General features: G+C 71.5%; 90 protein-coding genes, 7 tRNA genes and 1 pseudogene. 70 read left to right on the top strand and 28 right to left on the bottom strand.

All coding sequences use genetic code 11. The features are described from left to right. Positions 1-416, top strand: a 416-nt coding sequence (locus tag GGG17_RS01030; RefSeq protein ID WP_154591942.1) for an integrase core domain-containing protein, incomplete at its 5' end; no start/stop codon positions are given. Positions 417-535: 119 nt separating this feature from the next. Here the strand turns inward: GGG17_RS01030 and GGG17_RS01025 are convergent. Then, positions 536-1,096, bottom strand: a complete 561-nt coding sequence (locus tag GGG17_RS01025) for a DUF4190 domain-containing protein (RefSeq protein ID WP_154591941.1) — start codon at positions 1,094-1,096, stop codon at positions 536-538. 124 nt (positions 1,097-1,220) lie between these two features. On the opposite strand from GGG17_RS01025, the gene GGG17_RS01020 reads away from it, so the two are divergent. The 12 genes from GGG17_RS01020 (at position 1,221) to GGG17_RS00965 (ending at position 15,397) form a co-directional block, all read left to right on the top strand. After that, positions 1,221-1,682: a DUF2752 domain-containing protein gene (locus GGG17_RS01020; protein ID WP_288797568.1), complete on the top strand. Its 462-nt coding sequence runs from the start codon at positions 1,221-1,223 to the stop codon at positions 1,680-1,682. A gap of 52 nt (positions 1,683-1,734) precedes the next feature. Continuing rightward, positions 1,735-2,547, top strand: a complete 813-nt coding sequence (gene trpC / locus GGG17_RS01015; protein ID WP_311966331.1) for an indole-3-glycerol phosphate synthase TrpC — start codon at positions 1,735-1,737, stop codon at positions 2,545-2,547. Between the two features lie 19 nt (positions 2,548-2,566). Beyond that, positions 2,567-3,862, top strand: coding sequence for a tryptophan synthase subunit beta (gene trpB / locus GGG17_RS01010; protein WP_154591940.1), 1,296 nt, complete (start codon positions 2,567-2,569; stop codon positions 3,860-3,862). Continuing rightward, a complete protein-coding gene (trpA, locus tag GGG17_RS01005; protein ID WP_311966330.1) occupies positions 3,859-4,647 on the top strand; it encodes a tryptophan synthase subunit alpha in 789 nt (262 codons plus the stop codon). Before trpB ends, trpA begins: the two co-directional genes overlap by 4 nt. Further along, positions 4,644-5,123, top strand: coding sequence for a MauE/DoxX family redox-associated membrane protein (locus tag GGG17_RS01000; protein ID WP_154591939.1), 480 nt, complete (start codon positions 4,644-4,646; stop codon positions 5,121-5,123). The genes trpA and GGG17_RS01000 overlap by 4 nt, the downstream gene beginning before the upstream one ends. A 16-nt stretch (positions 5,124-5,139) precedes the next feature. Continuing rightward, a complete protein-coding gene (locus tag GGG17_RS00995) occupies positions 5,140-5,925 on the top strand; it encodes a DsbA family protein (RefSeq protein WP_154591938.1) in 786 nt (261 codons plus the stop codon). Between the two features lie 13 nt (positions 5,926-5,938). Further along, positions 5,939-6,802, top strand: coding sequence for a prolipoprotein diacylglyceryl transferase (gene lgt / locus GGG17_RS00990; protein ID WP_311966332.1), 864 nt, complete (start codon positions 5,939-5,941; stop codon positions 6,800-6,802). Between the two features lie 134 nt (positions 6,803-6,936). Beyond that, positions 6,937-11,526 (top strand): glutamate synthase large subunit, encoded by a 4,590-nt coding sequence (gene gltB / locus GGG17_RS00985; RefSeq protein WP_154591937.1) that lies wholly within the window; start codon positions 6,937-6,939, stop codon positions 11,524-11,526. Then, entirely contained in the window at positions 11,519-12,979 is a 1,461-nt protein-coding gene (locus GGG17_RS00980; protein WP_288797562.1) for a glutamate synthase subunit beta, read from the top strand. The genes gltB and GGG17_RS00980 overlap by 8 nt, the downstream gene beginning before the upstream one ends. A 150-nt stretch (positions 12,980-13,129) precedes the next feature. Continuing rightward, positions 13,130-14,584, top strand: a complete 1,455-nt coding sequence (gene pyk, locus GGG17_RS00975; protein WP_154591936.1) for a pyruvate kinase — start codon at positions 13,130-13,132, stop codon at positions 14,582-14,584. A 61-nt stretch (positions 14,585-14,645) separates the two neighbouring features. Beyond that, positions 14,646-14,731, top strand: a tRNA-Leu gene (locus GGG17_RS00970). Between the two features lie 57 nt (positions 14,732-14,788). Beyond that, positions 14,789-15,397: an ANTAR domain-containing response regulator gene (locus tag GGG17_RS00965; protein WP_288797561.1), complete on the top strand. Its 609-nt coding sequence runs from the start codon at positions 14,789-14,791 to the stop codon at positions 15,395-15,397. 78 nt (positions 15,398-15,475) lie between these two features. On the opposite strand, the gene GGG17_RS00960 is transcribed toward GGG17_RS00965, so the two are convergent. Next, positions 15,476-16,270 carry a DUF554 domain-containing protein gene (locus GGG17_RS00960; protein ID WP_154591935.1) on the bottom strand — a complete coding sequence of 265 codons (795 nt, stop codon included), beginning with the start codon at positions 16,268-16,270 and terminating at the stop codon, positions 15,476-15,478. Positions 16,271-16,456: 186 nt separating this feature from the next. On the opposite strand from GGG17_RS00960, the gene GGG17_RS00955 reads away from it, so the two are divergent. Further along, positions 16,457-17,056, top strand: coding sequence for a GNAT family N-acetyltransferase (locus GGG17_RS00955; RefSeq protein WP_195849070.1), 600 nt, complete (start codon positions 16,457-16,459; stop codon positions 17,054-17,056). A gap of 9 nt (positions 17,057-17,065) precedes the next feature. Here the strand turns inward: GGG17_RS00955 and GGG17_RS00950 are convergent, their stop codons facing one another. Then, a complete protein-coding gene (locus GGG17_RS00950; RefSeq protein ID WP_154591933.1) occupies positions 17,066-17,506 on the bottom strand; it encodes a hotdog fold thioesterase in 441 nt (146 codons plus the stop codon). A 19-nt stretch (positions 17,507-17,525) separates the two neighbouring features. Between GGG17_RS00950 and polA the strand changes: the two genes are divergently transcribed. The 7 genes from polA to mnhG all read left to right on the top strand — a co-directional run bounded on the left by polA (position 17,526) and on the right by mnhG (position 26,468). Further along, positions 17,526-20,225: a DNA polymerase I gene (gene polA / locus GGG17_RS00945; protein WP_288797559.1), complete on the top strand. Its 2,700-nt coding sequence runs from the start codon at positions 17,526-17,528 to the stop codon at positions 20,223-20,225. A 134-nt stretch (positions 20,226-20,359) separates the two neighbouring features. Continuing rightward, complete coding sequence (locus tag GGG17_RS00940) at positions 20,360-23,185, top strand: Na+/H+ antiporter subunit A (RefSeq protein ID WP_154591932.1); 2,826 nt, start codon at positions 20,360-20,362, stop codon at positions 23,183-23,185. Next, complete coding sequence (locus GGG17_RS00935; protein ID WP_154591931.1) at positions 23,182-23,652, top strand: Na(+)/H(+) antiporter subunit C; 471 nt, start codon at positions 23,182-23,184, stop codon at positions 23,650-23,652. The genes GGG17_RS00940 and GGG17_RS00935 overlap by 4 nt, the downstream gene beginning before the upstream one ends. Continuing rightward, entirely contained in the window at positions 23,649-25,235 is a 1,587-nt protein-coding gene (locus GGG17_RS00930; protein WP_154591930.1) for a Na+/H+ antiporter subunit D, read from the top strand. The genes GGG17_RS00935 and GGG17_RS00930 overlap by 4 nt, the downstream gene beginning before the upstream one ends. 8 nt (positions 25,236-25,243) lie before the next feature. After that, positions 25,244-25,774: a Na+/H+ antiporter subunit E gene (locus GGG17_RS00925; protein ID WP_195849069.1), complete on the top strand. Its 531-nt coding sequence runs from the start codon at positions 25,244-25,246 to the stop codon at positions 25,772-25,774. Then, entirely contained in the window at positions 25,771-26,139 is a 369-nt protein-coding gene (locus GGG17_RS00920; protein ID WP_154591928.1) for an MrpF/PhaF family protein, read from the top strand. The genes GGG17_RS00925 and GGG17_RS00920 overlap by 4 nt, the downstream gene beginning before the upstream one ends. Then, a complete protein-coding gene (gene mnhG / locus GGG17_RS00915) occupies positions 26,136-26,468 on the top strand; it encodes a monovalent cation/H(+) antiporter subunit G (RefSeq protein WP_154591927.1) in 333 nt (110 codons plus the stop codon). The genes GGG17_RS00920 and mnhG overlap by 4 nt, the downstream gene beginning before the upstream one ends. A 37-nt stretch (positions 26,469-26,505) precedes the next feature. Here the strand turns inward: mnhG and GGG17_RS00910 are convergent, their stop codons facing one another. Beyond that, positions 26,506-28,206 carry a formate--tetrahydrofolate ligase gene (locus GGG17_RS00910; protein ID WP_311966329.1) on the bottom strand — a complete coding sequence of 567 codons (1,701 nt, stop codon included), beginning with the start codon at positions 28,204-28,206 and terminating at the stop codon, positions 26,506-26,508. A 145-nt stretch (positions 28,207-28,351) separates the two neighbouring features. After that, positions 28,352-29,203 (bottom strand): class I SAM-dependent methyltransferase, encoded by an 852-nt coding sequence (locus GGG17_RS00905; protein WP_154591926.1) that lies wholly within the window; start codon positions 29,201-29,203, stop codon positions 28,352-28,354. A 143-nt stretch (positions 29,204-29,346) separates the two neighbouring features. Here GGG17_RS00905 and rpsA point away from each other — a divergent pair, with 143 nt between their 5' ends. The 5 genes from rpsA (at position 29,347) to GGG17_RS00880 (ending at position 35,817) form a co-directional block, all read left to right on the top strand. Beyond that, positions 29,347-30,843 carry a 30S ribosomal protein S1 gene (rpsA, locus tag GGG17_RS00900; protein ID WP_154591925.1) on the top strand — a complete coding sequence of 499 codons (1,497 nt, stop codon included), beginning with the start codon at positions 29,347-29,349 and terminating at the stop codon, positions 30,841-30,843. A gap of 154 nt (positions 30,844-30,997) precedes the next feature. Then, positions 30,998-32,188, top strand: a complete 1,191-nt coding sequence (gene coaE / locus GGG17_RS00895) for a dephospho-CoA kinase (RefSeq protein WP_154591924.1) — start codon at positions 30,998-31,000, stop codon at positions 32,186-32,188. Positions 32,189-32,246: 58 nt separating this feature from the next. Next, positions 32,247-34,358, top strand: a complete 2,112-nt coding sequence (gene uvrB, locus GGG17_RS00890; protein ID WP_154591923.1) for an excinuclease ABC subunit UvrB — start codon at positions 32,247-32,249, stop codon at positions 34,356-34,358. A gap of 23 nt (positions 34,359-34,381) precedes the next feature. After that, complete coding sequence (locus GGG17_RS00885) at positions 34,382-34,624, top strand: MmcQ/YjbR family DNA-binding protein (protein WP_311966328.1); 243 nt, start codon at positions 34,382-34,384, stop codon at positions 34,622-34,624. Between the two features lie 203 nt (positions 34,625-34,827). Then, positions 34,828-35,817, top strand: a complete 990-nt coding sequence (locus GGG17_RS00880; RefSeq protein ID WP_311966327.1) for a TerC family protein — start codon at positions 34,828-34,830, stop codon at positions 35,815-35,817. Between the two features lie 54 nt (positions 35,818-35,871). On the opposite strand, the gene GGG17_RS00875 is transcribed toward GGG17_RS00880, so the two are convergent. Next, entirely contained in the window at positions 35,872-36,744 is an 873-nt protein-coding gene (locus GGG17_RS00875) for an EamA family transporter (protein ID WP_154591921.1), read from the bottom strand. Positions 36,745-36,866: 122 nt separating this feature from the next. On the opposite strand from GGG17_RS00875, the gene GGG17_RS00870 reads away from it, so the two are divergent. Next, positions 36,867-37,706: a serine hydrolase gene (locus GGG17_RS00870; protein ID WP_154591920.1), complete on the top strand. Its 840-nt coding sequence runs from the start codon at positions 36,867-36,869 to the stop codon at positions 37,704-37,706. Here GGG17_RS00870 and GGG17_RS00865 read toward each other — a convergent pair. From GGG17_RS00865 to GGG17_RS00850, 4 genes are all read right to left on the bottom strand, one after another. After that, the gene (locus GGG17_RS00865; protein WP_154591919.1) at positions 37,703-38,908 is read right to left on the bottom strand and encodes a glycine C-acetyltransferase; all 1,206 of its coding nucleotides are present in this window, start codon (positions 38,906-38,908) and stop codon (positions 37,703-37,705) included. The genes GGG17_RS00870 and GGG17_RS00865 overlap by 4 nt on opposite strands. Positions 38,909-38,929: 21 nt before the next feature. Next, on the bottom strand, positions 38,930-39,988 hold the full coding sequence (tdh, locus tag GGG17_RS00860) for an L-threonine 3-dehydrogenase (protein ID WP_154591918.1): 1,059 nt from the start codon (positions 39,986-39,988) through the stop codon (positions 38,930-38,932). 99 nt (positions 39,989-40,087) lie between these two features. After that, positions 40,088-40,759, bottom strand: a complete 672-nt coding sequence (locus GGG17_RS00855; protein ID WP_311966326.1) for an MBL fold metallo-hydrolase — start codon at positions 40,757-40,759, stop codon at positions 40,088-40,090. Continuing rightward, positions 40,756-41,499 (bottom strand): maleylpyruvate isomerase family mycothiol-dependent enzyme, encoded by a 744-nt coding sequence (locus GGG17_RS00850; RefSeq protein ID WP_154591917.1) that lies wholly within the window; start codon positions 41,497-41,499, stop codon positions 40,756-40,758. Before GGG17_RS00850 ends, GGG17_RS00855 begins: the two co-directional genes overlap by 4 nt. Before the next feature lie 117 nt (positions 41,500-41,616). Between GGG17_RS00850 and uvrA the strand changes: the two genes are divergently transcribed. Both uvrA and GGG17_RS00840 read left to right on the top strand, forming a co-directional pair. Then, the gene (uvrA, locus tag GGG17_RS00845) at positions 41,617-44,715 is read left to right on the top strand and encodes an excinuclease ABC subunit UvrA (protein ID WP_230082565.1); all 3,099 of its coding nucleotides are present in this window, start codon (positions 41,617-41,619) and stop codon (positions 44,713-44,715) included. Positions 44,716-44,811: 96 nt separating this feature from the next. Then, positions 44,812-46,998: an SCO7613 C-terminal domain-containing membrane protein gene (locus GGG17_RS00840; RefSeq protein ID WP_154591915.1), complete on the top strand. Its 2,187-nt coding sequence runs from the start codon at positions 44,812-44,814 to the stop codon at positions 46,996-46,998. Between the two features lie 144 nt (positions 46,999-47,142). Here the strand turns inward: GGG17_RS00840 and GGG17_RS00835 are convergent, their stop codons facing one another. Next, complete coding sequence (locus GGG17_RS00835; protein WP_154591914.1) at positions 47,143-47,709, bottom strand: dihydrofolate reductase family protein; 567 nt, start codon at positions 47,707-47,709, stop codon at positions 47,143-47,145. Between the two features lie 158 nt (positions 47,710-47,867). Between GGG17_RS00835 and GGG17_RS00830 the strand changes: the two genes are divergently transcribed. Further along, positions 47,868-48,173, top strand: a complete 306-nt coding sequence (locus GGG17_RS00830) for a VOC family protein (protein ID WP_195849068.1) — start codon at positions 47,868-47,870, stop codon at positions 48,171-48,173. A gap of 67 nt (positions 48,174-48,240) precedes the next feature. Here the strand turns inward: GGG17_RS00830 and GGG17_RS00825 are convergent, their stop codons facing one another. From GGG17_RS00825 to GGG17_RS00805, 5 genes are all read right to left on the bottom strand, one after another. Further along, the gene (locus GGG17_RS00825) at positions 48,241-48,951 is read right to left on the bottom strand and encodes an ABC transporter ATP-binding protein (RefSeq protein ID WP_249776243.1); all 711 of its coding nucleotides are present in this window, start codon (positions 48,949-48,951) and stop codon (positions 48,241-48,243) included. A gap of 2 nt (positions 48,952-48,953) precedes the next feature. After that, positions 48,954-49,847, bottom strand: a complete 894-nt coding sequence (locus tag GGG17_RS00820; RefSeq protein WP_154591911.1) for an ABC transporter ATP-binding protein — start codon at positions 49,845-49,847, stop codon at positions 48,954-48,956. After that, positions 49,844-51,580 carry a branched-chain amino acid ABC transporter permease gene (locus tag GGG17_RS00815; protein WP_154591910.1) on the bottom strand — a complete coding sequence of 579 codons (1,737 nt, stop codon included), beginning with the start codon at positions 51,578-51,580 and terminating at the stop codon, positions 49,844-49,846. Before GGG17_RS00815 ends, GGG17_RS00820 begins: the two co-directional genes overlap by 4 nt. Next, entirely contained in the window at positions 51,577-52,524 is a 948-nt protein-coding gene (locus tag GGG17_RS00810; protein ID WP_154591909.1) for a branched-chain amino acid ABC transporter permease, read from the bottom strand. The genes GGG17_RS00815 and GGG17_RS00810 overlap by 4 nt, the downstream gene beginning before the upstream one ends. 91 nt (positions 52,525-52,615) lie before the next feature. Then, positions 52,616-53,827 (bottom strand): branched-chain amino acid ABC transporter substrate-binding protein, encoded by a 1,212-nt coding sequence (locus tag GGG17_RS00805; RefSeq protein ID WP_154591908.1) that lies wholly within the window; start codon positions 53,825-53,827, stop codon positions 52,616-52,618. A gap of 388 nt (positions 53,828-54,215) precedes the next feature. On the opposite strand from GGG17_RS00805, the gene uvrC reads away from it, so the two are divergent. The 10 genes from uvrC (at position 54,216) to GGG17_RS00750 (ending at position 65,118) form a co-directional block, all read left to right on the top strand. Further along, positions 54,216-56,231 carry an excinuclease ABC subunit UvrC gene (gene uvrC, locus GGG17_RS00800; protein ID WP_311966324.1) on the top strand — a complete coding sequence of 672 codons (2,016 nt, stop codon included), beginning with the start codon at positions 54,216-54,218 and terminating at the stop codon, positions 56,229-56,231. 748 nt (positions 56,232-56,979) lie between these two features. After that, complete coding sequence (locus tag GGG17_RS00790; protein ID WP_154591907.1) at positions 56,980-57,153, top strand: hypothetical protein; 174 nt, start codon at positions 56,980-56,982, stop codon at positions 57,151-57,153. 122 nt (positions 57,154-57,275) lie between these two features. After that, positions 57,276-58,151, top strand: coding sequence for an RNase adapter RapZ (gene rapZ / locus GGG17_RS00785; RefSeq protein WP_154591950.1), 876 nt, complete (start codon positions 57,276-57,278; stop codon positions 58,149-58,151). After that, positions 58,148-59,086 (top strand): gluconeogenesis factor YvcK family protein, encoded by a 939-nt coding sequence (locus GGG17_RS00780; RefSeq protein WP_288799741.1) that lies wholly within the window; start codon positions 58,148-58,150, stop codon positions 59,084-59,086. The genes rapZ and GGG17_RS00780 overlap by 4 nt, the downstream gene beginning before the upstream one ends. Before the next feature lie 79 nt (positions 59,087-59,165). Next, the gene (gene whiA / locus GGG17_RS00775) at positions 59,166-60,146 is read left to right on the top strand and encodes a DNA-binding protein WhiA (RefSeq protein ID WP_154591906.1); all 981 of its coding nucleotides are present in this window, start codon (positions 59,166-59,168) and stop codon (positions 60,144-60,146) included. Positions 60,147-60,287: 141 nt separating this feature from the next. After that, entirely contained in the window at positions 60,288-61,289 is a 1,002-nt protein-coding gene (gap, locus tag GGG17_RS00770; protein WP_288799743.1) for a type I glyceraldehyde-3-phosphate dehydrogenase, read from the top strand. Between the two features lie 17 nt (positions 61,290-61,306). Next, positions 61,307-62,503: a phosphoglycerate kinase gene (locus GGG17_RS00765; RefSeq protein WP_154591905.1), complete on the top strand. Its 1,197-nt coding sequence runs from the start codon at positions 61,307-61,309 to the stop codon at positions 62,501-62,503. Positions 62,504-62,605: 102 nt separating this feature from the next. Next, positions 62,606-63,394 carry a triose-phosphate isomerase gene (tpiA, locus tag GGG17_RS00760; protein WP_154591904.1) on the top strand — a complete coding sequence of 263 codons (789 nt, stop codon included), beginning with the start codon at positions 62,606-62,608 and terminating at the stop codon, positions 63,392-63,394. Positions 63,395-63,501: 107 nt separating this feature from the next. Further along, on the top strand, positions 63,502-64,230 hold the full coding sequence (gene hemQ / locus GGG17_RS00755) for a hydrogen peroxide-dependent heme synthase (protein ID WP_154591903.1): 729 nt from the start codon (positions 63,502-63,504) through the stop codon (positions 64,228-64,230). 204 nt (positions 64,231-64,434) lie between these two features. Continuing rightward, positions 64,435-65,118: a GOLPH3/VPS74 family protein gene (locus tag GGG17_RS00750; RefSeq protein WP_154591902.1), complete on the top strand. Its 684-nt coding sequence runs from the start codon at positions 64,435-64,437 to the stop codon at positions 65,116-65,118. A 453-nt stretch (positions 65,119-65,571) separates the two neighbouring features. Here GGG17_RS00750 and msrB read toward each other — a convergent pair whose 3' ends face one another. Further along, entirely contained in the window at positions 65,572-65,982 is a 411-nt protein-coding gene (gene msrB, locus GGG17_RS00745) for a peptide-methionine (R)-S-oxide reductase MsrB (protein WP_154591901.1), read from the bottom strand. A gap of 61 nt (positions 65,983-66,043) precedes the next feature. Between msrB and ligD the strand changes: the two genes are divergently transcribed. Beyond that, positions 66,044-67,078 (top strand): non-homologous end-joining DNA ligase, encoded by a 1,035-nt coding sequence (gene ligD, locus GGG17_RS00740; RefSeq protein ID WP_311966323.1) that lies wholly within the window; start codon positions 66,044-66,046, stop codon positions 67,076-67,078. 50 nt (positions 67,079-67,128) lie between these two features. On the opposite strand, the gene GGG17_RS00735 is transcribed toward ligD, so the two are convergent. Together GGG17_RS00735 and GGG17_RS00730 are read right to left on the bottom strand one after the other, a co-directional pair. Continuing rightward, on the bottom strand, positions 67,129-67,407 hold the full coding sequence (locus tag GGG17_RS00735; RefSeq protein ID WP_154591900.1) for a hypothetical protein: 279 nt from the start codon (positions 67,405-67,407) through the stop codon (positions 67,129-67,131). 122 nt (positions 67,408-67,529) lie between these two features. After that, the gene (locus GGG17_RS00730) at positions 67,530-68,591 is read right to left on the bottom strand and encodes an ATP-dependent DNA ligase (RefSeq protein WP_154591899.1); all 1,062 of its coding nucleotides are present in this window, start codon (positions 68,589-68,591) and stop codon (positions 67,530-67,532) included. A gap of 153 nt (positions 68,592-68,744) precedes the next feature. Here GGG17_RS00730 and GGG17_RS00725 point away from each other — a divergent pair, with 153 nt between their 5' ends. Beyond that, positions 68,745-69,920: an alpha/beta hydrolase family protein gene (locus GGG17_RS00725; RefSeq protein WP_288799887.1), complete on the top strand. Its 1,176-nt coding sequence runs from the start codon at positions 68,745-68,747 to the stop codon at positions 69,918-69,920. Positions 69,921-69,925: 5 nt separating this feature from the next. Then, positions 69,926-70,978: a PPK2 family polyphosphate kinase gene (locus GGG17_RS00720; protein WP_154591898.1), complete on the top strand. Its 1,053-nt coding sequence runs from the start codon at positions 69,926-69,928 to the stop codon at positions 70,976-70,978. A 111-nt stretch (positions 70,979-71,089) separates the two neighbouring features. Here GGG17_RS00720 and glgX read toward each other — a convergent pair whose 3' ends face one another. Beyond that, a complete protein-coding gene (gene glgX / locus GGG17_RS00715; RefSeq protein ID WP_154591897.1) occupies positions 71,090-73,429 on the bottom strand; it encodes a glycogen debranching protein GlgX in 2,340 nt (779 codons plus the stop codon). Positions 73,430-73,611: 182 nt separating this feature from the next. Here glgX and GGG17_RS00710 point away from each other — a divergent pair, with 182 nt between their 5' ends. The 8 genes from GGG17_RS00710 to GGG17_RS00675 all read left to right on the top strand — a co-directional run bounded on the left by GGG17_RS00710 (position 73,612) and on the right by GGG17_RS00675 (position 79,307). Next, complete coding sequence (locus GGG17_RS00710; RefSeq protein WP_154591896.1) at positions 73,612-74,682, top strand: YihY/virulence factor BrkB family protein; 1,071 nt, start codon at positions 73,612-73,614, stop codon at positions 74,680-74,682. A 50-nt stretch (positions 74,683-74,732) separates the two neighbouring features. Continuing rightward, positions 74,733-74,805 (top strand) — tRNA-Gly (locus tag GGG17_RS00705). Positions 74,806-74,899: 94 nt separating this feature from the next. Continuing rightward, positions 74,900-74,970: transfer RNA gene (locus GGG17_RS00700), tRNA-Cys, on the top strand. 1 nt (position 74,971) lies between these two features. After that, positions 74,972-75,046: transfer RNA gene (locus GGG17_RS00695), tRNA-Val, on the top strand. A 56-nt stretch (positions 75,047-75,102) separates the two neighbouring features. Beyond that, entirely contained in the window at positions 75,103-76,779 is a 1,677-nt protein-coding gene (locus GGG17_RS00690; protein ID WP_154591895.1) for a hypothetical protein, read from the top strand. A 2-nt stretch (positions 76,780-76,781) separates the two neighbouring features. Beyond that, on the top strand, positions 76,782-79,058 hold the full coding sequence (locus GGG17_RS00685) for a transglycosylase domain-containing protein (protein WP_154591894.1): 2,277 nt from the start codon (positions 76,782-76,784) through the stop codon (positions 79,056-79,058). A 64-nt stretch (positions 79,059-79,122) separates the two neighbouring features. After that, positions 79,123-79,195 (top strand) — tRNA-Gly (locus GGG17_RS00680). Positions 79,196-79,232: 37 nt separating this feature from the next. Next, positions 79,233-79,307: transfer RNA gene (locus tag GGG17_RS00675), tRNA-Val, on the top strand. 176 nt (positions 79,308-79,483) lie between these two features. Here the strand turns inward: GGG17_RS00675 and GGG17_RS00670 are convergent. Next, on the bottom strand, positions 79,484-80,302 hold the full coding sequence (locus GGG17_RS00670) for a SigB/SigF/SigG family RNA polymerase sigma factor (RefSeq protein ID WP_195849067.1): 819 nt from the start codon (positions 80,300-80,302) through the stop codon (positions 79,484-79,486). A 209-nt stretch (positions 80,303-80,511) separates the two neighbouring features. Here GGG17_RS00670 and GGG17_RS00665 point away from each other — a divergent pair, with 209 nt between their 5' ends. The 4 genes from GGG17_RS00665 (at position 80,512) to thrS (ending at position 83,781) form a co-directional block, all read left to right on the top strand. Then, complete coding sequence (locus GGG17_RS00665; protein WP_154591892.1) at positions 80,512-80,910, top strand: TIGR02611 family protein; 399 nt, start codon at positions 80,512-80,514, stop codon at positions 80,908-80,910. A 66-nt stretch (positions 80,911-80,976) separates the two neighbouring features. Further along, positions 80,977-81,053, top strand: a tRNA-Val gene (locus GGG17_RS00660). Positions 81,054-81,170: 117 nt separating this feature from the next. After that, a complete protein-coding gene (locus GGG17_RS00655) occupies positions 81,171-81,545 on the top strand; it encodes an MOSC domain-containing protein (RefSeq protein WP_154591891.1) in 375 nt (124 codons plus the stop codon). A gap of 130 nt (positions 81,546-81,675) precedes the next feature. Then, on the top strand, positions 81,676-83,781 hold the full coding sequence (gene thrS, locus GGG17_RS00650) for a threonine--tRNA ligase (RefSeq protein ID WP_311966322.1): 2,106 nt from the start codon (positions 81,676-81,678) through the stop codon (positions 83,779-83,781). Between the two features lie 93 nt (positions 83,782-83,874). On the opposite strand, the gene GGG17_RS00645 is transcribed toward thrS, so the two are convergent. Beyond that, a complete protein-coding gene (locus tag GGG17_RS00645) occupies positions 83,875-85,206 on the bottom strand; it encodes a bifunctional o-acetylhomoserine/o-acetylserine sulfhydrylase (protein WP_154591889.1) in 1,332 nt (443 codons plus the stop codon). 159 nt (positions 85,207-85,365) lie between these two features. On the opposite strand from GGG17_RS00645, the gene GGG17_RS00640 reads away from it, so the two are divergent. Next, entirely contained in the window at positions 85,366-85,854 is a 489-nt protein-coding gene (locus GGG17_RS00640) for a GNAT family N-acetyltransferase (RefSeq protein WP_154591888.1), read from the top strand. A 225-nt stretch (positions 85,855-86,079) separates the two neighbouring features. On the opposite strand, the gene GGG17_RS00635 is transcribed toward GGG17_RS00640, so the two are convergent. Further along, positions 86,080-86,658 (bottom strand): hypothetical protein, encoded by a 579-nt coding sequence (locus GGG17_RS00635; RefSeq protein ID WP_154591887.1) that lies wholly within the window; start codon positions 86,656-86,658, stop codon positions 86,080-86,082. Positions 86,659-86,793: 135 nt separating this feature from the next. Then, positions 86,794-86,991 (bottom strand): nitroreductase/quinone reductase family protein, encoded by a 198-nt coding sequence (locus tag GGG17_RS00630; protein WP_154591886.1) that lies wholly within the window; start codon positions 86,989-86,991, stop codon positions 86,794-86,796. Between the two features lie 70 nt (positions 86,992-87,061). On the opposite strand from GGG17_RS00630, the gene GGG17_RS00625 reads away from it, so the two are divergent. Together GGG17_RS00625 and GGG17_RS00620 are read left to right on the top strand one after the other, a co-directional pair. Next, a complete protein-coding gene (locus tag GGG17_RS00625) occupies positions 87,062-87,622 on the top strand; it encodes an HIT family protein (RefSeq protein WP_311966321.1) in 561 nt (186 codons plus the stop codon). Between the two features lie 5 nt (positions 87,623-87,627). Beyond that, positions 87,628-87,954, top strand: a complete 327-nt coding sequence (locus GGG17_RS00620; RefSeq protein ID WP_154591885.1) for a hypothetical protein — start codon at positions 87,628-87,630, stop codon at positions 87,952-87,954. Here GGG17_RS00620 and GGG17_RS00615 read toward each other — a convergent pair. From GGG17_RS00615 to GGG17_RS00600, 4 genes are all read right to left on the bottom strand, one after another. Further along, positions 87,932-88,510 carry a TMEM165/GDT1 family protein gene (locus tag GGG17_RS00615; RefSeq protein WP_311966320.1) on the bottom strand — a complete coding sequence of 193 codons (579 nt, stop codon included), beginning with the start codon at positions 88,508-88,510 and terminating at the stop codon, positions 87,932-87,934. The genes GGG17_RS00620 and GGG17_RS00615 overlap by 23 nt on opposite strands. Before the next feature lie 195 nt (positions 88,511-88,705). Then, entirely contained in the window at positions 88,706-89,389 is a 684-nt protein-coding gene (locus tag GGG17_RS00610; RefSeq protein WP_154591884.1) for a histidine phosphatase family protein, read from the bottom strand. A 161-nt stretch (positions 89,390-89,550) separates the two neighbouring features. Beyond that, complete coding sequence (locus tag GGG17_RS00605) at positions 89,551-90,366, bottom strand: aldo/keto reductase (RefSeq protein ID WP_154591883.1); 816 nt, start codon at positions 90,364-90,366, stop codon at positions 89,551-89,553. 29 nt (positions 90,367-90,395) lie between these two features. Further along, complete coding sequence (locus tag GGG17_RS00600) at positions 90,396-92,522, bottom strand: elongation factor G-like protein EF-G2 (RefSeq protein WP_154591882.1); 2,127 nt, start codon at positions 92,520-92,522, stop codon at positions 90,396-90,398. A gap of 126 nt (positions 92,523-92,648) precedes the next feature. Here GGG17_RS00600 and pgsA point away from each other — a divergent pair, with 126 nt between their 5' ends. The 12 genes and pseudogenes from pgsA to GGG17_RS00540 form a co-directional block, all read left to right on the top strand. Next, positions 92,649-93,254: a phosphatidylinositol phosphate synthase gene (pgsA, locus tag GGG17_RS00595; protein ID WP_154591881.1), complete on the top strand. Its 606-nt coding sequence runs from the start codon at positions 92,649-92,651 to the stop codon at positions 93,252-93,254. A 6-nt stretch (positions 93,255-93,260) separates the two neighbouring features. After that, a complete protein-coding gene (locus GGG17_RS00590) occupies positions 93,261-94,184 on the top strand; it encodes a phosphatidylinositol mannoside acyltransferase (RefSeq protein WP_154591880.1) in 924 nt (307 codons plus the stop codon). Between the two features lie 5 nt (positions 94,185-94,189). After that, on the top strand, positions 94,190-95,398 hold the full coding sequence (locus GGG17_RS00585) for a glycosyltransferase family 4 protein (RefSeq protein WP_154591944.1): 1,209 nt from the start codon (positions 94,190-94,192) through the stop codon (positions 95,396-95,398). Then, positions 95,398-96,018: a hypothetical protein gene (locus tag GGG17_RS00580; protein ID WP_230082561.1), complete on the top strand. Its 621-nt coding sequence runs from the start codon at positions 95,398-95,400 to the stop codon at positions 96,016-96,018. Before GGG17_RS00585 ends, GGG17_RS00580 begins: the two co-directional genes overlap by 1 nt. A 94-nt stretch (positions 96,019-96,112) precedes the next feature. Then, a complete protein-coding gene (pdxS, locus tag GGG17_RS00575; protein ID WP_154591879.1) occupies positions 96,113-97,042 on the top strand; it encodes a pyridoxal 5'-phosphate synthase lyase subunit PdxS in 930 nt (309 codons plus the stop codon). Positions 97,043-97,264: 222 nt separating this feature from the next. Next, the gene (gene pdxT / locus GGG17_RS00570) at positions 97,265-97,888 is read left to right on the top strand and encodes a pyridoxal 5'-phosphate synthase glutaminase subunit PdxT (RefSeq protein ID WP_311966319.1); all 624 of its coding nucleotides are present in this window, start codon (positions 97,265-97,267) and stop codon (positions 97,886-97,888) included. A gap of 41 nt (positions 97,889-97,929) precedes the next feature. After that, the gene (locus GGG17_RS00565) at positions 97,930-98,706 is read left to right on the top strand and encodes a YebC/PmpR family DNA-binding transcriptional regulator (protein ID WP_154591877.1); all 777 of its coding nucleotides are present in this window, start codon (positions 97,930-97,932) and stop codon (positions 98,704-98,706) included. Between the two features lie 404 nt (positions 98,707-99,110). Next, positions 99,111-99,776, top strand: coding sequence for a crossover junction endodeoxyribonuclease RuvC (locus GGG17_RS00560; RefSeq protein WP_154591876.1), 666 nt, complete (start codon positions 99,111-99,113; stop codon positions 99,774-99,776). 49 nt (positions 99,777-99,825) lie between these two features. Further along, positions 99,826-100,422 (top strand): Holliday junction branch migration protein RuvA, encoded by a 597-nt coding sequence (gene ruvA, locus GGG17_RS00555; RefSeq protein WP_154591875.1) that lies wholly within the window; start codon positions 99,826-99,828, stop codon positions 100,420-100,422. A gap of 3 nt (positions 100,423-100,425) precedes the next feature. Beyond that, the gene (gene ruvB, locus GGG17_RS00550; RefSeq protein ID WP_311966318.1) at positions 100,426-101,541 is read left to right on the top strand and encodes a Holliday junction branch migration DNA helicase RuvB; all 1,116 of its coding nucleotides are present in this window, start codon (positions 100,426-100,428) and stop codon (positions 101,539-101,541) included. A 143-nt stretch (positions 101,542-101,684) separates the two neighbouring features. Then, positions 101,685-102,023 carry a preprotein translocase subunit YajC gene (locus GGG17_RS00545; RefSeq protein ID WP_154591874.1) on the top strand — a complete coding sequence of 113 codons (339 nt, stop codon included), beginning with the start codon at positions 101,685-101,687 and terminating at the stop codon, positions 102,021-102,023. Next, positions 102,023-102,583: pseudogene (locus tag GGG17_RS00540) on the top strand (protein translocase subunit SecD); the annotation flags it as partial. The gene GGG17_RS00545 and the pseudogene GGG17_RS00540, both read left to right, overlap by 1 nt.

The following is a 102,583-nucleotide window of genomic DNA, read 5'->3' as shown; positions in this document are numbered from 1 at the left end:
TCGAACGGCACCACCAGACCTTCAACAAGTGGCTCGCAGCCAGCGGGCACCAGCCCCAGACGCTGACGCACATGCAGGCCCTATGCGACCAGTACCAGGACTGGTACAACACCCAACGCTGGCACTCGGCCATCCGCGCTACCCCCGCCGCCACCTGGGCCAACGCCCCAGCGCTCGGCGGCCCCACCAGCCTGCCCGCTCAGACCGACGCCCACATCTACGCCGCCCGCGTCGACAAGACCGGCCGAGTCTGGATGCACGGCACCAGCATCACCATCGGACGGGCCCACACCGGACAGACGATGACCGTCGTGATCGACGGGCAGCACGCCAACGTCCACGACCACGACGGCCATCACCTCGGCCACCTCACCCTCGACCGCGACCGACGCAACCAAGGCCAGCTCATCGCCTAACCTGTCTCACATCCATCGAGACATCGCGTCCCACATGTACCGAGACACGACATCCAACATCCTTGGACCAAACCCTCACGATATTCGTGGGGCGCGCGTCAGGGCGCCCCAGCTGAGACTCAGCGCTTGTTGAACTCGTCCGTGACGCACTGCTGCATCTTGGCCGGGTCCTGGTCGTACTGCTGGCACTTCTGCGCGAGGTCCGCGAACATGATCGTGAACACCAGCATCGCGATCCCCATCACGGTGCCGATGATGCCGAGGATCAGACCCGCCATCGACAGGCCCTTGCCCCCGACGAGGCCCTGCTTGGCCTTCTTGTTGCCCATCACGCCGAGGACGATCGCGACGATGCCGGCGAGCAGGCCCGGCCAGCCCCCGCAGCACGCGAGCGGGATCGACAGGATGCCGAGGATCAGGGCGATGATGCCCAGCACGTTCGTGCCCTGCGGCTGCGGGGCGTAGCCCTGGCCGTAGGGCTGGTCCCCGTAGGGCGGCTGGCCCCCGTCATACGGCTGAGCGCCACCGGTCTGACCGTCGGCCGGCTGGTAGGGCTGGCTCCCGTACGGTTGGCTCCCGTAGGGCTGGCTCCCGTAGGGCTGGCTGCCGTACGCGCCGCCCGAGGCGGGACGCTCGGGCTCGCCGGCCGGGGGCGGCGGGTTCTGCGGGTGGTCGGTCATGGATTTCCCCTCTCGTCGGTGACGGACACGCCCGTCAGGGCGGCGCTGCCACGCTAGCCGCCGGCCGGGGGCGCGCCGTGGACGTCACCCGTGCGTCCGCAGGTCGTGGCCGTATCGTGGCCTGGTGCAGCAGACCTCCACCCCGGCACCGGCCCCCGCCGGCCCGCGGGCAAGGCCCGCCCTGCCGCTGGGGCTGCTGACCGGCGAGGCCCTGGCGCTCGGCACCCTGGCCGTGCGGGATCCCCACGTGGCGGGGTCGTGGGGGAGCTGCCCGTTCCTGACGATCACCGGTATGCCGTGCCCGTGGTGCGGAGGCCTCCGCTCGGTCAACGACCTCGTGCGCGGCGACCTGCTCGCCGCCGTGTCGTCCAACGCCCCCACCCTGCTTGCGGTGGTGGCCGTCGTGGCCGGCACCATCGCCTGGGTCGTGGTGGCCTGGCGGGCGGCCCGCGTCGGGGGAGCGGACCCGGTCGTCATACGTCTGCAGGAGGCCCCGGCCGGACGCTGGGCCGCAGCGGTGCTCCTGCTGTGGTGCGCCTTCGGCGTGGCCCGCTGGTGGGCGCCGCTGTCGTGGTGGCAGCCCTAGCCGACGGGTGGACGGATTCGGTGACCGCGCCACCAGTGGCTAGCCTGAGGCCGTGGCTTCGGTACTCGACGACATCATCGGCGGCGTCCGCGACGATCTCGCGCGCCGTCAGGCGCAGGCCTCCCTGGAGGAGCTGAAGCAGCGCGCCTCGCAGGTCGAGCCCGCCAAGGACGCCCGAGCCGCCCTCGCCGCGGGCCGCACCGCCGGTGTCCGGGTGATCGCCGAGGTCAAGCGGTCGAGCCCCAGCAAGGGCGCCCTGGCCCTGATCGCCGACCCGGCCGGGCTCGCAGCCGACTACCAGGCCGGCGGGGCCAGCGTCATCAGCGTCCTCACCGAGGAGCGCAGGTTCGGCGGGAGCCTGGCCGACCTCGACACGGTGCGGGCCGCCGTGGACGTGCCGGTGCTGCGCAAGGACTTCATGGTCGAGCCCTACCAGCTGTGGGAGGCGCGGGCGCACGGCGCCGATGTCATCCTGCTCATCGTGGCGGCCCTCGAGCAGCCCGTCCTGGTCTCGATGCGTGAGCGTGCCGAGTCCCTCGGCATGACGGCCCTGGTCGAGGTGCACGACGAGGACGAGGCGCGCCGGGCCCTCGACGCCGGCGCCCGGGTCGTCGGCGTCAACAACCGCAACCTCAAGACACTCGAGGTCGACCGCTCGACCTTCGGCCGGGTCGCCGCGGTGCTGCCCGACACGGTCGTGCGGGTCGCCGAGTCGGGGGTCCGCGGACCGCACGACGTGCTCGAGCTCGCCCGCGCCGGCGCCGACGCGGTCCTCGTCGGAGAGTCCCTCGTCACCGGGGGCAGCCCGCGGGACGCCGTCGCCGAGCTCGTCGCCGCCGGCGCCCACCCGGCCCTGCGCCACTGACCAGATCCGGAGACGCCGTATGACGAACCGCAGCCACCGCAGCCCCAGCGACGCCCAGCCGGGCGACCCGGTCGGCCGGTTCGGCGACTTCGGCGGGCGCTACGTCCCCGAGGCTCTCGTGGCCGCGCTCGACGAGCTCGACGAGCAGCGGCAGAAGGCCGCCCGTGACCCCGAGTTCATCGCCGAGCTCGAGCGGCTGCAGCGGACCTACACCGGCCGGCCGAGCATCGTCACCGAGGTGCCGCGCTTCGCCGAGCACTGCGGGGGAGCGCGGGTCATCCTCAAGCGGGAGGACCTCAACCACACGGGCTCCCACAAGATCAACAACGTCCTCGGCCAGGCCCTGCTGACGCGCCGGATGGGCAAGACCCGCGTCATCGCCGAGACGGGCGCCGGGCAGCACGGCGTGGCGACGGCCACCGCGGCGGCCCTGATGGGGCTCGAGTGCGTCGTCTACATGGGGGAGCGGGACACCGAGCGACAGGCGCTCAACGTCGCCCGCATGCGGCTCCTCGGGGCCGAGGTCGTCCCGGTGACGCACGGCAGCCGCACCCTCAAGGACGCGGTCAACGAGGCCTTCCGCGACTGGGTGGCCAACGTGGCCACCACCCACTACGTGCTGGGGACGGTCACCGGGCCGCACCCCTTCCCGGAGATGGTCCGGGACTTCCACAAGGTGATCGGCGAGGAGGCGCGCGAGCAGGTCCTCGAGCTCGTCGGCCGGCTGCCGGACGCCGTGTGCGCGTGCGTGGGCGGCGGGTCCAACGCGATGGGGATCTTCCACGCCTTCGTGCCCGACCGGCAGGTGCGGCTGGTCGGTCTCGAGGGCGGCGGCGAGGGCGTGGAGTCCGGGCGCCACGCCTCACGGTTCTCGACCGGCACCCCGGGCGTGCTCCACGGCGCCTTCACCTACCTCCTGCAGGACGACGAGGGCCAGACGATCGAGTCCCACTCGGTCTCGGCGGGCCTCGACTACCCCAGCGTCGGGCCCGAGCACGCCGCCCTGCACGCCTCCGGCCGCGCGGAGTACCACCCGATCACCGACGACGAGGCGATGGAGGCCTTCCGGCTGCTCACCCGCACCGAGGGGATCCTGCCTGCGATCGAGTCCAGCCACGCGCTCGCGGGCGCCATGAAGCTCGGCCGTGAGCTCGGGCCCGACGCGGTCATCCTCGTCAGCCTGTCGGGGCGCGGGGACAAGGACGTCGACAGCGCCGCCCGGTGGTTCGGGCTGATGGACGGCGAGGACTTCGCCCGGGCCGAGCAGATCAAGGCCGCCGAGCCCGTCGCCGACAACGAAGGGGTGGGCCAGTGAGCTCCCGGGTCACCGACGTCCTGCGGCGGTGCCGCGACGAGCACCGGGCCGCCCTGGTGGGCTACCTGCCCGTCGGCTACCCGGACGTCGACCGCTCGATCGAGGCCATGGTCGCCATGGTCGAGGCGGGCGTCGACGTCGTCGAGGTCGGCATCCCCTACAGCGACCCCGTCATGGACGGCCCGGTGATCCAGGACGCCGCCGTGCAGGCCCTGGCCGGCGGGGTGCGGCTCGCCGACGCCTTCCGTGCGGTCCGGGCCATCACCGATGCCGGGGGCGCCGCGGTCTGCATGACCTACATCAACCCCGTCCTGCGGTATGGCGTCGACCGGTTCGCCGCCGAGCTGGGCGCCAACGGCGGATCGGGGCTCATCACCCCCGACCTGATCCCTGACGAGGCCGGCGCGTGGATCGAGGCGGCCGAGCGCCACGACCTCGACCGCATCTTCCTCGTCGCCCCGTCCTCGACCACCGAGCGTCTGGCGAGCACGGCCGCCGCCTGCCGCGGGTTCGTCTACGTCACCGCCCTCATGGGCGTCACCGGGGCCCGGACCGCCGTCGGGCCCGAGGCGGCCCACCTCATCGAGCGGACCCGTGCCGTCACCGACACCCCGCTGTGCGTCGGGCTCGGCGTCTCCACCCGCGAGCAGGCGGCCCAGGTGGCGTCGTACGCCGACGGGGTCATCGTCGGGTCGGCCCTCGTGCGGGCGCTCACCGACGGTGTCGAGGAGCTGCAGGGCGTCGTGCGCGAGCTCGCCGCGGGGGTCCGGGAGGGCGGCCGATGAGCGCGGGTCGCTGGGGTGGCTGGGTGGGCCTGGTGGCCCGGCTCGTGCTGGGCGTCGTGCTGCTCGTCTCGGGCTACCTCAAGGTCGGCTCGCTCGAGTCCTCCGCCGAGGCCGTGCGCGCCTTCAAGATCCTGCCCTTCGACCTGGCCAACCTGGTCGGATATGTCCTGCCGGTGCTGGAGCTGGCCATCGGCGCGCTGCTGGTGCTCGGGCTGTTCACCCGTCTGGCCGCGGTCGCGGGCAGTCTGCTGATGGTCGCCTTCCTCATCGGCATCGTCAGCGTGTGGGTGCGCGGCATCTCCATCGACTGCGGCTGCTTCGGCGGGGGAGGCGTCGTGGCGCCCGAGGACACCAACTACCTGTGGGACGTCGTGCGCGACGCTGGCCTGCTGCTTTGCGGCGTGTGGCTGACGATCCGACCGCGCACCCCTGCGAGCATGGACCGATGGCTCTTCGGAGCCCCGACCAGACACTGATCGAGGAGCACCACCGATGAGCACGAGCTACGAGGAACGGCGCCGCAAGGCGCAGGCCGCGGCCCCGAGGGACAACAAGGCCAAGGTCGCAGCGGCGGCAGCGTTGGTCGCGCTGCTCGTCCTGGCCGCGGTCGGCTGGGCCATCTGGTCGCAGCAGTCCCACAAGAGCGAGGTCGCGGACACGATCGCCAACGCCTCGACGCCGCCCAACGCCACGACGGACGGCGGCGGGATCGTCGCCAACCCCGGCAAGGCCAAGGCCGGGGCCCCGACGCTCGTGATCTACGAGGACTTCCAGTGCCCCATCTGCAAGCAGGTCGAGGACGTCGTCGGCCCGACGGTGACCACGCTCGCCGACCAGGGCAAGGTCAGGCTCGAGTACCACCTGCGCAGCTTCCTGGACACCAACATCCAGCGGGCCATGCCCAACGTCCCCAACCCCGACTCGTCGCTGCGGGCGGCCTCGGCAGCGAGCTGCGCCGATGCGGCGGGACGGTTCAAGGCCTACCACGACGTCGTGTTCAAGCATCAGCCCGAGGAGGGCAAGGGCTACACCGACCAGCAGCTGCGCGTGGACTTCGCCCAGGAGGCCGGGCTGAGCGGTGACTCCCTCGCCGGCTTCCAGGCCTGCGTCCAGGACAAGAAGATGCAGGGCTATGCGACCAAGATGGAGCAGGTCGGCCAGCAGAAGGGCAACACGGGCACCCCCCAGTACCTCCTGAACGGCAAGGAGCTGTCCTTCCAGACCCTCGCCCAGGACCCGACCCAGCTCGAGAAGGACGTCGCCGCGGCGACGAAGTGATCCGGTGACGCCCATCCTCGCCGAGATCCCCAGCCCGACGCAGGGGGTCTGGCACCTTGGCCCCCTGCCCCTGCGTGCCTACGCGCTGTGCATCCTGGCCGGCATCCTCGTGGCGGTGTGGCTGACCCAGCGCCGGCTCGCGGCGCGCGGGGGTGACCCCGAGCGGGTCGTCGACGTGGCCATGTGGGCCGTGCCCTTCGGCATCGTCGGGGGCCGGCTCTACCACGTCATCTCCTCGCCGCGGGCGTACTTCGGGGAGGGTGGCCACCCCCTGGACGCCGTCAAGATCTGGAACGGCGGCCTCGGCATATGGGGAGCGGTCGCGCTGGGGGCGCTGGGGGCGTGGATCGGCTGCCGGCGCAGCGGCGTGTCCTACCTCGACTTCGCCGACGCCCTGGCCCCGGGCCTGCTGGTCGCCCAGGCGATCGGCCGGTGGGGCAACTGGTTCAACAACGAGCTGTACGGCGGACCGACCGACCTGCCCTGGGCGCTGCGGATCCACGAGTGGGACGCAGCTGCGGGGGAGGCGGTGCGCGACGTGTCGGGCCAGGCCGTCGTCCTGGGCCACTACCACCCGACCTTCCTTTACGAGTCGCTGTGGTGCCTGGGGGTGGCGGCCCTGCTGGTGTGGGCCGACCGGCGCCTCGACCTGCGGCGGGGTCAGGTCTTCGCGCTCTACGTCGTGGGCTACACGCTGGGGCGGGTGTGGATCGAGATGATGCGCGTCGACGAGGCCAACCACGTGCTGGGGCTGCGGCTCAACGTCTGGACCAGCCTCCTCGTCCTCGCCTTCGGTCTGGCATGGTTCGTCCTGGCTCGTCGAGGGCCACACAGCGTCTCGACAAACGACCCGATGGAATCTCATACTTCGGAATGAATAACGAGTCCCTCCCCACCGGGGGGCACTCTTTCACCCGTGTTGCTGCGTGGCCACCGCCGTCCCCGCAGCGATGCCTCATGACCGGACGGCGCCCCGCCCTCCGGCCCAGCACGGAGGACGGTGATCACCTGATGTCCCAGTCGTCTGCGACGTCCGCGAACCCTCGAAGCACCACGATCCCCACGACGTTCGCCCGCTTCGGCGCCCAGCCGGGGGACCAGGGGCTGTACCGCTCGGACAACGAGCACGACGCCTGCGGGGTCGCCATGGTGGCCACCCTCCGGGGCACGGCCGGGCACGACATCGTCGACCAGGCCCTGCTGGCCCTGACCAACCTGGAGCACCGCGGCGCCACCGGGGCCGACCCGCTCGTGGGTGACGGCGCGGGCATCCTCACCCAGGTCCCCGACGAGTTCCTCCGCGGGGTCACCGACTTCGCCCTCCCCACCGCCGGGACGTATGCCGTGGGCACGGCCTTCCTTCCCCAGGAAGGGGCCGAGCGCGCCGAGGCCGTCCGCACGATCGAGCGCATCGCCTCCGAGGAGAACCTCAAGGTGCTCGGCTGGCGCGAGGTGCCGGTCGAGCCGGGCTGCGTCGGCCAGGTCGCCCGGGACTGCATGCCGCACTTCGCCCAGCTGTTCGTCTCCGACATCACCGGTCGCCGCGAGGGTCTCGAGCTCGACCGGCTGGCCTTCTGCCTGCGCAAGCGCGCCGAGCACGAGGCGCACGTCTACCTCCCGTCGCTGTCCGCGCGCACCCTGGTCTACAAGGGCATGCTCACCACCGCCCAGCTCGAGCAGTTCTACCCCGACCTGTCGGACGAGCGGTTCGCCACGGCGTTGGCCCTCGTGCACTCACGGTTCTCGACCAACACCTTCCCGTCCTGGCCCAAGTCGCACCCCTACCGCTACATCGCGCACAACGGCGAGATCAACACGGTCAAGGGCAACCGCAACTGGATGCGCACGCGGGAGTCCATGCTCCGCAGCGACGTCATCCCCGGCGACCTCAAGCGGCTCTTTCCGATCTGCACGCCGGACGGGTCGGACTCCGCGTCCTTCGACGAGGTCCTCGAGCTGCTGCACCTCGGCGGCCGGTCGCTGCCGCACGCCGTGCTGATGATGATCCCCGAGGCGTGGGAGAACCACGCCGAGATGGACCCCGCCCGCCGGGCCTTCTACGAGTTCCACTCGATGTTCATGGAGCCCTGGGACGGCCCGGCGTGCGTGACCTTCACCGACGGATCCCTGGTCGGCGCCGTGCTGGACCGCAACGGGCTGCGCCCGGGGCGCTACTGGGTCACCGACGACGGGCTCGTGGTCCTCGCCTCCGAGTCCGGCGTCCTGCCCCTCGACGAGGAGCACGTGGTGCGCCGCGGGCGCCTGCAGCCGGGCCGGATGTTCCTCGTCGACACCGAGGCCCGCCGGATCGTCGAGGACGGCGAGATCAAGGCCCAGCTCGCGGCGGAGCAGCCCTACGCCGACTGGCTGGAGGCCGGCGTCATCAAGCTGTCCGACCTGCCCGAGCGCGAGCACATCGTCCACACCGCGGCCTCGGTCACCCGACGCCAGCAGACCTTCGGCTACACCCTCGAGGAGCTGCGGATCCTGCTGACGCCGATGGCGGTCAACGGCGCCGAGGCGCTCGGGTCGATGGGCACCGACACCCCCATCGCCGTGCTGTCCAGCCGCCCGCGCATGCTGTTCGACTACTTCACGCAGCTCTTCGCACAGGTCACCAACCCGCCGTTGGACGCCATCCGCGAGGAGCTGGTCACCTCGCTCGGGACCGCCGTGGGCCCCGAGGGCAATGCCCTGCTGCCGAGCGCCACGCAGGCCCGCCAGGTCGAGCTGTCCTTCCCCGTGATCGACAACGACGAGCTCGCCAAGATCGTCCACATCAACGCCGACGGCAACCTGCCCGGCTACGCCACCCACGTCGTCCGCGGGCTCTATCGCGTCGACGAGGGCGCCGAGGGCCTGCGGACCCGCCTGGAGGAGATCTTCGCCGAGGTCACGGAGGCGATCCGTGGCGGCGCGCGGTTGGTCATACTGTCCGACCGCGACTCCGACCGGGAGCACGCCCCCATCCCGTCGCTGCTGCTCACCTCGGCCGTCCACCACCACCTGATCCGCGAGAAGCTCCGCACCCAGGTGGGCCTGGTCGTCGAGGCCGGCGACGTCCGCGAGGTGCACCATGTCGCGCTGCTCGTGGGCTACGGCGCCGCCGCGATCAACCCCTACCTCGCGATGGAGTCCGTCGAGGTCCTGGTGCGCCAGGGCATCATCGAGGGGGTCACCCCCGAGAAGGCGGTCAAGAACCTCATCAAGGCGCTTGGCAAGGGCGTCCTGAAGGTCATGTCCAAGATGGGCATCTCGACCGTCGCGTCCTACCGCGGGGCGCAGGTCTTCGAGGCGATCGGTCTGTCGCAGGAACTGGTCGACACCTACTTCACCGGCACCGTCAGCCAGCTCGGCGGGATCGGCCTCGACGTCATCGCCGACGAGGTGGCCGCCCGTCACGTCACGGCCTACCCGGTGGACGGTGTGCGTCAGGCGCACCGCACCCTGCCCATCGGCGGGGAGTACCAGTGGCGCCGCGAGGGCGAGCCGCACCTGTTCGACCCCGAGACGGTGTTCCGCCTGCAGCACTCGACCCGCGAGCGGCGCTACGACATCTTCAAGCAGTACACCCGGCGCGTCGACGACCAGGCCCAGCGCCTGATGACGCTGCGCGGGCTGTTCGACCTGGCCTCCGACCGCCCCTCGATCCCCGTCGAGGAGGTCGAGCCGGTCAGCGAGATCGTCAAGCGGTTCTCGACCGGGGCGATGAGCTACGGCTCGATCTCCAAGGAGGCGCACGAGACCCTGGCCATCGCGATGAACCACCTCGGCGCCCGCTCCAACACCGGCGAGGGCGGCGAGGACGTCGACCGGCTGATGGACCCCGAGCGGCGCAGCGCGATCAAGCAGGTCGCCTCCGGCCGGTTCGGCGTGACCAGCCTCTACCTCACCGAGTCCGACGACATCCAGATCAAGATGGCGCAGGGCGCCAAGCCCGGCGAGGGCGGCCAGCTGCCCGGCCCCAAGGTCTACCCCTGGGTCGCCCGCACCCGGCACTCCACCCCGGGCGTCGGCCTCATCTCGCCGCCGCCGCACCACGACATCTACTCCATCGAGGATCTCGCCCAGCTGATCCACGACCTCAAGAACGCCAACCCGCAGGCCCGCGTCCACGTCAAGCTGGTCTCCGAGATCGGTGTCGGCACCATCGCGGCGGGCGTGTCCAAGGCGCACGCCGACGTCGTGCTCGTCTCCGGCCACGACGGCGGCACGGGAGCCTCCCCGCTCACCTCGCTCAAGCACGCCGGTGCCCCGTGGGAGATCGGCCTGGCCGAGACCCAGCAGACGCTGGTGCTCAACGGCCTGCGCGACCGCATCGTGGTGCAGACCGACGGCCAGCTCAAGACCGGTCGCGACGTCGTCGTGGCGGCGCTGCTCGGCGCCGAGGAGTTCGGCTTCGCCACGGCCCCGCTCGTCGTGTCGGGCTGCATCATGATGCGCGTCTGCCACCTGGACACCTGCCCGGTCGGCGTCGCGACGCAGAACCCCGAGCTGCGGGCGCGGTTCAGCGGCAAGCCCGAGTTCGTCGAGACCTTCTTCGAGTACATCGCGCAGGAGGTCCGCGAGCTCCTCGCCGAGCTGGGCTTCCGCTCGATCCAGGAGGCCATCGGCCAGACCGGCGTCATCAACACCCGCAAGGCGATCGACCACTGGAAGGCCAGCGGCCTGGACCTGTCGCCGGTCCTCGCCGAGGCCGTGCCCCTGGACGGCGCCGCGCGCCACCAGACCCAGGAGCAGGACCACGGGCTCCAGCACGCGCTCGACAACGAGCTGATCGAGCGGGCGCGCACCGCCATCGACGGCGGCGAGCCTGTGACCTTCGACGTCCCCGTCCGCAACGTCAACCGCACGGTCGGCACCATGCTGGGCAACGCGGTCACCCGAGCCCACCCCCACGGTCTGCCGGACGGGTCGATCACCGTGCGCCTGCACGGCTCGGCCGGGCAGTCGATCGGCGCCTTCCTGCCCGCAGGGATCACCCTGCAGCTGTTCGGCGACGCCAACGACTACGTCGGCAAGGGCCTGTCGGGCGGTCGCGTGGTCGTGCGGCCGGGCGAGCGCAGCGCGCTCGTGGCCGAGGACAACGTCATCGCCGGCAATGTCATCGGCTACGGCGGCACCACCGGCGAGATCTTCCTGCGGGGCACCGTGGGGGAGCGCTTCTGCGTGCGCAACTCCGGCATCACGGCGGTCGTCGAGGGCGTCGGCGACCACGGCTGCGAGTACATGACCGGGGGCCTGGCCATGATCCTCGGCGAGGCGGGCCGCAACTTCGCGGCCGGCATGTCCGGCGGCGTGGCCTACCTGCTCGACGCCCGCACCGACCGCGTCAACACCGAGCTCGTCGACGTGCTGCCGCTGCGTGACCTGGACAAGCCGGTGGTCGAGGGTCTGCTCCGCGACCACCTGCGCTGGACCGACTCCACCGTGGCCGCCGGCCTGCTGGAGGACCTCGAGGCGGCCTACGCCCGCTTCACCCTGGTGCTGCCCCGCGACTACCAGCGCGTGCTGGACGTCCGCGCCCAGGCCGAGACCGAAGGACTGGACCTCGAGGGCGACGAGGTCTGGGACCGCATCATGGAGGCTTCCCGTGGCTGACCCCCGTGGATTCTTGAAGAACCGCCAGCGGGAGCTGCCCAAGCGGCGCCCGGTGCCGGTGCGCATCCAGGACTGGAAGGAGGTCTACGAGGCGCAGCCCGTGGACCAGCTCCAGCGGCAGGCAGGGCGTTGCATGGATTGCGGCATCCCCTTCTGCCACAGCGGGTGCCCCCTCGGCAACCTCATCCCCGAGTGGAACACCCAGGCCTGGCGCGGCGACTGGCGCGACGCCATCGACCGCCTCCACGCGACCAACAACTTCCCGGAGTTCACCGGTCGCCTGTGCCCGGCCCCCTGCGAGACCGCCTGCGTCCTCGGCATCAACCAGGAGCCGGTGACGATCAAGCAGATCGAGGTGACGACCGTCGAGCGGGCCTTCGAGGCGCAGCGCGTCGACCCCCAGCCGCCGGAGCGGCTGTCGGGCAAGCGCGTGGCGGTCGTGGGCTCGGGACCGGCCGGCCTGGCGGCGGCCCAGCAGCTGACCCGCGCCGGCCACACCGTCGCGGTCTACGAGCGCGCCGACAAGCCCGGGGGGCTCCTGCGCTACGGCATCCCCGAGTTCAAGATGGAGAAGGCCGTCCTTGACCGCCGGCTCAACCAGATGACGCAGGAGGGCACGATCTTTCGCTCCGGCGTCAAGGTCGGCGAGGACCTGACCGGCGACCAGCTGCGGGAGCGCTACGACGCGGTCGTGCTCGCGATCGGCTCGACGGTGCCGCGCGACCTGCCGGTCCCCGGGCGCGAGCTGCGCGGCATCCACCAGGCGATGGACTTCCTGCCCCCCGCCAACCGCGTGGCCCTCGGGCAGCGGGTCGAGGGACAGGTCACCGCCGAGGGCAAGGACGTCGTCATCATCGGCGGCGGCGACACGGGCGCGGACTGCCTCGGCACCTCGATCCGCCAGGGCGCACGGTCGATCACCAGCCTGGAGATCATGGGCCGGCCGGGGGAGCTGCGTCCCGCCCACCAGCCCTGGCCGACCTACCCGATGCTCTACCGCGTCGCGAGCGCGCACGAGGAGGGCGGCGACCGCGTCTACGCCGTCAGCACCAAGGAGTTCGTCGGCGACGACGACGGCAACGTCGCGGGTCTGCGCATCACCGAGGTGGAGATGCGCGACGGCAGGTTCGAGGAGGTCGAGGGCAGCGAGCGCGTGATCCCCGCCCAGCTCGTCCTGCTGGCCATGGGCTTCCTCGGCCCGCAGCGCGAGGGCCTGGTCGACCAGCTGGGCGTCGCGCTCGACGAGCGCTCCAACATCCGCCGCGACCCGAGCTTCATGACCTCTGTCCCCGGCATCTTCGTCGCCGGGGACGCCGGCCGGGGCCAGTCGCTCATCGTATGGGCCATCGCCGAGGGGCGCAGCGCCGCCCAGGGCGTCGACGCCTACCTCACCGGCGGGACCTCCCGGCTCCCGCGGCCGGTCGATCCGACGGACCGGCCCTTGGTGGTCTGACCCCAGCACGCCGTATGCCGGTGGCCCGCTGCACGGCGGGCGACCGGCATACGGCTGTCCGGACCCTCGACGGGCGCGGGGCCCATCCTGACTCCCGCCACCCGGTCCCGGCGGCATTGTGGCGCACGCCACTGCCCTAGGATGGGAGCCATGCGCCGAGCCAAGATCGTCTGCACCATCGGGCCGGCCACATCCTCCATCGAGCAGATGCGCAAGCTGGTTGCTGCCGGGATGGACGTGGCTCGCCTCAACTTCTCCCACGGGTCCCACGAGGACCACCAGCAGGTCTACGCCAACGTGCGGGCCGCGTCCGACGAGGTCGGCCGCGCGGTGGGCACCCTCGTCGACCTGCAGGGCCCCAAGATCCGCACCGGGCGGTTCGCCAACGGCCCCATCCTGCTGACGAAGGGCGACCGGTTCACCATCACCACCGACGACGTCCAGGGCGACCAGGAGCGAGTCGGCACGACCTACAAGGGCCTGCCGGGCGACGTCTCGCCGGGGGACCGCCTGCTCATCGACGACGGCAAGGTCGGCCTGCGCGCCGTCGAGGTCACCGATACCGACGTGGTCACCGAGGTAGTCGAGGGCGGCTTCGTCTCCAACAACAAGGGCATCAACCTGCCCGGCGTGGCCGTGAGCGTCCCGGCACTGTCCGACAAGGACGAGGCGGACCTGCGGTTCGCCCTGCGGCTGGGCTGCGACATGGTCGCCCTGTCCTTCGTGCGCTCCGCGGCCGACGTCGACGACGTGCACCGCATCATGGACGAGGTCGGCCGCCGCGTCCCCGTCATCGCCAAGATCGAGAAGCCCCAGGCGATCGACAACCTCGAGGAGATCGTGCAGCGCTTCGACGCCGTCATGGTCGCCCGCGGCGACCTTGGCGTGGAGCTGCCCTTCGAGGAGGTCCCGATCGTGCAGAAGCTCGCGATCGAGCTGTGCCGCAAGTACGCCCGTCCCGTCATCGTCGCCACGCAGGTGCTGGAGTCGATGATCGAGAACTCCCGGCCCACCCGCGCCGAGGCCTCGGACTGCGCCAACGCCGTGCTCGACGGCGCGGACGCGATCATGCTGTCGGGCGAGACCTCGGTGGGCAAGTGGCCGATCGAGACGGTGCAGGCCATGGCCCGCATCATCGAGTCGACCGAGGAGCACGGCCTGTCCCGCGTCCTGCCCACGCCCGAGCCGCGCTGGCACGTGGGTGACGCGGTCACGCAGGCCGCGGTCGACATCGCGCGCCACCTCGACGTGCGCTACCTGGTGACCTTCACCCAGTCCGGCAAGTCCGCACGCCTGCTGTCCCGCCTGCGCTGCAGCATCCCGGTGCTGGCGTTCAGCCCCGAGCAGGCCACGCGCTCGCGGCTGTCGCTGTCCTGGGGCGTGGAGACCTTCCTCGTGCCGGGGGCCAGCCACACCGACGAGATGGTCATGCAGGTCGACCTGGCCCTGCTGGCTGCCGGCCGGGTCGAGGAGGGCGACTACGTCGTGATCGTCGCCGGCACGCCCCCGGGGGTGGAGGGCTCGACCAACTCCGTGCGGGTGCACCGCATGGGCGACTCGATCAACCACCGGATGGGACGCACGCTCGACGAGCAGCCCGCCTGACGAGGTGACGCCCGTCCGTACGCCGGCCCGTGCAGGGGCCGGTAGCATGGGTGGGCACCTTGCCGGGGTGGTGGAATGGCAGACACAGAGCACTCAAAATGCTCCGCCCGCAAGGGCGTGCGGGTTCGAGTCCCGCCCTCGGCACCACGGCTCACACGGCCTGCCCGGTCGCCCGGCGCACCGGTGAGCGACTAGAGTGACGGGGTGACTGAGCACCCCGTGACCACCGGCCGCCGCATCCTCGTCGCCGAGGACGAGGCCCTCATCCGACTCGACCTGGTGGAGATGCTCCGCGACGCGGGCCACGAGATCGTCGGTCAGGCCAGCAACGGCGAGCAGGCGGTCGAGCTCGCCTCCGAGCACAAGCCCGATATCGTCATCATGGACGTCAAGATGCCCGTCCTGGACGGGATCTCGGCGGCGGAGCAGATCGGCAACGCCAAGATCTGCCCGGTCGTGATGCTCACGGCGTTCAGCCAGACCGAGCTCGTCGAGCGCGCGCGCGACGCGGGCGTCATGGCCTACATCGTCAAGCCGTTCACCGCGGCGGACCTCGCTCCGGCCATCGACATCGCCGTGTCGCGGTGGGCGGAGTACCAAGCGCTGGAGTCCGAGATCGCCGACCTGTCCGAGCGGCTGGAGACCCGCAAGTCGGTCGACCGGGCCAAGGGCGTACTGATGGCGAAGCTCAAGCTGAGCGAGGCCGACGCCTTCCGGTGGATCCAAAAGACGGCCATGGACCGCCGCATGGGGATGAAGCAGGTCGCCGACGCCGTCATCACCGGCATGGGCGACGACAAGGCCAAGAAGTAGCCCCATCGCCCACCCAGCCCCAGACCCCCACCCCGGGGTTTCGGGTTTGGGGGTCCGGGGGGTCCGGGGTCCAGGGACTCAGCGGAGAGCGACCACCAGCTGGGTGAGCAGGGGCGCCACGACGAGCGCCGGCAGCAGGTCCCCGACGGGGATCTCCCGGATCCGTAGCAGGCGCAGCGCGATCGCCACCAGCAGCAGCCCACCCGTCGCCGTCAGCGCCGCGATGTGCGCCTCGGGCAGCACCGACCCGAGCAGGACACCGACCACCGTCAGGGCGCCCTGGACGACGGCGACCGAGACCGCCGACAGCAGCACCCCGATCCCGAAGGTCGAGGCGAAGGCCAGCGCGGCGAACCCGTCCAGCACCGACTTGAGGGCGAGCTGGTCGATGCCGCGCCCGAGCCCGTCGTTGAGGGACCCCAGGATCGTGAGCGGCCCGACGCAGAACAGCAGGCTCGCCGTCAGCCAGCCCTCGATGAACCTCTCCCGCTCCTCGTCGGCCGACGCGCCGTCCCCGGCGGCTGCGTCGGGACCGGAGGCAGCGCTGCGGTGGACGCGCCGCTGCACCGCTGCGGCGAGCCCCTCCAGCCGTCGCTCGATGTGCAGCGCCGAGCCGCAGATGGCGCCGACGAGCAGGGATCCCAGGACGATCAGCATGGGGGCACCCGTGCCGACAGCGTCGGTCAGGCTGCGCGAGGTCACCTCCCACGCGGACAACAGGGCCATCAGCAGCGTGGTGAGGCCGAGGCAGTCCGTCACGATCGACCGGGTGCGCTCGGGAAGCCGGTTGCCGATCACCATGCCGAGGGAGGCCCCGAGGAGGACGGCGACGACATTGACGACCGTGCCGAGGCCGGGGAACGCAGCGCTCATAGGCGCAGAGTAGGCGTCCGGTCGCACGCCGTGGGCGACCGACCGGTCCGTGGCCGGGAGAGAGAAGCCATGAGGGCCACCCCGGCTACCCAAACCATCGGGGGGCGTGCCATATTTTGCTGTGGAGAGTGCTTCGGGGGAGGCATGCGCCAACCGTTCGTCCCGGTCATTTCCCTGGAGGTACTCATGGCACGGTCGTGGACCGTCGCGCGTCTGGTCGGGCACGAGGACTGGGCCGGCGTGCATCGGCTGTGGTCCGACGCCCTCGCGGACGCCACCCCTGCCGGTGACGTTGCCGGGCGGCAGGTCGGCGCGGAGCGTCTCGAGCAGGTCCTCAGCCGTCCCGGGGTCACGACGATGGTCGCCGAGCACGACGACGACCTGGTGGGGCTCATGGTCGCCACCAGCAACCCCCTCAGCGGGCTGACGGACTCGGCCTGCGTCACCGTGGAGATCCTTTACGTCACGCCCGCCCGCCGCGGTCGCGGGATCGGCCACCTGCTCCTGGCCAAGGCCGCCGTGCTGGCCGAGCAGACCGGCGCCACCCACGTCGTGTCCAACGTCCCCAGCCAGTCGCGCGACCTCAACCGGTTCTTTGCCCGGATGGGGTTCGCGTCCACCGTGACCCGCAGGATCACCTCTCCCGCAGCCCTGCGCCGCCGACTGTCCGGCGAGGAGGGGGGCCGCCCCTTCGACAAGGTGCTGGCCCGCCGACGGTCACTGCGGGCCCGCACCGGTCTCACCCAGCCTCTGGAGATCGTGCAGGCCGGCGCCAGCGCCTCCTGACGGGTCCGGTCACACCTCGTCGCGCAGGGCGCAGGTGATCCGCGAGGTGCAGACGCGCCGCCCCTGCTCGTCGCTGATCACGACGTCGTAGCACGCGGTCGTGCGGCCGACGTGCACGGCCGTGGCGACGCCCGTGACGGCGCCAGAGCGCACCGATCGGTGGTGCGTGGCATTGATGTCGACGCCCACGGCATACCTGCCCGGTCCTGCGGCCAGCATGGCCGCGATGCTGCCGAGGGTCTCCGCGAGGACCACCGAGGCGCCACCGTGGAGCAGCCCGTAGGGCTGAGTGTTGCCCTCGACGTCCATCGTCCCGCAGCACCGCTGCGCGGACGCCTCGGTCAGCTCGATCGCCATCCGCTCGATCAGGGTGCCGCGGCCGGCGTCCCGCAGCTGCTCGAGGGTGGTGGACGGGTCGGGCTCGGTCGCCGTTGCGGGTGTGTCGGTCATACGGCCTAGGCTGCCATGCGTGACGCGACTTCTGCTCCTCGACGGACACTCCCTGGCCTACCGCGCGTTCTTCGCCCTGCCGGCCGAGAACTTCTCGACGACGACAGGTCAGACCACCAACGCCGTCTACGGCTTCACCTCCATGCTGATCAACCTGCTGCGCGACGAGGAGCCGACGCACGTCGCGGTCGCCTTCGACCTGTCGCGCCAGACCTTCCGCACCGAGGCCTACGCGGACTACAAGGCGGGCCGCGCCACGACGCCCGACGAGTTCAAGGGCCAGGTCTCGCTCATCCAGGAGGTGCTGGACGCGATGCGCATCCCTCACCTGCAGGCCGAGGGGTTCGAGGCCGACGACATCATCGCCACGCTCACGACGCAGGCGGCCGCCGCAGGTCTGGACGAGGTGGTGATCTGCTCGGGCGACCGGGACGCCTTCCAGCTCGTCGACGAGCGCACCACCTTGCTCTACCCCGTCCGCGGCGTGTCCGAGGTGTGGCGCATGGACCCCGCGGCCGTCGAGAGCAAGTACCTCGTGCCCCCCGAGCGCTACAGCGACCTCGCGGCCCTCGTGGGGGAGACCTCCGACAACCTCCCTGGCGTGCCGGGGGTCGGGCCCAAGACCGCGGCCAAGTGGATCACGCAGTATGGCGACCTCGCGGGGATCGTCGAGCACGTCGGTGAGATCAAGGGCAAGGCGGGCGAGGCGCTGCGAGCCCACCTCGACCAGGTGCTGCGCAACCGGCAGCTCAACCAGCTGGTCACGGACGTGGACCTGCCGCTCGGCATCGCGGACCTGCAGCGGGCCAACTGGGAGCGCGACGAGGTGCACCGCGTCTTCGACGGGCTCGAGTTCCGGGTGCTGCGCGACCGGCTCTTCGCCACTGTGGAGTCCGCCGCGCCGGAGGCGGAGTCTGGCTTCGACCTCGACGGGACCGTGCTGGAGGCCGACGAGCTGGGGGACTGGCTGTCGAGCCACGGCCGGTCGGGGTCGGTGGGGCTGGTCGTCGACGGACGATGGGCGCGCGGCACGGGCGACGTGGAGGGGCTGGCGCTCGCGGCCGAGGACGGCGCCGGGGCCTACCTCGACGTGACGTCCCTGACGCCCGAGGCCGAGGCCGCCCTCGCCGCCTGGCTCGCCGACGCCTCGGTCCCCAAGGTCCTGCACGACGCCAAGGGCCAGCTCCAGGCGCTGGCGGCGAGGGGCTTCGCCGACGTCGCGGGTGTCCTCCTCGACACGGCCCTGGCGGCCTACCTCGTCCGCCCCGACCAGCGGTCCTACGACCTGGCCGATCTCACCCTGCGGCACCTGCACCGCGAGCTGCGGGTCGAGGGCGCGAGCGACGGGCAGGGGATGCTGGACTTCACCGCCGACCAGGACGCCGAGGCCCAGGCCTCCATGGTCAAGGCACGGGCCGTCCTCGACCTGTCCGCCGTGCTCGACCAGGAGCTCGTCGCCACCGGGCAGCGCGACCTGCTCGCCGACGTCGAGCTGCCGCTGCTGAGCGTGCTGGCGCAGATGGAGCGGGTGGGCATCGCGGTCGACGAGGAGGGGCTGGCCCGCCTCGAGTCGCACTTCGCCGACCTGGTGGCGCAGGCCCAGGCGGACGCCCACACGGCCATCGACGACGACAGCATCAACCTCGGGTCGCCCAAGCAGCTGCAGGTCGTGCTCTTCGAGCGCCTCGACATGCCGCGCACCAAGCGGACCAAGACCGGCTACACCACCGACGCCGAGGCGCTCGCGGATCTGCACACCAAGACCGAGCACCCCTTCCTCGAGGCCCTGCTGCGGCACCGCGACGCGGCCAAGCTCCGCTCCACGATCGAGGGGCTGCGCAAGTCCGTCGCGGAGGACGGACGGATCCACACCACCTACCTGCAGACCGTGGCGGCCACCGGTCGGCTCAGCTCCACCGAGCCCAACCTGCAGAACGTCCCCATCCGCACCGAGGAGGGCCGCCGGATCCGGTCCGTCTTCGTGGTCGGGCGGGGTCGCCACGGCGACGAGCCGGTGGACTACACGTCGCTGATGTCGGCCGACTACAGCCAGATCGAGATGCGCATCATGGCCCACCTGTCCGGTGACGCCGGGCTCATCGAGGCCTTCCGCACGGGCGAGGACCTGCACCGGTTCGTGGGGTCGCGCGTGTTCCAGGTCGAGCCCGAGGACGTGACCGCCGCGATGCGCTCCAAGGTCAAGGCCATGAGCTATGGGCTCGCCTACGGCCTGTCGGCCTTCGGCCTGTCCAAGCAGCTGCGCATCTCCACGGGCGAGGCCCAGGGGCTGATGGACGGCTACTTCGAGCGGTTCGGCGGGGTCCGCGACTACCTGCGCGAGGTGGTCGCCGAGGCACGTGCCACGGGCTACACCGCGACCATCCTCGGGCGACGCCGCTACCTGCCCGACCTGACGAGCGACAACCGCAACCGCCGCGAGATGGCCGAGCGGATGGCCCTCAACGCCCCGATCCAGGGCTCGGCCGCCGACCTCATCAAGGTGGCGATGCTCGGTGTCGACCGGGCCCTGCGCGCCGAGGACCTGCGGTCCCGGATGCTCCTGCAGGTGCACGACGAGCTGCTGCTCGAGATCGCGCCGGGGGAGCGGGACACCGTGGAGGCGCTGGTGCGTCGGGAGATGGGTGGTGCCGCCCGGCTGGACGTCCCCCTGGACGTCCACGTGGGGGTGGGCCGCTCGTGGCAGGACGCCGAGCACTGACGGGAGGCCGATCCGCGGACCCGACGGTTCGAGGACCGGGCAACCAGGCGAGGCCCAGCCAACTCTCCTAGAGTTCACTGGGCGCCCACCCCTGACCCCAAACCCTTTCACGACCTCACGACCTCAGGAGCTCGATGCTCGCCCTCGTCGGTCTGCACCTGCTCGCGGCCGTGTGCGCCCCGCTGCTCGTGCGGCTGTGGGGACCCCGAGCGTTCTGGCTTCTGGCGCTGCCGTCGGCCGCCACCGCTGGTCTCGCCCTGGCGCGCACCGGCGAGGCCACCGCGGGCCCCGTGCCGCGCGAGGACCTGACCTGGGTGCCGTCGCTGGGGTTGTCGGTGACGCTCCGCATGGATGCCCTCGCGTGGCTGATGTGCCTCGTCGTCGGGGTGGTGGGGGCACTCGTCCTGATCTACTGCGCGGGTTACTTCGAGCCCGACGAGCCGGGGCTGGACCGCTTCGCCGCGCACCTGACGGCCTTCGCCGGCGCGATGACCGGGCTGGTGCTGAGCGACAACCTCCTGGTGCTCTACCTCTTCTGGGAGCTCACCACCGTCCTGTCCTACCTCCTCGTGGGTCACTCCTCGCAGCTCGAGGACAGCCGCAACGCCGCCACCCAGGCGCTCGTGGTGACCACGGCCGGCGGCCTCGCGATGCTGGTCGGGATCGTCATGCTCGGCCAGAGCGCCGGGACCTATTCGCTGGTGACGATCCTGGCTCACCCGCCCGCGGGCCCCGGGGTGGCCGTCGCCGTGGCCCTGCTGCTCGTCGGGGCGATCACCAAGTCGGCGCTGGTGCCCTTCCACTTCTGGCTACCCGGGGCGATGGCCGCGCCGACCCCCGTCAGTGCCTACCTGCACGCCGCGGCCATGGTCAAGGCCGGAATCTACCTCGTGGCCCGGCTTGCGCCGGGCTTCCACGACGCCGCCACGTGGCACCCCGTCATCCTCGTGCTGGGCTGCGCCACGATGCTCGTGGGGGGCTACCGCGCGCTGCGGCAGGTCGACCTCAAGCTCCTGCTGGCCTACGGCACGGTCTCCCAGCTCGGCTTCCTCGTGGTGCTCGTCGGCACCGGGTCGGCCGAGGCCGCCGTGGCCGGGCTCGCCATGCTCGTCGCCCACGCGGTCTTCAAGGGTGGGCTGTTCCTGTCCGTCGGCGCGATCGACCACGCCACCGGCACCCGGGACATCCGGCAGCTGAGCGGGTTGCGCCGGCGCATGCCTGTCGTCTTCGCGGCCTCCGTCGCGTGCGCGGCGTCCATGGCGGGGCTTCCCCCGACCCTGGGCTTCGTCGGCAAGGAGGCGGTCTACGAGACCTACTGGCACGGCGGTCAGGCGTGGAGCCGGCCGGTGCTCGTCGTGCTCGTCATCGGCTCCATGCTGACCTTCGCCTACAGCGCTCGCTTCCTCCTCGGAGCGTGGAGCGACGTGCCGGGCCGGGAGGACACCCCCTACCACGCACTCCACGGCCCGGTCGTGTGGGTGCCGGCCCTCCTCGGGCTGGGCAGCGTGCTGGCCAGCCCCTTCCTCGGCGCCGCGCAGCACCTCGTCGAGCCGTATGCCGCAAGCTGGCCCCCCTCGGACCATCCCATCCACCTCGCGCTCTGGCACGGCCTGACGCCGGCCCTGTGGCTGAGTGTCCTCACGGTCGTCGTCGGCCTGGCGCTGGTGGCGGTGCGGCGCCCCCTCGAGACGGCCCAGCGCCGCCTGCCCCACCCCCCGGCCGCGGTGTCGGCATACCGCTGGGTGATGCGCGCCCTCGACCGAGGCTCGATCGAGGTGACCGGCGCGGCGCAGCGGGGGTCCCTGCCGCTGTCGCTGGGGCTCATCCTGGTCGTGTTCATCGGCCTCACCGTGGCCGGGCTGCTCGGCATCGGCGCGATGCCCCGCACCCGCTGGTGGGACACCCCTGCGCAGGCGGTCGTGGCCGTGGTGGCCGCCCTGGCATCCGTCATGGCCGTGCGGTCCCGGCGGCGGCTGCGCGGCGTCTTCCTCGTCGGGGTCACGGGCTACGCGAGCGCCGTCCTGTTCCTGCTCCACGGCGCCCCCGACCTCGCCCTGACGCAGGTCCTGGTCGAGACCGTGTCGATCGTGGTCTTCGTGCTCGTCCTGCGGCGGCTCAGCGGCAAGTTCAACGACAACCCGTCCCGCGGCAACCGCAGCCTGCGCATCGCGCTCGGCGTCGTGTCCGGGGTGCTGGTGAGCGGGGCCGCCCTCGCCGCCGCGGGGGCGCGCACGGCGCCCCCGGGGTCCGCCGGGTGGCCGGTGGGAGCGACGAGCTTCGGCGGCGGGGAGAACATCGTCAACGTCGCCCTGGTCGACATCCGAGCCTGGGACACCATGGGGGAGATCGCCGTGGTCCTGGTCGCGGCGACCGGGGTCGCCAGCCTGATCTACCTCAGCCACGACCGGGTCCTGGCGACCCGCAGGCGGCTCGACGAGGCCAGGCGTCTGCGCGACCGCACGCGGGAGGGCCGGCCCAGCTGGCTGGCCGTGCCCACGGGCGAGCGGACCGAGGAGCCGTCGCTAATCTTCGCCGTGATCACGCGGCTGATCTTCCCGGCCATCATGGTCTGGTCCCTCTACCTGCTGTTCGCCGGCCACAACAACCCCGGCGGCGGCTTCGCGGCGGGGCTGGTCGCCGGCCTCGCGCTCACCGTGCGCTACCTCGCCGGCGGGCGGGTCGAGCTGCGGGCCGCGCTCCCGCTCATGCCCGGGGCGCTGCTCGGCACCGGGCTGTTCCTGTCCGCCGGTTTCGGCCTGGTCTCCATGCTGGTGGGCGGTGACGTCCTGCAGAGCTGGGACGCGGACGTCGAGCTGCCGCTGGTGGGCCACCTGCACCTGGTGTCCTCGGTGTTCTTCGACATCGGGGTCTATCTCGTCGTGATCGGACTAATGCTCGACATCCTCAGGTCCCTCGGGGCCGCCCTCGACCGCGAGATCAGCGGGAGGGCCGGCCGATGACCGTCAACCTCACGCTCGTCGTCCTCGCCGGCATCCTCTTCGGCTCGGGCGTGGTGCTCCTCATGGCGCGCAGCCTGGTGCGAGCCCTGCTGGGCGTCCTGCTCATGAGCAACGGCGTCAACGTCGTCTTCCTCGTCGCCTCCGGCGCACCCGGGCGCGCACCCATCGTCGGCAAGGCCTCGGCGGACGGCGTGACCGTCGGTGCCGACGGCATCTCCGACCCCCTGCCGCAGGCCATGGTGCTGACGGCCATCGTGATCACGCTGGCGGTGACCGCCTACTGCCTGGCGCTCGCGCACCGGTCCTGGCAGCTCTCGTCGAGCGACAACGTCGAGGACGATCCCGAGGACACCCGGATCGGTCAGCTGGCCGACTCCGACCGGGTTCCCGACACCGACTACGCCGACACCACCGATCCGCACGCCCTCGCCGACGCGGCGACCGACGACCGGGGAGACCACCGATGATCGACCCAGGGCCGCTGGTGCCGCTGCCCGTGGTGCTGCCCCTCGTCGGGGCCGGGCTGACCGTCGTGGCGTCCGGGCAGCAGGCGGTGCAGAGGATGGTGAGCACCCTCGTGCTCACCGCCTCCGTGGTGGTCTCTGCGGTGCTCCTGTGGGGTGCCCACACCCGGGGCACGCTGGTGGTGAACGCCGGCGGCTGGTCCCCGGCCGACGGCATCGTCCTCGTCGTGGACCGGTTGTCCGGGCTGATGCTCCTGGTGTCCTCGACGGTCACCCTGGCGGTCATGCTCTACTCCATCGGGCAGGGCCGCGCCTCGGACGACAGCGAGCACGACGGGGGGGCGCCCCTCCCGATCTTTCACCCCACGATGCTCGTGCTCGCCGCCGGCGTCTCCACGACCTTCGTCTCCGGTGACCTGTTCCACCTGTACGTCGGTTTCGAGATGCTGCTGTTCGCCAGCTTCGTCCTGCTCACCCTGGGGGGCACGGCCTCCCGGGTGCGGGCAGGGGCCAACTACGTCGTCGTCAACCTGTTGTCCTCGTTGCTGTTCCTCGTCGCCATCGCGCTCGTCTACGCCGCCACGGGCACGGTCAACCTGGCGGAGCTGTCCGAGCGCCTCGGCGCCCTGCCCGCGGGCCAGCAGGGGCTCCTGCACGGCATGCTCCTCCTGGGCTTCTGCATCAAGGCCGCGGTGTTCCCCATGTCCGGCTGGTTGCCGGACTCCTATCCCACGGCGCCGGCACCGGTCACGGCGGTGTTCGCGGGACTGCTCACCAAGGTCGGCGTCTACGCCATGATCCGCACGCAGACCCTGCTCTTTCCCGACGGTCGCCTCGACGGCGTGCTGATGTGGGCCGGGCTGCTGACGATGCTGGTGGGCATCCTCGGTGCCGTCGCCCAGGACGACATCAAGCGACTGATCTCCTTCACGCTCGTCTCGCACATCGGCTATCTCGTCTTCGGCGTCGCCGTCGGCAACGAGACCGGGCTGTCGTCGGCCATCTTCTACACCGCCCACCACATCACCATCCAGACCGCGTTGTTCCTGGTCACCGGCCTGATCGAGGCTCGCGGCGGCTCCACCTCGCTCAGCCACCTGGGCGGGCTGGGGAGACTGTCGCCGGGGCTCGCCCTCCTGTTCTTCGTCCCCGCCATGAACCTCGCGGGCATACCGCCGTTCTCGGGCTTCCTCGGCAAGGTGGGGCTCATCCAGGCCGGGGTGGCGGCAGGCACCTGGCTCTCCTACCTCCTCGTCGCGGGGTCCGTGATCACCAGCCTGCTCACCCTCTACGCCATCAGCCGGGTGTGGGGCCGGGTGTTCTGGAGGTCGCCACGGGCCGCGGTGCCGGACGACGACGGGGGTGACGACGACGTGATCGTCGTCACCGGCGACAGCGCGGCCGAGGTGGTCGCCGGACGACGCCTGCCCCTCGGCACCGTCCTGCCGACCACGCTGCTGGTCGCGGTCAGCGTGGCCATCACCTTCGCGGCCGGCCCGCTCTACCACGTCACCGATGCCGCGGCGGGTCAGCTCGCCCAGCCGGACGGCTACACCGCCGCCGTCCTGCACGGGGTGTCGCGATGAGCAGCCGCGTGCGTCTCACCCCGACCCTCGGTCTCGCCCTGGTGTGGGTCCTGCTCTGGGGCAACGTCTCGTGGGGCAACGTCCTCGCGGGACTCCTGGTCGCCCTGGTGGTCCAGGTGCTCTTTCCCCTGCCGCACGTCATGTCCGGCTTCCGGGTCCACCCCTGGGGGCTGCTCGTCCTGGTCGGCACCTTCCTCAAGGACCTGGTCACGGCCAGCCTCGCGGTCGCCTGGCTGGCTGTGCGCCCCCGGCCGATCGGGACCGGAGCGGTGATCGAGGTGCAGCTCACGGTGCACGACGACCTGCTGCGCACCGTGGTGGCCGAGCTGACGTCCCTCGTGCCCGGCACGGTCGTGGTCGACCTCGACCCGTCGTCGGGGGTGCTGACGATGCACGTCCTGGACCGCACCGACCCCGCGGACCTGCAGGCCGAGCGGGAGCGGGTCGCCGCGCTGGAGCGCCGCGTGCACCGCGCACTCGGCAAGGACCCGGCGCAGCCGGGGCGGCATACCCGCGAGCACGAGGAGGCCGGACGATGACGGTGCTGGTGTGGCTGATCGTGACCATTCTGCTGGCGGCGGCGCTGCTCGTGCTCTGGCGCCTGGTGACCGGTCCCACGGTGCTCAACCGCACGCTGGCGAGCGACGTGCTCGTGGCGGTCATCATCTGTGCGCTCGGGGTGGAGGCGGTCGTGCGGGACCACTCGACGACGCTGCCGGTCCTCGTGTCCCTGTCGCTGGTCGGGTTCGTGGCGACGGTCGCCGTGTCGCGGTTCGTCGCCGGTGACTCCGACCTCGGGCTGCGGGAGGCCGGTCGGCCCGGGTCCGACGTGCCCGAGCCCGCCGAGGTCAGCGGCTTCGACGAGGACCAGGGTGTCGCCGACGACCACGGGGGCAACCGATGACCTGGACCGCCGTCGCCGACCTCGCCGCGCTCGTCTGCCTGGCCCTCGGGTCGCTGCTGTGCCTGTGCGCCGCAATCGGGCTGGCGCGCTTCCCCGACCTGCTCTCGCGCATGCATGCCGCGACCAAGCCGCAGACCCTGGGGATCCTGCTGGTGCTGCTCGGGGTCGGCATCGGTCGGCACTCCCCGCTCGACGTCGGGATGCTGCTGCTCGTCGCGATCTTTCAGATGGCGAGCGCCCCGGTCTCCTCGCACCTGCTGAGCCGGGCGGCGGTCCGCACCGGTCAGGTGCCCGGCGTGCGGGACGACGAGAAGGTCGAGCGGACCTAGCCGCCCGACCCTCCCTGGCCTCGCCCCGCGGAGAGGGTCAGAACAACCCGACCGTGTTGCCGTCGGCGTCGATGTCGATGCGCATCGCGGCGGGCGACTTCGACAGGCCCGGCATCGTCATCATCGACCCGCAGATCGCATAGACGTAGCCGGCACCGGCAGCGAGCCGCACCTCGCGGACCGGCAGGGTCCAGCCGCGGGGCGCGCCCTTGAGGGTCGCGTCGTGCGACAGCGACATCTGCGTCTTGGCGATGAGGACCGGCAGGTGGCCGTAGCCCTGGTCGGTGTACATCGCGAGGGCCTTGGCGGCGGCCGGGTCGAGCGAGATCCCGTTGGCGCCATACACCTTGGTGGCGATCTTGCGGATCTTGGTCTCCAGGGAGTCCTCGAAGTCGTAGGTCGGCGTGAAGTGGACCTCGTCGTTGCAGGCCTCCACGACCGTGCGGGCGAGGTCCTCCGCCCCGGCGCCACCGTCCTTGACGTGGGTGGAGACCGCGCAACGCGCGCCCATCTCCTCCGCGACGCGCCGGATCACGTCGTGCTCCGACGGGTGGTCGGTGGGGAAGGCGTTGATGGCGACGACCGGCTGCACCCCGAAGTCCTGGATGATCTGGATGTGCTTGCGCAGGTTGTCGCAGCCCGCCTCGACGTCCTCGGGCGACTCCAGCAGCATGCCCTCGGGCAGCGGCTTGCCGGCCTTGACCTCGTAGCGCCCGGAGTGGGACTTGAGCGCGCGGACCGTGGCGACGAGCACCGCGGCCTGCGGGGTGAGCCCGGCCGCCCGGCACTTGACGTTGAAGAACTGCTCGGCGCCCATGTCGGCGGCGAACCCCGCCTCGGTGAGCAGGATGTCGCCAGCCTTGATGCCGACGCGGTCGGCGATGATCGAGGAGTTGCCGATCGCGATGTTGCCGAACGGGCCGGTGTGGATGAGGGCCGGGGTGTGCTCCAGTGTCTGCATCAGGTTGGGCTTGAGGGCGTCCTTGAGCAGCACGCACATCGCGCCCGCCGCGCCGATCTGCTCCGCCGTGACGGGCCGCTTGTCCTTGGTGAAGCCGACGACGATGCGGCCGAGCCGCTCGCGCAGGTCCCGCAGCGAGGTGGCCAGGGCCATGATGACCATGACCTCCGACGCCGCGGTGATGTCGAAGCCGGCCTGGCGGGTCACGCCGTCCGTCTTGGCCCCGCAGCCCTCGATGATGTGCCGCAGCGAGCGGTCGTTGACGTCCAGGACGCGGCGCCACTGGATGTCGTCGAGCCCGAGCTCGTTGCCGAAGTGCAGGTGGTTGGCGACCATCGCGGCGAGCAGGTTGTGCGCCGCGGTGATGGCATGGAAGTCGCCCGTGAGGTGCAGGTTGAGCATCTCCATCGGCACGATCTGGCTGTAGCCGCCGCCGGCTGCGCCGCCCTTGACGCCGAAGACCGGGCCGAGCGACGGCTGGCGCAGCGCCAGCACCGGCTTGCGGCCGACGCGCGCCAGGCCCTGGGCGAGCCCGACCGCGGTGGTGGTCTTGCCCTCGCCGAGCGGCGTGGGGGTGATGGCGGTGATGACGACGTACTTCGCGTCGGGCAGGTCCCGCATCTCGTCGATGACGTCGAGCTCGACCTTGGCCACGTGCGGGCCGTAGGGGATCAGGTGCGAGGCGTCGATGCCGACGGTGGCGGCGACCTCGGGGATGGGGGCGAGATCAGCGGATCGCGCGATCTCGATGTCTGAGGGAAACGGCTTTGTGTCCACGACGGCGAGTATGTCGGACCGCCTCCACCCCCTCCCGGCCGGGGTCGCCCGGCCGGGAGGGGGTGCGGGCGGGACGGCGGCCCCCCGTCGAGGGGGCGCGGATGTCGCGTCCCGCGGCGGGTCGCCGGCCTGGGCGACCCCTCGCTCAGCGCTCACAGACGTAGATCGCGGTGCCGGGGATGAGTCGTCCCCGCAGCGGGCTCCAGCCGCCCCACACCTGCTCGTGCCCCGCCGGCCACTCGGGCTCGACCAGGTCCACGAGGCGCAGACCGGCGGCGGTGATCTCCCGCACCCGGTCGCCGAGGGTGCGGTGGTGCTCGACGTAGAGGGCGTTGCCGACGTCGTCCTCCTCGACGTAGGGGGAGCGGTCGAAGTAGGAGCTCGACGCGGTCAGCCCGGCCTCTCCCGGGACGTCGGGGAAGGCCCAGCGGATCGGGTGCGTGGTGGAGAAGGCGAACCTACCGCCCGGGCGCAGCACACGCGCCGCCTCCCGCATGACCGCGGCCGAGTCGGCGACGAAGGGCACCGCCCCGTAGGCGGTCAGCACCAGGTCGAAGCTCGCGTCCGCGAACGGCAGTGCGGCGGCGTCGCACGCCAGCAGGGGGAGCGGCGCCACCGGAGGCTGCCCCGCCCGTATGCCGTCCGCCCGCCGCGCATCGATGCTGCGCGCCTGCGCGAGCATCCCCGTGGACAGGTCGGTGGACACGACGACCGCCCCCTGGCCCGCCAGCCACCGGCCCCCCTGGGCCGCGCCCCCGCCGATCTCGAGGACGCGGAGCCCGACGAGTCGGTCGGCCGGGCCGAGGATCCGGGCGTCGTGCTCGCGCAGCCCCTCCGGGCCCCACACCAGGTCTGCGTCACCGAGGAAGGCCCCGTGCTCGGCGTAGTAGTCGCCCGCCTCGGCGTCCCACCAGCCCTTGTTGGCGCGGGCCGACTCGCCCTGGTCGGCGTCCCGCCGGCTGACGCCGGCGAAGCGACCGCGGTGGGCGCTCGTCATACTGCCTCCTGCTTTGACCGGTGCGTGACAGGACCGTTAGGGTAGACGGGTGTCTCGTGCGTGACCGCGCGCGAAAGCCGGCGGCCCGGGGCACGTGCACGATCCCACTTATTCAACCTGTCCACCATCGGAGTTCCTACTACATGACTGCCAGCCCGGTCGAAAAGACCGCCCCTCAGGTCGCGATCAACGACATCGGATCTGAGGAGGACTTCCTCGCCGCGATCGACGAGACGATCAAGTACTTCAACGACGGAGACATCGTCGACGGTGTCATCGTCAAGGTCGACCGGGACGAGGTCCTGCTCGACATCGGTTACAAGACCGAGGGTGTCATCCCGAGCCGCGAGCTCTCGATCAAGCACGACGTCGACCCGTCCGAGGTCGTTTCCGTGGGCGACGAGGTCGAGGCCCTGGTCCTCCAGAAGGAGGACAAGGAGGGTCGTCTGATCCTGTCCAAGAAGCGCGCCCAGTACGAGCGCGCCTGGGGCACGGTCGAGAAGGTCAAGGAGGAGGACGGCGTCGTCACCGGCACCGTCATCGAGGTCGTCAAGGGCGGCCTCATCCTCGACATCGGGCTGCGCGGCTTCCTGCCCGCCTCCCTGGTCGAGATGCGTCGCGTCCGCGACCTCCAGCCGTACGTCGGCAAGGAGATCGAGGCCAAGATCATCGAGCTCGACAAGAACCGCAACAACGTGGTCCTGTCGCGTCGCGCGTGGTTGGAGCAGACCCAGTCCGAGGTCCGCACCACCTTCCTCAAGGAGCTCGGCAAGGGCCAGGTCCGCTCCGGTGTCGTCTCCTCCATCGTCAACTTCGGTGCCTTCGTGGACCTGGGCGGCGTCGACGGTCTCGTCCACGTCTCCGAGCTGTCCTGGAAGCACATCGACCACCCGTCCGAGGTCGTCGAGGTGGGCCAGGAGGTCACCGTCGAGGTGCTCGACGTGGACATGGACCGCGAGCGTGTCTCCCTGTCGCTGAAGGCGACCCAGGAGGACCCGTGGCAGCACTTCGCCCGCACCCACGCCATCGGCCAGGTCGTGCCGGGCAAGGTCACCAAGCTCGTCCCGTTCGGTGCGTTCGTGCGCGTCGAGGAGGGCATCGAGGGTCTGGTCCACATCTCCGAGCTGGCCGAGCGCCACGTGGAGCTGCCGGAGCAGGTCGTCAACGTGGGCGACGACATCTTCGTCCGCGTCATCGACATCGACCTCGAGCGTCGCCGCATCTCGCTGTCGCTCAAGCAGGCCAACGACGCGTCCGTCGTCTCCGACGAGTTCGACCCGACGCAGTACGGCATGGCCGCCGAGTACGACGAGCAGGGCAACTACAAGTACCCCGAGGGCTTCGACCCCGAGACCAACGAGTGGCTCGAGGGCTTCGAGACCCAGCGCGAGAAGTGGGAGAAGCAGTACGCCGAGGCCCACTCGCTGTGGGAGGCGCACAAGACCCAGGTCGAGGAGGCCGCCAGGGCCGACGCCGAGGCTGCCGCCAACCCGGAGGCCCCGACGTCCTACTCCTCGGGCGGCTCCGGCTCCGAGAGCACGTCCGCGTCGTCCGTGTCGTCGTCCTCCTCGAGCGAGGGCACCCTCGCCTCCGACGAGGCGCTGGCCGCTCTGCGCGAGAAGCTCACCGGCTCCAACTGAGCCACCAGACCAGGCGCACCTCGCCCGGTCCCGGCCGACGGCCCCGTCCACCCCAGGTGGGCGGGGCCGTCGTCGTGCGCGTGGCGTCCCCGCCGCCGAGGATCACGGCGCCCCCCGGCGGGTGTCGGCGCCCGGGCGCGAGTAGCCTCTGTGCATGGTTCGCATCGGTCTGACAGGTGGTATCGGCTCTGGGAAGTCGACGGTGTCGCAGCGCCTCGGCGAGCTGGGCGCGGTGGTGGTCGATGCCGACCAGCTGGCTCGCGAGGTCGTCTCGCCCGGGTCGCAGGGGCTGCGGGCCGTCCGTGAGAGGTTCGGTGACGGCGTCGTGGGTCCGGACGGTGCGCTCGACCGCGGGGCCCTGGGCGGCATCGTCTTCGCCGACGAGCGGGCCCGGCGCGACCTCGAGGCGATCACGCACCCGCTGATCGCGCACCGCACCGGGCAGCTCATGGCCGAGGCCGGCGAGGACGCCATCGTCGTGCACGACGTGCCCCTGCTGGTCGAGAAGCACATGGGTCCGGCCTATCACCTCGTGGTGGTGGTCGAGGCCGACCACGAGTCACGCCTGCGGCGCCTGGAGGGGCGGGGCCTCAGCGGGCACGACGCGCGGGCCCGGATGGAGCACCAGGCCACCGACGAGCAGCGCCGCGCTGCCGCCGACGTGCTGATCGACAACAACGGGTCCGTCGCGGACCTGGTCACCCAGGTCGACCGGGTGTGGCAGGAGCGACTGCGGCCGTATGCCGACAACGTGCGCACCCGCACGCGGGCGCGTCGCCCGGACGTGCCCACCCTCGTGGAGTACGACGAGACGTGGCCCCAGCAGGCGGACCGGCTGATCGCCCGGATCAGCGCCGCGATGGGGGCGCGGGCCCCGGAGATCGAGCACATCGGCTCGACCGCGGTGCCCGGCCTGGCGGGCAAGGACGTCATCGACCTGCAGATCGGGGTGCCCGACCTGCACGACGCCGACGACCCGGAGTTCGTCCGCACCCTGGAGGACCTGGGGTTCCCGCGGTCCAAGGACAACACGATGGACAACGTCAAGGACGAGCTGCCCGACCCGTCGCTGTGGGTCAAGCGGTTCCACGGGTCCTGCGACCCGGGCCGGGTCGTGCACGTCCACGTGCGCGAGACGGAGGGGGCGGGCTGGCAGTACGCCCTGCTCTACCGCGACTGGTTGCGGTCCGACGCGCAGGCGCGCGCGGACTACCTGACCGAGAAGCACCGGCTGGCGGGCACCTGTGCCACGACGTCGGAGTACGCCGAGGCGAAGGAGCCGTGGTTCAACCACATCTGGCCGCGCATGCAGGCGTGGGCCCGCCGGACGGGGTGGCACTCCTAGCCGCCTCCGGGCACCTGTAGACACGGGGTCTGTCAGACCCGCGCTCTAGGCTGACGTCATGCGACCGACGACCGACCTGCAGCGGAGCGTGGCCCCCTTCCACGTGGTCTCCGAGTTCTCACCGTCCGGCGACCAGCCGAGTGCGATCGCGGAGCTGACCCGCCGCATCAAGGCGGGGGAGCAGGACGTGGTCCTGCTGGGTGCCACGGGGACCGGCAAGTCGGCGACGACCGCCTGGCTCATCGAGCAGGTGCAGCGCCCGACGCTGGTGATGGCGCCCAACAAGACCCTGGCGGCCCAGCTGGCCAACGAGTTCCGCGAGCTGCTGCCGAACAACGCGGTCGAGTACTTCGTGAGCTACTACGACTACTACCAGCCCGAGGCCTACATCGCCCAGACGGACACGTACATCGAGAAGGACTCGTCGATCAACGACGAGGTCGAGCGGCTCCGGCACAGCGCCACCAACTCGCTGCTGACCCGGCGCGACACGGTGGTCGTCGCGTCCGTGTCGTGCATCTACGGCCTCGGCACCCCGCAGGAGTACGTCGACCGCATGGTCCGCCTCAAGGTGGGTCAGGAGATCGAGCGCGACGAGCTCCTGCGCCGCTTCGTGACCATGCAGTACGCCCGCAACGACCTGTCCTTCACCCGGGGAACCTTCCGCGTGCGGGGGGACACGGTCGAGATCATCCCGCAGTACGAAGAGCTCGCCATCCGCATCGAGTTCTTCGGCGACGAGGTCGAGCGCCTCTACACCCTGCACCCCCTCACCGGGGAGGTCGTCCGTGAGGAGGAGGAGATGTACGTCTTCCCGGCGACGCACTACGTGGCTGGCGAGGAGCGCATGGAGCGCGCCATCAGCGGGATCGAGCGCGAGCTCGAGGCGCAGCTGGCGACGTTCGAGCAGCAGGGCAAGCTGCTGGAGGCCCAACGACTGCGGATGCGGACCACCTACGACATCGAGATGATGCGCCAGGTGGGTTCCTGCTCGGGCATCGAGAACTACTCGATGCACATCGACGGGCGCTCCCCGGGGTCCCCCCCCAACACGCTGCTTGACTACTTCCCCGAGGACTTCCTCCTCGTGATCGACGAGTCGCACGTGACGGTGCCGCAGATCGGCGCGATGTTCGAGGGCGACATGTCCCGCAAGCGCCAGCTCGTCGACCACGGCTTCCGGCTCCCCAGCGCGATGGACAACCGGCCGCTCAAGTGGGAGGAGTTCCTCGAGCGGATCGGGCAGACTGTCTACCTCTCGGCCACCCCCGGTCCCTACGAGCTGGCCAAGGGCGACGGCACGGTGGAGCAGATCATCCGCCCCACCGGCCTGGTCGACCCCGAGATCGTCCTCAAGCCCACCAAGGGCCAGATCGACGACCTGCTGCACGAGATCCGCGAGAGGACGGCCAGGGACGAGCGCGTCCTGGTCACCACCCTCACCAAGAAGATGGCGGAGGACCTCACCGACTACCTGCTCGAAAAGGGGGTCCGCGTCCGCTACCTGCACTCCGAGGTCGACACCCTGCGCCGCGTGGAGCTGCTGCGGGAGCTGCGGATGGGGGAGTACGACGTCCTCGTGGGCATCAACCTGCTCCGCGAGGGCCTCGACCTGCCCGAGGTCTCGCTCGTCAGCATCCTGGACGCCGACAAGGAGGGCTTCCTGCGGTCGGCCCGCTCCCTCATCCAGACCATCGGTCGCGCGGCCCGCAACGTGTCGGGCCAGGTCCACATGTATGCCGACTCGATCACCCCGTCCATGGAGGAGGCGATCAGCGAGACCAACCGGCGCCGGGACAAGCAGATCGCCTACAACCGTGAGCACGGCATCGACCCGCAGCCGTTGCGCAAGCGGATCGCCGACATCACGGACCTCATCGCCAAGGAGGAGGCCGACACCGAGGCGCTCCTCGGCAGCGGACGCGGTCAGTCGCGGGCCAAGGGCAAGGGGCGAGGCGCCGTCGCGGGCGCCGCGACCGGCGACAAGGGCGCGCTGATGCAGCAGGCCCGGTCGATGCCCGCGGCCGAGCTGGCCGAGCTCATCCAGGAGATCACCCAGCAGATGCACCAGGCGGCCGCCGAGCTGCACTTCGAGCTCGCGGCCCGGTTGCGCGACGAGCTCGGCGACCTCAAGAAGGAGCTCCGCCAGATGACGGAGGCGACGCGCTGACTCCGGATCCCCGGGGCGAGGGCGTGGAGGCCACCCCCGACCTGCTCGGCTGCTGCCTGGCCAAGCCCGGCGCCTGGCGCGACGAGGCCGACGAGTGGATCCGGCGCTACCCGCAGGACGCCTCGGTCTCGGCCTACATCGGCCGGCACGGGTGGAACGTCCTGCGCGTGGGGGGCCGGATCCCCGCCGACGAGATCCGCGAGGCGATGGAGGAGTCCTACGACCGCGTCGTGTCGGGCCTGCCGAGGAGCAGACGCCCGGCCTGAGCGGGCACGACACGAGGAACACCCGCGACTGTGAAACAATCACGCGATCGACCACGGAGGGGAGTATCCCCAACGCGGTGGCCTCGTCAGCACGGACCTGGACGGACGACCCTGTCCCAGGTGCCCGGGGCGCCGGTCCGCCTCGGGCGGGAGAGACCTCCGACGCATGGCCTCCCCCTCCCACCGAAAGGCCTCGTCCAACCGTGAACATCCCCACCTGGGTCTGGATCGCCTCCGTCGGCGTCACCGTCCTCTTCCTGGTCGTCGACGTCATCCACATGATGCGCAACCCGCACACCCCCACGATGAGGGAGTGCCTGCGCCACCTGGCCTTCTTCGTCGGGTCGGCCGTCCTGTTCGGCATCGGGGTGTGGTACTTCGCCGGCTACGACTACGGCCTGCAGTTCTTTGCCGGCTGGCTGACGGAGTACTCCCTGTCGATCGACAACCTGTTCATCTTCTTGATCATCATGAGCAAGTTCGCGGTCCCGGAGAAGCTCCAGCAGACCGCTCTGATGGTGGGCATCATGATCGCGCTGGTGCTGCGCGGCATCTTCATCGCGGTGGGCGCCACCCTCATCAACCAGTTCGCCTGGATCTTCTACCTGTTCGGCGCGTTCCTCATCTACACGGCGGTCAAGCTGGCGTTCGAGGGCGAGAGCGACGACGACGAGTACGAGGAGAACGCCTTCACCAAGTGGGTCACCCGGCGGTTCCCGGCCACCGACCAGTGGCACGGCCCCAAGATGTTCGCCCAGGTGGACGGCAAGCGGGTGATCACGCCCATGTTCCTGGTGATCCTGGCGCTGGGCACCACGGACCTGCTCTTCGCGCTCGACTCGATCCCCGCCATCTTCGGGCTCACCAAGGAGCCCTTCCTGGTGCTGATGGCCAACATCTTCGCGCTGATGGGTCTGCGGCAGCTGTACTTCCTCATCGGCGGCCTGCTGAAGCGGCTCGTCTACCTGGGTCTCGGACTGGCGGTCCTGCTGGCGTTCATCGGGGTCAAGCTCATCCTCCACGCCATGCACGAGAACACCCTGCCGTTCATCAACGGCGGCCACCACATCGAGTGGGCTCCGGAGATCCCGATCGCCGTGTCCCTGGGCGCCATCGTGCTGATCCTCGGCGTCACGACGATCGCCAGCCTGTGGAAGTCCAAGAAGGACGAGCGGGCGGGCCTGGAGCACTGACGGGCGTCATTCGGCCGTGAGCACCACGGCCGCGACCGGGCTCTGGACCCCGGGTCAGCCGATGTCGGCGGCCCGGGGTCTGCTCGTGCCCATGACGATGGCGCTCGCCACGACCACCAGCGTCATGCCGACCAGCTGCAGCCCGTCGAGAGTCTGGTGCAGCACGAGGAAACCCGCCAGGGCCGCGGTCGCGGGCTCGAGCGACAGCAGCACCCCGAACACCCGGGCGTCGAGGTGCCGCAGCGCAAGCAGCTCGAAGGAGTACGGGATCACGCTGGACAGGAGCGCGATGCCGAGGCCGCCGGCCACGACGGCGGTCGTCAGGCGATCGCCGTCCACGGTGGCGGCGCCCACGGGGATGACCAGCACCGCCGCCACCACCATGGCGAGGGTGAGCCCCTCCAGCCGGGCGAAGTGCCGCCCGACCTGCTGGCTGCACACGATGTAGGCCGCCCAGAAGGCGCCGGCGGACGCGGCGAACGCGATCCCCACGTGGTCGAGCTCGGCCCACGGCACCGTCAGGGCGCCGGAGATCAGGGCGATCCCTCCGAGTGCGGCCAGGACGGCCAGCGCGTCAGTCCCGCGTCGGGACAGGACCGCCGAGAGCGTCAGCGGGCCGACGAACTCGATGGTGACCGCGACCCCGATGGGCAGGCGCGCGAGGGACGCGTAGAAGGTGGAGTTCATCAGGGCCAGGCTGACGCCGAAGGCGACGACGGCCCACCACGCCTGGGGGCTGTGCCCGCGGACTCGGGGGCGCGCGACCACCAGCAGGACCAGGACGGCGAGCCCAAGCCGCAGGGCCACGGTGGCGGTGGGCCCGATCAGCGGGACCAGCAGGGCGGCCAGGGCGCCGCCGAGCTGGACGGACACGATGGCCGCGAGCACGAGCAGCAGCGGGGTGCTGCGACGGGTGGGGGCCGTCATTCGGTCCGACCCAGGCGTCCGAGGTCCTCGAGCCTGTCCTCGACGTATGCCGTGCCGAGGTGCTCGCGGATCGCGCGGGGACGGACGAGGTGGTGGGCGCTCACCCGCGTCATACTGCCTGCATGCAGCCGATCGACGCGAGCCAGGTCCTCCAGCGTGACCTCAAGGACATCGTCCGGCATGCCCCCGGGAGGCTGAGCATCCAGGTGGTCGGGCCCGAGGGCGTCCTCGCCGGGTGGGACTCCAACAGGGGGGTGCCGGCCGCGAGCCTGGTCAAGGTGCTCGTGCTGGTGGCGACGTTGCGTGAGGTGGAGGCGGGGCGGCTGAGCCTGGACCAGACCCTGCGGATCCCCGACGACCGCGTCGGCGGCGCGGGAGCGCTCAGCCTGCTGCCTTCGGTGGTCGAGCTGTCCGTCGTGGAGCTGCTGCGCCTGATGGTGACGCTGTCGGACAACGACGCGGCCAACCTGCTGCTGCGGCTGCTGGGGCACGACCGGGTCACCCGCTGCGGTCTGGAGCTCGGCCTGCGGCACACCCACGTGCGGCGAGACCTGATGGACAGCCGGTCGGCGAGCCAGGGCCGCGACAACACCACCACGGCCGCCGACCAGGCCGGGCTGCTCGCCGTGCTGCGGGCGGGCCAGGCCCTCGGTGCTCAGCAGACGGCGCTCGCGCTGGCCCTGCTGTCCGAGCAGCAGCACGCGTACGGCGTGACGGCGCTGCTGCCCGACGACGTGGTGCGCGGCTCCAAGCCGGGTGACCTGCCGGGGATCCGGCACGACGTGGCGCTGATCGAGACCGGTGGCGCCTGGGCTGCCGTGGCGGTGACGGCGACCGGGATGTATGACGACCGGCACGGTCAGGACTACTCGGTCAGCGTCCTGCCGGCGCTCGCCGCGGTGGGCGAGGCCGTGCTCGGCTGCCTGGCCCCGGGCGGGCCGCAGGAGCGGGTCGGCGGCTAGTGCCGGGCCGCACCCACCTCGTCCCTGGCCGCCACGAAGGCCCCGACGCACGCCCGGACGTCGTCCTCGGAGTGCGCCGCGGAGAGCTGGACCCGGATGCGAGCGCGCCCCTGCGGCACGACGGGGTAGCTGAACGGGATCACGTAGACGCCGCGCTCGAGCATCGCGTCGGCCACCTGACCCGCGGAGCGGGCGCCGTCCTCGCCGGGGAACATCACGGGGATGATGGCATGCTCGCCTGGCAGGAGCTCGAAGCCCGCCTCCGTCATCAGCCGACGGAAGAGCTCGGCGTTGCGGCGCAGCACCTCGCGGGGCTCGGCCGAGCCGCGCGCGATCTCCAGAGCCTTGAGCGACCCGGCGACCACCGAGGGGGCCACCGCGTTGGAGAAGAGGTAGGGGCGCGAGCGCTGGCGCAGCAGGTCCACGATCTCCTGGTGGGCACTGATGTAGCCGCCCGAGGCGCCGCCGAGGGCCTTGCCGAGCGTGCCCGACAGGATGTCGACCCGGTCCATGACGCCGAAGTGCTCCGGGGTGCCGCGGCCGCCGTCCCCGACGAAGCCGACCGCGTGCGAGTCGTCGACCATGACCATCGCGCCGAACTCCTCGGCCAGATCGCAGATCTGGGGCAGCGGCGCGAGGTAGCCATCCATCGAGAAGACCCCGTCGGTGACGACGACGACGCGGCGGGCGCCCCGCTCGTGCGCCGCCGCGAGCTGGGCCCGCAGGTCGGTCATGTCGGCGTTCTTGTACCGGAACCGCATCGCCTTGGAGAGCCGGATGCCGTCGATGAGGGAGGCGTGGTTGAGCTCGTCGCTGATGATCGCGTCCTCGGCGCCGAAGAGCACCTCGAAGACCCCGCCGTTGGCGTCGAAGCAGGAGCTGTAGAGGATCGTGTCATCCGTCCCCAGGAAGTCCGACAGCGCGCCCTCCAGGGCCTTGTGCTGGCTCTGGGTTCCGCAGATGAAGCGGACGCTCGCCATGCCGAAGCCCCACTCGCGCAGTGCCTCCGCGGCGGCGCGCTCCACCTCGGGGTGGTCCGCGAGGCCGAGGTAGTTGTTGGCGCAGAAGTTGAGGGCCTGCGCCCGGCTCGTGGTGACGTGCGCCGACTGGGGGCTGGTGAGCTGCCGCTCGGACTTCCACAGCCCCGCGTCCTTGATCTCCTGCAGGGTGCTGGCGAGCTCGTCCTTGATCGTGCCGTACATCGAATCTCCTAGGTGTCGCGGTCAGTCGGCGATCTCGAGGACGACCTTGCCGCACTCGCCGGAGCGCGCCGTCGCCCAGGCGTCGGGCCACTGCTCCAGCCCGACCCGGTGGGTGATGACCGACCGCACGGCGTCGCGCAGGGCAGCGCTGGTCTGCAGCATGAAGGTCATGTGGTACCACGTCTCGAACATCTCGCGCCCGTAGATGCCCTTGATCGTGAGCATGTGCGTGATGACGGTGCCCCAGTCGACGGGGAAGCCCTCCGTGGGCAGGCCCAGCATCGAGATCTTGGCGCCGAAGTTGCAGTTGTCGATCATGGCCTTCATCGCCGCCGGCGCGCCCGACATCTCCAGGCCGAGGTCGAAGCCCTCGGTCATGCCGAGCTCGCGCTGCACGTCGGCGAGGGACTCGCGACCCACGTTGACCACGCGCGTCGCCCCGGCGCCGGACGCCAGCTCGAGCCGGAAGTCGCTGAGGTCCGTCACCACGACGTGGCGCGCGCCGGCGTGCCGGGCGATCGCGGCGGCCATGACCCCGATGGGCCCGGCGCCGGTGATCAGGACGTCCTCCCCGACCATGGGGAACTGCAGCGCGGTGTGCGTGGCGTTGCCGAAGGGGTCGAACAGCGCCCCCAGCTCAGGGTCGATGTCGTCGGGCTGCACCCAGACGTTGTTCGCGGGGACGACCACGTGGTCGGCGAAGGCGCCGTCCCGGTTGATGCCGATGCTGCTGGTGTGGAGGCACATGTGCCGGCGGCCGGCTCGGCAGTTGCGGCACATGCCGCACACGACGTGCCCCTCGACCGCGCAGCGCTGACCCACCTGCAGGTTGCCGGACCCGTGGGCGGTGACGACGTCGTCGGCGATGTCGACGATCTCGCCGTAGAACTCGTGGCCGAGCGTCATGGGCGGACGCACCATGGAGGCCGCCCACTCGTCCCACTGCTCCAGGTGCAGGTCGGTGCCGCAGAGCCCCGCCCGCAGCACCTTGATCTTGACCTCGCCGCGGCCGACGTGCGGCTCCGGGACCTCTCTCAGCTCGAGACCAGGGCCGGAGTGGGGCTTGACGAGCGCGCGCATGAGGACACTTCCTTGGGAGATTCTCCGTCGAAAACCGAGGACGACGCCAAATCTAACGGCTGGGCGGGCCGGGCCCCACGCGGGGTGCGGCCACGCAGGTCACCAGCCGCGGGCGCGCCACTCGTCGAGGTTGGGGCGCTCCGCGCCGAGCGTCGTATCGCCCCCGTGGCCCGGGTAGACCCAGTCCGCGTCGTCGTACTCCCCGAAGATGCGCGTCTCGACGTCGTCGATGAGCTGGTCGAAGGACTGGCCGGGGTTCTTGGTGTTGCCGACGCCGCCGGGGAACAGGCTGTCACCGGTGAACAGGTGCGAGTCGCCCTCGGGGTCGTCGTAGGCGAGGGCGATCCCTCCGGGGGTGTGGCCGCGGAGCTCGATCACCCTCAGGGTGCTCTCGCCCAGGGTGATCGTGTCGCCGTGCGCGAGCTCGCGGTCGGGCCGGACCGGCAGGGCCCGCCCGTCCGCCGCGGAGGCGGCGGTCTCGACGCCGGTGTCCTCGACGACGTCCTTGAGCGCCCGCGTGTGGTCCCAGTGCTGGTGGGTCGTGACGACCAGGTCGAGCCGGCCCGTGCCCTCGGCGACGAGGGCGGTGATGCGCCCGACGTCGTCGGCGGCATCGAGGAGCAGCTGGTGGCCGGTGGCCCGGTCGGTGAGCAGGTAGACGTTGTTGTGCATGGACGACACCGCGGCCTTGCGGATGGTCAGGTGCGGCAGCTCCCGCACGTCGCTGGGGCCGCCGGGGGCGACGTCGCCGGTGTAGTCGGTGTGGGTCACAGAAGGTCCTCCTGCTGGTCGGGGGAGAGGTGGGGGAGCTGGTCGGGGGAGGGGGCGGTGACCTGGTCGGGTCGGCCGCGGACCAGCCACAGGAGCAGCCCCGCCCGGGGACCGCTGACGGTGGGCCGGCCGTCGCCGATGGCGACGACGTCGCGCTCGTCGGTGCGCAGCGTCATGGGCGGACACCGCGGGTCGCTGCGGAGGTCGTCGACGGCCTCGTCGAACCACCGGCCGACGGCCTTGGCCGGGGCGTCCGCGAAGGTGTAGCCCGCGTCGAGGTCGACGTGGTGCCACACCACCTCGCGCAGCCGGTGGCCGGGCAGGTCGGCGCCGGTCAGCGCGGTCATGGCGGCGGGGTCGTTGCCAGCCTGCGCGGTCCGGGACATCGCCGACTCGGGCATGGCCGCGAGGGCGTCGACGAGCTGCTGCGAGGTGTCGCGCAGCTCGGCCAGCAGCGTCTCGTAGGTCGCGGCGGCCCCGCGCTCGATGTCGGTGTCCCGCTCCTCGCGCGAGGGATACATCGGGGTGGGGTCGCCCTCGACGGTGGCCACGAGGTTGAGCATCGCCCGGGCGTTGCCGCTGAGGTGGCTGATCGCGTGGGCCCTGGTCCAGCCCTCGCACATCGACGGGTGCCGTATGCCGTCCGCGCCCAGCGCCTCGACGGTGGCGACCACGCGCGCCGACTCCACCCGGAGCAGCGCGAGGTCGGCGGCGTGCTGCTGGGCCGGGGCGTCCGTCATACGGACAAGACTAGACGAGCCGGGGGAGAGCTGCCCGCCAGCGTGCGAGCGTCCCCCGGACGCCGCGACGAGGCGCCGAGGCGTCAGGGAGGGGGTATGTCGGTGGTGGCACCTAGCATGGCGGTCGTGCCTGATGCTTCTGTCGCCCCTCGCCGCGCCCACGACCGTCTGATCGTCCGTGGAGCACGCGAGCACAACCTCCGCAACGTCTCCGTCGACCTGCCCCGCGACTCCCTGGTGGTCTTCACCGGGCTGTCGGGCTCCGGCAAGTCGTCGCTGGCGTTCGACACGATCTTCGCCGAGGGCCAGCGTCGCTACGTCGAGAGCCTGTCCGCCTACGCCCGTCAGTTCCTCGGTCAGATGGACAAGCCTGACGTCGACTTCATCGAGGGGCTGTCCCCGGCGGTCTCGATCGACCAGAAGTCGACCAACCGCAACCCTCGCTCGACGGTGGGCACGATCACCGAGGTGTACGACTACCTCCGGCTGCTCTTCGCCCGGGCCGGGCACCCGCACTGCCCCGTGTGCGGCGAGCCGGTCGGCCGACAGACCCCTCAGCAGATCGTCGACCAGCTGCTCGCGCTGCCGGAGCGCACCCGCTTCCAGGTGCTGGCCCCGGTCGTGCAGGGCCGCAAGGGCGAGTTCGTGGACCTGTTCGCCGAGCTGCAGACCAAGGGCTTCTCCCGGGCCAGGGTCGACGGGGAGACGGTGTCGCTGACCGAGCCGCCGACGCTGGAGAAGCAGCGCAAGCACACCATCGAGGTGGTGGTGGACCGGTTGGTGGCCAAGGGGGACGACGCCACCAGCAAGCGCAGGCTCACGGACTCGGTCGAGACCGCCCTGCGCCTCACCGGCGGGATCCTGGTCGTGGACTTCGTCGACGTCAAGGACGGCGACGTCGACGACGACGGGCAGGCACTCCCGCAGCAGCGGCGGTTCTCCGAAAAGATGGCCTGCCCCAACAACCATCCCCTGTCCATCGACGAGGTGGAGCCGCGGTCCTTCTCGTTCAACTCGCCGTTCGGCGCGTGCCCCAAGTGCACCGGTCTGGGCACCGAGCTGGAGGTCGACCCGGACCTGCTGGTCCCGGACGACGAGCTGAGCATCCGCCAGGGCGCCATCGCGCCCTGGGCCCAGGGATCGGGGGCCCAGGACTACTTCCTGCGGGTCATCGACGCGCTGGCCAAGGACCTGTCGTTCAGCCTGGACGTGCCCTGGCGCTCGCTGCCCGAGCGGGCCAGGGAGGCGCTGCTGCACGGGCAGGACTACAAGGTCCACGTCAAGTACCGCAACCGCTACGGCCGCGACCGTTCCTACACCACCGGCTTCGAGGGCGTGGTGCCCTTCGTCCGGCGGCGGCATGCCGAGACGGAGTCCGAGTGGTCGCGCGAGCGCTACGAGGGCTACATGCGCGAGATCCCCTGCCCGGCCTGCAACGGGGCCCGCCTCAAGCCGGAGATCCTGTCGATCCTGCTCGGGGGCCGGTCGATCGCCGAGGTCTGCGCCCTGCCCATCGACGAGTGCGCGGCCTTCCTGCGCGACGTGGAGCTCTCGGCCCGCGAGCAGCAGATCGCGGAGCGGGTGATCAAGGAGATCCACGCGCGGCTCGGCTTCCTGCTCGACGTCGGCCTCGACTACCTCTCGCTGGACCGCCCCGCCGGCACCCTGTCCGGTGGCGAGGCGCAGCGCATCCGCCTCGCCACGCAGATCGGGTCGGGCCTCGTCGGCGTGCTCTACGTCCTCGACGAGCCATCCATCGGCCTGCACCAGCGAGACAACCACCGGTTGATCGAGACGCTGACCCGGCTGCGGGACCTCGGCAACACGCTCATCGTCGTCGAGCACGACGAGGACACCATCGCCACCGCGGACTGGGTCGTCGACATCGGCCCCGGCGCCGGCGAGCACGGCGGCCATGTGGTCCACAGCGGGTCGGTGGACGACCTGCTCGCCAACGACGAGTCCCTCACGGGGCGCTACCTGTCGGGACGGCGGGAGATCCCCATGCCCGCGGTCCGCCGCCCGCAGGAGCCTGGCCGCGAGGTGACGGTCGTGGGCGCCAAGGAGCACAACCTGCACGGGGTGGACGTGTCCTTCCCCCTCGGCAACCTCGTCGCCGTGACCGGGGTGTCCGGCTCCGGCAAGTCCACGCTGGTCAACGACATCCTCTACACCGTCCTCGCCAACAAGCTCAACGGTGCCCGGCAGGTGCCGGGACGCCACCGCACCGTCACCGGGCTGGAGCACCTCGACAAGGTCGTGCACGTGGACCAGTCGCCGATCGGCCGTACGCCGCGGTCCAACCCGGCGACCTACACCGGGGTGTTCGACCACATGCGCAAGCTCTTCGCGCAGACCACGGAGGCCAAGGTCCGCGGCTACCAGCCGGGACGGTTCTCGTTCAACGTCAAGGGTGGTCGCTGCGACAATTGCAACGGCGACGGCACCATCAAGATCGAGATGAACTTCCTCCCGGACGTCTACGTCCCCTGCGAGGTGTGCCACGGGGCGCGCTACAACCGCGAGACCCTCGAGGTGCACTACAAGGGCAAGACCATCGCCGACGTCCTGGACATGCCCATCGAGGAGGCCGCCACCTTCTTCGAGGCCGTCCCCGCGATCTCGCGCCACCTCAAGACCCTCGTCGAGGTGGGCCTCGGCTACGTCCGCCTCGGACAGCCCGCCACGACCCTGTCCGGCGGGGAGGCGCAGCGCGTCAAGCTGGCCGCGGAGCTGCAGAAGCGCTCCTCGGGCCGCACCATCTACGTCCTCGACGAGCCGACCACGGGCCTGCACTTCGAGGACATCCGCAAGCTCCTCCTGGTGCTGCAGGGGCTGGTCGACAAGGGCAACACCGTGCTGGTGATCGAGCACAACCTCGATGTCATCAAGAACGCCGACTGGATCGTCGACATGGGCCCCGAGGGTGGCAACCGTGGCGGCACGGTCGTCGCGACGGGCACGCCGGAGCAGGTCGCCGAGGTCTCGGGGTCCTACACCGGTCAGTTCCTGCGACCCGTGCTGGCCAAGACCACCGAGCGGTCCGACGTCTCTGTGGCCGCGCCGGTCGAGCGACCCGCCAAGGGCGCGGCCAAGAAGGCCGCGAGGTCCGCCGGCAAGGCGGCTGCGGTGACGACCTCCGGCAAGGGGACGTCCACGGGCAGGGCCACCGCAAAGAAGGCTGCGCCGCGCAAGGCGGCATCGCGCTCGGCCTGATCCCGCGCCCTGCCCTGCTCCACCCACGCGCCGTGACCGGGCGCGTGGGTAGGGATACTCTGGCCGCCCCCTGAGCGGGCTGGCCAGCATGGGGCCATGGCCAGGTACTTCGACCCCCAGTCGTGCCCCGTCTGCGGCGCCGACCTCCCGAGCGCAGTCACCCGGTGCCCCGGGTGCCGTCTGCGGCTGACGCACCCGACGGTCGGTCGGCTCGCGACGCTGCTGTCCGAGGCGGACCGCACCAAGGACGCCCTCGTCGCCGACCCGACCGCCTTCCGCGCCGACCCGACCGCCCTCCACCCTGACCCGACCGCCTCGCAGGGGGCCGATCACCGGCTCGGGCCCGGGCCCGAGCCGGTGGCGGGGACGGCCCCCGCCGCCGCCCCGACCGCAGACCCCGTGCGTCACTCGGCGGTGCGCAGCACCCTGCTCCTCGTGGGCGCGTTGTGCCTGCTGGGAGCGGGCAGCGTGTTCGCCCTCGTGACCTGGATGCTCCTGCCGTGGCAGGCCCGTCTCGTCGTGATGCTGGGCCTCGCGGGGGGCGCCCTGGCGGTCGCGCCGATCCTGCGCCGTCGGGGGCTGCCGGGCTCCGCCGAGACGGCGGGGGCGCTGGCGACGGGCTTCCACCTCATCGGCCTGGCCGTTGCCGCGCCTCACGCCGAGGAGCCGCGCGTCGTGCACGCCCTCGGTCTGGCCGTCCTCTGCGCGGTGGGCTGGGGGAGCCTGCACCGGGGGCTGCGGCGCGGGGTGCTGTGGCGCAGCGCCGACGCGGCGGGGGCCGTCGGCCTGGGCGGTCTCGGTCTGCTCCTGGTCGAGCAGGCGCACCGCCATGGTCCCTGGGTGGCCGTCGTGCTCGTCCTGGGGATCCCCGCGCTCGCCGATCTCCTGGCGCGTCGGCCGCGGGTGACCCGCGCGGCCCCGGTCTCCGTGTGGTCCGCCGCGCTGGTCCTCGGCGTGATGACGGTGGTGCTGGTCGAGCAGGCCGTCCTCGCCGCACGGGCCGAGCACGCCCTGGGCACCGGGCTGCTGGCCGGCTGGCCGCTGCCCTGGCTCGCCACCGTCCTGGTCACCGCGTCACGCGCGGCCGTGCCGCTGGCCTGGTCGCGGGTCGCGCTCGCGCTGGACGCGGCGGCCGGCGCGCTGGTCGCCCTGTGGTGGCTGGTGGCCGCCGACGACCTGGCCGTCGCGGACGGTGCCTGGTCCTCCGTGGTGCTCGTGGCCGTCGTGGGCCTCGTCGGTGCCGTCGCGGTGCGGGCGACCGGCGACGTCCGGCCGCTCGTCGCGCTCGCGCCGGGCCTGCTCCTCACCGCGTCCGGGGTGGTGCCCGGGCTGGCGCTCGGGGCGTGGCAGGCCGCGCACCCCGTGCGGCAACCGTCCTCCCTGGTCTGGACCTGGCCGGTCTCGGCGTTGGTCCTGACGGTGCTCCTGCACGCGACTGGTCGCCGGCCCGCCGGGCGGCAAGAGCTGCGACGGATCCTCGGGATCCAGGGCGAGACCGCCGTCCTCGCGACTCTCGTCGTGCCCTGGTGCGCCTGGAACGGTGCCGGCGGATCCTCGGTGCCGATGGTCGCGCTGTCGGCCGGGTGGCTCCCGGCCGTCGGAGCGGCCGTCGCCGCCGCCGTCATCGTGGTGGGTGGGGCCATCGACGGGCGACGTCGCCGGCCTGACCCCTCCGCGAGCGTGTGGTGGGGTGCCGCCCTGCTGCTGACGCACGGCCACACCGAGCGGCTGGTGGCGGTCCTGCTCGTCGGTGCGGCCGGGTGCGCCGGATGGTCCCTGCTGCGGCGACGCCGGGCCCTCGGCATGGTCGCGACCGGTCTGCTCCTCGTGGCCTGCTGGTTGCTCCTGGCCATGGCCGACGTCACGGTGCCGGAGGCCTACACCCTGACGGCCGCGGCCTGCCTGGCCGCCTGGACGCTGCCCGCGACCCTGACGCTGCGAACCCCTTCCTACGCGGCCGTCCCGGCCCTGGCCGTGGCGCTCGCCCCCACCACGATGATGGGGGTCGACGACACGACCTCCGTCCGCGCCCTCGTGGGCATCGTCGCGGCGGTCGCGCTGACCGCACTCGGCGCGGGCCGCCGCCGCGCGGCCCACCTCTACGTCGGTGCCGCGGCGGCCGGGGCGTTGGCCCTCGCCCTGTGCGCTCCCGTGGTCAGCCTGCTGCCGCCGTGGCTGCCGCTGGCGGTCGGCGGCGGGGTCCTGGTCGGGCTCGGCGTGACCTGGGAGGCCCGTCTCGCCGAGCTGCGGAGGGTGAGGTCCTATGCCGCTGCGCTGCGGTGAGCGATATCAGCCGGCGAGCACGTCGGCCGTCTGGCCCACGGCCCGGCGCCCGCCCTCGACGACGCCCGTCGACAGCACCCGCTCCTGGCGCTGCTGGCTGACCAGGGCCGCGACGGCGGTGACGGTGGCCCGGCGGCAGCGGGCTCAGCGCAGGACGTCGGCGACGAGCTTGGTGATCCCGTTGCCGTAGGTCTCGGACTCGCGGACCTCGAGGCGCTGCTTGTCCTTGTCGGTGTCGCTGAACAACCGCTTGCCGGCGCCGAGGAGGACCGGAAAGACCAGCAGGTGGTAGCGGTCGACCAGGCCGGCGTCGGCGAGGCCGTGCCCCAGGGTCGCGCTGCCGTGGACGATGATCGGGTCGCCGTCGGAGTCCCTCAGGGCGGCCACCTCGTCGAGGGACCGCAGGATCGAGGCGGGCCAGCGCGGGTCCGCCTCGGCGAGCGTCGTGGAGACGACGTAGCGGGGCATGGCGTTGTAGCCGGGGAACTCCTCGGTCATGCTCGGCCACACCGGCGCGAAGGCCTCGTAGCTCCTGCGCCCGACCAGCAGGGCGCCGGCCTCCTCCTGCTCACGACCCTTGATCTCGTAGGCGGCGGGGTCGAACGCGATGTCCTTGAAGGTCCACCCGCTGCTGCGGTGGCCGGGCTCGCCGCCGGGGGCCTCCATGACCCCGTCGAGGGACATGAACGCGGTGACGACGATGGGGCGCATGTGCTTCTCCTCGGCTGGACGACCAGATGGGGGCACGCTACCTGCGTGCCGCGCCCCCGGCGCATCGGGCCGAGGCGGTTTCGCGCGCCTCGGCCCGGGCCCCCGACTGGGGTGGGCGAACCGGCATACGGCCGGGCACGTCAGGAGAGGTCACCACCATGCAGGGAGTCACCCCGGTCTTATGGTTCGACGGCGACGCGGTCGAGGCCGCCCGGCTGTGGACCTCCGACATCCCCAACTCACGCATCCTCACCGACATCCCCTACCCCGAGGACGGCGACAAGGGAGAGCCGGGGGCCGTGATGGTGGTCGAGTTCGAGCTCGACGGCAGGCCGTATGCCGGCCTCGACGGCGGGCCTCAGTTCCCGTTCAGCGAGTGCGTCTCCCTCCAGGTCGTGTGCGACGACCAGGAGGAGGTCGATCGCATCTGGGTCGCGGCGCTGGAGGCGGCGGCGCAGGGATGACCTGACGACGGTGGGCCCCGACCCCGCCGTGCGAGGTCGGGGCCCACCGGTCAGGGCGACCGGGCGGTCACTCCTCGCCGAGGTAGGCCTTGCGCACCTCGTCCGAGGACAGCAGCTCCTGGCCCGTGCCCCGCAGCACGATCTTGCCGACCTCGAGGACATAGCCCACGTCGGAGATCTTGAGCGCCGCGTTGGCGTTCTGCTCGACCAGCAGGATCGTCGTGCCCTGGGCCTTGAGGGTCTGCACCGTCGACATGATCTTCTTCATCATCAGCGGGGACAGCCCCATCGACGGCTCGTCGAGCAGCATCAGGCGCGGACGCGACATCATGGCCCGACCCATGGCCAACATCTGCTGCTCACCGCCGGAGAAGGTCCCGGCCGGCTGCGAGCGACGCTCGCGCAGGATCGGGAACAGCTCGAACGCCGCGTCGAGGTCCTGCCGGACGGCCGAGGAGCCGTCCTTGCGGGCGAAGGCGCCGAGCATGAGGTTCTCCTCGACCGTCATGCGAGGAAAGATGCGCCGACCCTCGGGTGACTGCGCGAGGCCCAGGGTGACGATCTTGTGCGCCGGCACGTCGTCGATCCGCTTGCCCTCGAAGGTGATCGAGCCGCGCGCGGGCCGCAGGAGTCCCGAGATGGTCCGCAAGGTGGTGGTCTTGCCGGCGCCGTTGGTGCCGATGAGCGAGACGACCTGCCCCTCCTCGACGTCGAACGAGATGCCCTTGACTGCCTCGATCTTGCCGTAGGCGACGCGCAGGTCCTTGACCTCGAGCATGCTCATCGGCCCTCCTCCCTCTCGGTGTGCAGCTCGCTGCCGATCTCGGCGTCGAGCTCCTCGTCCGACTCGTCGACGTCCGGGCTCCCGATGTAGGCCTCGATGACCCGGGGGTCGGACTGGACGACCGACGGTGCTCCCTCGACCAGCGCCTCGCCCCGCACCAGGCAGAGCACCCGGTCGCACAGCGTGAAGATGAAGCGCATGTCGTGCTCGATCACCACGACCGCCATGCCGTTGTCGCGGATGCGGAAGATGAGCTCCTGGGCCTGCTCGGTCTCGCGGGGGTTCATGCCGGCCGTCGGCTCGTCGAGCAGCACCACCTTGGGGTCCGTGGCCAGGGCCCTGGCGATCTCGAGGCGGCGCTGGTCGCCATACGGCAGGTTGCGGGCCAGCAGCTCGGTCGAGCCCCCCAGCCCCACGAACTCCAGGAGCTCCTGGGCTCGCTCGCGCGTCTCGCGCTCCTCGCGGCGGTACTTCGGGCCGCGCACGATGGAGGTGAGCGGGCCGGCCGAGGTGCGGCAGAAGCGACCCACCATGACGTTCTCGAGGGCGGTCATGTTGCCGAAGAGACGGATGTTCTGGAAGGTGCGGGCCATCCCCTCCTTGACGACCAGGCCCGGCCTCGGCGGGATCTCCTTGCCCGCCAGAACGACCCGCCCCTCCGTGGGCTTGTAGAGCCCGGTGAGACAGTTGAAGAAGGTCGTCTTGCCGGCGCCGTTGGGGCCGATCAGACCCATGATCTCGCCCTCGTGGACGACCATGTCGACCTGGTTGACGGCCGTGAGGCCACCGAAGCGCATGGTGACGCCTCGGGCCTCCAGCAGGACGGCCCCGCCGGGGCTGGGCGCGCCCGAGGGCTGGCCGCCCGGACGCTCGTCGACTCGCGTGCTCATGACACCTTCTCCACGTGGACGTGCTCGATCTCGTCCGCCAGCTCTTCGTCGTCCTCGTGGAACTCCAGCTGATGACGCTTGTTGGCGACCAGGCCCTCGGGCCGGAAGCGCATCATCAGCACGAGCAGAAGACCGAACATCAGGAGGCGGTACTCGCTGAAGAACCGGAGCTTCTCGGGCAGCAGCTTGAGCACCACGGCGCCGAGCAGGACGCCGCCGATGGTGCCCATGCCGCCGAGGACCACGGCGGCGAGCAGGAAGGCGGACTCCAGGAACTGGTACTGGTCCGGGGTGACGGACTGGTCGTGGTGGGCCTTGACCGTGCCGGCGAGGCCGGCGAGGAAGGCGCCGCCGGCGAAGGCCAGCAGCTTGAGCCCGAACACGTTGACGCCCATGGCCTCGGCAGCCTTCTCGTCCTCGCGGATCGCGATCCAGCCACGCCCGATGCGGCTGTCGTTGAGGCGGCTGAACACCAGGGTGATCAGGCCGAGCAGCAGCAGCAGCAGGAAGTAGTAGTTGGCGAACCGGGGGATGTCGACGCCGAGAAGGTTGTGCGTGTCCCCGAAGTTGAAGCCGAAGAACTCCAGGTCGGGGATGGCGGGGATACCGTTGGGGCCCCGGGTGATGTTGGGCCCGTGGGCGCCGTCGAGGTTGTTCATGGCCAGGCGGAAGATCTCGCCGAAGGCCAGCGTCACGATCGCCAGGTAGTCACCGGACACGCGCAGCGTCGGCGAGCCGATGATCAGGCCGAGGACGGCCGAGAAGCAGGCGCCGATCAGCACCACGACGAGGAACGGCGGGTGCCACCCGATCGTCGCGAAGGTCGACTCCGACATGGTCGCCGCCACGTAGGCACCCGCCCCGAGGAAGGCGATGTAGCCGAGGTCGAGCAGGCCCGCCAGGCCGACCACGATGTTGAGGCCGATCGCCGTGGCGGCGAAGATGATGACCTGCGTCGCGATGGACATGTTGGCGTTGGACCCGCCCTGGGTGAACGGGAAGGCGAACGCCGCCAGGAAGGTCGCCAGGAGCAGCACCCGGCTGTGGTGGGCGGCGACGATGGACAGCCAGGCGAAGAACCCGCCCCCGGCCAGGCCCGCCCCGATCGCGAAGACGAAGGTCAGGAAGAGCACGAACACCCAGGCGTCCTCGATGCCGAGGCCGTAGGCGGCGCCGAACAGCACCAGCGCGACGAGCGCCACGATGACGAGGATCTCGACCCACCCCGCGAACCGCTGGTGCGGCTCGGAGCGGACCTTGCGCACGGGCAGCAGGAAGCCGGCGGCGGCGACGAGGAGGGCCCCCACGATGCCGATCCACAGACCGGGGTCGGCCGCGGCCAACAGCGCGGGGTCCGAGGTAGCGACCCCCACCAGCACCAGCAGCATGAAGACCAGCGAGCCGATGCCGAGGCGCTTGAGCCCGGACGGCGACCCGAGGTGCCGGCCCAGGCGGGCCAGCGGACCCTTGCGGACCAACGTCATGAACAACGCGAGCAGCCCGAGGGCGATCGCCATGAGCTGGACCGGTGCGGGGTAGCCGACGATCGTGACGTTGCCCAGCAGGGCCGGGTCGTAGGTCCACGGGAGGAATGCGCTGGCGATCAGCAGGAGGGAGCCGACGATGCCCAGCAGCCAGGCGCGGGTCAGCCGGGGCTCGAGGGGGGCCTGGTCCGCGGCGGCCCCGCGACGCGGCATAGGGGAGTCGCTCAACGAAGTGGTGACGGTGCTCATGCCCGGTCCACCACCCGAGCGCCCATGATGCCCTGGGGGCGAAAGACGAGGAACACGATGAGAAGCCCGAAGGCCCACACGTCCTTCCAGTCGGAGGGGAACAGGTTGGTGGCGAAGGCCTCGACGATCCCGAGGGCGATGCCGCCGACAACGGCGCCCTGGATGTTGCCGATGCCCCCGAGCACCGCGGCGGTGAACGCCTTGAGGCCGTAGAGGAAGCCCATGCGGAAGCCGATGGTCCCGTCCTGCAGGCCCTGCGCGACACCGGCGATGGCAGCCAGCGCGGCGCCGAGGGCGAAGGACACGACGATGATGCGGTCGACGTCGACGCCCATGAGTCGGGCGGTGTCGGGGTCCTGGGACACGGCCTGCATGCCGCGGCCGGTCCGGGTGCGGTTGACGAACCACCACAGGAAGGCGGCGGACACCAGGAGGGAGGCGATCGTGAACAGCGCCGGCCGGGCCAGGCTCACGCCGCCGACGCTCCAGGCCGCCCCGGTCACGCCCTCGATCTGCGGGAAGGAGATCTTGGACTTGGCGCTGGGGAACTCGAGCGGGTTCCAGTCGACGAACAGGCCGGGCCGGTCGTAGAAGAGGCGCACGGCCTCCTGCAGAAGGACCGAGATGCCGATGGCGGTGATGAGGGGTGCGAGCCGTGGCGCGTTGCGCAGCGGCCGGTACGCCACCCTCTCCATGAGGACCGCCGTCACGACTGAGGCGAGGATGGCGCCGAGGATCAGGACGGGCAGGATCCAGATCGAGGTCTGACCCTTGAAGAGCAGCAGGTAGGTCGACATGGCGCCGAACGCGCCGATCATGAAGACCTCGCCGTGAGCGAAGTTGATGAGCTGGACGATGCCGTAGACGACGGTGTAGCCGACGGCGATCAGGGCGTAGAGGGAACCGAGGGTCACTCCGTCCACCAGGTACTGCAGGAAATGCATGCGGGCACCTTCGATCGAGTGATGACAGGGGTGGGAGGCGGGGAGGGTTGGCCTCCCCGCCTCCGATGGAGCTCGTCCGGCGACCTGGCGATCAGGCCGTGCCGGTCTTGGCGGCGACCCACTTGCCGCCCTCGACCTTGTACGCCGTCAGGGTGCGCGTCTTGGTGTCGCCGTACTCGTCGAACTCGACCTTGCCGGTGACTCCCTCGATCGCGACCTTGCCGACCGCGTCGGCCATCTTGGCGCGGGCGTCCTCGACGGTCTTGGCGTCCTTGAGGGCCGTCTTCGCGCCCTCGATGATGGCGTTCGCCGCGTCGTAGGAGTACGCGCCGTAGGCCTCGGAGGGCTCCTTGTAGCCGGCCGTCTTGTAGTCCGCCAGGAAGGTCTTGCCCTTCTCGAGCGTGTCGGTCGGGGCGCCGACGGAGGTGGCGAGGTCACCGGTGGCGGTGGCGCCGGCCAGCTTGATGAAGTCGGCGGCGAAGATGCCGTCCCCACCCATCACCGGGACCGCGAGCCCCGCCGACTTGGCCTGCTGCGAGAGCGGGCCGGCCTGGGGGTACTCGCCGCCGTAGTAGATCGCCTTGGGCGCGGACGGCTTGATCTTGGAGATGACCGGGCCGTAGTTGGAGTCGTCCGGGTTGATGGTCTCGGCGGCCACCACGGTGCCGCCGCCCTTCTTGAACTCCGCGGTGAAGGCCTCGACCAGGCCCTGGCCGTAGGTCTTCTTGTCGTGGATGGTGGCGACCTGCTTGATGCCCTGCTCGAGGAGGTACTTGGCCGCGAACGGGCCCTGCACCGAGTCGGTGGTGCAGGTGCGGAAGTACGAGGGGTACATCCGCTGCGGGGCGTCGGCGAACTTGGCGCCGCGGGTCAGCGAGGGGTTGGTGTTGGCCGGCGAGATCTGGACGATCTTGGCGGTCGAGAGCACCGGCTGGACCGACTGCGAGGTCGAGGAGTTGAGCGTCCCCACGACCCCCAGGACGTCCTTGTCGGCGGCGATCGCGGTGGCGGCGTTCTTGGCGACGTCGGGCTTGGCCTCGTCGTCCTTGGTCACGACCTCGAACTTCCAGCCGGGGACGGCGTTGCTCTCGTTGGCCTTCTTGGCGGCGAGCTCGACGGAGTGCTGGATGCCGAGACCCAGCGCCGACAGGTCGCCCGAGACGGGGGCGATGACGCCGATCTTGACGGTCTTGGTGGCGGCCGCGCCGGAGCCCGACGAGCCGCTGTTGGACGTGGACGCCTCCCGCGAGCCGCAGGCCGACAGTGCGAGGGATGCCGCCAGCGCGGTGGCACCGAGGGTCATCCAGGAACGCTGCTGCACGTTTCCTCCCAGAGGGTGTGGGGGAGCGGTGTCATGGTCGACGCCGCTTGAAGTGCGGCTGACAATAGGGCTACCGGCCAGGTCCTACCAGGGTCCGGTCGATGCCGGAGCGTGACTGTGACCTGCCTGTTACCAGTGACTTGGCCTGTTACCCCGAGCGTTTGGTCGTGTTTGCTTCCGTATGCCGCCCGGCTGGCGCCGGGGGCGGGTCCTGGGTGACCGTTCATCGCCGCCAAGCGACCGCTCGCGGCAAACCCGGACGCACTCGCACGGCACTCGGGTCGTTTGAGCCGAACGGATGACGACGGGGGTGGCTCCCGCTCGCGGACGCCGTCCCGGGTGTGTCGGTGCACCGGCATAGGGTTGTCGGGTGGCTGATCCCTCGTCCTACCGACCCCGCCCGGGAGAGATCCCGGTCGACCCGGGCGTCTACCGCTTCCGCGACAAGGAAGGCCGGGTCATCTACGTCGGCAAGGCGAAGTCGCTGCGCTCCCGGCTGAGCTCCTACTTCCAGGACGTCGGTGCCCTGCACCCCCGCACGCGACGCATGGTCACGACCGGGGCGTCGGTCGAGTGGACCGTCGTCAAGACCGAGGTCGAGGCGTTGCAGCTGGAGTACTCCTGGATCAAGGAGTTCGACCCGCGGTTCAACGTGAGGTACCGCGACGACAAGTCCTACCCCTACCTCGCGGTCACGATGGGCGAGGAGTTCCCCCGCGCCCAGGTCATGCGGGGGGCCAAGCGCAAGGGGACGCGCTACTTCGGGCCGTACGGCCACGCCTGGGCGATCCGCGAGACCCTCGACCTGCTCCTCAAGGTCTTTCCGGTGAGGACGTGCAGCTCCGGCGTGTTCAAGCGGGCCGCCCAGGTCGGTCGACCCTGCCTGCTCGGCTACATCGACAAGTGCTCGGCGCCCTGCGTCGGGCGGGTGACGCCCGAGGAGCACCGCGAGATCGCCGAGGAGTTCTGCGAGTTCATGGCGGGCAGCACCACCCGCTTCGTGCGCCGGGTCGAGCGCGAGATGCAGGCCGCGTCCTCCGCGCTGGAGTTCGAGCGCGCCGCCGTCCTGCGGGACAACCTCGGGGCGATGACCAAGGCCCTGGAGAAGTCCGCGGTGGTGCTCGGCGACGCCACGGACGCGGACGTCTTCGCCGTGTCCGACGACGAGCTCGAGGCCGCGGTGCAGGTCTTCCACGTGCGCGGCGGCCGCATCCGCGGCCAGCGGGGCTGGGTGGTGGAGCGCGAGTCCGAGGATGTCGCCTCCCTGCCCCTGCTCATGGAGCGGCTGCTGCAGCAGGTCTACGGCGGCGAGAGCAGCGAGGGCGTGCCGCGCGAGGTCCTGGTCCCCGTGCTGCCCGAGGATGCCGAGGCGGTCGAGCAGTGGCTGAGCGAGCTGCGCGGCGCCCGGGTCGAGGTGCGCGTGCCGCAGCGGGGCGACAAGCGCCAGCTCATGGAGACGGTGCGCCGCAACGCCGACCAGGCCCTGGCGCGGCACAAGGTGACGCGGGCGGGCGACCTCACGGCGCGCAGCCAGGCGCTGCAGGAGCTGCAGGACGCGCTCGAGCTCGACGAGGCGCCCCTGCGGATCGAGTGCTACGACGTGTCCCACGTGCAGGGGACCAATGTCGTGGCCTCGATGGTGGTCTTCGAGGACGGGCTGCCCCGCAAGGGGGAGTACCGCCGCTTCATCGTGCGGGGCGACGAGGCGGCGGGTCCCGCCGTCGACGACACCGCTGCGATGCGTGAGGTCCTCCTGCGGAGGTTCCGTCGGCACCTGGCCCAGGCCGAGGCGCAGGGGGAGACCGCCACCGAGGAGGCTCCGACCGCCACGGCGGGGGCGCCCGCCGACCTGCCCGACACGCCCGCGGGCATCGATCCCGAGACGGGCAGGCCGCGCCGGTTCGCCTATGCCCCGCAGCTCGTCGTGGTCGACGGTGGGCTACCGCAGGTCAACGCCGCCCAGCGGGTGCTCGACGAGCTCGGCATCGACGACGTGGCCCTGGTGGGTCTGGCCAAGCGTCTCGAGGAGGTGTGGATCCCGCACCAGGACTTCCCGGTGATCCTGCCGCGCTCCAGCGAGGGTCTCTACCTGCTGCAGCGCCTGCGCGACGAGGCCCACCGCTTCGCGATCACCTTCCACCGGCAGCGGCGCTCCAAGGCGATGACGACGAGCGCGCTCGACGGCATCCCCGGGCTCGGCGAGGCCCGCAAGAAGGCCCTGCTGCGGACCTTCGGGTCGGTCAAGCGCCTGCGCGGCGCCACGGTCGAGGAGCTCCAGGAGGTGCAGGGCATCGGTCCGGCGCTGGCCGAGGTCGTGCACGCCAGGCTGGCGGGCGAGCAGGCGGAGCCGGGGGTCAACCTCACGACCGGGGAGGTGCTCTCGTAGGCCGCGTTACAACAACTTCTCGTCCAAGGACGAGCTCGTGCTCGCCTACCTCCAGGAGCGCCACGAGGAGTGGCTCGGCCTCTACGGGGCGAGGCGGGCCGCCGGTGACGGCTCCGGCCGGGCGGGCGTGGCGGCGGTGTTCGACGCGTATGCCGACCACGCCAACGCCGCATACGTCCACGGCTTCCGAGTGTGCGGTCTGCTCAACGCAGCGGCGGAGCTGCCGAGCGGAGCTCCCGGGCGCGAGCAGGTCCGGCGGCACAAGGCGGAGGTGCAGCAGCTCCGTCGTCACCGGACGGCGCTGCGCGCGCAGGGGCCGACCCTGGCCCTCTCCGCGGCGGCCGTGGCGGTGTTCCCCCCTCGCCTTCTACTCCTCGATGCGCCTCAGTGGCGTCGCCGTCGGCACAGTCGTCACCATCGGCTCCGCCCCGCCCGCCGCTGCACTCGTCGAACGAGCCGTGGACGGCACGCCCCTCTCCCGCCGGTGGGCCGTCGGGACCGCCCTCGGCCTCCTGGGCGTCACCGCTCTGGCCTTCTCGCACGCCGGCCCGGCAGGAGGCGGCCCCGTAGGAGCAGGTGCCGCCGCGGTCGGCGGGTGGGGCCACGTCGCCGGCATCGGCCTGCGCGGCGGGGCGACCTACGCCCTCTACTCCTGGGGTGCTGTCCGGGTCATCCGGACCGGCATCCCGAGCCGCGCCGCGATGGGCGCGTCAACCTGGCCGTCGTCACCTATCTCGCCCTGGTCCCGATGTTCCTCGGGTACGTCCTGCTCGGCCGCGGCCTGGCGAGCGTCGGTGCCAGCACCGCCACCACCCTGTCCCTGGCCGAGCCGGGCGCCGCCGTCGTCATCGCCGTGCTGGCCCTGCTCCTGGCCGGTCTGGTGACGACGACAGCGCCAGGACGAGGCGCCGTCGCTGGCTAGACTGACGGCCACCCGCCCACCCGACAAGGAGCCCACCCGTGGCCGAGCCGACCGAGCAGCGTGAGTCCGACACCCGCCCGGGCGAACCCTCCCGACGGTCGGGTGACCCCGACACCGCGGACATGCCGCTCGTCTCGCGCCGCCACGAGTTCGTCGTGGTCACCGGCCTGTCCGGCGCGGGGCGGTCCACGGCCTCGAACGTCCTGCAGGACACCGGGTGGTACGTCACGGACAACCTGCCGCCGCAGATGCTGGCGCCGATGGCGACCCTGCTGCGGGACAAGCAGCCGGAGGTGCTGCGCGTCGCGGCGGTGGTGGACGTCCGGTCGCGCGACATGTTCGAGTCGCTGTCGGAGGCGCTGCAGGAGCTGCGTGACCTGGGGTGGCAGCCGCGCGTGGTCTTCCTGGACGCGACCGACGAGACGCTGGTGCGGCGCTTCGAGAGCGTGCGCCGACCCCATCCCCTGCAGGGGGACGGGGGGCTGCTGGAGGCCATCCAGGAGGAGCGGCGCAGGCTGGGTGACATCCGCTCGGTGGCCGACACGATCGTCGACACGAGCGGCTTCAACGTCCACCAGTTCTCGGCCAAGATGGCCCAGATCTTCGACTCCGAGCGGGGCCCGCGCCTGCGGGTGGCGGTCATGTCCTTCGGCTTCAAGTACGGCATACCCCTGGACGCCGACATCGTCCTCGACATGCGCTTCCTCCCCAACCCCTTCTGGGTGCCCGAGCTGCGCAGCAAGACCGGGCGTGACCCGGAGGTCGCCGGCTTCGTCTTCGACCAGCTGGGCGCCGACGAGTTCGTGGAGCGCGCCGTGGCGATGATGGACGCGATGATCAGCGGCTACGTCCGCGAGGGGCGCCGCTACGTGACGCTGGCCGTGGGGTGCACGGGCGGCAAGCACCGGTCCGTGGCCGTCGCCGAGCGCCTGTCGCGCGAGCTCTCCGGGCCCGAGGTCGGCACGATCACCGTCCACCGAGACCTGGGGCGCGAGTGAGTCGGCCCCGGGTCGTGGCGCTGGGGGGAGGCCACGGGCTGGCGGCGACGCTGTCCGCCCTGCGGCTGGTCAGCGACCAGATCACCGCGGTCGTGACCGTGGCCGACGACGGTGGCTCCTCGGGTCGGCTGCGGGCGGAGTTCGACGTCCTCCCACCGGGCGACCTCCGTATGGCGCTGGCGGCGCTCTGCAACGACGACGAGTGGGGCACCACGTGGGCGGCGGTGCTGCAGCACCGGTTCGCGGGGGAGGGGCCGCTCGGCGGCCACAGCCTCGGCAACCTGCTGATCCTGTCGCTGTGGGAGCACTACGGCGACACGGTGCGTGGCCTCGACATGGTCGGTCGGCTGCTGAGCGCCCGCGGGCGGGTCCTGCCCATGGCCGCGGTGCCCCTGACGATCGAGGCGGTGGTGCGGGGGCTGGACCCGGGCGACCCCGAGGCGCTCAGCACCGTGACGGGGCAGGCGTCGGTCGCCAAGACCCCGGGCCAGGTCGCGTCGATCGCCGTCGTCCCGCAGGAGCCGCCCGCCAGTCCCGAGGCGGTGCAGGCCATCGACGAGGCCGGGTGGGTCGTGCTGGGACCGGGGTCGTGGTTCACGTCCGTCATCCCGCACCTGCTGGTCCCGGAGCTGCGCGCGGCCCTGGTGCGCACCCCGGCGCGCCGCCTGCTCAACCTCAACCTCGAGCTGGACACGTCCGAGACCTCCGGCTTCACCGCCGAGCGCCACCTCGAGGTGCTGGCGGCGCACGCGCCGGAGCTGCGGCTGGACGTCGTGCTGGCGGACCCGTCCGTGGTCGCCGACGAGCAGGCCCTGCGCCAGGCGGCGCAGCAGCTCGGTGCCGAGCTGGTCGTGGCCGAGGTGGCGACCGCCGGGAGCCCGGGCCAGCACGACTCGCTCCGTCTCGCCGCCGCCTACCGTGACATCATGAGCTGACTACACTGCGCTGTCGCATTTGTACGAAACGTGCCGAATTCGCCCACGCACCGTGCGGCCTACTGTCAGGATGGATCCCATGTCGATGACGGCCATGGTCAAGGACGAGCTCAGCCGGCTCCAGATCACCAAGCCCTCGTGCCGCAAGGCTGAGGTCTCCGCCATCCTCCGGTTCAGCGGTGGCCTGCACATCGTCGGTGGACGCATCGTGGTGGAGGCCGAGCTCGACACCGGCTCCGTCGCGAGGCGCCTGGTCAAGGACGTCGCCGACGTCTACGGCTACACCAGCGAGATCGGGGTGCTGTCCGCCGGGGGCCTGCGCAAGGGCAGCCGCTACGTCGTGCGCGTCGTCCAGGACGGCGAGGCGCTCGCGCGCCAGACCGGCCTGATCGACCCGCGCGGTCGCCCCGTGCGCGGTCTGCCGCCCAAGGTCGTCTCGGGCGCCACCGACGACGCGGTCGCCGCGTGGCGCGGGGCCTTCCTCGCCCACGGCTCGCTCACCGAGCCTGGCCGGTCCTCGGCCCTCGAGGTCACCTGCCCTGGCCCCGAGGCCGCCCTCGCCCTCGTGGGCGCGGCCCGGCGGTTCTCGATCGCGGCCAAGGCGCGGGAGGTGCGGGGCATCGACCGTGTCGTCATCCGCGACGGGGACGCCATCAGCCAGGTCCTCACGCGCATGGGCGCCCACGACGCGGTGCTGGCCTGGGAGGAGCGGCGGATGCGCCGCGAGGTCCGCGCCACCGCCAACCGCCTCGCCAACTTCGACGACGCCAACCTGCGGCGCTCGGCCCGGGCCGCCGTCGCGGCGGGCTCGCGGGTGGAGCGCGCCCTGGAGATCCTCGGCGAGGAGGTGCCCGACCACCTGCGTCAGGCCGGCACGCTGCGGCTCCAGCACAAGCAGGCCAGCCTCGAGGAGCTCGGCCAGCTCGCGCAGCCCCCGATGACCAAGGACGCGGTCGCGGGGCGGATCCGGCGCCTGCTGGCGATGGCCGACAAGCGCGCCCAGGACCTCGGCATACCCGGGACCGAGGCCAACCTGACGCCCGACATGCTCGACCTCTGAGTAGTCCGTGACGCCGTCGGTCCGCAGAGCGGACCGACCCTCCCACATCTCGGACCGGTCACGGCCCGACAACGCGCCGCGCACCACTTCCGACTAGGGTGGACAACGCCAAGACGAAGACCCTCTAGGAAGGCTCAAGACGTGACTGTTCGCGTTGGGATCAATGGCTTCGGCCGCATCGGCCGCAACTTCTTCCGCGCCGTGGTGGCTTCCGGTGCCGACATCGAGGTCGTTGCGGTCAACGACCTCACCGACAACAAGACGCTGGCCCACCTGCTGAAGTACGACTCGATCCTCGGCCGCTTCCCCGGCGAGGTCACCTACGACGACGAGTCCATCACCGTGGACGGCAAGAAGATCCTGGCCTTCGCCGAGAAGGACCCCGCCGCCCTGCCGTGGAAGGACAACGCCGTCGACATCGTCGTGGAGTCCACCGGCTTCTTCACCGACGCCACCAAGGCCAAGGCGCACATCGACGCCGGCGCCAAGAAGGTCATCATCTCCGCCCCGGCGAAGAACGAGGACATCACCATCGTCATGGGCGTCAACGACGACCAGTACGACGGCTCCCAGACGATCATCTCCAACGCCTCGTGCACCACGAACTGCCTCGCCCCCATGGCCAAGGCGCTCAACGACGGCCTGGGCATCGTCAAGGGTCTGATGACCACGATCCACGCCTACACCCAGGACCAGAACCTCCAGGACGGTCCGCACAAGGACCTGCGCCGCAGCCGCGCCGCCGCCCTCAACATGGTCCCCACCACCACCGGTGCCGCCAAGGCCGTCGCCCTCGTCCTGCCCGAGCTCAAGGGCAAGCTCGACGGCTACGCCATGCGCGTGCCGACCCCGACCGGCTCCGCCACCGACCTCACCTTCGAGGCCTCGCGCGAGACCACGGTCGAGGAGGTCAACGCGATCGTCAAGGCGGCCGCCGAGGGCGCCATGAAGGGCAAGCTCGTCTACACCGAGGACGAGATCGTCTCCAAGGACATCGAGACGGACCCGGCCTCCTGCGTCTTCGACGCCCAGCTCACCAAGGTCATCGGCAACCAGGTCAAGGTCGTCGGCTGGTACGACAACGAGTGGGGCTACTCCAACCGCCTCGTGGACCTCACGGCCCTCGTCGGCTCCAAGCTCTGAGCGATCGGGGACAGCCGATGAAGACCATTGCCGACCTGGGTGACCTGCGCGGCAAGCGAGTCCTCGTCCGCTCGGACCTCAACGTGCCGCTCGACGGTGACCGCATCACCGACGACGGCCGGGTCCGCGCGTCCGTGCCCACCATCCAGGAGCTGACCGAGAAGGGTGCACGCGTCGTCGTCGTCGCCCACCTCGGTCGCCCCAAGGGCGCGCCGGAGGACAAGTACTCGCTGAGGCCCGTGGTCTCCCGCCTGGGCGAGCTGCTCGGCCAGGACGTCGCCTTCGCCACCGACACGGTGGGGGAGTCCGCCAAGGCCACGGTCGAGGGACTGCAGGACGGCCAGGTGGCCCTCCTGGAGAACCTCCGGTTCAACCCCGGCGAGACGAGCAAGGACGAGTCCGAGCGTCAGGCCTTCGCCAAGGAGCTCGCGTCGCTCGCGGACGCCTATGTGTCCGACGGCTTCGGCGTCGTGCACCGCAAGCAGGCATCCGTCTACGACGTCGCGCAGATCCTGCCCGCCGCCATGGGCGGTCTGGTCAAGACCGAGGTCGACGTGCTCGAGCGCCTCACCGAGGACCCCGAGCGGCCGTATGCCGTGGTCCTCGGCGGCGCCAAGGTCGCCGACAAGCTCGCCGTCATCGACAACCTCCTCGGCAAGGCCGATCGCCTCCTCATCGGGGGCGGCATGGCCTTCACCTTCCTCAAGGCCCAGGGCCACGAGGTGGGCAAGAGCCTGCTCGACGAGGACAACGTCGAGACCTGCAAGGGCTACCTCGACCGGGCCGAGGAGTCCGGCGTCGAGATCGTCCTGCCGGTCGACGTGGTCTGCAACGCAGAGTTCAGCGCCGAGGGCGAGGTCACCACGGTGGCTGCCGACGCGATCCCGGCAGACCAGATGGGCCTGGACATCGGGCCGAGGTCCGCGGAGCTCTACGCCTCCAAGGTCGCCGACGCCAGGACCGTCTTCTGGAACGGCCCCATGGGGGCCTTCGAGATGGCGCCGTACGCCGCCGGCACCAAGGCGGTGGCCCAGGCCCTGGTCGACGCGACCGCCAAGGGCGCGCTGACCGTCGTCGGTGGTGGCGACTCCGCCGCCGCCGTGCGTCAGCTGGGCTTCTCCGACGACCAGTTCGGTCACATCTCCACCGGTGGCGGCGCGAGCCTGGAGTACCTCGAGGGCAAGGACCTCCCGGGCATCTCCATCCTCGGCTGACGCCGGCTGCACGACACGAGGCGGCCCCGTGAACCCGACCCGGGTGGCGGGGCCGCCTTCTCGTCATACGACTGAAAACTCTTGACTCACAAGGAGACGCACATGGCATCCCGCACGCCGTTGATGGCCGGCAACTGGAAGATGAACCAGGACCACCTGCAGGCCACGCATCTCGTGCAAAAGCTCGACTGGACCCTGCGCGACGCCAAGCACGACTACGCCGCGGTCGAGGTCGCGGTGCTGGCGCCGTTCACCGACCTGCGCTCGGTGCAGACCCTGGTCGAGGGCGACAAGCTCGAGCTCAAGTACGGCGCCCAGGACCTCTCGCAGCACGACTCCGGCGCCTACACCGGTGACATCTCCGGCGCCTTCCTCGCCAAGCTCGGCTGCACCTACGTGGCGGTCGGTCACAGCGAGCGGCGCGAGGGCCACGGCGAGACCGACGAGCTGCTGAATGCCAAGGTCAAGGCGGCCTACCGGCACGGCCTGACGCCGATCCTGTGCTGCGGCGAGGCCCTCGACGTCCGCAAGGAGGGGCGTCAGGTCGAGCACGTGCTCGCCCAGATCGAGGCCGACCTCGACGGGCTGCCCGAGGACCAGGCCAGGAGCATCGTCATCGCCTACGAGCCCATCTGGGCCATCGGCACCGGCGAGGTCGCGACCCCCGAGGACGCGCAGGAGGTCTGCGGCGCGATCCGCGGCAAGCTCGCCGAGCTCTACTCCGCGGAGCTGGCCGACGGTGTCCGCATCCTCTACGGCGGCTCGGTCAAGTCCGGCAACGTCGCCCAGATCATGGCCAAGGAGGACGTCGACGGCGCCCTCGTCGGCGGGGCCTCGCTGGACCCGGAGGAGTTCGCCAAGATCGTGCGCTACCAGGCCCACAACGCCTGACCGCACGTATCCCGCGGCCCCGGGCCGGTCGCCTGACGCTGACCGGCCCGGGGCCGCGTGCTGCCTGGCGTGTGCTCTGGGCAGCGCGCAGGTGGGATGATGCGGGCATGAGTCTCAAGCCCCAGCAGCACCGCCGTCCGTCCCCCGCCGAGGTCCGCGCGATCAACGACTCGATCCGCTACACCATGTGGTCCGTCTTCCAGGTGACCGACTCCGTGGGGGACGAGGCGGAGCGCGAGGGGCTGCTCGCCGAGGCGCAGGCGTTCTTCGACCAGCTCGCCGCCGACGGGCAGGTCACGGTGCGCGGGATCTACGACGTGGCCGGGCTGCGGGCCGACGCGGACTTCATGGTGTGGTGGCACGGCGAGTCCGTCGAGGCGGTGCAGCGGGCCTACCACGCCTTCCGGCGCACGGGGCTGGGCCGGGCGTGCGACCCGGTGTGGTCCAATGTCGCGATCCACCGCCCGGCGGAGTTCAACAAGAGCCACATCCCGGCGTTCATGGCCGACGAGACGCCGCGCGCCTACGTGTGCGTCTACCCCTTCGTGCGGTCCTACGAGTGGTACCTCCTTGCCGACGAGGAGCGCCGCGACCTGCTCGTCGAGCACGGCCGGATGGCCCGCGACTACCCCGACGTACGGGCCAACACGGTGGCGAGCTTCGCCCTCGGCGACTACGAGTGGCTGCTGGCCTTCGAGGCCGACGACCTGCACCGGATCGTCGACCTCATGCGGCACCTGCGGGGGGCGGCTGCGCGGCGGCACACGCGCGAGGAGGTGCCGTTCTTCACCGGCCCGCGCGTCGACCTCGACCAGCTCGTCGCCGACCTCCCATGACCTACCGGGGGTAGGGGCATCGACCGGCCTTCGTTCCCCAGGCTGATGCCCCCGCCCGGGGTAGGGGCATCGACCGGCCTTCGTCCCCCAGGCCGATGAGACCAGAGCCGGTCGATCTCGTCCTCCCGGAGGAGAAGGTATGCCCACGCGAACCATCCTCCCGGGGGATGCCCCGCCACGCGCCCCCACCCTAGGTTCGTGGGCATGACGACGAACCAGCCCAGCACGACCACCTCCCTCTTCCTGCTCGTCCTCAAGGACGATGGCAAGCCTGTGTCGATGGGGCAGCAGACGGGCTACGGTCTGGCCGGCGCCCTGCTCTCCGACCTCGTCGCGGCCGGTCGCCTCGGCGTGAGCGACGACGGCAAGAAGCTCCGTGTCCTGGACACCAGCGTGACGGGCGACGAGCTCCTCGACGAGGGGCTGCGCAGGTTCGGGCACAAGGACGGCAAGCGGCTCTCGTCCGTCATCCCCGGAGCAGCCCGCAAGCTCGAGCGCGAGGTCGGGGACTACCTCGCCCGACGCGGGGTGGTGCGGGTCGAGGAGGGCGGCATGCTCGGTCTCAAGCCGCAGCGCTACCCGATCGTGGACGTGAGCCGCGAGGCCGAGCTGCGCCGCGGGCTGGTCGCGGTGTTGCGCGGCGCCTCACCGACGGTCGAGCAGCACGCGCTGGTCGGGCTGGTCCACGGCCTGGAGCTCGGCACCAAGGTCTTCCACCCCGACGAGGTCGGCCTGGACAAGGGTGACCTCAAGCGAGGCATCAAGGCCGTCGCGGAGTCTGCCGGCCCCGGTGCCGACGGCGTTGCCCGGGCGGTCCAGTCGGCCAACGCCGGGATGATCGCGGCGATCACGGCGGCGACCGTCTCCTCCACGAGCGGTTCCAGCTGATCTCGGGGCGGAGCAGGATCAGCGGCCCCCCGCAAGCGATGGCTGGGCTCGCGCCATGATCACCGCGGTGCACACCCGTCCGAGCTCGGCGTGCACCCCACGAGCGCCGAGCAGGACGGCGAATCCTGGTCGACCGCGCGCCGCCACGAGATCGCCCACTCCTGATGGGGTACCATGCCACGCCCGATGCTGCCCGATGCCGCGTTCACCCCCGAGACTCCGCCGACCGGAGGATGACCACACCCTGAACGACCAGCGCATCGGTCTGGCCGACCTGGTGGCGAACGTGGTCCCCAACGCACGGATACCGGGCTGGGCGCGGCAATGAGACAGCTCCTGAGCTGCCGCGAGGGGGATCGGGGGTCGGCATACGGGCACGACCGCGAGATCAGCCGGCCCTAGGAACATCAGCCTGGGGGACGAAGGCCGGTCGATGCCCTGGCCCCCGGCGGGTCAGCGGGGGGAGAGTCGCATCGAGACGGAGTTGATGCAGTAGCGCTGGTCGGTCGGCGTCGGGTAGCCCTCGCCCTCGAAGACGTGGCCCAGGTGCGAGCCGCACTGCGCGCACAGCACCTCGACCCGCACCATGCCCAGCGACCGGTCCTCGCGCAGCTCGACGTTGTCGGCCTCGGAGGGGGCGTAGAAGGACGGCCACCCGCAGTGCGAGGAGAACTTCTCGGTGTGCGTGAACAGCTCGGCGCCGCATGCGCGACAGCTGTAGACGCCCTCGGTGGTCGTGTCGGTGTACTCGCCGACGAAGGGTCGCTCGGTGCCGGCCTGGCGCAGGACGGCATACTCGGCGGGCGTCAGCGAGGCACGCCACTGCTCGTCGGACTTGGTCACGGGGTACTCGCGCTGGGTCATACTGGGTCCAACCTCGCGGGGTCGCGGCAGATTCCGCTCACCAGGCCGACAGGAGCACGTCGTGGCGAGCAAGGCCATCTCGATCGAGGTCCCGGGTCCGGGCGGCGCGACCCGGCAGGTGCGGGTCTCGAGCCCGGACCGGGTCATGTGGCCGGACGACGGGATCACCAAGGAGGACCTCGCCCGCTACGTCCTGGCGGTGGGGGACCGGCTCGTGGCCCGGCTCGCGGACCGGCCCGTGACCCTGCAGCGCTTCCCCGAGGGGATCACGGGGGAGGAGTTCTACTCCAAGAACCCGCCCCGCGGCGTCCCCGACTTCGCCCGCACCGTGATGTGCACCTATCCCTCCGGCCGCACGCACCCGCAGCTCGTCGTCGACGAGGTGGCGACCGCCGTGTGGGCCGTGCAGATGAACACCGTCACCTTCCACCCCTGGCCGGTGACCACCTCGGACACCGACGACCCCGACGAGCTGCGGATCGACCTCGACCCGCAGCCGGGCACCGGTTTCGCCGAGGCAGTCGAAGCCGCGGGGGTGCTGCGCGAGGTCCTGCAGGAGGCGGGCCTGAACCCCTACGTCAAGACGAGCGGCAACCGCGGGCTGCACGTCTTCGCCCCGATCGAGCCGGCGCACGAGTTCCTCGAGGTGCGCCACGCGGTGATCGCCATCGCCCGTGAGCTCGAGCGGCGCGTCCCGGACCTGGTCACCACGGCCTGGTGGAAGGAGCTGCGGGGCGAGCGGATCTTCGCCGACTTCAACCAGGCCTGTCGTGACCGCACCCTGGCCGGCGCCTACAGCCCGCGCCCCCTGCCGGGTGCGCCCGTCAGTATGCCGATCGCCTGGGAGGTCCTCGGCGACATCGCCCCCGGCGACTACACCGTGCGGACGACGCCCGAGATCGTGGCCGCCGAGGACGACCCCTGGGCGGGCTTCGACGACGCCCGGGCACGGGTGGACACCGCGTTGCAGTGGTGGCAGCGGGACGTGGACGAGCGCGGGCTCGGGGAGCTCAACTTCCCCCCGGACTATCCGAAGATGGCGGGCGAGCCGCCGCGGGTGCAGCCGTCCCGGGCCCGCAAGGTCGACGACGCCTGAGGGGAGCCGTCGCGCCGGGCACGAGGCCGGGGATCAGCAGGCGAGGCGGATCAGCAGGCCAGGTCGTTCTCGGCCTGCATCGCCAGCATGGCGGCGCCGATGGCGGTGACGTTGCCGACGCGGGTCCGCCGACCGTCGAGGACCTCGACCCGGACCGCCCGCAGAGCCTGCAGCGTCTCGAGGGCCGCGACCACCTCGTCGCCGCGCAGACCGGTGCGGGCCACGACCTCGGACAGCTCGTGGGTGGGACCGCCGAGCAGGTCCAGCTGCTCCACGGCGCGGAGCACCGGGAGGTCGCGGCTGGCCCAGGTGGCGGCTGGCGTGGTCATGACTTCACTGTCACACGGCATATCCGCAGGTCGGGGCCACACCAGGGAACGATCAGGGGATTCACCTGCATGCAGAGTGAGCCGGTGACGGACGGTCACTCGGCGCGACACGCTGTCGTGGGCTACTCGACCAGGACGCGACCGAGGTCATACCTCGGGGCCCGGCTGACCTGGGCCAGCGTGCAGGACATCGGCTCGCGGTCGGGACGCCAGCGCAGGAAGGTCACGGCGTGCCGGAACCGGGACTTCTCCAGCTGGTCGAAGGCGACCTCCACGACCCGCTCGGGTCGCAGCGGCACGTAGGACACGTCCTTGGACGAGCTGAACCGCGACCGGTCCGTCTCCGCCGCGACCACCGAGCCGTCCTCCTCCCGCATGACATAGGGCTCGAGCTCCTCGACGAGCTCGAGCCGCCGCGCGGCCGTGAACGCCGCGATGCCACCGACGTTGACGATCCGCCCTCCCTCGTCCACGAGCCCGAGCAGCAGCGACCCGACCCCCTGGCCGCTCTTGTGGACCCGGTAGCCCACCACGACCGCCTCCGCGGTCCGCTTGTGCTTGACCTTGAGCATGGTGCGCCGACCCTGCTCGTAGGTCCCGTCCAGCGGCTTGGCGACCACCCCGTCGAGCCCCGCCCCCTCGAAGTCCTCGAACCACGACTGCGCCAGCTCCGGGTCTCGGGTGACCCGGGTCAGGTGGATGCCCGACGCGGGCGAGACGTCCGCGAGCAGGGACTCCAGGGCTGCACGGCGCTCGCGGAAGGGTCGATCCGTGTGGTCCCGGTCGTCGTCGGCCAGCAGGTCGAAGCAGATGAGCTCGGCCGGCGTCTCCGCAGAGAGCTTGGCGACGCGGGAGGCCGCCGGGTGGATCCGCTGGGAGAGCAGGTCCCAGTCCAGGTGCTCGGCGCCGGCGGCACCCGCGCGGACCACGATCTCGGCGTCGACCACGCAGCGAGGGGGCAGGTGCTCGCGCACCCGCTCGACGACCTCGGGGAAGTACCGCGTGAGCGGCTTGGAGCCGCGGCTCGCCAGCTCGATCTCGTCGCCGTCGCGGATCACGATGCAGCGGAAGCCGTCCCACTTCGGCTCGTAGGACAGCCCACCCGGGACGGAGTCCGCGGCCGGGACCGTCGGGACGGCCTTGGCCAGCATGGGGGAGACCGGGGTGGCGATGGGCAGCGTCATACGGCCCATTGTGTCCCTCGTCGAGGGCCGTATGCCGCGCCACGCTCGCGCCACCTGACCCACCCGCGCGCCCTCGGATGTCACGATGGGCGGGTGAGCACGCGCGACAGGGCAGGGGGGCCCGCCGGTGTGCTGCGCGCGCACCCTCGGGCGGTGGCGGCAGCCGTGGCCGGCGGTGTCGGGGCGGTCGGAGCCGCGACGGGCTGGCTGAGTGCCGCGGTCTACCTCGCCAAGAAGGTCGTGACGCCGGAACGCAGACGCCCCGACGACACCGAGGTGGTGTCCTTCGACGAGCGGAGCATCACGCTGAGCCGCACGGCCGAGACCGTGGTGCCCGGCAAGTACGGCCTGTTCCTGGACGGCGGGCAGTCTCACGTGAGGTTCGGCCGGATCCTGGCCGACCACCCGGGGCAGGGCACCATCACCCGGCGGCTGCACGGCGTCGACCTCGGGCGGCTGCACGCCGGACCGGCCCGGTTCCACTCCTACTACTACGCCCTGCGACCCGACGGCGCGCTGGGCCTCCCGACGCGCGACGTGGACGTCCCCGGCGAGGTCGGTCCGCTGCCGTCCTGGCTGGTCCCGCCGCCGGGCGGCCGCGTCGACGGAAGCCGGTGGGCCGTGCTCGTGCACGGTCGCGGCGCGGGCCGGGAGGAGACCGTGCGTGGGATCGCCGCCCTGCACCGCGCCGGCCTGACCTGCCTCACCCCGTCCTACCGCAACGACCAGGTCGCCCCCGCCAGCAACGACGGGTTGTACGGCCTCGGGCTGTCCGAGTGGCGTGACGTGGACGCTGCCGTCGCCTACGCCCTGGAGCACGGCGCCCGAGACGTCGTCCTCGTCGGGTGGTCGATGGGCGGGGCGATCGTGCTGCAGACCCTCATCAACTCCACGCACGGGGACCGCATCTCGCAGGTGGTCCTGGACGGGCCGGTCGTCGACTGGCCGGACGTCCTGCACCACCACGCGCGCGCGATGCGGGTGCCCGGGCAGCTCACTACGCTGAGCATGCGGCTGCTCGGCGTGCCTCCCGGACGGCACCTGGTGGGGATCGAGTCGGTGATCGACCTGGCGGCCACCGACTTCGTGCGGCGGGCCGACGAGCTGCGTCACCCCATCCTGCTGATGCACTCGCTCGACGACGAGTTCGTGCCCGCCCAGCGCTCGCTCGACCTGGCCGCGGCGCGGCCCGACCTCGTCCAGCTGGAGACCTGGCAGGTCGCCCGGCACTGCAAGGAGTGGAACGTCGACCAGCAGCGGTGGGAGCAACTCGTCGAGGGCTTCGTGGGCCGAGGTGCGGCCCCACCTGCGCCGGGGGTGCGACCATAAGCCGCATGGCAAAGACCTCCAAGAAGAAGAAGGCCGCCGACCGCGCCGACGAGGCCGTCGAGACGCTCGTCCGGGACGAGGGCAGCGCAGCCGCGACCGACGAGGCGAAGGCGCACAAGGACGACCAGAAGGCGTCCAAGAAGGCGTCGAAGAAGGACCGCGGCAAGACGTCGAAGGACGGCGCCTCGGAGGTGGTCACGGCGCCGCTCGCCTTCGGCGACCCGGACTTCACGTTCAGCGAGGCCCTGCGCGTGGAGCGGGGATTCGTGCTCGCGGACGTGGACACCCGGTCCACGCCGGGCTACTCCGGCGACAAGAAGTCGGCCGCGATGGACCTCGTGGAGGGCCAGACCGAGCTGTCCGACCTGCAGGAGCGCCTCTGGGCGAACGGCAAGGACGGCGACGGACCGTCGGTCCTACTGCTCGTGCAGGGCATGGACACCTCCGGCAAGGGCGGCATCATGCGCCACGTGGTCGGCGCGACCGACCCGGGCGGCGTCAAGTACACCGCCTTCAAGGCGCCCACGCCCGAGGAGCGCGCCCACGACTTCCTGTGGCGCATCGAGCGGGCGCTGCCCGACCCCGGTCAGCTCGGGGTGTTCGACCGGTCGCAGTACGAGGACGTGCTGGTCGTCCGGGTCAACGAGCTGGTGCCGCGCGCCGAGTGGATGCGGCGCTACGCCCAGATCAACGCCTTCGAGCGGGCCGCCCTGGCGCGGGGGATCACCGTCGTCAAGGTGATGCTGCACATCTCCTCCGACGAGCAGCGGTCGCGCCTCGGGGAGCGCCTCGCCCGTCCGGACAAGTACTACAAGTACAACCCGGGCGACATCGCCGAGCGGGGACGCTGGGACGACTACATGGAGGCCTACCAGGCGGTGCTGGCCAAGACGAGCACCAAGGGCGCGCCCTGGCACGTCGTCCCGGCGGACCGCAAGTGGTACGCCCGGCTCGCGGTCCAGCAGATCCTGCTCGAGCACCTGCGGGGGCTGGACCTGGAGTGGCCGGCGGCGACCTTCGACGTGGCGACCGAGCAGGAGCGCCTCGCCCAGACCTGAGTCTCGCGGCACCCGGCGCCCACGTCGGGTGCCCAGCGTCCGGCATACGAGCGGGCCCGCCTCGTCCAGGACGAGGCGGGCCCGCTGCGCGAACGGGGTGCGGAGCGGGACTCAGCCCTCGCCGTCCGCCTTGGTCGCGGCCTGGGCCTTGCCGCCGCTCGACCCGCCGGCCTGGTCGTCCGCACCGCTGTCGGCGCTGTCGTCCTTGTCCTGGTGCTGGTGCGTCACCGGCTCGGTGGGGGCCGGGCGGGCGGCGGGGTCGGTCGTGACCGGCCCCGTGATGCCGGCACCGGTCTTGGCGGTGAGCGGCGACGCCAGCCCGGGGGAGGCCTGCTCGGCCGGCTGCTCGGACCGCAGGACCACCACCGAGCGAGCCGGGACGCGGTTGACGCTGCGGGCCGCCCAGACGCGGGGCTCGGTCAGCTCCGGGTCGGCGGTGTCGAGCACCACGGTCCACTCGGTGCCGTAGTCCTCCGGCGGCATCGTGAAGTCGATGTGGTCGTGGTGGGCGTTGAACAGCAGCAGGAAGTCGTCGTCGACGACCATGCGCCCGCGCTGGTCCGGGGCGGCGATGGCGTGACCGTTGAGGAAGACGCTCAGCGTCTTGGCGTAGCCGGACTCCCAGTCCTGGTCGGACATCTGCGTGCCGTGGGCGGTGAACCAGGCGATGTCGCCGAGGTCGGACATGCCGCCGTGGGCCGCGTCGCCGGCGAAGAACCGACGGCGCCGGAACACGGGGTGGGCGGAGCGCAGCGCGGTCAGCTTGGCCGTGAACTGCTGAAGCGCGAGGTCGTCGGCGTCGAGGTCCCAGTCGATCCAGGAGATCTCGTTGTCCTGGCAGTAGCCGTTGTTGTTGCCGCCCTGGCTGCGCCCCAGCTCGTCGCCGTGGGCCAGCATCGGCACCCCCTGGCTGACGAGCAGGGTGGTGAGGAAGTTGCGCTGCTGCTGGGCGCGCAGGGCGTTGATCTCGGGGTCGTCGGTCGGGCCCTCGACCCCGCAGTTCCACGACCGGTTGTGGCTCTCGCCGTCGTTGTTGCCCTCGCCGTTGGCGTCGTTGTGCTTGTCGTTGTAGGACACGAGGTCGCGCAGCGTGAAGCCGTCGTGCGCGATGACGAAGTTGATCGACGCGATCGGCTTGCGGGCCGAGTGGGCGTACAGGTCGCTGGATCCCGTGATGCGCGAGGCGAACTCGCCGATGGTCGAGGGCTCCCCGCGCCAGAAGTCGCGGACGGTGTCGCGGTACTTGCCGTTCCACTCGGTCCACAGCGGGGGGAAGTTGCCGACCTGGTAGCCGCCGTCGCCCACGTCCCACGGCTCGGCGATCAGCTTGACCTGGCTGACCACCGGGTCCTGCTGGATCAGGTCGAAGAACGCCGACAGCTTGTCGACCTCGTGGAACTGACGTGCGAGGGTCGCCGCCAGGTCGAACCGGAAGCCGTCGACGTGCATCTCGGTGACCCAGTAGCGCAGCGAGTCCATGATGAGCTGCAGCACGTGCGGGTTGCGCATCAGCAGCGAGTTGCCGGTGCCCGTGGTGTCGTAGTAGCTCGCGAGGTCGTCGCTCACGAGGCGGTAGTACGCGTTGTTGTCCAGGCCGCGGAAGGCCAGCGTCGGGCCCATGTGGTTGCCCTCGGCCGTGTGGTTGTAGACGACGTCGAGGATGACCTCGATGTCGGCCTCGTGCAGCGCCTTGACCATGGCCTTGAACTCCGTGACCTGCTGGCCGCGGGTGCCGGAGGAGGCGTACTCGTTGTGCGGGGCGAGGAAGCCGATGGTGTTGTAGCCCCAGTAGTTGCGCAGCCCCTTCTCCTGCAGCGAGGTGTCCTGGATGAACTGGTGCACCGGGAGCAGCTCGATCGCCGTGATGCCGAGCTGCTTGAGGTGCGTGATCACGGCCGGGTGCGCGATGGCGGCGTACGTGCCGCGGATGTCCTCGGGCACCTCGGGGTGCGTCATCGTCAGGCCCTTGACGTGCGCCTCGTAGATGATCGTGTCGTGGTACTCCCGGCGCGGCGGTCGGTCGTGGCCCCAGTCGAAGTAGGGGTTGATGACGACGGACAGCATCGTATGGCCGAGGGAGTCGATGTCGTTGAACGCCGACGGGTCGTCGAACCGGTAGGAGAACAGCGCCTCGTCGTTGCTGATCTGGCCGTCGATCGCCTTGGCGTAGGGGTCGAGCAGCAGCTTGGCCGGGTTGCACCGGTGGCCGCTCGCCGGGTCGAAGGGGCCGTGGACGCGATATCCGTAGCGCTGACCCGGCTGGATCTGCGGGATGTAGCAGTGCCACACGTAGCCGTCGACCTCGGTGAGGGAGACGCGCTGCTCCGCGCCCTCGTCGTCGACGAGGCACAGCTCGACGTGCTCGGCGACCTCGGAGAAGACGGCGAAGTTCACGCCGCTGCCGTCGAACGTGGCGCCGAGGGGATACGGCTTGCCGGGCCAGATTTCCATGAAGGGGTTCGTCCTCGCGTGCAGTGGTGGTGGGATCGATCAACCGGTCACCTTACGCGGTCCACGAGACCCCCCGGGGGATTGCGGGTCTCGGCGAGACGACATCACGTCTCGACAACGAGCCCCACGTGCCCCTCGTGCCCCAGCCGTCCCGGCCGGGCGCGCGTCCTAGCGTCGTGGCCATGACCCCTCGGACGGCCCTGCGACACCTGCTCCAGCAGGTGCCCGGTGGGCTGTCCTTCGCGCGCCTCGTGCGCGAGACGGTCCGCGTCTGCCTGCGCTACCGCGTGACAGGGCTCGCCTCCGAGGCGGGCTTCTTCGCCCTCCTCTCCCTGCCCCCGCTGGTCCTCGGCCTGATCGGGGGACTGGGATATGCCGGGAGCTGGGCCGGGCAGGGCACCGTCGACCAGGTGGTGGCCGGGCTCGCCGCCTACGCGCGGCGGTTCCTGACGGACGACAGCGTGGGCGCGGTCATCGTCCCGACGATCGACGAGGTGCTGCGGGGAGGTCGCATCGATCTGGTGTCGCTGGGGTTCGTCCTGTCCCTGTGGTCGGGTTCGCGGGCCCTGAACGTCTTCATCGACACCATCTCGATCATGTATGGCCAGAGCGGGGTCCGCGGCATCGTGCGCACCCGGACCCTGTCCTTCACGATGTACTCCGTCGCCGTGATGGTCGGCGCAGTGCTGATGCCGCTGGTCCTGCTCGGCCCCGCGATCCTGTCCCGGGTCCTGCCGGGGCCGGAGGTGCTCGTCGGCATCGTCCACGGGACCCTCGTCACCGGTGGCGTGCTGTGGGCGGTGACCTCGCTCTACCACGTTGCCACGCCCCGGCGCTCGCCCTGGCGCCGGGACCTTCCGGGGGCCGCCCTCACCGTGGTGCTCTGGGTGCTCGTCTCCTACGTCGTGCGGACCTGGCTCGGTGCGTCCATCGGCGGGACCTCCGTCTACGGACCACTGTCCGCACCCATCGTCCTGCTCGTCTGGCTCTACCTCCTCGCCATCGCCGTCCTGATCGGAGCCGCCATGAACGCTGCCGTCCGCCACCTGTGGCCCGTGCCCGACCGGCCCAGCGCCCGGGCCCGGGTGGTCGAGGCGATCCGGACCGAGCTCGAGGTGCGCCGCGAGCCGCGCCCGCGGACCTCGCCGTTCGGGCCGGTGATCGTGGGTCTCGTGGCCGACGCGCGGGGTGCTCAGGAATTGGACGTCCCGCGGCGGCATCGGTTAGTGTCGGTCAGCACGCACGGCGGGTGAAGGTGCACGCTGCGGATTCACCAAGATCCGGCGACCGCACGGTGCAGCACGCGGACATAGCTCAGTTGGTAGAGCGCAACCTTGCCAAGGTTGAGGTCGCCGGTTCGAGCCCGGTTGTCCGCTCCGAGGGTCCTGGACCCTCAGGGGGGTCCTCGGACCCTCCGGTGATGCATTGGCTAGCATGGTTGCACCTGCCACCATGCTGGCGCATCGGCACGGTGGAGTGGCCGAGAGGCGAGGCAACGGCCTGCAAAGCCGTGTACACGGGTTCAAATCCCGTCTCCACCTCGGGCGATTGGCGCAGCGGTAGCGCGCTTCCTTGACACGGAAGAGGTCACTGGTTCAAACCCAGTATCGCCCACCACCTCCAGCGGGCCCCGGACCGATCGGTCCGGGGCCCGCTGGCGTGTGCGGACCGGGATGCGGCTGGGCCATCGGTTGCGTTGGTACGGTGACGGGACCTGCCACGACGACCCCAGCGACGGAGACACCCTGGACCCCACGGAGCGCCCGGAGCACCCGCGGCCGGCCGGTGCGGACCGGCTGCCCCGGTGGTTGCGCGCGTCACCGCAGGACCCGGAGCGCGAGGCCCGGGTGTACGCCGGTCGCGCGCTGCTGGGCGTGCTGGTCGGGTGCGTGTGCGCGGTGCTGCTGCTGACCGCGATGTACCCCTCGCTGAGGTTCACCAACCAGCGCCCGGAGCGGACGACCGTCGCTGCGCCACCACCCGCCACCACGCGCGCCGCCCTGGCCCGGGCCGAGGCGGCTCCGGCGGCCGGCGTGCTGCGCGCCCTCCTCGCGCCCGTGCCGGCGGGGATGCCGTCCGGCCTGGTCGACGCGTCGTCCGTGACGGGCACCGTGTCGCCGGCCGTGTCGCCCACGTGCGACACCCCCGTCTCGCCGGTCCTGTCGCGCTCGCGCACCTGGGCGAGCCCGCCGGGCGCCGGAGGGTTCGGCTCCGGCGTGACGGTGACGGCCACGGCATACGGGCCGGGAGCCGGTGCACCGGCCCTCGACGCGATGCTGGTCGCGCGCCAGGAGTGCGTGGGGCAGACCCGGGTGACGGCCTCCTCGGGGCTCGGTGTGCAGACGCTGCGGGCCGCCAGGACCAAGGGGGCGGTGGACACGCGGTCGGTGCTGTTCCGGCGCGGCGACGTGGTGGTGTCGGTGTCCGGCACCGGGCGGCCCGTGCCCGAGGACGCCGCGGCCGACCTCGACCGCCGGCTGGCCCAGCTGCTCGCTCCGCTGTGCGCCGACCAGGACTCGACGACGGCCGACTTCGCCCGCTCTCCGCTCATCACGCGGACCGCCTTCACGGGCCTGCAGGTGCCTCGCGGGGTGGACCTGCCGGCCCAGGGCACGCCGCTGCCCGACCTCGCGCCCCCGCACGCCGGCACCCCGTTGCCTCCCGTCACGACCCCCACGCCGCCACAACCGCCCTACTGGCCCGAGCGGGCCCCCGACCCGGTCCCGAGCCCTACCGAGCCGCAGCCGCCGACGCCCTACCCCGTCCAGACGTCCTACCTCGCGCCCGCCCCCGACGAGCGGGGGCCCGGCTGCGGCTGGGCGTTCACCGGCACCATCGCGCCGACCTACGACGAGCAGGCGGCGGCCGCCACGCAGGAGCAGCGGAGGAAGGCGGCGGTGACGGCCATGCAGGCCGCCGTCGCGGCCTACCCCGCGGCGGTCCGGGCCTACGAGCAGGCGTGGCAGCGCTACCAGCGCGAGGCGCAGGCCTACACCGACTACGCGGTGGCCGCGCAGCAGGTGGAGAGCGCGTGGGCGACCATCCGCGCCCAGCAGGAGACCTACCGGGTGGCGCTCGAGGGCTACCAGCAGGCCCTGGCGGCCTACGACGCGGAGACTCGCCGTCGCGAGGACCTGGCGACGGCCTACGCCTCGGCGGTCGCGGCCTGCGCGACGACGGTGCCGCCGCCGTCCACGGACCCGGCGCAGCCCTCGCCGGCACCGAGCGCGACCAGCGTCCCGGCACCCACGTGCCCCCCGGCACGGGACCCGGCCCTCGACCTGCCGCCTCCCGCCTCGCCCACCTCGCCGTCCCCGCCGCCCGACCCACGCCCCACCCCGAGGCCCTGACGATGACCATCCCGTACGACGACCGGCCTGGCGGCCGGCAGCCCGCCCCTCGGCGACGTGCCCTCATGGCGCGGCTGGTCGGTGTCGCGGCGGTGGCCGGTCTCGCGGCCGCCGCCACGGCCGCGCCCGCGGTGATGATGACCGGCGCCGCGGCCAACAGCGTCGCGGACTACTGGGACGCGCTGCCGACCACGCTGCCCATCGAGCCGGTGCCGCAGCGGTCCACGATCCTCGCGGCGGACGGCAGCATCGTCGCGACGTTCTACTCCGAGAACCGCGTCGAGCTGCCTCTCGCGCAGGTCGCCCCCGTCGCGCGCCGGGCCGTGGTGGCGGTCGAGGACGACCGCTTCTACGAGCACGGCGGGGTCGACCTGCGCGGCACCCTGCGCGCGCTGGTCAACAACGCCGGGGACGGGGGCCGCCAGGGTGGGTCGACCCTCACGCAGCAGTACGTCAAGAACGTCCTGCTCAACAACGCCGAGACGCCGCAGGACCGCGCGCGGGCCACCGAGACGACGATCACGCGCAAGGCGCAGGAGGCCAAGCTCGCGGCGGCGCTCAACCGGACCATGAGCAAGGACGACATCCTGCAGGGCTACCTCAACATCGCCTACTTCGGCGACGGCGCCTACGGCATCGGCACGGCCGCACAGCACTTCTTCTCCGTCCCGGCGTCCCGACTGACCCTCACCCAGGCCGCGCTGCTCGCGGGTCTGGTCCAGAACCCCTACGGCTACAACCCGATGGTGCACCCCGAGCAGGCGCTGAAGCGCCGCAACGTCGTGCTGGCACGCATGCGCGACACGGGGGTCATCACCGCGCCGGAGGCGGCCCAGGCGCAGCGAACCCCGCTCGGGCTCAAGCCGTCCGAGGCCGCCAACGGGTGCACGGCCAGCCGCTACCCCTTCTACTGCCAGTGGGTCAGGGACACGCTCGAGCGGGACCCTACCTTCGGCGCCACCCCGGCGCAGCGACGTCGGTTCATGAACTCCGGGCTGACGATCCGGACCGCTCTGCAGCCGAGGCTCGCCGATCAGGCCCAGCGCGCCGCCGACGATGCGCTCGGGCGTGACAACCAGTTCGCCGCCGGGGTGGCGGTCGTGCAGCCCGGGACCGGGCAGGTCGTGGCCTTCGCGCAGAACCGCTCGTTCGGTCTGGGGCAGGGCCGGACCAACCAGATCTATCCGGCGCTGACGGCCTTTCAGCCGGGCTCGACCTTCAAACCCATCACGTATGCCGCGGCGCTCGAGGGCGGCTTCCCCGTCAACGGCGTCCAGGACGCGCCCGCGCGCTACCGCCCGGACAAGCTGAGCTATCCGCCTGGGGGATACCGCAACTCGATGGCGGCCGACGCGGGCCGGCTCACGGCCGGTCAGGCGCTCGCCCGCTCGTCCAACACGTGGTTCGTCATGCTGGAGGAGCAGGTCGGCGTGCCCAAGGTGGTCCAGATGGCCAACCGGCTCGGGATGACCTTGCCCGCCGACAAGATCGGGGCGGACGAGGGGTCCACGACCCTGGGGACGCACGACGCGTCACCGATCCAGGTGGCCTCCGTCTACGCGTCCTTCGCGGCCCACGGCAGGGTGTGCAAGCCGGTCGGCATCGTGGCCATCACCGGCGCCGACGGCAAGCCGCGCAAGGCGCCCGACCCGCAGTGCCACCAGGAGATCCGGCCGGGCATCGCCGACGCCGTGACCGCGGGTCTCGCGGAGACCATCGACGGCCCCGACCCGTACCGCACCGGCAAGCGCCTGTCGATCGGGCGCCCGGTCGCCGGCAAGACCGGGACCATGGACGGCAACGCCGCCGTGTGGTTCGCGGGCTACACCCCCCAGCTCGCGACCGCCGTGTGGGTGGGGGATCCGCGCGGAGGCCAGAAGCACCCCATCGACAGCGTGCAGCTCTACGGCCGCCGCATCGGCTCCGTCTTCGGCTCCACGGCGGCCGGACCCATCTGGCAGGACGCCATGCGGTCCATGCACGAGGGGCTCCCGGTCCAGGGTTTCGCGCCCGTCGGGCCCGCCGAGCTGGCCGGCACCCACGCCGTCATGCCCGACGTCCGGGGCCTGGGGCGCGACCAGGCCGTCCGCGTGCTGCAGGACTCGGGCTTCGACGTCACGCTGGCACCGACGGCGGCGGGCCCAGATCCGTTGCGGCCCAAGGACGTCGTGGCCGCGCAGGCCCCGGCGCCTGGCACGGCGGTGGGTCTGTCGGGCAAGGCCACGATCACGCTCAGCGCAGGCTCGGACCTGACCGTCCGGCTGCCCGACGCCCCGTAACCTCGATTTGGGCCGCACGTCACCCATCGGCTATCGTTTCTACGCGCACCACGGCGTGGTGCAGGCGGACATAGCTCAGTTGGTAGAGCGCAACCTTGCCAAGGTTGAGGTCGCCGGTTCGAGCCCGGTTGTCCGCTCCGACGAGGGGCGCGAGAGATCGCGCCCCTCGCCCTAGGGCGATTGGCGCAGCGGTAGCGCGCTTCCTTGACACGGAAGAGGTCACTGGTTCAAACCCAGTATCGCCCACCACAGCGAACCCCCTCTGGCCGCAGCGATGCGACCAGAGGGGGTTCGTGCGTCTGGGGCCGAGGTCCTGATCGTGGCCGCCGGGGCTCAACCCTGGCGGGACGTCCTGGCGTCACGAAGGCCCGGTGCCCTCACCACGTGAGAGCACCGGGCCTTCGACATACGGGAGGGGCTGCGGCTCAGGCGACCGGGCGCACCGGCATCCGCTGGATGTCCAGGACGTGGCGCAGGCGCCGCAGGATCTGGGACAGCAGCCGCGAGACCTGCACCTGGCTGACACCGATCTCGTCGGCGATCTCCTGCTGCGTCATCTCCGAGAAGTAGCGCAGCTCGATGATCTTGCGCTGGCGCGGGGTCAGGCAGTCCAGGAGCGTGTGGACGGTCATCTCGTTCATCAGGTTGGCGAGGTCGTCGTCGTCGTCCGGGATCAGGTGCCCCAGCGTCGTGGACGAGCCCTCGCCGGTCGGGTGCTCGAGCGACAGCGGCTGGTAGCCGGTGGCGGCGCGCTCGACGTCGGCGAGCTCCTGCGCCGTCAGGCCCAGGGCGTCGGCCACCTCGGTGGAGGTGGGGGCGCGGCCGAGCTTCTGCTCCAGCTCCTGCTGGGTCTCGCGGACGCGGGGACGCAGCTCCTGCAGCCGGCGCGGCGGGCGCACGGACCAGCACTTGTCCCGGAAGTGCTTGCGCAGCTCACCGATGATGGTGGGGGTGGCGAAGTCGATGAGGCTGACCCCGTGGGAGGGGTCGTAGCGCAGGACGGCCATGACCAGGCCCAGGTTGGCGACCTGCTCGAGGTCGTCGGCGGGCTCGCCACGGTTGCGGTAGCGGCTCGCGAGCCGCTTGGCGAGCGACAGGTTGTCGGAGATGACCTTGTTGTAGACGGCCTGGCGCTCCTCGGCGGCGAGGTCGGGGATCGTGGCGAGAAGTCGTTCGGACTCGCCGTCACCGACGGGCCGGACGTGCGGCAGGCCGAAGACGATGTGATGAGAAGACTTGCTCAACAGGGGAACCTCGATCGTTGTCGGGGTAAGACAGGCCGTCTTCTAGACCTGCGGGCCAGCCGGTACCCGCTAGGGGACGCCCTCGGTGCCAGCCTTGTCAGCGATACTACCCACGGATGCTGGCGCAACCCCACCTTTGGTGGAAACACAGGTTGTGACCAGACGAATCGGGTCATCGACGTGCAGCAACGCGCAAAGGGGGCGTGAACATGACGGAGCGTGACTGGGCCTGGAGGCGGCGACTCAGGGCGGACCCGCGCAGCCACGCCGTGTATCGGGCGGTCGTCGGGGCGGTCGGCCTGGTGATCGTGGTGGTCGGTCTGATCCTGGTGCCGTTCCCCGGGCCGGGGTGGCTGATCGTCTTTCTCGGCGTCCTCGTCTGGGCGACGGAGTTCGCGTGGGCCCAGCGGCTGCACGGGTGGGGGATGGGGCACCTGCGGAGGTGGAACGACTGGCTCCTGCGGCAACCGGTGTGGGTGCGCGCGGCCGTCGGCCTGGCCACCGCGGCGTTCGTAGGGCTGGTCGTCCTGACCACCATGGCGTTCACCGGCGTGCCCGCCTGGCTGCCCGACCCGGTGGAGCGAGTCCTGGTCGATCTGCTGCCCTGAGACCCGATTTCGTGCTGGACCCCGACACCGGATACGATGCCGTAGTTGTCCGCTGCGGCGGCACCTGGACGTGTAGCTCAGTTGGTTAGAGCGTTCGCTTCACACGCGAGAGGTCAGGGGTTCGAGTCCCTTCACGTCCACCATCATCGAGAGGGGCCGGACGCTGTGGGCGTGCCGGTCCCTCTGGCGTTGCCGACCGGGTCGATCCGGCTGGCGGCGCGGATTGGCCCTGGTTGGTGCTGGGGGTGCACGCTTGACCCATGGCATCCAGCGTCACGCCCGTGTGGCCCCTCACCGACATCGCCGTCTATCCCGTCAAGGGTGAGCCGGGCCGTCCCCTGCGCCAGGCCGTGCTCACCGACTCCGGCCTCGTCGGCGACCGCGCCAAGCGGCACCCGCTCCTGGTCGCCACGGCCACGCAGGCAGCCGGCGACCTGCGCGCCAACCTGGTCCTCGACATGAGCGACGACGAGCTGGCCGCCCTCGAGGGGCAGGAGCTGCGGATCGGTGACGTGGTGGTGCGGCTGGGGTGCAAGCCGAGCGCCTGCGAGGGCCTGTATGCCGAGACCGTCAAGGGCGGCGATCTGCTGGTGGGGGACCAGGCGCGCGTCGTGCGCTGCTGCGCGTCCTTCTGACCACTCGGCGGGAGGTCATCCTGACCGAACCCGGTTGCCCTGCCCGATAGCCTAGGAAGAACGTCACCGCAGCGGTGACGGCCGCCCGCGAGGCAGCGGGACGTCATACGAGAACGAACTGGAGACACCTGTGTCAGCCGACATCACCGTGCACATCGCTGGAGACGAGCGAACGGTGACGGCAGGCACGACTGCCGCCGACCTGTTCGCCGACGACCGCCGCATCGTCGTGGCCCGCATCGGTGGCGAGCTCAAGGACCTGGCCACGGAGCTGCGCGACGGCGATCAGGTCGAGGGCGTCGACATCGCCAGCGACGACGGCCTCGACGTGCTGCGGCACTCCTGCGCGCACGTGATGGCGCAGGCCGTGCAGCAGGTCAACCCCGATGCCAGGCTCGGTATCGGACCGCCGGTCCGCGACGGCTTCTACTACGACTTCCAGGTGGACGAGCCGTTCACGCCCGAGGACCTCAAGGCCCTCGAGAAGGTCATGCAGAAGATCATCAACGAGGGGCAGACCTTCCGCCGCCGCGTGGTGAGCGAGACCGAGGCGCTGGAGGAGCTTGCGGGCGAGCCCTTCAAGTGCGAGCTGGTCGGGCTCAAGGGCTCGATGACCCACGACGACGAGGACGCCGGAGCGGGCGTCGAGGTCGGCGCGGGCGAGCTCACCATCTACGACAACGTCCGCCGCGACGGCACCGTCGCGTGGGGCGACCTGTGCCGCGGCCCGCACCTGCCGAGCACCAAGATCATCGCCAACGGCTTCAAGCTCATGCGCTCCGCCGCCGCCTACTGGCGCGGCAACCAGGCCAACGAGCAGCTGCAGCGCCTCTACGGCACGGCCTGGCCCAGCAAGGACGAGCTGCGCGCCTATCTCGACCGCCTCGCCGAGGCCGAGAAGCGCGACCACCGCAAGCTGGGCGTCGAGCTCGATCTGTTCTCCTTCCCCGACGAGATCGGCTCCGGCCTGCCCGTGTTCCACCCCAAGGGCGGGATCATCAAGCGGGAGATGGAGGACTACGTCCGGCGCCGGCACATCGAGGAGGGCTTCGAGTACGTCGGCACCCCGCACATCGCCAAGGACGGGCTCTTCCACACCTCCGGGCACCTGCCGTACTACGCGGACACGATGTTCCCGCCGCTGCACGTGGACGAGGAGCGCAACGACGCCGGCGAGGTGACCAAGCCGGGTCAGGACTACCGCCTCAAGGCGATGAACTGCCCGATGCACAACCTCATCTACCGTTCCCGTGGCCGGTCCTACCGCGAGCTCCCCCTGCGGCTCTTCGAGTTCGGTTCGGTCTACCGCTACGAGAAGTCCGGGGTCATCCACGGGCTGACGCGCGTGCGCGGCTTCGCCCAGGACGACTCGCACTCCTATGTCACGGCCGAGCAGGCGCCGGCGGAGATCAAGCACCTGCTGGACTTCGTGCTCGGGCTGCTGCGCGACTTCGGGCTGTCCGACTTCTACCTCGAGCTGTCCACGCGGGAGGCCGAGGGCGCCAAGAAGGACAAGTTCATCGGCTCGGACGAGCAGTGGGAGGCCGCGACCCGCGTGCTGGAGCAGGTGTGCCTCGAGTCGGGTCTCGAGCTCGTGCCGGACCCGGGCGGCGCCGCCTACTACGGCCCCAAGGTGTCGGTGCAGGCCCGCGACGCCATCGGCCGCACCTGGCAGATGTCGACCATCCAGTACGACTTCAACCAGCCGGAGCGCTTCGGGCTGGAGTACCAGGCCGCCGACGGCACCCGCAAGCAGCCGGTCATGATCCACTCGGCCAAGTTCGGGTCGATCGAGCGGTTCATGGGGGTGCTGGTCGAGCACTACGCGGGGGCCTTCCCGGTGTGGCTGTCCCCGGTCCAGGTGACGGGCGTCCCGGTGGCCGAGGACTTCGCGGACTACCTGGAGGACGTGGCGCGTCAGCTGCGCCGCCGGGGCGTGCGGGTCGAGGTGGACCACAGCGACGACCGCTTCCCCAAGAAGATCCGCAACGCCTCGAAGTCCAAGGTGCCCTACGTGCTCATCGCGGGGGGCGAGGACGTCGAGGCGGGGGCGGTGTCCTTCCGCTACCGCGACGGGTCGCAGCGCAACGGGATCCCGGTGGGACAGGCTGTCGAGGAGATCGTGCGGTCCGTGGAGTCCCGTGAGCAGGTCATGACCGCGCCTATCGGCTCGCCCGAGGCGTCGCCCGAGGCGGTCGAGCCCGCTGAGCCCACCACGACCGCCGAGACTGCCTGAGCGCCGCTCGCGCCTGACGGCACGCGCTCGGCATACCGGCGCAGGATGACCGACGGCACCCACCCCCCGGGGGGTGGGTGCCGTGTCGAGTCCTCAGGCCTGGTCGGTGCCCGCCGCTGACGCCGCCGCCGCAAGGCCGCGGTCGAGGTCTGCCAGGATGTCGTCGATGTGCTCCAGGCCCACCGACAGGCGCACCAGGCCGGGCGTGACGCCGGCCCCGAGGCGGTCCTCGTCCGACCCCTGCGAGTGCGTCGTCGAGGCCGGGTGGATGACGAGCGAGCGGACGTCGCCGATGTTGGCGACGTGGCTGTGCAGCTCAAGAGCGTCCACGAAGGCCCGCCCCGCGTCGACCCCACCGGCGAGTTCGAAGGAGAACACCGAACCGGATCCCTTGGGGCAGTAGCGTTCTGCGCGCGCGTTCTCCGGGCTGCCGTCGAGCGAGGCGTAGTAGACGCGCTCGACCTGCGGGTGGCCCGCCAGGTGCTCGACGACGCGGCGGGTGTTGGCGAGGTGCCGCTCGATGCGCAGCGAGAGGGTCTCGATGCCGAGGCCCACGAGGAAGGCGTTGAACGGCGAGCATGCCGAGCCGAGGTCGCGCAGCAGCTCGACGCGCGCCTTGAGGATGAACGCCAGGTTGGCGCCGAGCGCCGAGCCGACCCCGAGGTCGCGGGCGTAGACGAGCCCGTGGTAGCTGTCGGACGGCGTGTTGAGCTGTGGGAAGCGCTCGGGGTCCTGGGCGTAGTCGAACGTGCCGGCATCGACGAGCGCCCCCACGATCGACGTGCCGTGGCCGCCGAGGAACTTCGTGGCCGAGTGGATGACGACGTCGGCGCCGTGCTCGATCGGGCGGATGAGGTAGGGCGTCGCGACGGTGTTGTCGACGAACAACGGCACGCCCGCCTCGTGGGCGACCCCGGCGATCCCGGCGATGTCGAGGACCTTCTGGTCGGGGTTGGAGATCGTCTCGCCGAAGAAGAGCTTGGTCTCCGGGCGGACCGCGGCGCGCCACTGCTCAAGGTCCGCCTGGTCGTCGACGAAGGTCGTCGTGATCCCCAGCTTCGGGAGCGTGTAGCGCAGCAGGTTGTAGGTCCCGCCATACAGCGCGGGGGAGGCCACGACGTGGTCGCCCGCCTGCGCGACGTTGAGGATCGCGAAGGTCGTCGCCGCCATGCCCGACCCCAGCAGCAGCGCGCCGACCCCACCCTCCAGCGCCGCGATGCGCTCCTCGATGGCGTTGTTCGTCGGGTTGCCGAGGCGGGTGTAGATCGGTCCGAGGTCCGACAGCGCAAACCGGTCCGCCGCGACCTGCGCGTCGTCGAAGACGAACGAGGTGGTCTGGTAGATCGGTAGCGCCCGCGCGCCCGTCTCGGAGTCCGGGGTCTGCCCCGCATGGATCTGCTTGGTCTCGAATGCCCAGTCGCTCATGACCACGTACCCTTCCTGACGCTCATGACCTGCGGCGACTCTAGGAGGGGTCTCGCAGGGTGAGGGAGGGGCGTCCCGGCATACGGACCACGCTCCCATGGAGTGACGGTTTGGTCACGAGGAGGTGCCGAGACCCTCGACCGGTGGTTCACTGTGGCCATGAGCGCCCCTGCCCACATCCGCCGTGCCCGCCCGCACGACGCGTTCGCCGTTGCCGCGATGATGCTGCAGCTCGGCAGGGAGCGCGGCGCCTCGCCGGACCCGGAGTTCATCGACCGGTTCGCCGACGCCTGGCTGCGCAGCAGCGGTTCGCACGCCTACTGGCTCGCCGAGATCGAGAAGCGGCCCCTCGGCATCGCCGGCGTCACTCTCGTCGAGCAGCTGCCCGTTCTCGGCGGCCCCCGGCGCTCGCGGTGGGGCCAGGTGCACACGATGTTCGTGACGCCGACCTTCCGCCGGTGCGGGATCGGTGGGCAGATGGCGCGGGAGGTGTTCGCGTGGTCCTCGGCCGAGGGGCTGACGCACCTGCGCGGTGACCTCACCGAGCTCGGCCCGGCAGCCCCGGGCATCGCGCGTCGTCTGGGTGGACGGCCCGCTCATGAGGGGATCTTCGAGTCGGTGCTGAGGGTCCCCGCAACGCTCTTCTGAGATCATCCGGTCTGGACCAGACCGTGCGCGTCAAGGCCCTGGGTGGCCTGTTCGCCATCATGGACCCGTTCGTCGCTCTGCCGATGTCCTGACGCTCACTGCCGGGTATGACGCCGCGCGCGGCAACGCAGGACCACCGTCCGTCTGGCGGCATATGGGCCTCGTGATGTCGTTGGTGGTCATGGTGGCGGGCACGGCGATCCTGTCACTCTCCGCCCTGCTCCGTCAGTCGGAGAAGGGGGAGGGCTGCTGCGGCTGCGGCGGCGCGAGGTCCGCCAGCAGCTGCAGGTAGCGGTCCTGGACGGTGACGCGCGTGATGTCCCGCAGGCGCCACGCGGACAGGGCGTCCCACTGCGCGTCCGACCCCAGCTCCTGCAGCATGAGCGTGCCCTCGGCGACCAGGGCGGGGGCCCCGACGAAGACGTCGTCCTCGCTGTCGCGAAGGTCCAGCCCCACCAGCGGGAAGCGGTCGGCCAGTCCTGCGAGCAGCGCGTCCGTGCGGTCCAGGTCGAGGTCCTCGAGAGCGGCCGGCGGCCAGCGGTCGTCCCGCTCGAAGGCGCGGCGTTCGACGGTGGCGGGCTCGACGCGGTGGATGCGCTCAAGGGCGGCCAGCCGGACAGCGGCGTAGCCGTCGGGCCACGGTGCGGCGAGCGCGACCAGGCACCAGCGGCGACCCACGCCGACGCAGTAGCCGACGACGTCGTCACCGTCCCGGGTCGTGAGGCGCACGCAGGTCGTCTGATCGATGGCGTCCTGGAGCGTCGCGCGGATGCGGGCCCGACGGGTGTCGGCGTGCTTGGTCATGGCGCCCAGCATGCCAGGCTGCCCTGGGCGACCCGTGCAGGAAGTGCCCGTCCACCGCGCTGATCCGTGGGGCGGACCGGGAGCGCGACGCGTCGAGCAACGCCTGGAGGCGGTGGAGCTCCTGCCGGGTCTCCTTCACGGCTGCCCGAGCAGGAAGGTCGGGATCTGACGGTCCGTCTTGGTCTGGTAGTCGGCGCAGGGCGGGAACGCCTCGACGCAGCGGGGCCACCTAGCGGCGTGCTCGGCATCGGTGGCCAGGCGCGCCACCTGACGCGTGACGGTCGTGCCGTCCTGCAGGCGCAGGTGCGGGTGGGCGACCAGTTGAGGAACCACTGCGGGTGCCCCGGGGCGCCGGGCGTGGGGTCTGGCGTCGTCGCCATACCGTCGAGTCTAGGATCGAGGGGTGACAGACCTCCAGGGCCCGCGCAGCATCGAGGACGCCGGCCAGCTCGCCGGTGTGGACGACGGGTTCGAGCGTCTGTGGACGCCGCACCGCATGGCCTACATCCAGGCGGACCGGCCGAGCACCGGTCCGGGACAGGGATGCCCGTTCTGCGCGGCCCCCGACAAGGACGACGCCGACGGGCTGATCGTGCACCGCGGCGAGCTGTGCTTCGTGGTGATGAACCTCTTCCCGTACAACCCCGGGCACCTGCTCGTCTGCCCCTACCGGCACGTCCCGCTCTACCTCGACCTCACCGACGACGAGACCGAGGAGTTCACCCGGCTGACCAAGGCGGCCATCCGCGCGCTGGAGGCGGCGAGCAGCCCGATGGGCTTCAACCTCGGCATGAACCAGGGCGCCGTCGCCGGGGCGGGCGTCGCCGCACACCTGCACCAGCACGTGGTGCCGCGGTGGGGCGGCGACATGAACTTCCTGCCGATCGTCGGTCAGACCAAGGCCCTGCCCGTCCTTCTCGAGGACACCCGGCAACAGATCGTGGCGGCCTGGCCGGGGGAGTGAGCCGTATGCCGGACCTGCCCGCCATGCCGACGGACCCCCAGCCCGTCCTCCTCTATGACGACACGACCGCCCTCGGCCGGGCGCGGGCGCGGGTGCTGTGGCACGTGGTGTCGCGCGACAGGTTCGAGCTGCGGCCCTGGCGCCGGGTGGCGCTCGAGCGGTGGGGTCTCGCCCCCGAGGACTGCCGCGGACACCTGGTCTGGGTCGGCGGGGACGGCACGGTGACCCGCGGCCGCGGGGTCTGGCCGGAGCTGCTGCGGCACGGCCACCGCTTCCTGCGGCCGGGTGTGCGCCCGGTGGAGGGGCTCGTCAGAGCGCGTGCACGCCGCTGAATATCAGCACCACGCCGAAGGCCAGGAAGAGCAGGGCGGCGCCGATCTTGATGGTGCGTTCTGGCAGCTTGCGGCCGAGCAGGGCCCCGGCACCGATCGCGAGGGCGTCGGCCGCTACCATGCCGAGCGTGGAGCCCACCCACGTGCCGAACCACCCCTCCTGGGTGGCCAGGGTGATGGTCGCGAGCATGGTCTTGTCGCCCAGCTCGGCCAGGAAGAAGGCCGTGCCGACCGCGAGCAGCGCCATGCCGCGGCTGTTGCGGGCCTTGGCGGCCTCGTCGTCCGTCAGCTCGTCGCCGCGCAGGGTCCACGCGGCGAAGGCCAGGAAGGCGATGCCCGCCACGACCTGGATGGCGCCCTGGGCGTCGGCGAAGACGTCGCCGATGGCGTAGCCGATACCGACGGACGCGAGGTGGACCAGGGCCGTGGCCGCGGTGATCCCGAGGAGCACGTCCCGGGCGCGGTAGCGGGCGGCGAAGGTCATGGCCATCAGCTGGCTCTTGTCGCCGAGCTCGGCGACGAAGATCACCGCGGTGCTCAGGAGGAAGGCGTACACGAGGGGGTCCTCTCAGGCCTGCCGGACCCGCGTCGTGGACGGACCTCGGCCAGGCACGTCCGTCGACGGGGTGCTGGTCGAAAGTCTCGTCCGCCACGAGGTCGTGGCCTGCCGAGCCGGGCCCGAGGGCCAATGTGTCGACTCGACTGTTGGGGACTACTCCCTTTCGTCGCCCAGGATAGCGCGGTTGGCGCCTCAGGCGTTGATCTGGTCGCTGTCGAGGTGGCGGACCCGGTTGACCCAGAGCACGCGCCACTCGCCGTCCTCGTGCCGCAGGGCGGTCACCGAGGAGTTGGACAGCTCGAACTTGCGGCCGGCCTCGCCGATCCCGACGGCCGCCCCGATCAGCAGCTGACCGAAGTGCTGGTGGGTAAGGATGCCGATCTTGGTCCGGTCCCCGTGCCGGGACGCCAGGTCGTCGAGGACCGCGGCGGCCCGGCGCTGGGCCTCGGCGTGCTCCTCCTCGAAGCCGCCGTCCCATTCCGAGCCCTGCTCGACGTCGGCCGGCAGCGTGAGGGACGGCGCGATGTCGTGCATCTCCTGCGTGCTGAGGCCGGGGTAGGGGCGGCGCACGCCGGTGGCCGGGTGGGCGGCGTACAGGCCACCGACCTCGCCCAGGTCCGTCCGGCCGATGGGCTCGAGCCCTAGGGCGTCGGCGAGCGGGGCGACGGTCTGCAGGCACCGGTGCGTGAGGGCGGTGTGGAGGACCTCCACGTCGAGGTGGCTGCGGTCCTCCCGCACCGCCTCGGCGAGGCGCCGGGCCTGTTCGTGACCGAGCTCGGACAGCTCGGAGTCGGGCGTGCGGCCTGCGCGGCTGCCGGTCTCGGCATACAGCTTGTTGTTCTCGGACTGACCGTGGCGGATGACGAAGAGGTCCATGTCCCAGAGTCTGTCATCCGCCACGGCCGGCGCCCAGCCCGGGGTGGCCCGGAAGCTCGGGGGCGACGAAGGTCAGTCGGTGCACTTCACGTGCCAGCTCCGCGCCGGCGAGACGTCTGCGCCCCCGGCGCAGCGACTCTGACCCAGGGGCGTCGACGGCCTCAGAGCATCTCGAGTGGCACCGGGTTTTGCGGAGCCGGGAACAGCCGGTCGATCTCCGCCTGGACGTCGGCGGACAGAGTCATGCCCAGCAAGGCGGCGTTCTGGCGGGCATGGCCTGCGGAACCCGCCTTCGGGATCGCCAGCACGTCGCCGTCGCGGATCACCCAGGCCAGCACGAGCTGCGCCGCGGAGAGGCCGCTGTCGACCGCGAGAGCCTGCAGCCGAGGGTCATCGAGCAGCCGAGCCTGCTCGAGCGGTGAGTACGCCATCACCGGAATACCCCGGGATCGCAGGATCGGGAAGAGATCCAGCTCCGGACCGCGGCGAATCGGGTTGTAGAGCACCTGATCGGTCGCGCATCCGTGCGGAAGGTCGGCCATGTCATCCGGACCGAGGTTGCTGACACCCCACGCGCCGATGTCGCCGTCCTTCTGCAGCCGCTCGAACGCGGCGACGGTCTCGTCGAAGGGCACAGAGCCGCGCCAGTGAAGCAGATAGAGGTCGAGACGGTCGGTGCCCAGCCGCTGCAGGCTCGCGTGCACCGCGGAGCGCACACCCGCCTCCGACGCGTTGTACGGCAGCACCTTGCTCACCAGGAAGACCTCGTCGCGCCGGCCGCGGATCGCCTCGCCGACGAGCTGCTCCGAGCGCCCGTCACCGTACATCTCCGCCGTGTCGATCACGCGCAGCCCCGCATCCAGCCCGGCACGGATGGCGGCGATCTCCTCGTCGCGACGCGACGGCTCATCGCCGACGAACCATGTCCCGATGCCGATCTCGGGCACGGTCACACCATGAGGGAATTGGATGCTCATGCCCACAGACTACTGGCCGGGCGCGGCGGTCAGCCCGTGACGAGCTTGGCCGCGAGGTGTTGCGGCAGCGGGTCGTAGCGCAGCCGGTCCCGGCCGAAGGTGCCCGTCCCGTGGGAGACCGACCGCAGGTCGATGGCGTAGCGCGTCAGCTCGAGCGCCGGGACCTCGGCGTGCACGACCGTGCGCCCGACACTGCCGGCCTCGGTCCCGACGACCCGCCCCCGGCGCGTCGACAGGTCGCTCATGACGGCACCGACGTACTCGTCCGCCACGTCGACGTCCACGCGGTCCACCGGCTCGAGCAGGGTGACGGTGGCCGAGCTGGTCGCCTCCTTGAGCGCCAGCGCCCCCGCGGTCTGGAAGGCCATGTCCGAGGAGTCGACGGAGTGCGCCTTGCCGTCGGTCAGGGTGACGCGGATGTCGACCATGGGGTAGCCCGCCAGGGTGCCCTTGGCCATCTGGGCGCGGACGCCCTTCTCCACCGACGGGATGAACTGCCGCGGGACGGCCCCGCCCACCACCTTGTCGACGAACTCGAAGCCCGCGCCCCGCTCCAGCGGCTCGATCTCGACGTGGCAGACGGCGAACTGCCCGTGCCCGCCGGACTGCTTGACGTGGCGGCCCTGGGCCTTGGCCGGGGCCACGAAGGTCTCGCGCAGCGCCACGCGCAGCGGCTCCGCCTCCACGGTGACCTGGTAGCGCTCCTGGAGCCGGCCCAGCAGCACGTCGACGTGGGCCTGGCCCATCGTCCACAGGACCGTCTGGTGGGTCTCGGCGTCGTGGTCGAGCCGCATCGTCACGTCCTCGGCGACGACCCGCTGCAGGGCGCTGGCGAGCTTGTCCTCGTCGGCCTTGGAGTCCGGGTGGATCGCCACCGGCAGCAGGGGGTCGGGGAGCAGCCAGGGCTCCACGACGCACGGGGAGTCCTTGTCCGAGAGCGTGTCCCCGGTCTCGGCGTGCGCGAGCCGGGCCACGATCGCCAGGTCGCCGGCCACCGCGAACCCGGACGACTTGGGGGCGTGCTCGGTGCCGCCGAGCGGCGTGGACAACTGGCCCACGCGCTCGTCCGAGTCGTGGTCGGGGTGACCATCGACCTCCTTGCCGACGAAGGTCGACAGGTGGCCGGCGACGTGCACCACGTCCTCGGCGCGCAGGGTGCCGTTGAAGACGCGGACGAGCGAGACGCGCCCGACGTAGGGGTCCGTGGAGGTCCGGACGACCTCGGCGACCAGAGGTCCGTCCGGGTCGCCGACGAGGGCCTCGATCGGCTCGCCGTCCAGCGAGGTCACCATCGGCAGAGGGTGCCGCGTGGGGTCGGGGAAGGCGTCGGTGAAGATCTCCAGCAGCTCGGGGACGCCCGCCCCCGTCAGTGCGCTGATCGGGATGGCGGGAAAGAAGGTGCCGGCGGCCACCGCGGTCATGAGGTCGGCCCGGATGGTATCGAAGGACACGTCCTCGCCCTCGAGGTAGCGGTCCAGCAGGGTGTCGTCCTCCGACTCGGTGATGATCGCCTCGACCAGGTCGCCACGGACCTCGTCGATGACCTCCAGCTGCTCGGGCGTGGCGTCGCTGATCCGTACGTCCCCGCCGAAGGAGTCGTAGTGGCGGCGGCTGAGCAGCGCCAGCGTCCCGGTGATCGTGCCGTCGTCGGCCTGGACCGGCAGGTACAACGGCTGCGCGTCGCCGAACACCCGCCGGCACGAGTCCACCGTCTCCTCGAAGGACCCGCGCCCTGCCTCGAGCTTGGTCACGACGATGGCGCGCGGCATACCCACGACCTCGCACTCCTGCCACAGCATGCCGGTCGCCGCGTCCACCCCGTCCACCGCAGAGACGACGAACAGCGCCGCGTCGGCCGCGCGCAGCCCGGCCCGCAGGTCACCGACGAAGTCCGGGTACCCCGGCGTGTCGAGCAGGTTGACCGTCGTCCCGTCGACGTCGAAGGACGCCGCGTCCAGCCCGACCGACCGGGTGTCCTCGCCCTTGGGGGTCTCCTTGACGCGGCGCCCGGGCACGCGAGCGGCCACGAGGTGCTCGAACAACGTGCTCTTGCCCGACCCGGACGGCCCCACGAGGACGACATTCCTGATGTCCTCGGGGCGGGCTGGGGCGGGGGAGCCCGCGGCTCCTTGACCCTGGCTGTTGTTAGCGGCCATGTCATCTCACCTGACTTCGTCGTTGGCGGATCGTCACCCCGGCGTGCAGGGTGGGTGGTTCCATACTCAACTCCCGGCGAGCGGTGCCGACAACCGGGGTCCCCCTATGGCTAGGGTGGGGGCACCATGCTGAACCGATTTCGTGCTCTGGCCACCCGGATCTTCACGCCCGTCGCCAAGATCCTGCTGCGCCTCGGGGTCTCGCCCGACGCCGTGACGGTCGTCGGCACGCTCGGGGTGGCGGCGAGCGCGCTGTGGTTCTTTCCTCGCGGCGAGCTCCTCGTCGGGACCCTGCTGATCGCCGTCTTCGTGTTCTCCGACACCATCGACGGGGTCATGGCCCGGCACAGCGGCCGTACCTCCAGCTTCGGCGCCTTCCTCGACTCGAGCCTGGACCGGATCGGTGACGCCTCGATCTTCGGCGGGCTCGTCCTCTACTACGCGTGGCGGGGTGAGCGCGTGCTGACCTGCGTCGCCCTCGCCGTGCTCGTGCTCGGGATGCTCGTGTCCTACGTCCGGGCGCGGGCCGAGGGCCTCGGCATGACGGCCAGCGTCGGCGTGGCCGAGCGCGCGGACCGGCTCGTGCTGATCCTGGTCGCGACCTTCGTGACCGGCACCGGCCTGTGGGAGCCCATGGTCGCGGTGGCGCTGTGGGTCCTCGCCGTCCTGTCGGCGATCACGGTGCTGCAGCGGATCCTCGTGGTGCGCACCCAGGCCCTCGCCCGGGGCTGAGGCCGTATGCCGAACCGCCTCGCCGACCGGGCCACCGTCTGGGCGTTCCGTGCCGGCTGGCGCGTCGTGCGCCTGCTGCCCGCCCGGGTCGCCTACGCCGCCTTCGACCGGGTCGCCGACGTCACGCACCGCCGGGACGGGCGCTCGGTGCAGCGGCTGCGGGCCAACTACGCGCGGGTGCGGCCCGAGCTGACGGCGACCCAGCTCGAGACGCTCGTCGGCGAGGGGATGCGCTCCTACCTGCGGTACTGGTGCGACGCCTTCCGCCTGCCCGACCTCACGCCGCAGGTGCTGCACGAGACCGTGCGGGTCGTCGGCGACGAGGGGGTGCGGGCGTCGCTGCGCGAGGGGCGCGGTGCAGTGATGTTCCTCGGCCACCTGGGCAACTGGGACCTCGCGGGGGCCTGGTCCACGCACGAGCTCGCGCCCGTCACGACCGTGGCGGAGCGCCTGCGCCCCGAGGAGGTCTACGAGGCCTTCGTCGCCTTCCGCGAGCGGCTCGGCATGCGGATCCTGCCGCTGACCGGTGGGCCGCCGGCCATGCCCGAGCTCGTGCGCGCGCTGCGCGCAGGGGGTTTCGTGCCCCTGCTCGCCGACCGAGACCTGACCGACCAGGGCGTCACCGTGACCTTCTGCGGGCGCGAGGCCCGGATGGCGCCCGGCCCGGCCGCCCTCGCCGTCGCGACGGGGGCACCCCTGCACCCCGTCTCGGTGCACTACGAGCGCCGGCGGGGACCGGGCGGGACCGGCAGCGGCCACGACGTCGTCGTGACCTTCCACGAGCAGGTGCCCGTGCCGGAGACGGGTCGCACGAGGGACAAGGCCGCGGCCATGACCCAGAGCTGTGCGGCGGCGCTCGAGGCGGCGGTCGTCCGGCATACGGCCGACTGGCACATGATGCAGCGGGTCTTTGCCGAGGACGTGCGGTGACCTCGCTGCGCGTCGGGATCGTCTGCCCGTACTCCTTCGACGTGGCTGGGGGGGTGCAGTTCCACGTGCGCGACCTGGCCGGGTGGCTCCTGCGCGAGGGGCACGCGGTGTCGGTGCTGGCGCCGGCCGACGAGGACACTGTGCTGCCGCCGTACGTCGTGAGCGCCGGACGCGCTGTCCCCGTCAAGTACAACGGGTCCGTGGCGCGGCTGAACTTCGGGCCGGTGACGGCCGCGCGCGTCGGTCGCTGGCTCGAGGACGGCGCCTTCGACGTGGTGCACATCCACGAGCCGATCACCCCGTCGATCGGCACCCTCGCCCTCTGGCAGGCCGAGTGCCCGATCGTCGCGACCTTCCACTCCTCGCAGGTGCGCTCGCGGGCGATGCAGACCGTCTATCCCGCCTTCCGCCCGTCGCTGGAGAAGATCCTGGGCCGCATCGCGGTCTCCGAGGACGCGCGCCGCACCGTGACCACGCACTACGGCGGCGACGCCGTGGTCATCCCCAACGGCGTCTACGTCGACCGGTTCGCGGCAGCGCCCGTGCGGCCCGCGTGGCAAGGTTCGCCCGAGCGGCCGACCATCGCCTTCCTCGGCCGGCTGCAGGAGCCGCGCAAGGGCCTGCCGCTGCTGCTCGAGGCTCTGCCCGCCATCACCCGCGCGGTGCCCGGCGTGCGGCTGCTCGTCGCGGGGCCGGGCGACCAGGAGGCCGTGCGCGCGGCGGTGCCCGACGGGTGCAGCGTCGAGCTGCTCGGGGCGGTCTCCGACGACGACAAGGCCGCGCTCTTTCGCTCCGCCGACCTCTACGTCGCCCCCAACACCGGCGGCGAGAGCTTCGGGATCATCCTGGTCGAGGCCATGGCCGCTGGGGCCCCGGTGCTGGCGTCGGACATCCCGGCGTTCGTCCGCGTGCTGGACGGGGGCCGGGCCGGAGCGACCTTTGCCAACGAGTCGAGCGGGTCCCTGGCGGAGGCCGCCGTGGCGCTGCTGGCGGACCCCGCTCGGCGCGCGGAGCTGTCCCGGCTGGGGCAGGACCGGGCCCGGCAGTTCGACTGGTCCGTGGTGGCCGACCAGGTGCTCGCGGTCTACGAGACCGTGTTGCTCGGCGCCCCCGCGAAGCCGCGTGGCGCCGTGTCGAGGCGGCTGGAGGGCCTCGGCCGAAGCCTCACCCAGGGCCTCGGTGACAGCCTCGGCCGCGGGGCGAGGCGCTCCTGATGCCCGTCCCGGTCATCACGGTCATCCCGGTCATCGCGGTCATCGCGAGGTTCCTCGGCATCCCCGAGGTGCCCAGCATCCCCGGGCCGCTCGTCCTCCTCGGGCTCGCGCTGGTGCTGCTGGCCTGGCGGCTGACCTACACCGCGGCGCGGCTGGACCGGCTGCACGCGCGCGTGGAGGGCGCGCTGGTCGCGGTCGACGCCCAGCTGGTGAGACGCGCCGAGGCGGTGCAGGAGCTCGCCGGGTCGGGCCTGCTGGACCCTGCCACCTCGCTGTTCCTCGCCGCGGCGGCCGCCGAGTCGCTCGAGCTCGAGGACGAGCCGGTCGACGCCCGCGTCGAGGCCGAGACGGACCTGTCCCAGGCCCTGGACCTCGCCCTGCCGCCCGAGACGGTCGACGGGCTGCGCCGCGACGGTGACCACGGCGGGCGCGTGCTCCTCCAGCGACTCCGCAGCTCGTGCACGCGGGTCCAGCTGGCGCGGCGCTTCCACAACGACGCGGTCGTGGACGTGCAGCGGGTGCGTCGCAAGCGCCTCGTGCGGGCCTTCCGGCTCGCCGGGCACGCCGAGCTGCCGCGGACCGTCGAGTTCGACGACCGGCTGCCGTCCGCGCTGGAGTGACCGGCCGATGCGGGCGTGGCGCCTGGTTGGACCTACGATGACGCCGACACCGACGTCGACACAGCAGTCCTCGAGCTAAGGCAGCCCCATCGCGATGAGCACCACCGAGTCCACCCCTGCGACCACCCCCTCCGTCCCCAGCGCCGGCACCGGCACCACCCGCGTCAAGCGCGGCATGGCCGAGATGCTCAAGGGCGGGGTGATCATGGACGTCGTCACGCCGGAGCAGGCCAAGATCGCCGAGGACGCCGGCGCCGTCGCGGTCATGGCGCTCGAGCGGGTCCCCGCCGACATCCGCGCCCAGGGTGGCGTGTCGCGCATGAGCGACCCCGACATGATCGACGGCATCATCTCCGCCGTCTCCATCCCCGTCATGGCCAAGGCCCGGATCGGTCACTTCGTCGAGGCCCAGGTGCTGCAGTCGCTGGGCGTCGACTACGTCGACGAGTCCGAGGTGCTCACCCCGGCGGACTACAGCAACCACATCGACAAGTGGGCCTTCACCGTCCCCTTCGTGTGCGGGGCGACCAACCTGGGCGAGGCCCTGCGCCGCATCACCGAAGGCGCCGCCATGATCCGCTCCAAGGGCGAGGCCGGCACCGGTGACGTCTCCAACGCCACGATGCACATGCGCAAGATCCGCAGCGAGATCAACCGGCTGCAGTCCATGGCCGCCGACGAGCTGTACGTCGCGGCCAAGGAGCTGCAGGCGCCCTACGAGCTCGTGCGTGAGGTCGCGCACGCCGGCAAGCTGCCCGTCGTGCTCTTCACCGCCGGCGGCATCGCCACCCCCGCCGACGCGGCCATGATGATGCAGCTCGGCGCCGAGGGCGTCTTCGTCGGGTCCGGGATCTTCAAGTCCGGCAACCCGGCCGAGCGGGCGGCGGCCATCGTCAAGGCCACCACCTTCTACGACGACCCCGACACCATCGCCCAGGTCTCCCGCGGCCTCGGGGAGGCCATGGTCGGCATCAACGTCGATGACATCCCCGTGCCGCACCGCCTCGCCGAGCGCGGCTGGTGAGCTGAGCGCGACGAGCTCCTCACCTCGCCTCGGGGCGGGGTGAGGAGCCCCGGACGCGGTGCACGGCGGTGACGGTCAGGGCGGAGCAGGTCGTGACCCGGGCCGGTCTGGTCAGTCCGCGGCGGCGGGGCCGTGAGGTCCTGTATGCCCGAACCCCGCTGGGCGACGACTCGTGGCGGGCGCGGTCGTCGTCATACGAGCAGGGACACTAGGGTGGCGCGGGTGACCGCCCCCACCCGCATCGGAGTCCTCGCCGTCCAGGGGGACGTGCGCGAGCACGTCCACGCCTTGGAGTGCCTGCGCGTGCAGGCCATCACCGTCCGCCGGCCCGAGGAGCTCGACGAGCTGGACGGGATCGTCATCCCCGGTGGCGAGTCCACCGTCATGGACAAGCTGGTCCGGGCCTTCGGCCTGCAGGGCCCGTTGCAGGACCGGATCACGGCCGGTATGCCGGCCTACGGGTCCTGCGCGGGCATGATCATGCTCGCCGACCGCGTGACCGACGCGACGGCCGACCAGCAGACGCTGGGCGGCATGGACATCACGGTGCGGCGCAACGCGTTCGGGCGGCAGGTGGACTCCTTCGAGGCGGATCTGTCGGTGCCGGCGATCCGGGACGGGGTGGCCGACCCGCTGCGGGCGGTGTTCATCCGGGCGCCGTGGGTCGAGGACGTGGGGAGCGAGGTCGAGGTGCTGGCCAGCGTGCCGTCGTCGGTCCAGGGCGACGCGGCGGGCAAGGTCGTGATGGCGCGGCAGGGCCCCCTGCTGGTCACGAGCTTTCACCCCGAGGTCACGGGCGACCTGCGGGTGCACGAGTACTTCGTCGACCTGGTGCGCGGCGCGTAGACTGGGCCAGTTGCCACGCCGGACACACGAGGAGCTTACGTATGAGCGGCCACTCCAAATGGGCCACCACCAAGCACAAGAAGGCGGCGATCGACGCCAAGCGCGGCAAGCTGTTCGCCAAGCTGATCAAGAACATCGAGGTCGCGTGCAAGTCCGGCGGCGCCGACCCGGCCGGCAACCCGACGCTGTACGACGCGGTCCAGAAGGCCAAGAAGAACTCCGTCCCCAACGACAACATCGACCGCGCGCTCAAGCGCGGCTCCGGTGCGGAGTCCGGCGGCGCCGACTGGCAGACGATCATGTACGAGGGGTACGCCCCCAACGGCGTCGCCGTGCTCATCGAGTGCCTCACCGACAACCGCAACCGGGCCGCCACCGAGGTGCGCGTGGCCCTGACCCGCAACGGGGGCAACCTCGCCGACCCGGGCTCGGTCGCCTACAACTTCTCCCGCAAGGGTGTCGTCGCGGTGCCCAAGGCCAACAAGGGCCGGGACCTGACCGAGGACGACCTGCTCGAGATCGTGCTGGACGCCGGGGCCGAGGAGGTCAACGACGAGGGTGACACCTTCGAGATCATCTCGGAGGCAACGGATTTCGTGGGCGTGCGCAAGGCCATCGAGGAGGCCGGGCTGGAGTACGAGTCGGCGGAGGCGTCGTTCGTGCCCAACCTCAAGGTCGACCTGGACGCCGACGGCGCCACCAAGATGATGAAGGTCGTGGACGCGCTCGAGGACAGCGACGACGTGCAGAACGTCTGGACCAACGGCGACATCAGCGACGAGGTGGCTGACGAGCTCGGCCTGAACGACGAGGACTGACGACAGCGCGAGGACACGAGCGACGTAGGAGCGAGGCCCGGAGCGCGGAGGAGGTCCGACCAGAGGGTTCGAGGACTGACGACAGCGCGAGGACACGAGCGACGTAGGAGCGGGGCTGGGGCGACGGGGGTCGTGCCGGCCCCGCTGGCGTGTGCCTGGGTGTCCCTGGTCTGGGGTTCTGGCGCCCGTCTTAGGTCGCCGCGTCGGTCTCGTGCTGCAGCCCAGGACGTGGGATGGCAGGCCAGGCAGGGGATGGCGGCGGAGACGGGCGAGGGATGGCCCGCGCGGCGAACGTGTGTTCGGAGCCTCGGTGTGTCCCGCCTAGCCTGACGGTGCGCACGGTGGAGACTGTCGGTGCGCACGGTGAGACCGTCGCGCGAACGATCGGCGAGAGGGGTGACGGCATGAGGGTGCTCGGGGTCGACCCTGGCCTCACCCGCTGCGGTGTCGGCGTGGTCGAGGGGGCCCCGGGGCGACCCCTGCGGCTCGTGGCCGTCGGGGTGATCCGCACCCCCAGCGGTGACCCGCTGCACCAACGGCTGCTGACGATCCAGACCGAGCTCGAGGACTGGCTGCACGACCACGACCCGGACGCCATCGCCGTGGAACGCATGTTCGCCCGCGGCGACGTGTCGACGATCATGGGGACCGCCCAGGCCAGCGCGATCCCGATGCTGGCGGCTGCGCGCCGCGGCCTGCCCCTGGCGCTGCACACGCCCTCGGAGGTCAAGGCGGCCGTCACGGGCAACGGTCGCGCCGACAAGGCCCAGGTCACCAGCATGGTGATGCGGGTCCTGGGCCTCGACGAGCGACCCACCCCCGCGGACGCCGCGGACGCCCTCGCCCTCGCCATCTGCCAGGTATGGCGGGGAGGGGCGGCGTCACGGCTCGCCGACGCCGTGACCGACAACCGCACGACCGAGGCGCTGGACGCGGCCCGACGCCGTCAGCCCGCCGCCCCCAACCGGTGGCAGCAGGCCGTGGCGGCGCACCGCGCGAGCGGCGGGTCGGCTCACCCGGCGGTCGCGGCCGCGCGGCGGCAGGCGGTGCAGCGGGGGACCGCGCGATGAGCCGGCCGCTGCGGCATACGACCCATCAGACCGGACCACAGGAGAGCTCATGATCGCGTCCGTCTCGGGCACCGTGCTGACCGCCCGGCTCGACCACGTCGTGGTCGAGGTCGGGGGTGTCGGCATGCTCGTGCACACGACCCCCGCCACGGCGTCCGGGCTGCGGGTGGGGCAGCAGGCGCGCCTGTCGACGAGCCTGGTGGTCCGGGAGGACTCGTTGACGCTCTACGGCTTCGGCGACGACGACGAGCGGGCCCTCTTCGAGCAGGTCCAGACCGTGAGCGGGGTGGGGCCCAAGGTGGCCCTCGCGATCCTGTCGGTGCACGCCCCTGACGTGGCGCGCGCGGCCATCTCCGGGGGCGACATCGTCGCGCTGACCAAGGTGCCGGGCATCGGCAAGAAGGGCGCCGAGCGCATCGTGCTGGAGCTGCGCGACAAGGTGGGCGCGCTTCCGGGCGCGGCCACGAGCGCGGGTGTCGCGCCGACCGCCGGTGGGACCCAGCCGCAGGTCGTGGAGGCACTGGTCGGGCTCGGCTGGAGCGCCAAGCAGGCCGAGGACGCCGTCGGGCGCGTCCTCAAGGCCGGCGAGGCTCCGGGGACCACGAGCGAGATGCTGCGCGCCGCGCTGCGCGAGCTGGGGCGCTGACCCGTGGCGGAGGTGTGGGAGAGCGGGCCCGGCGACCCGTTCGACGACGGCAGCTACGACGCGACCGCGCGGGTCGTCGACGCCCGGGGCAACGACGACGAGCAGCGGGTCGAGGCGGCGCTGCGGCCGAAGCGTCTGGCCGACTTCCCCGGCCAGCCACGCGTGCGCGACCAGCTGTCGCTCGTGCTCGAGGCAGCCCGGCGTCGCGACGCCGTGCCCGACCACATCCTGCTGTCCGGGCCCCCAGGCCTCGGCAAGACCACCCTGGCGATGATCGTCGCGGCCGAGCTCGAGCGGCCGATCCGGGTCACCAGCGGCCCCGCCATCCAGCACGCCGGTGACCTCGCTGCGATCCTGTCCAGCCTGGCCGAGGGGGAGGTGCTCTTTCTCGACGAGATCCACCGGATGGCGCGACCGGCGGAGGAGATGCTCTATCTCGCGATGGAGGACTTCCGGGTCGACGTGATCGTCGGCAAGGGCCCGGGCGCGACCGCGATCCCGCTCGAGCTGCCCCCCTTCACCGTGGTGGGGGCCACCACTCGGGCCGGTCTGCTCCCGGCGCCGCTGCGCGACCGCTTCGGCTTCACCGGGCACCTCGACTTCTACTCCGCCGACGACCTCGCTGCCATCCTCGGGCGCTCCGCGCGACTGCTCGGCGTCGAGGCCCTCGACGACGGCATCGCCGAGATCGCCGGGAGGTCCCGGGGCACGCCCCGCATCGCCAACCGCCTGCTGCGGCGGGTCCGCGACTGGTCGCAGGTGCACGGACGCGGTGTCGTCGATCTCGAGGCCGCGCACGAGGCGCTCGCGCTCTTCGACGTCGACGCGCGCGGCCTGGACCGCCTCGACCGGGGCGTGCTGGAGCTGCTGTGCACGCGCTTCGGCGGCGGTCCCGTGGGCCTGTCGACCCTCGCGGTCGCCGTCGGGGAGGAGCCGGACACCGTCGAGACCGTCGCCGAGCCCTATCTCGTGCGCGAGGGCTTCATGGTCCGCACGCCTCGAGGCCGGGCGGCGACGGCGCTGGCGTGGCAGCACCTCGGCCTCGCGGCCCCGCCGGATGCGCCAGGCGCAGCGGTGACCCAGCAGCTGCCCCTGGACGGCGAGGGACGGTTCGCCTGAGCGCGTGGTGATTGGGTGGGGACAGACCCGACACGTAGACTGCCGAGAGGAATCCTCCTCGTTGCACCACGTGTCAAGGTCGCCACCCTGCGTCATCCCAGGCCGGCGATCTTGTCAGACCATCCGATCGAGAGAACGTGTCGATGATCTCTGCCACCCCGTTCGTCGCCGCTGCGGCGCAGAACGACCAAGGGGCTCTGTCCTACCTGATCTTCCTGCTCCCCGTGCTCATGCTGGGGTGGTTGTGGTGGACGACGCGCCGGCGCCAGCGGGAGGCGGCCACCCGTGCCGAGTCGCTCCAGCCGGGCCAGCGGATCCTCACCGCCTCCGGCATCATCGGGACCCTCGTGTCCCGTGGTGGCGGCATCGCGCAGGTCGAGGTGGCCGACGGAGTGGTGCTGACCCTCGACGAGCGCGCCCTCATGGGCGAGGCCCCCGCTGCCGGCGGCGCTACGACGACCCGCGCCGAGGGCACTGACTGATGGCCCGCAACCCTCGCACCAGGGGAGCCCGCCGGACCCTGGTCTGGTTCGCCACGCTCCTGCTCGGCCTCGCGGCGCTCCTCGCCGGGGTCCACACCTGGGGCACCGCCCAGCTCACCCCCAAGCTCGGGCTGGACCTCGCCGGCGGCACCCAGGTCGTGCTCGCCCCGCAGGTCGAGGGCAATCGCGCCCTCGACGAGTCGACCATGAACCAGGCCGTCGACATCATGCAGAAGCGCGTGGACGGGTCCGGTGTCGCCGAGGCCGAGGTGTCCACCCAGGGTGGCCGCAACATCGTCGTGTCGCTGCCCAAGGGCACGCCGCAGGAGACGGTGGACTCGCTCAAGAAGTCCTCGATGATGCGCTTCCGGCCGGTCCTGGTCGAGGGTCCCGGCTCCACGCAGCCCGCCCCGACCCCCACCGGGACCGCGACGGCCCCTGCCTCCGCGCCCGCGACCGGTTCGGCGTCGGCGGCGCCGAGCGCCCCGGCCAGCGCGAAGGCCACCGCTACCGCGACCGCCACGCCCAGCGGCGCACCCGCCGTCGTGCCTCCCGCCGCC

The organism is Arsenicicoccus cauae, from assembly GCF_009707125.1.
GTDB lineage: Bacteria > Actinomycetota > Actinomycetes > Actinomycetales > Dermatophilaceae > Arsenicicoccus > Arsenicicoccus cauae.
Note: the sequence above shows the minus strand (reverse complement) of the source record. Positions and strands in the feature narration are given on the sequence as shown.

Excerpts from the sequence above, each read along its gene's own strand:
- GGG17_RS01025 (WP_154591941.1), bottom strand. The coding sequence starts at position 1,096 with ATGACCGACCACCCGCAGAACCCGCCGCCCCCGGCCGGCGAGCCCGAG.
- trpB (WP_154591940.1), top strand. The coding sequence starts at position 2,567 with ATGACGAACCGCAGCCACCGCAGCCCCAGCGACGCCCAGCCGGGCGAC.
- GGG17_RS01000 (WP_154591939.1), top strand. The coding sequence starts at position 4,644 with ATGAGCGCGGGTCGCTGGGGTGGCTGGGTGGGCCTGGTGGCCCGGCTC.
- GGG17_RS00995 (WP_154591938.1), top strand. The coding sequence starts at position 5,140 with ATGAGCACGAGCTACGAGGAACGGCGCCGCAAGGCGCAGGCCGCGGCC.
- gltB (WP_154591937.1), top strand. The coding sequence starts at position 6,937 with ATGTCCCAGTCGTCTGCGACGTCCGCGAACCCTCGAAGCACCACGATC.
- pyk (WP_154591936.1), top strand. The coding sequence starts at position 13,130 with ATGCGCCGAGCCAAGATCGTCTGCACCATCGGGCCGGCCACATCCTCC.
- GGG17_RS00960 (WP_154591935.1), bottom strand. The coding sequence starts at position 16,270 with ATGAGCGCTGCGTTCCCCGGCCTCGGCACGGTCGTCAATGTCGTCGCC.
- GGG17_RS00955 (WP_195849070.1), top strand. The coding sequence starts at position 16,457 with ATGGCACGGTCGTGGACCGTCGCGCGTCTGGTCGGGCACGAGGACTGG.
- GGG17_RS00950 (WP_154591933.1), bottom strand. The coding sequence starts at position 17,506 with ATGACCGACACACCCGCAACGGCGACCGAGCCCGACCCGTCCACCACC.
- GGG17_RS00940 (WP_154591932.1), top strand. The coding sequence starts at position 20,360 with ATGCTCGCCCTCGTCGGTCTGCACCTGCTCGCGGCCGTGTGCGCCCCG.
- GGG17_RS00935 (WP_154591931.1), top strand. The coding sequence starts at position 23,182 with ATGACCGTCAACCTCACGCTCGTCGTCCTCGCCGGCATCCTCTTCGGC.
- GGG17_RS00930 (WP_154591930.1), top strand. The coding sequence starts at position 23,649 with ATGATCGACCCAGGGCCGCTGGTGCCGCTGCCCGTGGTGCTGCCCCTC.
- GGG17_RS00920 (WP_154591928.1), top strand. The coding sequence starts at position 25,771 with ATGACGGTGCTGGTGTGGCTGATCGTGACCATTCTGCTGGCGGCGGCG.
- mnhG (WP_154591927.1), top strand. The coding sequence starts at position 26,136 with ATGACCTGGACCGCCGTCGCCGACCTCGCCGCGCTCGTCTGCCTGGCC.
- GGG17_RS00905 (WP_154591926.1), bottom strand. The coding sequence starts at position 29,203 with ATGACGAGCGCCCACCGCGGTCGCTTCGCCGGCGTCAGCCGGCGGGAC.
- rpsA (WP_154591925.1), top strand. The coding sequence starts at position 29,347 with ATGACTGCCAGCCCGGTCGAAAAGACCGCCCCTCAGGTCGCGATCAAC.
- coaE (WP_154591924.1), top strand. The coding sequence starts at position 30,998 with ATGGTTCGCATCGGTCTGACAGGTGGTATCGGCTCTGGGAAGTCGACG.
- uvrB (WP_154591923.1), top strand. The coding sequence starts at position 32,247 with ATGCGACCGACGACCGACCTGCAGCGGAGCGTGGCCCCCTTCCACGTG.
- GGG17_RS00875 (WP_154591921.1), bottom strand. The coding sequence starts at position 36,744 with ATGACGGCCCCCACCCGTCGCAGCACCCCGCTGCTGCTCGTGCTCGCG.
- GGG17_RS00870 (WP_154591920.1), top strand. The coding sequence starts at position 36,867 with ATGCAGCCGATCGACGCGAGCCAGGTCCTCCAGCGTGACCTCAAGGAC.
- GGG17_RS00865 (WP_154591919.1), bottom strand. The coding sequence starts at position 38,908 with ATGTACGGCACGATCAAGGACGAGCTCGCCAGCACCCTGCAGGAGATC.
- tdh (WP_154591918.1), bottom strand. The coding sequence starts at position 39,988 with ATGCGCGCGCTCGTCAAGCCCCACTCCGGCCCTGGTCTCGAGCTGAGA.
- GGG17_RS00850 (WP_154591917.1), bottom strand. The coding sequence starts at position 41,499 with ATGACGGACGCCCCGGCCCAGCAGCACGCCGCCGACCTCGCGCTGCTC.
- uvrA (WP_230082565.1), top strand. The coding sequence starts at position 41,617 with ATGGCGGTCGTGCCTGATGCTTCTGTCGCCCCTCGCCGCGCCCACGAC.
- GGG17_RS00840 (WP_154591915.1), top strand. The coding sequence starts at position 44,812 with ATGGCCAGGTACTTCGACCCCCAGTCGTGCCCCGTCTGCGGCGCCGAC.
- GGG17_RS00835 (WP_154591914.1), bottom strand. The coding sequence starts at position 47,709 with ATGCGCCCCATCGTCGTCACCGCGTTCATGTCCCTCGACGGGGTCATG.
- GGG17_RS00830 (WP_195849068.1), top strand. The coding sequence starts at position 47,868 with ATGCAGGGAGTCACCCCGGTCTTATGGTTCGACGGCGACGCGGTCGAG.
- GGG17_RS00825 (WP_249776243.1), bottom strand. The coding sequence starts at position 48,951 with ATGCTCGAGGTCAAGGACCTGCGCGTCGCCTACGGCAAGATCGAGGCA.
- GGG17_RS00820 (WP_154591911.1), bottom strand. The coding sequence starts at position 49,847 with ATGAGCACGCGAGTCGACGAGCGTCCGGGCGGCCAGCCCTCGGGCGCG.
- GGG17_RS00815 (WP_154591910.1), bottom strand. The coding sequence starts at position 51,580 with ATGAGCACCGTCACCACTTCGTTGAGCGACTCCCCTATGCCGCGTCGC.
- GGG17_RS00810 (WP_154591909.1), bottom strand. The coding sequence starts at position 52,524 with ATGCATTTCCTGCAGTACCTGGTGGACGGAGTGACCCTCGGTTCCCTC.
- GGG17_RS00805 (WP_154591908.1), bottom strand. The coding sequence starts at position 53,827 with ATGACCCTCGGTGCCACCGCGCTGGCGGCATCCCTCGCACTGTCGGCC.
- GGG17_RS00790 (WP_154591907.1), top strand. The coding sequence starts at position 56,980 with ATGTTCCTCGGGTACGTCCTGCTCGGCCGCGGCCTGGCGAGCGTCGGT.
- rapZ (WP_154591950.1), top strand. The coding sequence starts at position 57,276 with ATGCCGCTCGTCTCGCGCCGCCACGAGTTCGTCGTGGTCACCGGCCTG.
- whiA (WP_154591906.1), top strand. The coding sequence starts at position 59,166 with ATGTCGATGACGGCCATGGTCAAGGACGAGCTCAGCCGGCTCCAGATC.
- GGG17_RS00765 (WP_154591905.1), top strand. The coding sequence starts at position 61,307 with ATGAAGACCATTGCCGACCTGGGTGACCTGCGCGGCAAGCGAGTCCTC.
- tpiA (WP_154591904.1), top strand. The coding sequence starts at position 62,606 with ATGGCATCCCGCACGCCGTTGATGGCCGGCAACTGGAAGATGAACCAG.
- hemQ (WP_154591903.1), top strand. The coding sequence starts at position 63,502 with ATGAGTCTCAAGCCCCAGCAGCACCGCCGTCCGTCCCCCGCCGAGGTC.
- GGG17_RS00750 (WP_154591902.1), top strand. The coding sequence starts at position 64,435 with ATGACGACGAACCAGCCCAGCACGACCACCTCCCTCTTCCTGCTCGTC.
- msrB (WP_154591901.1), bottom strand. The coding sequence starts at position 65,982 with ATGACCCAGCGCGAGTACCCCGTGACCAAGTCCGACGAGCAGTGGCGT.
- GGG17_RS00735 (WP_154591900.1), bottom strand. The coding sequence starts at position 67,407 with ATGACCACGCCAGCCGCCACCTGGGCCAGCCGCGACCTCCCGGTGCTC.
- GGG17_RS00730 (WP_154591899.1), bottom strand. The coding sequence starts at position 68,591 with ATGACGCTGCCCATCGCCACCCCGGTCTCCCCCATGCTGGCCAAGGCC.
- GGG17_RS00720 (WP_154591898.1), top strand. The coding sequence starts at position 69,926 with ATGGCAAAGACCTCCAAGAAGAAGAAGGCCGCCGACCGCGCCGACGAG.
- glgX (WP_154591897.1), bottom strand. The coding sequence starts at position 73,429 with ATGGAAATCTGGCCCGGCAAGCCGTATCCCCTCGGCGCCACGTTCGAC.
- GGG17_RS00710 (WP_154591896.1), top strand. The coding sequence starts at position 73,612 with ATGACCCCTCGGACGGCCCTGCGACACCTGCTCCAGCAGGTGCCCGGT.
- GGG17_RS00690 (WP_154591895.1), top strand. The coding sequence starts at position 75,103 with ATGCGGCTGGGCCATCGGTTGCGTTGGTACGGTGACGGGACCTGCCAC.
- GGG17_RS00685 (WP_154591894.1), top strand. The coding sequence starts at position 76,782 with ATGACCATCCCGTACGACGACCGGCCTGGCGGCCGGCAGCCCGCCCCT.
- GGG17_RS00665 (WP_154591892.1), top strand. The coding sequence starts at position 80,512 with ATGACGGAGCGTGACTGGGCCTGGAGGCGGCGACTCAGGGCGGACCCG.
- GGG17_RS00655 (WP_154591891.1), top strand. The coding sequence starts at position 81,171 with ATGGCATCCAGCGTCACGCCCGTGTGGCCCCTCACCGACATCGCCGTC.
- GGG17_RS00645 (WP_154591889.1), bottom strand. The coding sequence starts at position 85,206 with ATGAGCGACTGGGCATTCGAGACCAAGCAGATCCATGCGGGGCAGACC.
- GGG17_RS00640 (WP_154591888.1), top strand. The coding sequence starts at position 85,366 with ATGAGCGCCCCTGCCCACATCCGCCGTGCCCGCCCGCACGACGCGTTC.
- GGG17_RS00635 (WP_154591887.1), bottom strand. The coding sequence starts at position 86,658 with ATGACCAAGCACGCCGACACCCGTCGGGCCCGCATCCGCGCGACGCTC.
- GGG17_RS00620 (WP_154591885.1), top strand. The coding sequence starts at position 87,628 with ATGCCGGACCTGCCCGCCATGCCGACGGACCCCCAGCCCGTCCTCCTC.
- GGG17_RS00610 (WP_154591884.1), bottom strand. The coding sequence starts at position 89,389 with ATGGACCTCTTCGTCATCCGCCACGGTCAGTCCGAGAACAACAAGCTG.
- GGG17_RS00605 (WP_154591883.1), bottom strand. The coding sequence starts at position 90,366 with ATGAGCATCCAATTCCCTCATGGTGTGACCGTGCCCGAGATCGGCATC.
- GGG17_RS00600 (WP_154591882.1), bottom strand. The coding sequence starts at position 92,522 with ATGGCCGCTAACAACAGCCAGGGTCAAGGAGCCGCGGGCTCCCCCGCC.
- pgsA (WP_154591881.1), top strand. The coding sequence starts at position 92,649 with ATGCTGAACCGATTTCGTGCTCTGGCCACCCGGATCTTCACGCCCGTC.
- GGG17_RS00590 (WP_154591880.1), top strand. The coding sequence starts at position 93,261 with ATGCCGAACCGCCTCGCCGACCGGGCCACCGTCTGGGCGTTCCGTGCC.
- GGG17_RS00580 (WP_230082561.1), top strand. The coding sequence starts at position 95,398 with ATGCCCGTCCCGGTCATCACGGTCATCCCGGTCATCGCGGTCATCGCG.
- pdxS (WP_154591879.1), top strand. The coding sequence starts at position 96,113 with ATGAGCACCACCGAGTCCACCCCTGCGACCACCCCCTCCGTCCCCAGC.
- GGG17_RS00565 (WP_154591877.1), top strand. The coding sequence starts at position 97,930 with ATGAGCGGCCACTCCAAATGGGCCACCACCAAGCACAAGAAGGCGGCG.
- GGG17_RS00560 (WP_154591876.1), top strand. The coding sequence starts at position 99,111 with ATGAGGGTGCTCGGGGTCGACCCTGGCCTCACCCGCTGCGGTGTCGGC.
- ruvA (WP_154591875.1), top strand. The coding sequence starts at position 99,826 with ATGATCGCGTCCGTCTCGGGCACCGTGCTGACCGCCCGGCTCGACCAC.
- GGG17_RS00545 (WP_154591874.1), top strand. The coding sequence starts at position 101,685 with ATGATCTCTGCCACCCCGTTCGTCGCCGCTGCGGCGCAGAACGACCAA.